This is a genomic window from Teichococcus globiformis (genome assembly GCF_042646265.1).
Taxonomy (GTDB): Bacteria; Pseudomonadota; Alphaproteobacteria; order Acetobacterales; family Acetobacteraceae; genus Pseudoroseomonas; species Pseudoroseomonas globiformis.
The window spans coordinates 201,071-316,413 of record NZ_JBHRTN010000010.1 but is presented as its reverse complement, the minus strand read 5'-3'; the positions used below and the strand labels follow the sequence as shown (position 1 = coordinate 316,413).

General features: G+C 60.7%; 96 protein-coding genes and 7 tRNA genes (2 of these 103 running past the window's edge). 47 read left to right on the top strand and 56 right to left on the bottom strand.

Annotated elements, in window-relative coordinates; genetic code table 11:
* Positions 1-166 carry the start of a D-alanyl-D-alanine carboxypeptidase family protein gene (locus ACFOD4_RS12315; protein ID WP_379596803.1) on the bottom strand. 911 nt of this gene lie to the left of the window's left edge, so the window shows 166 of its 1,077 coding nt (coding positions 1-166); the start codon lies at positions 164-166; its stop codon lies beyond the left edge, outside the window.
* Positions 167-497: 331 nt separating this feature from the next.
* Between ACFOD4_RS12315 and ACFOD4_RS12310 the strand changes: the two genes are divergently transcribed.
* The 4 genes from ACFOD4_RS12310 (at position 498) to ACFOD4_RS12295 (ending at position 5,196) form a co-directional block, all read left to right on the top strand.
* Positions 498-1,058, top strand: coding sequence for a phasin family protein (locus ACFOD4_RS12310; RefSeq protein WP_379596802.1), 561 nt, complete (start codon positions 498-500; stop codon positions 1,056-1,058).
* Positions 1,059-1,307: 249 nt separating this feature from the next.
* The gene (gene clpS / locus ACFOD4_RS12305; RefSeq protein WP_379596976.1) at positions 1,308-1,685 is read left to right on the top strand and encodes an ATP-dependent Clp protease adapter ClpS; all 378 of its coding nucleotides are present in this window, start codon (positions 1,308-1,310) and stop codon (positions 1,683-1,685) included.
* A 223-nt stretch (positions 1,686-1,908) separates the two neighbouring features.
* The gene (gene clpA / locus ACFOD4_RS12300; protein ID WP_379596800.1) at positions 1,909-4,272 is read left to right on the top strand and encodes an ATP-dependent Clp protease ATP-binding subunit ClpA; all 2,364 of its coding nucleotides are present in this window, start codon (positions 1,909-1,911) and stop codon (positions 4,270-4,272) included.
* A 93-nt stretch (positions 4,273-4,365) separates the two neighbouring features.
* Complete coding sequence (locus ACFOD4_RS12295; protein ID WP_379596798.1) at positions 4,366-5,196, top strand: aspartate dehydrogenase; 831 nt, start codon at positions 4,366-4,368, stop codon at positions 5,194-5,196.
* An 88-nt stretch (positions 5,197-5,284) separates the two neighbouring features.
* Here ACFOD4_RS12295 and greB read toward each other — a convergent pair whose 3' ends face one another.
* Complete coding sequence (gene greB, locus ACFOD4_RS12290) at positions 5,285-5,761, bottom strand: transcription elongation factor GreB (protein WP_379596975.1); 477 nt, start codon at positions 5,759-5,761, stop codon at positions 5,285-5,287.
* 87 nt (positions 5,762-5,848) lie between these two features.
* A complete protein-coding gene (locus ACFOD4_RS12285) occupies positions 5,849-7,669 on the bottom strand; it encodes an ABC-F family ATP-binding cassette domain-containing protein (protein ID WP_379596796.1) in 1,821 nt (606 codons plus the stop codon).
* A 172-nt stretch (positions 7,670-7,841) separates the two neighbouring features.
* Here ACFOD4_RS12285 and ACFOD4_RS12280 point away from each other — a divergent pair, with 172 nt between their 5' ends.
* The gene (locus tag ACFOD4_RS12280) at positions 7,842-8,936 is read left to right on the top strand and encodes an NAD(P)/FAD-dependent oxidoreductase (RefSeq protein WP_456316890.1); all 1,095 of its coding nucleotides are present in this window, start codon (positions 7,842-7,844) and stop codon (positions 8,934-8,936) included.
* A gap of 138 nt (positions 8,937-9,074) precedes the next feature.
* On the opposite strand, the gene ACFOD4_RS12275 is transcribed toward ACFOD4_RS12280, so the two are convergent.
* On the bottom strand, positions 9,075-9,734 hold the full coding sequence (locus tag ACFOD4_RS12275) for a protein-L-isoaspartate O-methyltransferase family protein (protein WP_379596792.1): 660 nt from the start codon (positions 9,732-9,734) through the stop codon (positions 9,075-9,077).
* 134 nt (positions 9,735-9,868) lie between these two features.
* Here ACFOD4_RS12275 and ACFOD4_RS12270 point away from each other — a divergent pair.
* Together ACFOD4_RS12270 and ACFOD4_RS12265 are read left to right on the top strand one after the other, a co-directional pair.
* Positions 9,869-9,942: transfer RNA gene (locus ACFOD4_RS12270), tRNA-Cys, on the top strand.
* 77 nt (positions 9,943-10,019) lie between these two features.
* Positions 10,020-10,095, top strand: a tRNA-Asn gene (locus ACFOD4_RS12265).
* Positions 10,096-10,131: 36 nt separating this feature from the next.
* Here the strand turns inward: ACFOD4_RS12265 and ACFOD4_RS12260 are convergent.
* Both ACFOD4_RS12260 and phnF read right to left on the bottom strand, forming a co-directional pair.
* On the bottom strand, positions 10,132-11,286 hold the full coding sequence (locus ACFOD4_RS12260) for an alpha-D-ribose 1-methylphosphonate 5-triphosphate diphosphatase (protein ID WP_379596790.1): 1,155 nt from the start codon (positions 11,284-11,286) through the stop codon (positions 10,132-10,134).
* Position 11,287: 1 nt separating this feature from the next.
* Positions 11,288-12,058 carry a phosphonate metabolism transcriptional regulator PhnF gene (gene phnF / locus ACFOD4_RS12255; protein ID WP_379596788.1) on the bottom strand — a complete coding sequence of 257 codons (771 nt, stop codon included), beginning with the start codon at positions 12,056-12,058 and terminating at the stop codon, positions 11,288-11,290.
* 104 nt (positions 12,059-12,162) lie between these two features.
* Between phnF and phnG the strand changes: the two genes are divergently transcribed.
* The 8 genes from phnG to ACFOD4_RS12215 are packed head-to-tail and all read left to right on the top strand — an operon-like array spanning position 12,163 to position 18,370.
* A complete protein-coding gene (phnG, locus tag ACFOD4_RS12250; protein ID WP_379596786.1) occupies positions 12,163-12,612 on the top strand; it encodes a phosphonate C-P lyase system protein PhnG in 450 nt (149 codons plus the stop codon).
* Positions 12,612-13,175 carry a phosphonate C-P lyase system protein PhnH gene (gene phnH, locus ACFOD4_RS12245; protein WP_379596784.1) on the top strand — a complete coding sequence of 188 codons (564 nt, stop codon included), beginning with the start codon at positions 12,612-12,614 and terminating at the stop codon, positions 13,173-13,175. The genes phnG and phnH overlap by 1 nt, the downstream gene beginning before the upstream one ends.
* A gap of 2 nt (positions 13,176-13,177) precedes the next feature.
* Positions 13,178-14,260, top strand: a complete 1,083-nt coding sequence (locus ACFOD4_RS12240; protein ID WP_379596782.1) for a carbon-phosphorus lyase complex subunit PhnI — start codon at positions 13,178-13,180, stop codon at positions 14,258-14,260.
* Positions 14,257-15,096, top strand: a complete 840-nt coding sequence (locus ACFOD4_RS12235; RefSeq protein WP_379596780.1) for an alpha-D-ribose 1-methylphosphonate 5-phosphate C-P-lyase PhnJ — start codon at positions 14,257-14,259, stop codon at positions 15,094-15,096. Before ACFOD4_RS12240 ends, ACFOD4_RS12235 begins: the two co-directional genes overlap by 4 nt.
* A complete protein-coding gene (phnK, locus tag ACFOD4_RS12230; protein ID WP_379596778.1) occupies positions 15,093-15,869 on the top strand; it encodes a phosphonate C-P lyase system protein PhnK in 777 nt (258 codons plus the stop codon). The genes ACFOD4_RS12235 and phnK overlap by 4 nt, the downstream gene beginning before the upstream one ends.
* On the top strand, positions 15,866-16,573 hold the full coding sequence (gene phnL, locus ACFOD4_RS12225; RefSeq protein WP_379596776.1) for a phosphonate C-P lyase system protein PhnL: 708 nt from the start codon (positions 15,866-15,868) through the stop codon (positions 16,571-16,573). The genes phnK and phnL overlap by 4 nt, the downstream gene beginning before the upstream one ends.
* Positions 16,563-17,696, top strand: a complete 1,134-nt coding sequence (locus tag ACFOD4_RS12220) for an alpha-D-ribose 1-methylphosphonate 5-triphosphate diphosphatase (RefSeq protein ID WP_379596774.1) — start codon at positions 16,563-16,565, stop codon at positions 17,694-17,696. Before phnL ends, ACFOD4_RS12220 begins: the two co-directional genes overlap by 11 nt.
* Before the next feature lie 2 nt (positions 17,697-17,698).
* A complete protein-coding gene (locus tag ACFOD4_RS12215) occupies positions 17,699-18,370 on the top strand; it encodes a DUF1045 domain-containing protein (RefSeq protein WP_379596772.1) in 672 nt (223 codons plus the stop codon).
* Between the two features lie 39 nt (positions 18,371-18,409).
* Here ACFOD4_RS12215 and ACFOD4_RS12210 read toward each other — a convergent pair whose 3' ends face one another.
* On the bottom strand, positions 18,410-19,486 hold the full coding sequence (locus ACFOD4_RS12210) for an AI-2E family transporter (RefSeq protein WP_379596973.1): 1,077 nt from the start codon (positions 19,484-19,486) through the stop codon (positions 18,410-18,412).
* Between the two features lie 362 nt (positions 19,487-19,848).
* Between ACFOD4_RS12210 and ACFOD4_RS12205 the strand changes: the two genes are divergently transcribed.
* Positions 19,849-20,724 (top strand): helix-turn-helix domain-containing protein, encoded by an 876-nt coding sequence (locus tag ACFOD4_RS12205; RefSeq protein WP_379596770.1) that lies wholly within the window; start codon positions 19,849-19,851, stop codon positions 20,722-20,724.
* 3 nt (positions 20,725-20,727) lie between these two features.
* Here ACFOD4_RS12205 and ACFOD4_RS12200 read toward each other — a convergent pair whose 3' ends face one another.
* Positions 20,728-23,325 (bottom strand): bifunctional acetate--CoA ligase family protein/GNAT family N-acetyltransferase, encoded by a 2,598-nt coding sequence (locus ACFOD4_RS12200; RefSeq protein ID WP_379596768.1) that lies wholly within the window; start codon positions 23,323-23,325, stop codon positions 20,728-20,730.
* Positions 23,326-23,614: 289 nt separating this feature from the next.
* Between ACFOD4_RS12200 and tkt the strand changes: the two genes are divergently transcribed.
* The 4 genes from tkt (at position 23,615) to ACFOD4_RS12180 (ending at position 29,429) form a co-directional block, all read left to right on the top strand.
* Positions 23,615-25,612, top strand: coding sequence for a transketolase (tkt, locus tag ACFOD4_RS12195; RefSeq protein WP_379596972.1), 1,998 nt, complete (start codon positions 23,615-23,617; stop codon positions 25,610-25,612).
* A 41-nt stretch (positions 25,613-25,653) separates the two neighbouring features.
* Complete coding sequence (gap, locus tag ACFOD4_RS12190) at positions 25,654-26,670, top strand: type I glyceraldehyde-3-phosphate dehydrogenase (protein WP_379596766.1); 1,017 nt, start codon at positions 25,654-25,656, stop codon at positions 26,668-26,670.
* 15 nt (positions 26,671-26,685) lie between these two features.
* Complete coding sequence (locus ACFOD4_RS12185; RefSeq protein ID WP_379596764.1) at positions 26,686-27,879, top strand: phosphoglycerate kinase; 1,194 nt, start codon at positions 26,686-26,688, stop codon at positions 27,877-27,879.
* Positions 27,880-27,995: 116 nt separating this feature from the next.
* Positions 27,996-29,429 carry an NAD-dependent succinate-semialdehyde dehydrogenase gene (locus ACFOD4_RS12180; protein WP_379596762.1) on the top strand — a complete coding sequence of 478 codons (1,434 nt, stop codon included), beginning with the start codon at positions 27,996-27,998 and terminating at the stop codon, positions 29,427-29,429.
* Between the two features lie 35 nt (positions 29,430-29,464).
* On the opposite strand, the gene ACFOD4_RS12175 is transcribed toward ACFOD4_RS12180, so the two are convergent.
* The 3 genes from ACFOD4_RS12175 to ACFOD4_RS12165 all read right to left on the bottom strand — a co-directional run bounded on the left by ACFOD4_RS12175 (position 29,465) and on the right by ACFOD4_RS12165 (position 35,185).
* Positions 29,465-30,766 (bottom strand): hemolysin family protein, encoded by a 1,302-nt coding sequence (locus ACFOD4_RS12175; protein ID WP_379596760.1) that lies wholly within the window; start codon positions 30,764-30,766, stop codon positions 29,465-29,467.
* Between the two features lie 649 nt (positions 30,767-31,415).
* Positions 31,416-34,874 carry a transcription-repair coupling factor gene (gene mfd / locus ACFOD4_RS12170; protein ID WP_379596758.1) on the bottom strand — a complete coding sequence of 1,153 codons (3,459 nt, stop codon included), beginning with the start codon at positions 34,872-34,874 and terminating at the stop codon, positions 31,416-31,418.
* On the bottom strand, positions 34,871-35,185 hold the full coding sequence (locus tag ACFOD4_RS12165) for a succinate dehydrogenase assembly factor 2 (protein ID WP_379596756.1): 315 nt from the start codon (positions 35,183-35,185) through the stop codon (positions 34,871-34,873). Before ACFOD4_RS12165 ends, mfd begins: the two co-directional genes overlap by 4 nt.
* 83 nt (positions 35,186-35,268) lie before the next feature.
* Between ACFOD4_RS12165 and ACFOD4_RS12160 the strand changes: the two genes are divergently transcribed.
* Complete coding sequence (locus ACFOD4_RS12160) at positions 35,269-37,299, top strand: ATP-dependent DNA helicase RecG (protein WP_379596754.1); 2,031 nt, start codon at positions 35,269-35,271, stop codon at positions 37,297-37,299.
* Positions 37,299-37,760: an NUDIX hydrolase gene (locus tag ACFOD4_RS12155; RefSeq protein WP_379596752.1), complete on the top strand. Its 462-nt coding sequence runs from the start codon at positions 37,299-37,301 to the stop codon at positions 37,758-37,760. Before ACFOD4_RS12160 ends, ACFOD4_RS12155 begins: the two co-directional genes overlap by 1 nt.
* Here ACFOD4_RS12155 and msrP read toward each other — a convergent pair.
* The 8 genes from msrP to ssb form a co-directional block, all read right to left on the bottom strand.
* Complete coding sequence (gene msrP, locus ACFOD4_RS12150; RefSeq protein WP_379596750.1) at positions 37,751-38,680, bottom strand: protein-methionine-sulfoxide reductase catalytic subunit MsrP; 930 nt, start codon at positions 38,678-38,680, stop codon at positions 37,751-37,753. The genes ACFOD4_RS12155 and msrP overlap by 10 nt on opposite strands.
* A 72-nt stretch (positions 38,681-38,752) precedes the next feature.
* Positions 38,753-40,219: a glycosyltransferase family 39 protein gene (locus ACFOD4_RS12145; RefSeq protein WP_379596748.1), complete on the bottom strand. Its 1,467-nt coding sequence runs from the start codon at positions 40,217-40,219 to the stop codon at positions 38,753-38,755.
* Positions 40,204-41,292, bottom strand: coding sequence for a glycosyltransferase (locus ACFOD4_RS12140; protein ID WP_379596746.1), 1,089 nt, complete (start codon positions 41,290-41,292; stop codon positions 40,204-40,206). The genes ACFOD4_RS12145 and ACFOD4_RS12140 overlap by 16 nt, the downstream gene beginning before the upstream one ends.
* Positions 41,293-41,345: 53 nt before the next feature.
* Positions 41,346-41,418 (bottom strand) — tRNA-Lys (locus tag ACFOD4_RS12135).
* 74 nt (positions 41,419-41,492) lie between these two features.
* A complete protein-coding gene (locus tag ACFOD4_RS12130) occupies positions 41,493-42,014 on the bottom strand; it encodes a peptidylprolyl isomerase (protein ID WP_379596744.1) in 522 nt (173 codons plus the stop codon).
* A gap of 51 nt (positions 42,015-42,065) precedes the next feature.
* Positions 42,066-42,596, bottom strand: a complete 531-nt coding sequence (gene coaD / locus ACFOD4_RS12125; protein WP_379596742.1) for a pantetheine-phosphate adenylyltransferase — start codon at positions 42,594-42,596, stop codon at positions 42,066-42,068.
* Positions 42,589-45,273: a DNA gyrase subunit A gene (gene gyrA, locus ACFOD4_RS12120; RefSeq protein ID WP_379596970.1), complete on the bottom strand. Its 2,685-nt coding sequence runs from the start codon at positions 45,271-45,273 to the stop codon at positions 42,589-42,591. Before gyrA ends, coaD begins: the two co-directional genes overlap by 8 nt.
* A gap of 238 nt (positions 45,274-45,511) precedes the next feature.
* Positions 45,512-46,018, bottom strand: a complete 507-nt coding sequence (gene ssb / locus ACFOD4_RS12115) for a single-stranded DNA-binding protein (protein ID WP_379596740.1) — start codon at positions 46,016-46,018, stop codon at positions 45,512-45,514.
* A 107-nt stretch (positions 46,019-46,125) separates the two neighbouring features.
* Here ssb and uvrA point away from each other — a divergent pair, with 107 nt between their 5' ends.
* On the top strand, positions 46,126-49,140 hold the full coding sequence (uvrA, locus tag ACFOD4_RS12110; RefSeq protein ID WP_379596738.1) for an excinuclease ABC subunit UvrA: 3,015 nt from the start codon (positions 46,126-46,128) through the stop codon (positions 49,138-49,140).
* Positions 49,141-49,166: 26 nt separating this feature from the next.
* On the opposite strand, the gene ACFOD4_RS12105 is transcribed toward uvrA, so the two are convergent.
* The 7 genes from ACFOD4_RS12105 to ACFOD4_RS12075 all read right to left on the bottom strand — a co-directional run bounded on the left by ACFOD4_RS12105 (position 49,167) and on the right by ACFOD4_RS12075 (position 52,853).
* Positions 49,167-49,490 (bottom strand): energy transducer TonB family protein, encoded by a 324-nt coding sequence (locus ACFOD4_RS12105; protein WP_379596736.1) that lies wholly within the window; start codon positions 49,488-49,490, stop codon positions 49,167-49,169.
* A 573-nt stretch (positions 49,491-50,063) separates the two neighbouring features.
* A complete protein-coding gene (locus ACFOD4_RS12100) occupies positions 50,064-50,426 on the bottom strand; it encodes an ExbD/TolR family protein (RefSeq protein ID WP_379596734.1) in 363 nt (120 codons plus the stop codon).
* A 96-nt stretch (positions 50,427-50,522) separates the two neighbouring features.
* Positions 50,523-51,242: a MotA/TolQ/ExbB proton channel family protein gene (locus tag ACFOD4_RS12095; protein ID WP_379596732.1), complete on the bottom strand. Its 720-nt coding sequence runs from the start codon at positions 51,240-51,242 to the stop codon at positions 50,523-50,525.
* Positions 51,243-51,284: 42 nt separating this feature from the next.
* Positions 51,285-51,722 (bottom strand): Tat pathway signal protein, encoded by a 438-nt coding sequence (locus ACFOD4_RS12090; RefSeq protein WP_379596730.1) that lies wholly within the window; start codon positions 51,720-51,722, stop codon positions 51,285-51,287.
* A gap of 159 nt (positions 51,723-51,881) precedes the next feature.
* A tRNA-Thr gene (locus ACFOD4_RS12085) sits at positions 51,882-51,956 on the bottom strand.
* 142 nt (positions 51,957-52,098) lie between these two features.
* Positions 52,099-52,365, bottom strand: coding sequence for a DUF1150 family protein (locus tag ACFOD4_RS12080; protein WP_379596728.1), 267 nt, complete (start codon positions 52,363-52,365; stop codon positions 52,099-52,101).
* A gap of 26 nt (positions 52,366-52,391) precedes the next feature.
* Positions 52,392-52,853, bottom strand: a complete 462-nt coding sequence (locus ACFOD4_RS12075) for an Hsp20 family protein (protein ID WP_379596726.1) — start codon at positions 52,851-52,853, stop codon at positions 52,392-52,394.
* Positions 52,854-53,001: 148 nt separating this feature from the next.
* On the opposite strand from ACFOD4_RS12075, the gene def reads away from it, so the two are divergent.
* The 3 genes from def to truA are packed head-to-tail and all read left to right on the top strand — an operon-like array spanning position 53,002 to position 55,241.
* Positions 53,002-53,535, top strand: coding sequence for a peptide deformylase (gene def, locus ACFOD4_RS12070; RefSeq protein ID WP_379596724.1), 534 nt, complete (start codon positions 53,002-53,004; stop codon positions 53,533-53,535).
* Positions 53,536-53,540: 5 nt separating this feature from the next.
* Positions 53,541-54,452, top strand: coding sequence for a methionyl-tRNA formyltransferase (gene fmt / locus ACFOD4_RS12065; RefSeq protein ID WP_379596722.1), 912 nt, complete (start codon positions 53,541-53,543; stop codon positions 54,450-54,452).
* A 6-nt stretch (positions 54,453-54,458) separates the two neighbouring features.
* On the top strand, positions 54,459-55,241 hold the full coding sequence (gene truA / locus ACFOD4_RS12060) for a tRNA pseudouridine(38-40) synthase TruA (RefSeq protein WP_379596720.1): 783 nt from the start codon (positions 54,459-54,461) through the stop codon (positions 55,239-55,241).
* A gap of 212 nt (positions 55,242-55,453) precedes the next feature.
* Here truA and ACFOD4_RS12055 read toward each other — a convergent pair.
* The 4 genes from ACFOD4_RS12055 to gatC form a co-directional block, all read right to left on the bottom strand.
* A tRNA-Ser gene (locus ACFOD4_RS12055) sits at positions 55,454-55,546 on the bottom strand.
* 138 nt (positions 55,547-55,684) lie between these two features.
* A complete protein-coding gene (gatB, locus tag ACFOD4_RS12050; protein WP_379596718.1) occupies positions 55,685-57,136 on the bottom strand; it encodes an Asp-tRNA(Asn)/Glu-tRNA(Gln) amidotransferase subunit GatB in 1,452 nt (483 codons plus the stop codon).
* A complete protein-coding gene (gene gatA / locus ACFOD4_RS12045) occupies positions 57,133-58,617 on the bottom strand; it encodes an Asp-tRNA(Asn)/Glu-tRNA(Gln) amidotransferase subunit GatA (protein ID WP_379596716.1) in 1,485 nt (494 codons plus the stop codon). The genes gatB and gatA overlap by 4 nt, the downstream gene beginning before the upstream one ends.
* A 5-nt stretch (positions 58,618-58,622) precedes the next feature.
* Entirely contained in the window at positions 58,623-58,910 is a 288-nt protein-coding gene (gene gatC / locus ACFOD4_RS12040; protein ID WP_379596969.1) for an Asp-tRNA(Asn)/Glu-tRNA(Gln) amidotransferase subunit GatC, read from the bottom strand.
* 64 nt (positions 58,911-58,974) lie between these two features.
* Here gatC and ruvX point away from each other — a divergent pair, with 64 nt between their 5' ends.
* The 8 genes from ruvX (at position 58,975) to rpmG (ending at position 68,133) form a co-directional block, all read left to right on the top strand.
* On the top strand, positions 58,975-59,472 hold the full coding sequence (gene ruvX / locus ACFOD4_RS12035; protein WP_379596714.1) for a Holliday junction resolvase RuvX: 498 nt from the start codon (positions 58,975-58,977) through the stop codon (positions 59,470-59,472).
* A gap of 45 nt (positions 59,473-59,517) precedes the next feature.
* On the top strand, positions 59,518-60,462 hold the full coding sequence (locus ACFOD4_RS12030) for an aspartate carbamoyltransferase catalytic subunit (protein WP_379596712.1): 945 nt from the start codon (positions 59,518-59,520) through the stop codon (positions 60,460-60,462).
* Positions 60,459-61,745, top strand: a complete 1,287-nt coding sequence (locus ACFOD4_RS12025; protein WP_379596710.1) for a dihydroorotase — start codon at positions 60,459-60,461, stop codon at positions 61,743-61,745. The genes ACFOD4_RS12030 and ACFOD4_RS12025 overlap by 4 nt, the downstream gene beginning before the upstream one ends.
* The gene (plsY, locus tag ACFOD4_RS12020; protein WP_379596708.1) at positions 61,742-62,329 is read left to right on the top strand and encodes a glycerol-3-phosphate 1-O-acyltransferase PlsY; all 588 of its coding nucleotides are present in this window, start codon (positions 61,742-61,744) and stop codon (positions 62,327-62,329) included. Before ACFOD4_RS12025 ends, plsY begins: the two co-directional genes overlap by 4 nt.
* Positions 62,326-63,423 (top strand): DNA-processing protein DprA, encoded by a 1,098-nt coding sequence (gene dprA / locus ACFOD4_RS12015; RefSeq protein ID WP_379596706.1) that lies wholly within the window; start codon positions 62,326-62,328, stop codon positions 63,421-63,423. Before plsY ends, dprA begins: the two co-directional genes overlap by 4 nt.
* A 54-nt stretch (positions 63,424-63,477) precedes the next feature.
* Positions 63,478-66,165, top strand: a complete 2,688-nt coding sequence (topA, locus tag ACFOD4_RS12010; RefSeq protein WP_379596704.1) for a type I DNA topoisomerase — start codon at positions 63,478-63,480, stop codon at positions 66,163-66,165.
* A gap of 23 nt (positions 66,166-66,188) precedes the next feature.
* Positions 66,189-67,832 carry a S41 family peptidase gene (locus ACFOD4_RS12005; RefSeq protein ID WP_379596702.1) on the top strand — a complete coding sequence of 548 codons (1,644 nt, stop codon included), beginning with the start codon at positions 66,189-66,191 and terminating at the stop codon, positions 67,830-67,832.
* Between the two features lie 133 nt (positions 67,833-67,965).
* Positions 67,966-68,133, top strand: coding sequence for a 50S ribosomal protein L33 (gene rpmG, locus ACFOD4_RS12000; protein WP_007002299.1), 168 nt, complete (start codon positions 67,966-67,968; stop codon positions 68,131-68,133).
* Between the two features lie 63 nt (positions 68,134-68,196).
* On the opposite strand, the gene ACFOD4_RS11995 is transcribed toward rpmG, so the two are convergent.
* From ACFOD4_RS11995 to rpmH, 8 genes are all read right to left on the bottom strand, one after another.
* Positions 68,197-69,579, bottom strand: coding sequence for a PleD family two-component system response regulator (locus ACFOD4_RS11995; RefSeq protein WP_379596700.1), 1,383 nt, complete (start codon positions 69,577-69,579; stop codon positions 68,197-68,199).
* Positions 69,580-69,958: 379 nt separating this feature from the next.
* Positions 69,959-70,786, bottom strand: coding sequence for a 2,3,4,5-tetrahydropyridine-2,6-dicarboxylate N-succinyltransferase (gene dapD, locus ACFOD4_RS11990; protein WP_379596699.1), 828 nt, complete (start codon positions 70,784-70,786; stop codon positions 69,959-69,961).
* Between the two features lie 79 nt (positions 70,787-70,865).
* Positions 70,866-71,750: an acetylglutamate kinase gene (argB, locus tag ACFOD4_RS11985; protein WP_379596698.1), complete on the bottom strand. Its 885-nt coding sequence runs from the start codon at positions 71,748-71,750 to the stop codon at positions 70,866-70,868.
* An 85-nt stretch (positions 71,751-71,835) separates the two neighbouring features.
* A complete protein-coding gene (gene yihA / locus ACFOD4_RS11980) occupies positions 71,836-72,510 on the bottom strand; it encodes a ribosome biogenesis GTP-binding protein YihA/YsxC (protein WP_379596696.1) in 675 nt (224 codons plus the stop codon).
* Positions 72,507-74,270 carry a membrane protein insertase YidC gene (yidC, locus tag ACFOD4_RS11975; protein WP_379596694.1) on the bottom strand — a complete coding sequence of 588 codons (1,764 nt, stop codon included), beginning with the start codon at positions 74,268-74,270 and terminating at the stop codon, positions 72,507-72,509. Before yidC ends, yihA begins: the two co-directional genes overlap by 4 nt.
* Before the next feature lie 10 nt (positions 74,271-74,280).
* Entirely contained in the window at positions 74,281-74,616 is a 336-nt protein-coding gene (gene yidD / locus ACFOD4_RS11970; RefSeq protein ID WP_379596692.1) for a membrane protein insertion efficiency factor YidD, read from the bottom strand.
* The gene (gene rnpA / locus ACFOD4_RS11965) at positions 74,613-74,954 is read right to left on the bottom strand and encodes a ribonuclease P protein component (RefSeq protein ID WP_379596691.1); all 342 of its coding nucleotides are present in this window, start codon (positions 74,952-74,954) and stop codon (positions 74,613-74,615) included. The genes yidD and rnpA overlap by 4 nt, the downstream gene beginning before the upstream one ends.
* Positions 74,955-74,973: 19 nt before the next feature.
* Positions 74,974-75,108: a 50S ribosomal protein L34 gene (gene rpmH / locus ACFOD4_RS11960; protein WP_379596690.1), complete on the bottom strand. Its 135-nt coding sequence runs from the start codon at positions 75,106-75,108 to the stop codon at positions 74,974-74,976.
* 257 nt (positions 75,109-75,365) lie between these two features.
* On the opposite strand from rpmH, the gene ACFOD4_RS11955 reads away from it, so the two are divergent.
* Positions 75,366-76,679 carry an FAD-dependent oxidoreductase gene (locus ACFOD4_RS11955; protein ID WP_379596688.1) on the top strand — a complete coding sequence of 438 codons (1,314 nt, stop codon included), beginning with the start codon at positions 75,366-75,368 and terminating at the stop codon, positions 76,677-76,679.
* Between the two features lie 65 nt (positions 76,680-76,744).
* Positions 76,745-77,539 (top strand): 3-hydroxybutyrate dehydrogenase, encoded by a 795-nt coding sequence (locus tag ACFOD4_RS11950; RefSeq protein WP_379596687.1) that lies wholly within the window; start codon positions 76,745-76,747, stop codon positions 77,537-77,539.
* Positions 77,540-77,593: 54 nt separating this feature from the next.
* Here ACFOD4_RS11950 and ACFOD4_RS11945 read toward each other — a convergent pair.
* The 7 genes from ACFOD4_RS11945 to ACFOD4_RS11915 all read right to left on the bottom strand — a co-directional run bounded on the left by ACFOD4_RS11945 (position 77,594) and on the right by ACFOD4_RS11915 (position 82,625).
* Positions 77,594-77,670: transfer RNA gene (locus tag ACFOD4_RS11945), tRNA-Met, on the bottom strand.
* Positions 77,671-77,715: 45 nt separating this feature from the next.
* Positions 77,716-78,822 (bottom strand): tRNA 2-thiouridine(34) synthase MnmA, encoded by a 1,107-nt coding sequence (gene mnmA / locus ACFOD4_RS11940; protein WP_379596686.1) that lies wholly within the window; start codon positions 78,820-78,822, stop codon positions 77,716-77,718.
* A complete protein-coding gene (locus tag ACFOD4_RS11935; protein WP_379596684.1) occupies positions 78,819-79,508 on the bottom strand; it encodes a TenA family protein in 690 nt (229 codons plus the stop codon). The genes mnmA and ACFOD4_RS11935 overlap by 4 nt, the downstream gene beginning before the upstream one ends.
* 6 nt (positions 79,509-79,514) lie before the next feature.
* Positions 79,515-79,841 carry a ferredoxin family 2Fe-2S iron-sulfur cluster binding protein gene (locus ACFOD4_RS11930; protein ID WP_379596683.1) on the bottom strand — a complete coding sequence of 109 codons (327 nt, stop codon included), beginning with the start codon at positions 79,839-79,841 and terminating at the stop codon, positions 79,515-79,517.
* A 9-nt stretch (positions 79,842-79,850) separates the two neighbouring features.
* Positions 79,851-81,059 carry a cysteine desulfurase family protein gene (locus ACFOD4_RS11925; RefSeq protein ID WP_379596682.1) on the bottom strand — a complete coding sequence of 403 codons (1,209 nt, stop codon included), beginning with the start codon at positions 81,057-81,059 and terminating at the stop codon, positions 79,851-79,853.
* Positions 81,052-82,155, bottom strand: a complete 1,104-nt coding sequence (locus tag ACFOD4_RS11920; protein ID WP_379596681.1) for a cysteine desulfurase family protein — start codon at positions 82,153-82,155, stop codon at positions 81,052-81,054. Before ACFOD4_RS11920 ends, ACFOD4_RS11925 begins: the two co-directional genes overlap by 8 nt.
* Entirely contained in the window at positions 82,152-82,625 is a 474-nt protein-coding gene (locus ACFOD4_RS11915; RefSeq protein ID WP_379596680.1) for an Rrf2 family transcriptional regulator, read from the bottom strand. Before ACFOD4_RS11915 ends, ACFOD4_RS11920 begins: the two co-directional genes overlap by 4 nt.
* Positions 82,626-83,023: 398 nt before the next feature.
* On the opposite strand from ACFOD4_RS11915, the gene ACFOD4_RS11910 reads away from it, so the two are divergent.
* On the top strand, positions 83,024-83,692 hold the full coding sequence (locus ACFOD4_RS11910; protein WP_379596678.1) for an alpha/beta hydrolase: 669 nt from the start codon (positions 83,024-83,026) through the stop codon (positions 83,690-83,692).
* A gap of 19 nt (positions 83,693-83,711) precedes the next feature.
* On the opposite strand, the gene ACFOD4_RS11905 is transcribed toward ACFOD4_RS11910, so the two are convergent.
* Positions 83,712-84,827: an anhydro-N-acetylmuramic acid kinase gene (locus ACFOD4_RS11905; protein WP_379596967.1), complete on the bottom strand. Its 1,116-nt coding sequence runs from the start codon at positions 84,825-84,827 to the stop codon at positions 83,712-83,714.
* A gap of 73 nt (positions 84,828-84,900) precedes the next feature.
* On the opposite strand from ACFOD4_RS11905, the gene tyrS reads away from it, so the two are divergent.
* Positions 84,901-86,133, top strand: a complete 1,233-nt coding sequence (tyrS, locus tag ACFOD4_RS11900) for a tyrosine--tRNA ligase (protein ID WP_456316888.1) — start codon at positions 84,901-84,903, stop codon at positions 86,131-86,133.
* A gap of 92 nt (positions 86,134-86,225) precedes the next feature.
* On the opposite strand, the gene ACFOD4_RS11895 is transcribed toward tyrS, so the two are convergent.
* The gene (locus ACFOD4_RS11895; RefSeq protein WP_379596676.1) at positions 86,226-89,237 is read right to left on the bottom strand and encodes a YhdP family protein; all 3,012 of its coding nucleotides are present in this window, start codon (positions 89,235-89,237) and stop codon (positions 86,226-86,228) included.
* A 311-nt stretch (positions 89,238-89,548) separates the two neighbouring features.
* On the opposite strand from ACFOD4_RS11895, the gene ACFOD4_RS11890 reads away from it, so the two are divergent.
* Both ACFOD4_RS11890 and ACFOD4_RS11885 read left to right on the top strand, forming a co-directional pair.
* Positions 89,549-92,377, top strand: a complete 2,829-nt coding sequence (locus tag ACFOD4_RS11890) for a bifunctional [glutamine synthetase] adenylyltransferase/[glutamine synthetase]-adenylyl-L-tyrosine phosphorylase (RefSeq protein ID WP_379596674.1) — start codon at positions 89,549-89,551, stop codon at positions 92,375-92,377.
* Positions 92,374-92,862, top strand: coding sequence for a peroxiredoxin (locus ACFOD4_RS11885; RefSeq protein ID WP_379596673.1), 489 nt, complete (start codon positions 92,374-92,376; stop codon positions 92,860-92,862). Before ACFOD4_RS11890 ends, ACFOD4_RS11885 begins: the two co-directional genes overlap by 4 nt.
* Positions 92,863-92,904: 42 nt before the next feature.
* On the opposite strand, the gene ACFOD4_RS11880 is transcribed toward ACFOD4_RS11885, so the two are convergent.
* Both ACFOD4_RS11880 and ACFOD4_RS11875 read right to left on the bottom strand, forming a co-directional pair.
* Complete coding sequence (locus ACFOD4_RS11880) at positions 92,905-95,265, bottom strand: xanthine dehydrogenase family protein molybdopterin-binding subunit (protein WP_379596671.1); 2,361 nt, start codon at positions 95,263-95,265, stop codon at positions 92,905-92,907.
* Between the two features lie 130 nt (positions 95,266-95,395).
* Entirely contained in the window at positions 95,396-95,797 is a 402-nt protein-coding gene (locus tag ACFOD4_RS11875) for a MarR family transcriptional regulator (RefSeq protein WP_379596669.1), read from the bottom strand.
* Between the two features lie 590 nt (positions 95,798-96,387).
* Here ACFOD4_RS11875 and recQ point away from each other — a divergent pair.
* On the top strand, positions 96,388-98,166 hold the full coding sequence (recQ, locus tag ACFOD4_RS11870; RefSeq protein WP_379596668.1) for a DNA helicase RecQ: 1,779 nt from the start codon (positions 96,388-96,390) through the stop codon (positions 98,164-98,166).
* Positions 98,167-98,269: 103 nt separating this feature from the next.
* Here the strand turns inward: recQ and ACFOD4_RS11865 are convergent, their stop codons facing one another.
* Complete coding sequence (locus ACFOD4_RS11865) at positions 98,270-99,226, bottom strand: polyprenyl synthetase family protein (protein WP_456316889.1); 957 nt, start codon at positions 99,224-99,226, stop codon at positions 98,270-98,272.
* A 286-nt stretch (positions 99,227-99,512) separates the two neighbouring features.
* On the opposite strand from ACFOD4_RS11865, the gene ACFOD4_RS11860 reads away from it, so the two are divergent.
* Both ACFOD4_RS11860 and ACFOD4_RS11855 read left to right on the top strand, forming a co-directional pair.
* A complete protein-coding gene (locus tag ACFOD4_RS11860) occupies positions 99,513-100,268 on the top strand; it encodes a tRNA1(Val) (adenine(37)-N6)-methyltransferase (protein WP_379596664.1) in 756 nt (251 codons plus the stop codon).
* Positions 100,198-102,642 (top strand): glycosyltransferase, encoded by a 2,445-nt coding sequence (locus ACFOD4_RS11855; RefSeq protein WP_379596663.1) that lies wholly within the window; start codon positions 100,198-100,200, stop codon positions 102,640-102,642. Before ACFOD4_RS11860 ends, ACFOD4_RS11855 begins: the two co-directional genes overlap by 71 nt.
* A 64-nt stretch (positions 102,643-102,706) precedes the next feature.
* Here ACFOD4_RS11855 and alaS read toward each other — a convergent pair whose 3' ends face one another.
* Positions 102,707-105,352, bottom strand: coding sequence for an alanine--tRNA ligase (gene alaS, locus ACFOD4_RS11850; protein WP_379596662.1), 2,646 nt, complete (start codon positions 105,350-105,352; stop codon positions 102,707-102,709).
* A gap of 138 nt (positions 105,353-105,490) precedes the next feature.
* On the opposite strand from alaS, the gene ACFOD4_RS11845 reads away from it, so the two are divergent.
* The 3 genes from ACFOD4_RS11845 to ACFOD4_RS11835 all read left to right on the top strand — a co-directional run bounded on the left by ACFOD4_RS11845 (position 105,491) and on the right by ACFOD4_RS11835 (position 108,310).
* Entirely contained in the window at positions 105,491-106,867 is a 1,377-nt protein-coding gene (locus ACFOD4_RS11845) for a replication-associated recombination protein A (RefSeq protein ID WP_379596660.1), read from the top strand.
* Complete coding sequence (locus ACFOD4_RS11840) at positions 106,864-107,253, top strand: CrcB family protein (protein WP_379596659.1); 390 nt, start codon at positions 106,864-106,866, stop codon at positions 107,251-107,253. Before ACFOD4_RS11845 ends, ACFOD4_RS11840 begins: the two co-directional genes overlap by 4 nt.
* Before the next feature lie 79 nt (positions 107,254-107,332).
* Positions 107,333-108,310: an RluA family pseudouridine synthase gene (locus ACFOD4_RS11835; RefSeq protein ID WP_379596657.1), complete on the top strand. Its 978-nt coding sequence runs from the start codon at positions 107,333-107,335 to the stop codon at positions 108,308-108,310.
* An 84-nt stretch (positions 108,311-108,394) separates the two neighbouring features.
* Here ACFOD4_RS11835 and recA read toward each other — a convergent pair whose 3' ends face one another.
* The 4 genes from recA to speD form a co-directional block, all read right to left on the bottom strand.
* A complete protein-coding gene (gene recA / locus ACFOD4_RS11830) occupies positions 108,395-109,432 on the bottom strand; it encodes a recombinase RecA (RefSeq protein WP_379596656.1) in 1,038 nt (345 codons plus the stop codon).
* Between the two features lie 198 nt (positions 109,433-109,630).
* Complete coding sequence (locus ACFOD4_RS11825) at positions 109,631-111,163, bottom strand: ATP-binding protein (RefSeq protein WP_379596654.1); 1,533 nt, start codon at positions 111,161-111,163, stop codon at positions 109,631-109,633.
* Positions 111,164-111,440: 277 nt separating this feature from the next.
* Positions 111,441-112,313, bottom strand: coding sequence for a polyamine aminopropyltransferase (speE, locus tag ACFOD4_RS11820; protein ID WP_379596653.1), 873 nt, complete (start codon positions 112,311-112,313; stop codon positions 111,441-111,443).
* A 76-nt stretch (positions 112,314-112,389) separates the two neighbouring features.
* Positions 112,390-112,842, bottom strand: coding sequence for an adenosylmethionine decarboxylase (gene speD, locus ACFOD4_RS11815; RefSeq protein ID WP_379596652.1), 453 nt, complete (start codon positions 112,840-112,842; stop codon positions 112,390-112,392).
* A gap of 308 nt (positions 112,843-113,150) precedes the next feature.
* Between speD and ACFOD4_RS11810 the strand changes: the two genes are divergently transcribed.
* Positions 113,151-113,241: transfer RNA gene (locus ACFOD4_RS11810), tRNA-Ser, on the top strand.
* Positions 113,242-113,257: 16 nt separating this feature from the next.
* Here ACFOD4_RS11810 and ACFOD4_RS11805 read toward each other — a convergent pair.
* On the bottom strand, positions 113,258-115,343 hold the 3' portion of the coding sequence (locus ACFOD4_RS11805; protein ID WP_379596651.1) for a 1-deoxy-D-xylulose-5-phosphate synthase N-terminal domain-containing protein. The gene runs 308 nt beyond the window's last position; only the last 2,086 of its 2,394 coding nucleotides appear in the window; the start codon falls outside the window, past its right edge; it ends in the stop codon at positions 113,258-113,260.

Below are 115,343 nucleotides of genomic sequence, written 5' to 3'. Positions count from 1 at the left end.
GGCCTGTGCCGGCTTCCAACACAGCCGATGCGTAGCGCGCGCTGAGCATTTGGCCGGCCGCGGTCCTTGGACTGAAAGCCATGAAAACGCAGATGGGGAGAACCAAAGCAAGCCTGCGAAAGGCTTGCGGCAGGCATTTGTCCATGATCGAACGAAGCTTACTCATTCGTGAAGGCTCAACTATGCCAAGGAAATTATGAACCAGCTATGACTGGACGAAAAAAATCGTCCGCCATCAGTATGATACAATCCTTGGCTGTCTTTCCATCTTATCGGTATTCCCACGAAGCCTCTTGATGGCTCTCAAAAGCGTTATGTTGCAGTGCAAAATACAGCTGGACTCACGCGTGTGTCATTGCCATACCTCCTCATGCTGCACCGCAACATGGCGCAGTTTCTTGGAGCGGACGGCTGGCTTGCAGTTTGCTCAATGAATGTACCGGTAACCTGCTACGACGCCTCCGTCCTTAGGAAGCGTCAGCGATAGGGAGGACGCGATGGCAACTGCACCCAGAACAGCCCGTTTGCGGCCCGGTCCAGTCATGGCGAAGCCTGACGAGACCATGCCAGTTGAAACGGCTCCTTCTTCCGTTGCCACGGTGTCTCCAGCCCTGCACGAAACAAGTGATTCCGGTGTGGCGGGCGGCCCGCCGGCAATGGAGAGCAAAATGGATCAGGCTACTCGCACGGTTGATGGCTTCAACAAGGCAGCTGAAGAGGCCATGGAATTCGGCCGGGGCAACCTGGAGGCATTCACCAAGGCTACCCAGACCTATATGTCTGGCATGCAGGAGCTGAGCCGGCAGGCTTTCGCTGTCATGCAGGGCTTGAACGAGCAGGCTCTTCAGAATGCCCGCGCCATGACGTCGGTGAAGAGCCTGAAGGAAGCTGCCGAGATGCAGGTCACCTTCACCAAGGCCCAGCTTGAGCGCAGCATGACTGAAGCGACCAAGTTCAATGAGGCCGCTTTCAAGCTGGCGGAACAGTCCTCGGCTCCGATCGCTGCACGTATGACCCTTGCCGTGGAGCGCCTCGCGCGCCCTGCTCCGCTGAACTAAGCGGCTCAGGGCCGGCTACGGCCATCAAGGGTTAGTTGGAGGGCGGATCATCCTGGATGATCCGCCCTTTTGCTTTTCCTTCGCCTTTTATACGGCTGGCCCTTCACCTGAGTGCCCTGCCTCCGATATTCTATGGCGACGAAGAGTGATCCTCTCCGGAAAGGCAAGAGGATGATCCCCTCGCGGAACCGGTTGGCTTCAGAACGCTTCGCGAGCCGCAGTGCATTTTCGACAACCTTTGGCATCAGTATGACGGACGACGATAAGCAGCAGGGTCAGGGCGGACAGGATCAGGACGGCAACGGCGGCGGCGCGGGCCAAGATGGCGGGGCAGCCGGCACCGGCGTTGTGGTGAAGGCAAAACCGCGCACCCGTAAGCCCGCCATGTACAAAGTTCTGATGCTGAATGACGACTACACTCCGATGGAGTTCGTCGTGCATGTTTTGGAGCGCTTCTTCCAGAAAAGCCGGGATGAGGCGACCCGCATCATGTTGCATGTTCATCGCCGTGGCGTCGGGGTGTGCGGCGTCTTCACTTATGAGGTTGCTGAAACCAAGGTAACGCAGGTCATGGATTTGGCCCGCCAGAACCAGCACCCGCTTCAATGCACTATAGAAAAAGAGTGATTCCTATGTGGGAACGCCTCGCGTGGCAGGTGAATATTATGTTGCGCTGCGACGCAAGTTCCCGATGGCGGTCTAGCCCACCTTCCGTCTAACCTCTTGAAACGGCCTTCCCGGCTTCCGTTGTTAGGAGAGAGCCACTCTCCTTGCAGGGGTAGTGGAAGCCTTTTTCTCATCGGCCCGGTGTGCGAACCGGGGCCGTTCCTCGAAGGGGAGCGTCAAACGCATGCTGTCCCGCAATCTTGAGCAGACGCTCCACCGTGCCCTGGCGCTCGCTAACGAGCGCCGTCACGAGTACGCCACGCTCGAACATCTACTTTTGGCCCTGGTCGATGATTCAGATGCCGCGACGGTGCTTCGCGCCTGCGGAGTGGATCAGGATAAGCTGAAGCGTGACCTGGCCGAGTTCCTCGACAAGGATCTTGCCGGGCTGGTCACTGAGCGAAGTGGCGAGCCGAAGCCTACAGCCGGCTTCCAACGCGTCGTGCAGCGCGCCGCAATTCACGTACAGTCTTCGGGCCGCGACGAAGTTACCGGTGCCAGTGTTCTGGTCGCACTTTTCAGCGAACGGGAGAGCCACGCCGTATACTTCCTGCAGCTGCAGGACATGACTCGCCTGGATGCCGTGAACTTCATCAGCCATGGCATTGCCAAGGCGCCTGGGCGCAGCACCAACCGGCCTGTTCAAGGTGCCCCACCTGTGTCCCCGTCTGCCTCTTCGGAGGAGGGCGGAGAAAAGGATGAAAAGCCGGCTGGTCGGCGTAGTCAGGATGCCTTGTCGAACTACTGTGTAAACCTCAACAAAAAGGCACAGCAGGGCAAGATCGATCCTCTTATCGGTCGGGACCAGGAGATCGAGCGCACGATCCAGATCCTGTGCCGCCGCACGAAGAACAACCCCCTCTATGTGGGCGATCCGGGCGTTGGCAAGACAGCGATCGCGGAAGGCCTCGCCAAGCGCATCATCGAAGGTGACGTTCCAGAAGTTCTCCTGAGATCGACGATTTTTGCCCTCGATATGGGAAGCCTTCTGGCTGGGACGCGCTATCGGGGTGACTTCGAAGAGCGCCTGAAGGCTGTCGTCAACGAGCTGGAGCAGCAGCCTGGTTCAATCCTGTTTATTGACGAAATCCACACCGTTATCGGTGCTGGCGCCACCAGCGGCGGCGCCATGGATGCCTCGAACTTACTGAAGCCTGCCCTGGCTCAGGGAACCCTGCGGTGCGTCGGGTCAACCACATACAAGGAGTATCGGCAACACTTCGAGAAGGACCGCGCCCTGGTTCGGCGCTTCCAGAAGATCGATGTCAACGAGCCATCCGTCGAGGATACAGTCAAGATCCTAACAGGATTGAAGGCCAACTACGAAAAACATCACAAGGTCAAGTACACGCCAGAAGCCATCCGTGCGGCTGTTGAGCTTTCGGCGAAGTATATTCATGACCGAAAACTGCCCGACAAGGCCATTGACGTTATCGATGAAGTCGGTGCTTCGCGGATGCTTCAACCCGAGGGCAAGCGCAAGAAGACGGTGACCTTGAAGGACGTCGAGGACATCATCGCAAAGATCGCTCGCATTCCGCCCAAGAGCGTTTCCTCTGACGACAAGGAAACCTTGCGGAATCTGGAGCGCGATCTGAAATCGATGGTCTTCGGACAGGACAAGGCAATTGAGGCCCTCTCGGCCGCGATTAAGTTGTCTCGTGCAGGTTTGCGGGACCCTGAGAAGCCCATCGGCAACTACCTGTTCTCCGGTCCGACAGGCGTTGGCAAAACAGAAGTCGCAAAGCAGCTGGCGAAAACGCTCGGGATCGAGATGATCCGTTTCGACATGTCGGAGTACATGGAGCGGCACAGTGTCAGCCGCCTGATCGGCGCTCCCCCCGGCTATGTCGGCTTTGATCAGGGTGGATTGCTGACCGACGCCGTCGATCAACATCCCCATGCTGTTCTGTTGCTGGACGAGATCGAGAAGGCGCATCAAGACCTTTACAATATCCTGCTCCAGGTGATGGATCACGGGAAGCTCACGGACCATAACGGGAAGACGGTGGATTTCAGAAACGTCATCCTGATCATGACCACCAATGCCGGCGCAGCAGACATGGCGAAGGCTGGCATCGGTTTTGGCCGGGAAGAGCGGACCGGCGAGGACGAGGAGGCGGTTAAGCGGCTCTTCACCCCTGAATTCCGCAATCGGCTGGATTCCGTTGTCCCCTTCAGCAATCTAACGCCCGAGATTGTGGGCAACGTCGTCGAGAAGTTCGTCATGCAGCTCGAAGCGCAGCTGGCGGATCGCAACGTCACGATCGAGCTTTCCTCGGGCGCCAAGGAGTGGCTCGCCGAGAAGGGTTATGATCGGCTGTACGGTGCGCGGCCTCTTGCTCGCGTTATCCAGGAGTATGTCAAGAAGCCGCTGGCAGAGGAGCTGTTGTTCGGAAAGCTGGCCAAGGGCGGCGCGGTCAAGGTGGGCATCAAGGAGGGTGAATTGACCTTCGAGTTCATCGAAGCGCCACTCCCTGCTTTGCCCAAGCCTGACGATAACGGGCCAGATGGAGAGAACGAGCACGCTCCCGAAGCCGCAAGCTGAGGCTGACTGAGCATAGATGATCAACGACCCCGTGGTATTTGCCACGGGGTTTCTTTATGGGAGCAAGAAAGGCAACGAGTTGAGGAACCGAGCATGAATGCTATGTCGCCGCCGCGCCGAAGGCCCCTCAGGGTAGCGGTCGCCGGTTTTGGTGCCATCGGTGCCAAGCTGGCAGCGACGTTAGACGAAGGTCTCTCGGGCTATGAGCTGACGGCTGTCTCTGCGCGCGACAAGCAGCGTGCGGGGCGGCAAGTGGCTACCTTCCGCAATCCGGTGCCTGTGCTTGACCTTCACGAGCTTGAGCCTGTCGCTGACTTGGTGGTGGAATGCGCACCTGCTGCGTTGCTTCCTGCCATTGCGGAGCCGTTCCTCAAAGTCGCCAAGAACGTGGTCTTGGTCAGTGCCGGGGCCTTACTCTCCCACGACCACCTTGTGCGTCTTGCCGCTCAGCATGGTGGGCAGATCATCGTTCCGACAGGTGCATTGATTGGGCTCGATGCAGTTCTGGCCGCTGCGGAAGGGGAGATTGCTTCCATTCGGATGGTCACTCGCAAGCCTGTCAGAGGGCTGGTTGGAGCACCGTATCTTCAGGAACACGGTATCTGTATCGAGAACATCAAGGAACCTGTCCGTATCTTCAACGGCACTGCCCGTGAAGCCGCCGTAGGATTTCCAGCCAATCTGAACGTGGCTGTTGCTTTGTCATTGGCCGGCATCGGGCCGGATCGGACGATGCTCGAGATCTGGGCAGATCCTGCCATCGAGCGGAACACACACCGGATCGAGGTTGAGGCCGACTCAGCCCGCTTCTCGATGACCATCGAGAATGTACCGAGCGAGAACCCCAAGACTGGACGAATCACGCCCCTGTCTGTGATAGCGACTTTGCGGAAGCTGGCAGCGCCACTCCGGATTGGTACATGATCGGGCCACATGGCCAGGGCGACAGGGCATCCTGAGCAACCTTCAGCTAGCAGCCGCGAACATCGCGACTAGGCGAAGACCAGGACCTTCAGGGTGATGTGGGTCCGTCGGGATAACGGATCGCTAGAATTTCGACTTCCTCAAGACCGAGTGGCGTTCTGACTTGAACCAAGTCGCCTGTGCGTGATCTGAGAAGCGCGCGGGCGACAGGCGAGATCCATGATATGAGACCACGTGTTGTGTCTGCCTCATCGACCCCGACGATTGTTACTGTGATCTCTGTGTCGTCTTCCCGCACATAGGACACAGTTGCTCCAAAGAAGACCTGATCCCGGCACAGCTGTGCGGCAGGATCAACAACCCTGGCATTCTCAAGGCGCTTGCGCAGGAAGCGGACACGCTTGTCGATCTCGCGGAGCCGCCGCTTGCCGTACTGGTAGTCGGCGTTCTCGCTTCGATCGCCCAGGCCTGCCGCCCAAGCAACAATTTCGACAACCTTAGGCCGATCTTCGTTCCACAGGCGGCGAAGTTCTTCCTGCAAGGCGGCATGCCCCGTAGGTGTCATGTAGAAAGGTTTGTCCGAGATGTCGGTCTCTGGGACGCCCTCCTGCTCGTCACTCTCCAACGCGCTGACCTTTGCTTCGATCGGTATTCACGATTCGGTGGAGTCGCGCAGGAGTTCAAGTTCCAGCCATCGATGCTCCGCCTCTTCCAACAAAGCTTGGTTCCTCGTCAGAAGCTCAGTGGCCTTATCGAAGCGACGCCGATCGCGGGAAAACAGTCCGGGATCAGCCAGTATCTCTTGAAGCTTTGCTATCTCCGCTTCAAGTTTATGGATGCTGGCCGGCAGGATCTGCCACTCATGTTGATCCTTGAACGTCATCTTCGCGCGAGGCGGGGCGACTTCGTTGCCCAAGGAGGAGCCACGAAGCGAACGTGGTGGGGCCTGGCGTCCCGCTGCCTCTTTGCGACCTTCTATGCCGAAGCCTCTTTGCGACACCATATCCGAGTAACCGCCTGCATACTCCTGCCACTTCCCTTCGCCTTCCCAAGCGATGACATGGGTGCAGACACGATCGATGAAGTCACGGTCATGGCTTACGACGATCACGGTTCCGGCGTAATCCGCGACCAGTTCCTGCAGAAGGTCGAGCGTTTCCAGATCAAGGTCGTTGGTCGGCTCATCCAACACAAGGAAGTTCGAAGGCGTTGCGAAAGCCCGCGCCAGTAACAGGCGGCCACGTTCGCCGCCGGACAAGGCGCTGACCGGCGTCCGCGCCTGCTCCGGCAGGAACAGGAAGTCCTTCATGTATCCAATCACGTGCCTTGGTTGCCCGGCGATCCAGACCTGGTCTCCACGCCCTCCGGTCAAGGCGTCTGCCAGCGAAGTCGCGGACGACAACTCTTCTCGCCGTTGATCGAGTGACACCAAGTTAAGCCGGGAGCCCATCCTGACCTCACCTGTGTCGGGCGCTGACAGGCCGGTTAGCAGTGACAGAAGCGTTGTCTTGCCGGCTCCATTGGGACCAATAATTCCGACACGGTCACCGCGGATCACCCGCGTCGAGAAGTTGCGGAGAATGGTCCGGTCACCGAAGGATTTCCCGATGTTGAGAGCCTCAATCACTAGGGTGCCGGATGCCTCGCTCTCAGAAACGGCCATCCTTGGCCCGCCCTGAGCACCAAGCCTTTCGCGCCGCTGCTTTCGCAAATCGGCCAGTTCCCCCACGCGCCGAACGTTGCGCTTTCGGCGAGCGGTCACGCCGTAGCGCATCCAGTCTTCTTCCCGGTTGATCCGACGATCAAGCTTGTGGGCTTCGCTCTCCTCCTGCTCGAGCACCTCGTCGCGCCAAGCTTCAAAATGGCTGAAGCCGCGCGAAAGTCGCCTTGTCTGGCTTCGGTCCAGCCAGACCATTTCGCGCGTCGTGGCTTCCAGGAAACGTCGATCATGGCTGATCAAGACAAGCGCCGAGCGCATTGAGCCGAGCTCGTTCTCCAACCATTCGATCGCCGGCAAATCGAGGTGGTTGGTGGGTTCATCCAGCAGAAGAATGTCAGGCGACGGCGCCAGCGCCCTGACCAACGCCGCGCGCCGCGCCTCCCCGCCAGACAGGCTTGCAGGCTTCTCCTCTCCGCTCAGCCCGAGTTGCTCCAGCAAGTGGCGCGCGCGGTATGGGTCGTCTCCCGGTGCCAGCCCAGCTTCAACATAATCGATAACCCGAGAAAATGCCTGAAGATCGGGCTCTTGCTCGAGGTATCGCAGAGTGGCTCCCGGCTGGAGAAAGCGGCTGCCTCCGTCCGGTTGGACGAGGCCAGCCGCTATCTTGAGCAGGGTCGATTTTCCGGAACCGTTGCGGCCGATCAGAGCCAGCCGCTCACCTTGTCCAACCGACAGTGCTGCGCCGTTGAGCAACGGAGTCGTGCCGAAGCCAATACGGGTATCCTGCAGGAGAAGCAAAGGGGGTGAGGCCATGGTGCGGATGCCTGACCGGCCATCCCGGAGCAGTCAAGATCCTTATCCCTGCCATCGCATTCTTGAGCGCCATCTCCCTTTATGAGCGAAATCTAGCGGAGACCTTCGCCCCTTTTCACGGTAGAAGGTCGGCCATTCGTCAGCTTGCATGGAGTTTCCGACCTTGGACCAGGTGGACTGCGTTGTTGTGGGAGCTGGCGTCGTGGGACTGGCCATAGCGCGACGCCTTGCGCTAGCAGGGCGCGAAGTCCTGGTACTGGAAGCGGCCGAGGCTATCGGTACGGAAACATCCTCGCGCAACAGCGAGGTCATTCACGCCGGGATCTACTATCCCAAAGGCAGTCTGATGGCGACAAGCTGCGTTGTCGGCAAGCAGATGCTTTACCAATACTGCGAAGAGCGGGGTGTTCCCCATCGCCGATGCGGAAAGCTGATTGTTGCAACCAATGCAGAGGAGCGGGACAAGCTCGCCTCCATCCAAGCGCGGGCCGCTGCGAATGGCGTACCCGATCTTCGCCTTCTCAGCTCTGCCGAAGCGGTCGAACTGGAACCTGCTGTGGCCTGTACCGCCGCCCTTCTTTCCCCCTCGACCGGGATCATCGACAGCCACGCCTACATGCTGGCGCTGCAGGGTGACGCCGAGAATGCAGGCGCCGCCTTTGTCTTCCACAGCCCCGTTGTGGGTGGCCGCCTTCTGCCGGAGGGGGGAGCCGAACTGGAAGTTGGCGGGGCGGAACCCATGGCACTTCGTTGCTCCTTGCTGATCAACGCAGCGGGACTTCATGCTCCCCGGCTTGCTCGAGCGCTGGAGGGATTGCCCGCCGAATTCATCCCAAGTGCTTACTATGCCAAGGGGAATTACTTCACGTTGACCGGTCGCTCCCCGTTTACCAGGCTAATCTACCCGGTTCCGGTTCCCGGCGGCCTAGGCACTCACCTGACCATCGACCTGGGTGGGCAATGCCGCTTCGGGCCCGATGTGGAATGGATCCCGAGCATTTCCTACGACGTTGATCCCCGACGCGGCAAAAGCTTCTATGCTGCCATCAGGCGGTACTGGCCGTCGCTGCCCGATGAGGCACTGCAGCCCGGATATTCCGGCATCCGTCCGAAGATCACCGGACCAGGCGAGGCTGCTCAGGATTTTGTCGTTCAAGGCCCTGCCCTGCATGGGAGAAGTGGCCTTGTGAACCTCTTCGGCATTGAAAGTCCCGGGCTCACGGCTTCGCTTGCCTTGGCGGAGCATGTTCATGGCTTGGCCAGGTAAGACCATATCGGCCAGAAGGCTGCCTGCGGTTGATGAACCGCAAGCAGCACGACTGATCCTGAACGAGAGCCCATCTTAGCAGGGCTCTCGCCGCTTCAACCGGACAGGCCACGTTTCACTGCGGCCGGCAGACGACTTTCAAAAGGTGAAGCCGCGATCCCCATCGAATCCAGGTAGAGGCGTGGTAGCGCAGTCAAAGGCGGGAACAACACTGAAGACGCCGCCGACCCGCCTACCAATAACGGCGATGCCCACCTGATCGGGAAGGCGCCGTACCGCCACCAACCGGCCACCCTCAGCCAGCTGTTCTGACAGCCCGTCGGGGATGGTGCGTACCTCTCCCTGGATAACGATGACTTCGTAAGGCGCCCCAGCAGGAGCGCCCTTGACCAAGGCACCTTCTTGAAGCTGTACCTGCCCCGGCGTCAGAGCGACTTCCCCAAGCACTTCCCGAGCCACGGCGAGCAGTGTTGGGCTTTCCTCAAGCGCGGTGACACGAGCCCCCATCCTGGCCATGACGGCAGCGCCGTAACCTGTTCCGGCTCCAACTAGCAGGGCGGGTTCGCCGCTCCTGATCTCGGCTAGTTGCAGCAGGCGTGCCATCATCATCGGTTGCAGCAGAACCCTTCCCTGTCCGAGGGGAGCATCCGCATCCGCATAGGCGCGTGCAGCCATGTCCGCCGGCACAAAGCGATGGCGAGGCAGGTCGAGCATGGCGGAGATGATGCGCGGATCTGTTACCTTGTTCGGGCGAAGCTGGCCATCCACCATCCACTTCCGTGCCGCCGCAAGATCCATCGACGAAAATTCCTAGTGCTGCTGGCCGAGCTGAGGCCTTGGTGAAGGCGCCTTATACGCCGCACCAGGATTTGGGCCAAGCATCACCCTGCCCTCTTGACCCGAGCCATGCTTGCGCTGATACACCGCCTCAGGGCCCGATGGCAGAGTGGTGATGCAGCGGACTGCAAATCCGCGTACGTCGGTTCAATTCCGGCTCGGGCCTCCAAACGGTGTTGTAGTGATGAGGTTGTATTGGGCTCTTGCAGCCCCCGCCTCCTCCCGCTATAGCCCCCGCCACGCTGATCCCCGATAGCTCAGCTGGTAGAGCACGCGACTGTTAATCGCTAGGTCGTTGGTTCGAGTCCAACTCGGGGAGCCACATTCGAAGGGCGCCTTTAAGGCGCCCTTCTTTGCGTTAGACGCCTAGGCGGTCCGCGCCCTCCGCCGAAAGCCATGCCAGCCGCCCAGCGCAGAAGGTCGCAACGGGTCGCCTCAGCTGTGGATCGACAATCACCAGATCAGCTCGCTGACCCGGCGCAATTCTTCCTCTGTCTGTCAGGCCGGCTGCGCGAGCCGGGTTTGTGCTGATAAGATGCCAAGCCTGCGGCAAACTCAGAGTACCGCGGTCCTCTAGCACGAAGGCAGCCTGGATCAGGCTCGGCCACACGTAATCCGATGCCAGGATGGTAACTAGGCCCTGCTCTGCTAACGGTGCTGCAGCGGCCCAGCCGAGATGGCTGCTTCCTCGAAGTACGTTAGGCGCTCCCATCACAACATGCTCGCCGGCAGCGCGAGCGTCCTGCGCGACTGCCTCCGCCATTGGAAACTCGCAGATGCTAGCACCTAATGCGCGTCCAATCATGCGATCGGCTACGGACGCATCATCGTGGCTCGCCATAGGAAGATGCGCCTGACGCGCCGCATCTGCGAGACGCACCCGCGCGGCCTCAACGTCGCCTCGGCGAGCGAGAGCAGCGTCCGCCATGGCCTCCAGCTCTGCCAGGTTGGCACCTGAACGTTCCACATACTTGGCCGCTTTAAGAGAGTCGCCGAGCTTACGGCGTATGCCGGGCGTATGGTCGTTGAAGGCCAGCAGATGTACATCGCCGCGCGCGATCGCATCGATCGCCTCCTCAACGTGCTCCAAATTATCGATCTCGAAACGCAGATGAACCCGGATATCGCAGACACGGTCTGCGGCCGATCGGCGCAGCGCCTCGTGCATCTGGCGCCAGGTTTCCACAGACCGCAATCCCGGTTCCCACGACAGTGTCATGCCGAGAAAAGCCGTTGTGATCCCGGCTGCCAGAAGCTGAGCCTCAGAGTCTCTTATTGCCAACAGTGGAGGCATGGAGACACCAGGTCGTGGCTGCAATTGACGCTCCTGCGCGTCGCCATGAATGTCGACTACGCCGGGGAGCACCAAAAGTCCTGCGGCATCGAAGCGATGAGCATCGTCAGCTTCATTACCCTCGGCGCAGATTTGCTGCTGGCGCAACAGAACCTCGGCTCGGCGTTGGAGGGCAGAACCTACGAGCACGGTGCCGCCAGAGATATTCCAAGCCGTCACGCTACGCCTCCTGCTTTCCATCAATCAAAAGCTGAACTCTGCCCGCCGCATAGCAGGTAACAGTGTAGTCGATTGGTCTACCGCTGAGATCTTCACTAAGGGCTTCGGTTTGCAGAACCGGACGGGATACCATTTGTCCCAGCATCGCGGCCTCCTCAGGAACTGGAAGACGCGCCGTCACCTTCGTCCAGGCACGGCGGTAATCCGCGACGCCACAGATGCCTAAGGCGGTCGTAATTGATCCTTGGTCATTCAGGGCACGCCTCATCCCCTCGAACCGAGGCAAGGGGAAGTGGTGGCGACCCAGAACCACCGGTCGATCATTGGCGAGGCCGAGACGTTCGATCATCACGACCGGATCGCCTGGCTTGAGTTCAAGCGCCTCGAGAAGTGGCCCCTCCGCCGGCATATCGACCATTCGGAGAACCCGTCCCTCCGGCTCCCGATTCTGCGCGCGAATAACTTCTGAAAAGCGCGTGCGCGGGCCCAGCGAGTAATCAACCACATCCTCAGCGACGAAGGAGCCGCGTCCCTGTTCGATCCGCAATAGGCCTTTCGTGGATAATACCTCAAGAGCGCGGCGAACCGTGTGGCGGTTTACATTGTGTCGCGCAGCCAGTGCCGCTTCCGTCGGCAGGCGATCTCCTGCAGCCAGACGTCCTGAAGTGATGTCTTGCTCAAGAGACAGCGCGATCTGCCGCCAAAGCGCGACACCCACCCCGCGGGTCAACCTGGATTCGGTGGCAAGCTCAGCGGGATCATCAGCCTTCATACAAATTTCAAGCTCCCTCACGAGGCGATGTGGCAAGTTCCGTTGACGATATTCAATTAGATATCTAGATGTCTAGACATCTTCTTTGGCGGGACGTAGCGGTGATGAATGAACCTGTCACAACAGACCGGCAGCAATGGATGGCAGTGTTGGCTCGCGCCACGACTGCCGAGATCCGGAACTGTCTCCCCAAGGCGCCGGCCCTTCCCCACCATAAGCCGCTTCGAGGGCCTGAAGTTGGTCTGGTGATGATGCAAGGGCGAGCCGGGGGCGACGGAGCAAACTTCAACTTCTCCGAGGTCACCGTAACGCGTTGTGCCGTTAGCCTGGACGATGGGACCATCGGCCACGCCTATGTGCTTGGTCGCGACCACGAGCAGGCCGAGCTCGCCGCGATCCTAGATGCAGCATTGCAGTCCGACGCCTCCAGGATTCTATGGCTCGACATGGTCATCCGACCTCTTGCCGAGCAGCAAGCCTCAAGGAAGAGCGACCAAGCCGGTAGGGCTGCGGCCACGAAGGTGCAGTTCTTCACCATGGCGACGATGCGCTGATGCATCCCGGTTTTCCACATCCCGTCCTTGACGCTCAGCAATGCTTCCGCGGGCTGCTTGAAGTCATGAGCCGTCCCGGAACCATCCAGACAGTGACGGCTCATCTGCAGCCTCCACCATCCCTCGAACGGGCAACGGCGGCGTGCCTGCTGACGCTTCTGGATGCTGACACCGGCTTGTACGCCGATGTCGATGAGCAGGCACGAAGCTGGCTTCAGTTCCATTGTGGCTGTCCAATGGTCAGCCTGGAGGAGGCTGACTTTGTTCTGGTGACCGGCGAGTGGCCCAGCCTGCACCAGATGAAGCTGGGGCAGGACGAGGAGCCTGAAACCTCGGCCACTTTGATTTGCCAAGTGCGAAGTCTGCGCAGCGATGCGGGCTGGAAGCTCTCCGGGCCAGGCATCGAGGACGCGGCATTTCTCGCCGTGGAGCAGCCACCACGCACCTTCCTAGCCGAGTGGCAAGCGCAGCAGGCTTCTTTCCCGCGCGGTACCGACATCATTCTCTGCTCGGGCGACAGGATTGCAGCGTTGCCTCGTACCGTATGCATCGAGGAGGTCTGACCATGGCCTATGTTGCCGTGAAAGGTGGCGAGGCGGCGATCGCCAATGCACATGCCTGGCTTGCTGAGCGCCGCCGCGGGCGACCTGAGCTTGAGGAAATCGACACCCGGCAGATCGAGCAGCAGCTTGGACTTGCCGTGGATCGCGTCATGGCTGAAGGGTCGTGTTATGATCGGCAGCTTGCCGCGTTGGCTATCAAGCAGGCGCAAGGCGACCTGATTGAAGCCGCTTTTCTTCTCCGAGCCTTTAGAACGACACTTCCCCGCTTCGGCACGTCAAAGCCGCTGGACACCTCGGCCATGGCGATCACACGTCGCATCTCGGCGATCTTCAAGGACTTGCCCGGTGGGCAGGTTCTGGGTCCCACCTACGACTACACGCACCGCCTTTTGGATTTCGCCCTCGTTGGCAAAACCGGCGGGCACGCGACAGCGCCCTGCAGCATTGATGGCCTGGAGGAAGCGCCAAGGGTGGCTGAGGATCTGATCCGTGAAGGCTTGCTGCGGACCGAATCCGGACAAGAAGGCAAACCTGCTGACCTGACCAGGGACGCGCCGCAGTTTCCGGCTCCACGGAGCGCCAGGCTGCAGAACCTCGCTCGCGGTGACGAGGGCTTTCTGCTGAGCCTTGGGTACTCAACTCAGCGAGGCTACGGAAACAATCATCCTTTCGTCGGAGAGGTCCGCCAGGGCACACTCCGGATTGTTCTGGCGCCACCCGAGCTAGGCTTTGACGTCGATATCGGCGATGTGGAAGTCACGGAATGCCAGATGGTGAACCAGTTCCACGGCACGAAGTCGGAACCGCCGCAGTTCACTCGCGGCTACGGCCTTGCGGTCGGGCGGAGTGAAAGAAAAGCCATGTCCATGGCTCTGGTTGATCGTGCCTTGCTGGCGGATGAACTCGGAGAGGATCGCGCAGCGCCGGCACAGGACGAAGAGTTCGTGATGCTGCACTCCGATAACATTGAGGCCATGGGCTTTGTTGAACACCTGAAGTTGCCGCACTACGTCGACTTTCAAAGCGAACTGGAGCTTCTCCGAGACATGAGGGGTTCTGCCGCGTCAAGGAAACGCGACGCATGACCCGCCCTTCAGACTACAACTTCGCCTACCTGGATGAAGGTACGAAGCGGATGATCAGGCGGGCCATCTTGAAGGCTGTAGCCATCCCAGGCCATCAGGTACCCTTCGGTGGGCGAGAAATGCCGCTCCCTTACGGTTGGGGAACAGGCGGTATTCAGGTGACGGCCAGCGTAGTCGGCCCCGAAGACATCCTGAAAGTTATTGATCAGGGTGCTGATGACACAACAAATGCCGTATCCATCCGGCGGTTCTTCTCAGCTGTGGCAGGGATCCGCACCACCACCCGGACCACGGAAGCGACCATCATCCAGACTAGGCACAGGATCCCCGAGACCAAGCTGCGCGACGGGCAGATCATCGTTTATCAGGTTCCCATGCCTGAGCCTCTTTTCAGGCTTGAGGCACGCCTCTCGGAAACGAAGCGGATGCATGCAACGGCGGATTACGGCGTCATGCACGTCAAGCTGTATGAAGATATAGCGCGTTACGGACACATTGCCGCGTCCTACAACTATCCAGTCATGGTAGCCGGTCGCTACCTCATGTCGCCCTCGCCTATTCCGGCGTTCGACAATCCGAAGATGAACCGCATGTCCGCGCTTCAGCTGTTCGGGGCTGGCCGTGAGAAGAAGATTTACGCGGTGCCGCCGTACACAGCCGTGAAGAGCCTTGAGTTCGAAGACCATCCCTTCCGCCCCCGCCGAGCCGATCATACCTGCCAGCTTTGTGGATCACGCGAGAGCTACCTAGATGAAATTGCTTCCGATGATCGAGGCGGGCGCACGTTCATCTGCTCGGACACCGATCACTGTAATGAAAGGCGCGTTGTATCATGAACGAGCAGCCCTTTCTTCTAGCGTCCGGGGTGTCGCATCGGTTCGCAACATCGGTTGCACTGGACGGCGTTCATATCGAAGTACATCCGGGTGAGGTTGTCGCCATCGTGGGCGAGTCCGGGTCAGGCAAATCGACGCTTCTTCGTGTTCTTTCCGGACAGATGAGTCCGGATCGCGGCGATGTGCAGTACATCGATCACACAGGCTGCCGGCACGATATTCTACAATCCAGGGAAAGGCAGGTCCGATCGCTGATGCGGACCGAATGGGGCTTTGTGTATCAGCACGCGGCAGATGGACTGCGGATGAATGTGTCCGCGGGCGGGAACATCGGCGAGCGCTTAATGGCGAACGGGCATCAGCACTACGGCCGGATCCGTGAGCAAGCAATGGACTGGCTGCGGCAGGTCGAGATCGATCCGGCGCGGATCGATGATTTCCCGAAAACGTTCTCAGGCGGCATGCAGCAGAGGCTTCAGATTGCGCGATGCCTTGTCACTCATCCCCGTTTGGTTTTTATGGACGAGCCGACAACCGGGCTGGATGTGTCGGTCCAAGCGAAGTTGCTGGATCTGATTCGGCGTTTGGTCGCAAAGCTGCGGATCGCGGTTGTTCTTGTTACCCACGACATTGCAGCTGCAAGGCTTCTCGCCAATCGGATCCTTGTCATGCGAAATGGTCAGGTTGTTGAGCATGGCCTGACAGACCGGGTCCTGGATGATCCGCAACATCCCTATACGCAGCTTCTTGTTTCCTCGGTGCTCGCCGCATGAGCCGCATGATCTCCGTTACCGGGCTCACGAAGTACTTTCGTCTCCATCTTCAAAATGGCACAACCATCCCGGTGCTTCACGATGTCCATATGGAAGTCGCTGATGGAGAGTGCATCGCGCTGTCAGGACCCTCAGGCGCCGGGAAGTCGACCCTGATGCGGTGCCTGTATGGCAACTACGGCATCTGTGAAGGCAGTATTCTCGTTCATCACCAGGGTAACGACATCAGCATTAGCGATGCCCTGCCGCGCACCATTGAGGAAGTCCGGAGGTACACCCTGGGATACGTCTCGCAGTTCCTTCGTGTTATTCCCCGTGTATCAACACTGGACATCGTGGCACAGCCAATGATGGACCAGGGCATGGACGACGCTGCCGCATACCAACGTGCCTCAGAGTTCTTGCTCAGGCTGAACCTCCCTCGGCGCCTGCATAACCTGCCGCCGGCCACCTTTTCGGGTGGTGAGCAGCAGCGGGTCAACTTGGCCAGGGGGTTCGCCGCGTCCTATCCAGTCCTGCTTCTGGATGAGCCGACCGCCAGTCTTGATCCGGCCAATCGTGACGTCGTGCTGGATATGATTGAAGAGGCTCGGCACTCCGGCGCAGCCATTGTGGGCATCTTCCACGACGCAGATGTGCGCGATCGCGTTGCCACCCGCTTCATCCCAGTAACGCCCGTTCAGGACGCCCTTCATGACGGCTGAGACCATCATCACGAATGCACATTTGGTGCTGCCTGATCGCGTTGAGCTTGGAACATTAGTAGTGCAAGGCAACCTCATCACCGATGTGCAGCCCGGCATCAGCCGCTTGAGCACTGCTCGGGATGTAGATGGAAGCACGCTGATTCCCGGCATTATCGACCTGCACACCGATAATCTTGAACGCCAGGTTCAACCTCGCATGAATGCGCGCTGGCCGTCACGCTCCGCCTTCATAACGCATGACGCGCAGACTGCCGCTGCCGGAGTGACCACGGTTCTTGACGCCCTGTGCATTGGCGATCTGGGTTTCGACGCCGAAAGGACCGAGACATTCTTGAACGCTGTGGAGGATCTTGATGCCCTTCACGTCACCGGTGCGCTGAAGAGCGAGCATTTTCTTCATCTTCGGTGCGAACTTCCGGCTGCCGACCTTCTTACCATGCTGGACAGGGTGGCGGATCACCCGATGGTGCGGATGGCCAGCCTCATGGATCACACTCCTGGCGTCGGGCAATATGTCGACATTGAACGCTATCGCCAGATGCGTGTTAGAGGCGGAAAATCGGTGTCGGAGGTGGATCGCCGGATCGGGGAGTTGGTAGAGCAGCGGGAACGCCTACGGTCGCCGCAGCGGCGCTCGCTGCTTGATCGACTATCTAGCAGGGCGCTCCCGCTTGCTAGTCACGACGATTGGGATGAAAGCGAGATTGCCGATAACGCCCGCGACGGGATCATGATTTCAGAGTTCCCCGTGTCGATGATGGCCGCCCGGGCTGCGCGGAATTGCGGCATGCACGTTATAGCAGGCGCACCTAATCTCGTCCGGGGTGGAAGCCACTCAGGCAATGTTGCAGTGTCGGATCTGGTACGCGAAAGGTTGGTTGACTCCTTCGCCAGCGACTATGTTCCGGCTTCGTTGCTCGAAGCAGCTTGGCGCGTCGCACCGGCGATCGGCCTGGCGAGTTCAGTTCGTGCCATTACCGCAAGCCCTGCGGATGTTCTTGGAATGCGAGATCGGGGTCGCCTTCTTCCGGGCCAGCGGGCCGATCTTGTTCTGGTTCGTGTCCTCGACACCATGCCGGTTGTGCGTGAAGTCTGGCGCCTCGGTTCAAGGGTCGCGTGAGGATGCGGGTCGCACTCTATTGGGCTCCGCGTTCGGATGACCCGTTGCATCGGCTTGGCTCGCAGTGGTTGGGCCGGGACGCTGAACGCGGTGTGTTGCTGGGCCAACCGGAGATGAATGGGTTCAATCTGTGGGAACTCACCTCGGATGCGCGGCGCTACGGCTTGCACGCCACCCTCAAGGCTCCCTTCCATCTCCAACGGAGCTTTCCAGAATTCGTTGAAGCCGTCGACGATGTGGCTCGTTCTCTGAAACCGTTCGAGCTGCCTGCGTTGCAGGTCAGTGAGCTGGATGGCTTTTTGGCGCTGACGCAGAAGCAGCCTTCGGCGGCCCTGCAGCATCTCGCCGAAACATGCGTCTCCGCCCTCGATGCCTTCCGCCCCGAACTCACTGATGACGAAATCGCACGCAGAAAGCCGGACGGGCTTGGTCAGAGGGACCGTGAGTACCTGATGCGGTGGGGCTATCCCTATGTTTTCGAGAGTTGGCGTTTCCATGTGACGCTTTCCTGCCGACTTAGTGGGGATGAGACAGTTTTGGTGAAACCCCACGCCGAGCGTCATTTTCAGGATGCTCTTGCTGCACGGCCTGTGCAGGATATCTGCATCTTCAGCCAGGATGGACCGGCCGAGCCTTTCCGCCTCGTCCATCGTGCAGGCTTCGAAGCAGGCTGAGATCCCTTCAGTCCTGTACCCCGCTGATCCCTCTTTAACTCATCGAAGAGTTTGTGGTTCTTCTTCGGCCCAGTCTCGCAGAAGGGTGAAACCGACGGCAAGCAGCACGGGGCCGAGGAAGAGACCCAGGAACCCGAATGCGAGAACGCCGCCCAGGGCTCCCAGGATGGTAAGCAGTAGTGGAAGGTCTGCTCCTCGGCTGATCAGCCATGGTCGAATGAAGTTGTCGACGCTGCTGATGCCGAAGGTTCCGTATAGCAACAGAAATATGCCCCAGCCGGTGGAACCTTGACTCAAAAGCCACAACGCCGCCGGGAGCCAGACCAGAGGAGCGCCAATGGGCAGGATCGAGATTGCGCCTGCTAGTACGGCCAGCAAGACAGCTTGCGGAACTCCGGCGATCCACAAACCGAAGCCCGTCATAATGCCTTGGGCCAGAGCTGTGCCGAGCAGACCATAAACCACTCCGATGGTCACGTTGGCGGTCAGCTGTAGCAGCCTCCGTGCTTGAGGGCCTGCGATCCGTCCCACGATGGCCTCCGCGCCTGCAGCCATTCGCGGACCGTCCCGATAGAAGAAAAAGGACAGCAAGATTGCGAGGACGAGCTCTGCCAGACCGGAGAGGATCGCCAGGAGAACGCCCAGGGCCTGTTGTGCAATCACGCCGGCATACGGTCTCAGGAAGCTGGTAACCGGGCTGAAGTCGAGTTGTAGCGCCTCCCACCGCCCTTGAAGAAACGAGCCTATCCAGGGCAGTGATGCCAAACGATCGCCAAGGCCTGGCAGGCCATCGGCCGCCAGCCCCTCGATGCTGGACCGCAAGCCTTGAACGTCTTCCGCCCGCATGGGAGCGGCCAGCAGAATGGGAAGCCCAACCAGGAGCATTTCCAATGTAACCATCAGAAGTGCGGCAAGGGTCGGCGTCATGCCCATCCGCTCGCGAAAGATCCGGTACACGGGCCATGTGCAGAATGCGAGGATCGCGGCCCAAAGCAGGGCTGACAGGAACGGAAGAAGGACAAGCAGGCATCCCACAAGCAGAGCCGCAAGGGCAGCAAGACCTAGGATCCGAGCCGGCTGCAGAATGTGACTCGGGGATGAATGAGGGGCTTTCATGATACGAGATTGCATGAGGAACGCTGCTGCGGCCAGCGGCTGCCAAAGGACCCTGTATCGCGCAATCGGCCGTCCTGAGTCTGGCCCGACCTAAGGCGCAATGCCGTCATGAGATGCTGTCGCTCCGTCAAGCGGCTATGACAAACTATCGGCATGCCACACCGCTCATATCGGGCAGCGCTCTGCCGCATTCTTCAGGCATGATAGATGGGTACAACGGCACCATCCTCCGATGCGATGAAGATCCTCTGCTTTTTGTGATTGCCATTCTCATCTACTGAACGCATTTTCAGACGGAGAGCCGCGTGGCGAGACTCCGTCCGCCCAGTGTTCCAGTCAGGTTGATATCGACAAGAGGTGTCATGCGATTCGCCGATATCGGCCAGCAACTGCGGGCCTACCGTCTTGAATCGGGCTTAAGGGCAGAGGAGATCGCTGCTCGCCTGGGTGTGTCGCGTGCCGCGCTCTACCGGTACGAGAAGGGCGAGGTTATCAAGCTCGACACCATCCGACGCCTGGCTGAGTTGCTGAAGATTTCGCCGTTGTCATTGCTCGGCATCGGTGTGGAGTATTTCTCGCGTCCCATCGCGTTCCAGGAACGACTGCGTCAGGTTGAGGAACAGTCCGACCAAATTCTTCAGGTTGGCGAGGCCGTCTGCTATCCAACCACTACCGATGCTTATGATGGCGCTTTGGCGGAAGCCTGGGCCGAGGCCGCTGATGGATCCTCTGAGCGATCCGCAGCACGCGCGGCGGCCGATCAGGCTCTGGGCTTACTAGCGGCTCGGAAGAAACTTCATCAATCAAGGCGCGCCAATATCATCGCGATGCTGTCGGAGGCCGCGCTCCGGCAGTTCCTCTCGGATGGTGTGGCCGGTGGTCTGAATGTCTCAGAGCGTACGCGAAACCGCTGCAGACTTGCTGCCAGGTCAGAAGCTGAGAGCATTGCGTCCCTCATGGAAAGCGTCCCGATCGGTTTGCAGGTCGGCTTGCTTGCAATGGAGCCGGCCGGTAGCTTCCTCGTTATGCGGGGTCGGGATCGGGCTCATGTGTGCACCAGTCCCTTCCCGGCAGACGTGACTGCGGCACCTGCCACGGGCGTCGGGACCATCACGGCAGCGGATGAGGCCGTTGCGGTCCATCAGCGCGTTGCTGAGGCGGCTTGGCGTACTGCCCTCAAGGGATCCGCAGCGGCGGCGCGTGTCCGAGACCTGATCCGAGAAATAGGGCCGCGTTAGGGTTTAGCCGAGTGAGATGCGTGCTTCGAGTACATCGTCATCATCCGGAACACGGTGGAGGGTGAAGCCTAGACTTTGTATGAAGCTGATCATGGGGCGGTTATCTGCCAGGATCTGGCCCTTCACGGTCGTGAGGCCCTGAGATCCGGCCCATGCCAGCAGCGACGTCATCAGGTGGCGCCCCAGCCCCTGCCCCTTCCATGGCGCGGTCACCACAACAGCGAATTCTCCCTCCGCGCTTCCAGCCTCGCGGATGATACGCGCCACTCCGGCTGTGCTTTGTCTCTCCTCTCTGTGATGCACCGCAATAATGGCCATCTCACGGTCATAGTCGATCTGCGTCATTCTGGCGATTTGTTCTCGTGACAGTTCTCGGATCTGGTTAAAAAAGCGCCAGCGCACGTCTTCGGGGGTCAGGCTGGCAAAGGCTTCCGCATGTGCCTCCGCATCCTCTGGCCGAATGGGCCTGATCAGCAACTTTCGCCCATCTCGGCTGTGCCAAGGATGCTCAAGCTCCGACGGATACGGAGAAATTGCCAGCTGGCTTTGCAGGCCTAACGGGCGTAGCTGTGCGGATGCATCAAGGACAACGGCTTCGCTGGCGTTGACCAGTAGAGGATTCAGAATGAGGTCGTCGACTTCTGGAAAATCGACCGCAATCTGTGACAGCCTAACAGCACTGTCGGCCACCTTCATGAGATCTACCTGTGGGTAGTCCCTGAAGCCGGACAGCAGCCTTGAACTCCGTGTCCGCCGGATCATCGCCAAGGCCAGGGTACGATTCAGAGGCGGTAGATCGTACGCAACATCCGCTTCAAAGTCAGAAGCTGTTCCGCCGCGACCAAATCCGATCCAGGGGCCGAACATGGGATCATCCCCGAGACGAAGGCGCAACTCGTGATCCTTGGAGGCTCCTTGGCCAAGTTGGCGCTGAACCAAGAAGCCATCGATCCGCGCATGAGGTCGCAGACGTCGGGCTTCGGACATCATGTGGTGCGCTGCTCGGCGGAGGCTGGCAACGTCCCGAATACCGAGAACAACTCCGCCCACTTCGGTCTTCCGGGGCAAATCCGGGCTGAGTAGTTTCAGAACAACAGGAAAGCCGAGCCGCATTGCGGTACTGACAGCGCCCTCAACCTCGGCCACTGGTGAACCAGGCACCACCTTCTGTCCGTAAGCTTCAAGCAAATCAAGGCTCTCGGCCTCATTCAACCTGAGGCGGCCTTCTTGACGAACCTGATCAATGATGGCGGCGGCCCTGGCACGATCCGGCACCAGCTCTGTGGCGTCCCGAGGCGGAAGCTCGGCGGCCGCAGCCCTGTTGCGCCGATCGGCTGCCAAATGGACCGCACCTCGTACCGCGGCCTCAGGGGTCGCGAATACCGCCAAACCTGCATCGGCCAGTTGCGCTCGCAGAGGTGCAGCAGTTGCTTCACCTAACCAGCCCACCAGGATGGGCGCACCTCTGGTTGTTTTGGCAGCCGCCGAAAGGGCCATCGACGCTGCGGCCCCTGTTCTAGCCAGACCAGGCGCATGCACGGCGACAACCGCGCCCACTGACGACAGAGCCGCCAGGGAGCTTGCCGCCTCACCGAGGCGGTGCTCGTGGCCGTGAGGCAGAATCAACGGATTGGTCAGTGCTTCGACAGGCAAGCTAAGCAAAAGCGAAAGAGCGTCTTTGGCAGCACTTTCCAAAGTTTGGAGCCTTAATCCGGAAGCAACTGCCGCATCTGCGGCAAGGAGCGCTGGGGCTTGGCCATTGGACACGATCACGATGTCATCGGCCGCGGCGATACCCCGGCTATGCCGAGAGGGTCTCAGCCGTGCCAACGTCTCCGCAGCCGACAAGAGGTCTTCGAGGCCGGGGAGGCGGAGCACGCCAGCCCGTCGGAGTGCGGCCTCCATCACGGCATCAGCAATTCCCGAGGCGTCGCTTTGCCGACCGCCTGGACGAAGCGCCAGCACCGGACGGGTTCTGGCCGCGGCACGCGCGGCCGAGATGAACATGCGACGATTCTTGATCCGGCGTAGGTCAAGCAGGATGGCACCCGCCGCGGAATCGCGCGCCAGCCAATCGAGCGATGCTGCAAAGCCAACGCCCAGATTGCTCCCGATGCCGACGATGTGGCTAAAGCCAAGGCCTTCGCCTTCCGCCCAGTCAATGATGACACGAGCCATGGAAGGCGACTGCGTTAGAAGCGCCAAGCGTCCCGGACGTGGCGCGATATGGCTCAAGCTTGCGTTCAGCCCGATCGAAGGGAGGCATATGCCGAAGCTATGGGCGCCCAGCGCTGCCACCCCGGTTCTCGCACACAGGCCTGCCAAGTCAGGAGAGGACACCGGGATGATGGCAGTGTAGCACCCCCGGGCTGCGAGCTGCCTCATGGCACCTTCTTGTTCGGCAGCAGGCAGGCACAACACTGCCAAATCAGGTGCCGCAGGCAACTCTGGAATTGCCTGCACGGCGTGGAAGCCGGCCGCCATCATGCCAATGATGTAAAGCTGCCCCTTGTACTGGCCGTTTCCTATATTCCGGGCCAAGACATCGGCCTCGGGCAGGCGAGGATCTGCCACAAGCAGAACGGATTGGGGGCGGAACAACGATGTCTCTCGGAAGCCGCCCGACCGGCGCGGAGAGGCAAGCGGAAGGGACATCGATAACATTTGGCTTTGCTCCGGCCGCGCTGCGCCAACATAGGGCCGCCCCGGGCTGGAATCCTACACTCAGGCAAGGTAAGCGAACATCTCGCGAGGGTGTCCGCCGGCCGGTATCATAACCGGCCTCGGCTTGCTGCCCTGTAACACTGCCTTTATAGCCCAGTCGACGCCAGAGAGGTTCTTGACCTTGGCCAGTATCGCCCCTCCGCTCGATGTTTCCGAGAATCCTGCCATGGCCGCGCAGGCCAAGCTCCTGTCATTGCCTTTGACGGACGTCCGGCGCATGGCGGATGCCATCCGCGTCCTGGCGGTCGACGCCGTAGAGAAGGCCAAATCCGGCCATCCGGGCATGCCCATGGGCATGGCGGATGCGGCAACAGTGCTTTTCAGCAAGTTCCTCAAGTACGATGCTGCGGACCCGCATTGGGCCGATCGAGACCGCTTCGTCCTCTCGGCTGGCCACGGCTCCATGCTGCTCTACGCCTGGCTCCACCTGTCGGGGCATGCGGGCATAGAGATGAGCGACTTGCAGTCTTTCCGACAGCTCCACTCGGTAGCCGCGGGCCACCCGGAGTACGGCGAGCACCCTGCCATCGAAACGACGACCGGGCCGCTAGGCCAGGGTTTGGCCAATGCCGTAGGCATGGCACTTGCCGAGCGCCACCTGGCCGCCCGCTTCGGCCGCAGCCTGGTCGATCATCGCACCTGGGTCATTGCGGGCGACGGATGCCTGATGGAAGGCATTAGTCACGAAGCCGCCTCGATCGCAGGTCATTTCGGCCTCTCCAAGCTCACCGTGCTTTGGGACGATAACGGCATCTGCATCGATGGCGATGTCGGGATGACCAGCTCGGACGATGTTCTGAAACGGTTTCAGTCCTATGGTTGGGCAGTGAAGCGGGTCGATGGGCACGACCCGATCGCGGTGGAGAAGGCAATGGAGGGGGCGGTACGCAGCCGCAAACCCACTCTCATCGCCTGTCGAACCATCATCGGCTTCGCAGCGCCCACAAAAGCGGGAACTGCGGGAAGCCACGGTAGTCCCCTGGGGTCGAAGGAAGCCGAGGCCACGAAGCAGGCCCTTGGCTGGACAAGCGCCCCTTTCGAGGTTCCGGAGGACATCAAAGCCAATTGGGAAGCAGCGGGCCGGAGGTCTGCTGGTGCGCGCCGCTCCTGGCTGAAGCGTCTCGCCAATCATCCGCAGAAGTCTGAGTTCGAGCGGGCGATCTCCGGCAAGCTTCCAGAGGCATGGCACGAAGCGTCAGCGAGTTTTCGCCAGAAGATCGCGGAGGACAAGCCAAAGGCCGCCACCCGTGTTTCCAGCCAGAAGGCGCTGGAGGTCCTGGTGCCGGCCATTCCCGAGATGATCGGCGGGTCCGCCGACCTGACCGGTTCTAACAACACGAACGTCAAGGGCGTCCCTGTTCTATCGCCTGCCAATTTTGCCGGCCGGTACATCCATTGGGGAATTCGTGAGCACGGCATGGCCGCTGCGATGAATGGAATGGCGCTCCATGGTGGCCTGATCCCTTACGGCGGCACTTTCCTGGTTTTCGCCGACTACATGCGCCCGTCCCTGCGCCTGGCCGCCCTTATGAAGATCAGGGCGATCCACGTTCTGACCCATGACAGCATAGGGCTTGGCGAGGACGGGCCGACCCACCAGCCTGTGGAAACCCTGGCGAGCCTGAGGGCCATACCCAACCTCTGCGTTTTCCGTCCCGCCGATGCGATGGAAACGGCGGAGTGCTGGGAACTGGCAGTGCAACGCTCGGATGGGCCATCCATCCTTGCATTGTCCCGTCAGGGATTGCCTGCCTTACGCGATGAAGCAGGCGAGAACCGGTGTGCTCGTGGAGGCTATGTGCTGGCAGAAGCCGGTGGCAAGCGCGCAGCGACCATCGTTGCGACAGGCTCGGAAGTTCATCTGGCCGTCGCTGCGCGTGAGGCGCTGGAAGCTGAGGGGATTCCGACAGCCGTGGTCTCCCTGCCCTGCTGGGAACTGTTCTCTCTACAAGATGAAGGTTACCGCCTCGCGACCCTCGGTGATGCGCCCAGGATTGGTGTGGAGGCGGGCCTTGGCTTCGGGTGGGAACGTTGGCTTGGTGCCGATGCAACTTTCATTGGCATGACGGGTTTTGGCGCGTCGGCTCCTGCCGAAGATCTGTTCCAGCATTTCGGCATCACGGTCGAAGCCGTGATCGCTGCTGTTCGACGTAAGTTGGCCTGAGCACCAGTGGCCAACACGGATAATGAAGAGGGAATGATGCAATGACGGTGAAGGTCGCGATCAACGGATTTGGACGTATCGGCCGCCTCGTGCTTCGCGCTGCCTGCGAGAGTGCGCGGGACGATGTTGAGTTCGTCGCCATCAATGATCTGGGTTCAGTCGAGGCTAACGCGCATCTTTTCCGCTATGACAGTGTCCATGGCCGCTTCCCAGGCGAGGTGATCGTTGAGGGTGACAGCATCACCATCAAGGCGCATGGCAAGACCTGGGGTCCGATCAAGGTCACGGCGGAACGCGATCCCACGAAGCTGCAGTGGCAGGGCGTGGATGTTGCGGCCGAGTGCACCGGGATCTTCACGGCCCGCGAGAAGGCATCCGTCCTTCTCGGCACCGGCGCGCGGAAGGTGCTCATCTCCGCACCCGGCGACGGTGCTGACAAGACCATCGTCTATGGCGTAAACCACAAGACTCTGACTGCTGACGACAAGATCGTCTCCAACGCGTCTTGCACCACGAACTGCCTGGCGCCGGTGGCCAAGGTCCTACACGAGAGCTTTGGCATCGAGCGTGGTTACATGGTCACCATCCATGCCTATACCGGTGACCAGAACACCGTCGATACGCTGCACAAGGACTTGCATCGTGCGCGCGCCGCGGCGGTTTCCGCCATTCCGACATCCACGGGTGCTGCAAAGGCCGTCGGCCTCGTGCTGCCGGAGCTGAAGGGCAAGCTTGACGGTACGGCGATCCGCATCCCGACACCCAACGTGTCGCTGGTCAGCCTGGACTTCGTGCCTCGTAAGTCGGGCGTTACGAAGGAAGAAATCAATGCAGCCATCAAGGCAGCGTCGGAAGGCGAGTTGAAGGGCATCTTGGACTACAACACCGAGAAGCTGGTGAGCATCGACTTCAACCATAATCCGGCCTCGTCGACCTTTGATGCCACGCAGACTCAGGTGGTGGATGGCGGTCTGGTCCGCGTCATGTCCTGGTATGACAATGAGTGGGGCTTCTCGAACCGTATGTCGGACACTGCCGCCCTTCTCGGCAAGCTTTAAGGAAGGCAGCAGCAGATGGCTCGTTTCCGGACGCTCGATCAGCTCGAACCCGCCGGGAAGCGGGTTCTGCTGCGAGCTGACTTGAATGTTCCCGTGCGCGACGGGCGGATCACCGACCGCACGCGCATTGACCGCTTGGTGCCGACCATTCGCGAGTTGGCTCAGCGCGAAGCCAAGGTCATCATCTGTAGCCACTTCGACAGGCCGAAGGGCAAGCGTGTTCCCGAAATGTCGCTGAAGCCGATGGCGGAGGCTCTATCGGCGTCTCTTGGCCAACCGGTTTTGTTTGCCGAAGATTGCATCGGTGAGACGGCGCAGCAAGCCGTTGCGAAGATGAGCAACGGCGAGATCCTGGTGCTCGAGAACACCCGCTTTCACTCGGGTGAAGAAAAGAACGATCCTGCCATGGTGAAGGCGCTTGCCGCTCTTGCCGATGCTTTTGTGAATGATGCGTTCTCGGCTGCCCACCGTGCCCATGCCAGCACTGAAGGCGTTGCACGCCAGCTGCCATCCTATGCTGGTCGGCTGATGCAGGCGGAACTTGAAGCGCTTGATACAGCCTTGGGCAGCCCGGCACGGCCGGTGGTGGCCATTGTGGGCGGTGCCAAGGTTTCAACCAAGCTGGATCTGCTTGGCAATCTGTCGAAAAAGGTTGATGTACTGGTCATTGGCGGTGCCATGGCCAATACCTTCTTGGCGGCCCAGGGCAAAGCCATGGGCAAGTCGCTCCAGGAAGCCGAAATGCATGGGACCGCTCTCCAGATCCTGGAGACAGCCGAAAAGGCTGGGTGCGAGATCATTCTCCCGACTGATTTGGTGGTGGCGGAGGAGTTCGCAGCCAACGCAGCCAACCGGATTGTTCCTGCCGATGCAGTTCCGGATGGCATGATGGCTCTTGATGTGGGACCCGCCAGCATCGACGTGGTGGAAAGCCGTCTCAAGCGCGCAGCCACACTTGTCTGGAACGGACCCTTCGGCGCTTTTGAGATCCCACCGTTCGATGCCGCAACGGTAAGGGTCGCTCAAGCCGTTGCCGCCCTGACTACTTCGGCCGGCCTGAAGAGCATTGGTGGCGGCGGCGACACTGTGTCGGCGCTGCGACATGCTGGCGTGATGGATCGGATGACCTATGTCTCCTCGGCAGGAGGCGCCTTCCTGGAGTGGCTTGAAGGGAAGACGTTGCCTGGGGTGGAAGTCCTCAAGGCCTAGAGGGAGCGCGAGGGCTCCGGCCCTGACGTTCTTAACAAGACGCATGGCAGCGGAAGGCTGGTTATTCTTCGGCTGCGAACTCACATACCCATGTGAACTGCTTGAGGAGAGGCGCGATGTACAAGGATGTTCAACTTCATATTAATGGTAGGTGGCGCGCCGCGTCCAAGGGACAGACCATCCCGGTCCTGAATCCGGCGACGGAAGAGCAGATCGGCACCGTTCCGCATGCAACAGAAGCCGACCTCGACGAGGCGCTATCGGCTGCCGAGCATGGGTTCGGGGTATGGAAGAAGGTTTCCGCCTTCGAACGCTCTAAGTTGATGCGAAAGGCGGCCGATCTGCTCAGAGAGCGTGCCGACAGCATCGCCCGCCTGATGACCATGGAACAGGGCAAGCCTCTTGCGGAAGCTCGTGCCGAAACCATGGCGGCTGCGGACACCATTGACTGGTTTGCCGAGGAGGCGCGGCGGGCCTACGGCCGGGTTGTTCCCGCACGTGCAGAAGGTGTTTACCAGTTGGTGATCAAGGAGCCGGTAGGCCCGGTTGCCGCCTTCACGCCATGGAACTTCCCGATCAACCAAGTCGTCCGCAAATTGTCTGCGGCTCTGGCCACCGGTTGCTCGATCATCGTGAAGGCGCCGGAGGAGACTCCCGCCTCCCCCGCCGAACTGATCCGCTGCTTCCTTGACGCCGGGTTGCCCCCCGGTGTGGTGGGCTTGGTGTACGGGGTGCCTGCCGAGATCTCGTCCTATCTGATCCCCCATCCGGCGATCCGTAAGGTAACTTTCACCGGGTCCACGCCTGTCGGGAAGCACCTTGCCGAGATGGCCGGCAAGTACATGAAGCGTGTAACGATGGAACTCGGTGGCCATGCCCCCGCCATCGTCTTCGATGACGCCGACATTGATCATGCGAGCAAAACTCTTGCGGGCAGCAAATTCCGCAATGCTGGACAGGTCTGCGTGTCCCCCACCCGCTTCCTTGTGCAAGAGAAGGTGTTCGACCGGTTTGTTGAACAGTTTGTCGATTACGCGAAGTCGGTTCGGGTTGGAAACGGCCTGGAAGACGGTGTTCAGATGGGGCCGCTTGCCAATGATCGCCGTGTCCCGGCCATGGAAGCTTTGATTGCCGATGCGCAACAGAAGGGCGCTCAGATTCGTACCGGTGGCAATCGCATCGGGAACAAGGGCTACTTCTACGAGCCCACAGTGCTGACCGGTCTGACCCATGAGATGCGGGCCATGAACGAGGAGCCGTTTGGCCCTCTGGCATTGATGGTGCCGTTCAGGGATTTTGACGAAGTTGTTGAAGAATCCAATCGTCTTCCATTCGGCTTGGCAGCTTATGCTTTCACCAAAAGCGCCAAGACGGCGAATGCCATTGCCTCTCAGGTCGAGACGGGCATGATGACAATCAACCATCTTGGCCTGGCATTGCCCGAGGTGCCCTTCGGCGGCATCAAGGATAGCGGCTACGGCTCAGAAGGCGGTTCCGAAGCGATCGAGGCTTACCTGAACACCAAGTTCGTAACCCAGGCTGGCATCTGAATGACTGGTCCTGGCGATCTCGCCAGGACCAAATCCTAGCTACCACCAGGCGGCTCCTGGCTGACGAGAACCTTGTCGATCCGCCGTCCATCCATATCGATAATCTCGAAGCGCCATCCGGACCATACGATCCTGTCGCCTTCACGAGGCACACGTTGAAGCAGGGAAAGCAAAAAGCCTGCAACCGTGTGATACGTGCCGTCGCTGGGTAGCTCCGTCAAATCAAGCCGAGACTTCAGCTCGTCGCTCGGCAGCATGCCATCCAGCAACAGAGTTCCGTCGTGTCGCCTGACCAAGCCACCAGTAGCAGGTGCAGATTCAGGGCCGAGCTCTCCGACGATAGCTTCCAAAAGGTCGGAGGCTGTAACGACCCCTTCAAAACTTCCATACTCGTCCATGACCAGTGCAATGCCGAGCGGATCGACCTTCAGCCTCGATAGTGCGCTAAGTGCGGGAAGGTTCTCGGGAAGGATCAACGGGGTCTGGGTCACCGCTGCAAGGTCGACCTCGCCATTCCGCAGTAGCTGATCCAAGAGATCGTTGATGGCGACAATGCCTAGAACGTTGTCGATACGTCCATCCGCGACAACGAACCTTGTGACTCGGCTGCCGCGAAGGTTCTGAGGCAAGTCCCGGCCGAGTGCCTGACGATCGATCCACTCCACTTCCGTTCGTGGTGTCATAAGCGCGCGGACAGGCTTGTCGGCTAGCCGCAGAACCCTCTCGATCATGTTGCGTTCTTCAGTCTCCAGCGCTCCGGCTTCAACGCCTTCGGCAACGGCTGCTTTGACTTCCTCCTCGGTGATCGTTGCCGCCACTGGCTTCGTGGCGCCTACCAGTGCAAGCACCGCAGCTGAGGAACGTGACAACAGCCAAACCATAGGGGCAGCAAAGCGGGACAAGCCCGACATGGGCACGGCCACCAGACTTGCCACCGCCTCAGGATTGCGCAGCGCGATCTGCTTCGGAACCAATTCACCCAGGATCAGAGACAGATAGGTTATGCAGAGAACCACAATAGTAAGTGAGAGCTGAGCCGAGTAGGCCTCAAGGCCGGGTACCAGGACCAGCCATTCACTCAGCCGCTGGGCAATACCTTGCCCGGCAAAAGCACCAGCCAAAATGCCGACCAAGGTGATCCCAACCTGGACAGTGGGCAGGAAGCGCTGCGGATCCTCCATCAAAGACAGGGCCGTCGCCGCACCGGTTTTGCCGGCACGCTGCAGCGCCACAAGCCGCACCCTTCGAGAAGACACGATCGCAAGTTCACTCATGGCGAAGACGCCGTTCAACAGGATCAGGAACAAGATGATGAGGAGTTCCGCCAGCAGGCTCATTCGCTTCTCCCGAAGATGCCGCGCTTGTTCTTAGCGTCTGAAATGTGGCAGGTCATCGCCACCATGCCGCAATGACGCCATCGGGCAAGCAAAGTGATGCCGCTTCGCTAGGCGAGTGTTCGCTACCGTCCTCCAGCGGAGAAGTCTTTCCCAATGGCTTTGTTCTTTCTAGCCGCGCCTCGGTGGCCCTGGCTGACGGCCTCGCGCCACAGGGAACAAATGGCGCAGGAACTGCCAGTCGCCGCCATTGTTGTTTCTCGCGGTATTGCTCCTGCTCGAATGCGGCACACACTCATCGATATGGCTGGCATGGACAGTCCGCCGGTGCGTGTCCTGGTCGTTGACTGCAATCGGCATCCTGGTCAGTGGGAAGATGTTGCGTCAGCTTGCGCGCAGCTTGGGCCGCGCTTCCGCTTTTTCCACCTTGGTGATGCCTCTATCGGGCATCAGGCCGCTCTGGACTTTGCGTTGAAGGAGTTGCCGACATCGATGAGCAACGTCTGGCTTGTGGAGCCTGGATCCCGCATCCAGAGGGAAGAACGGCCGGTTTCCGTCCCACGGTCGCACCTAGAAGGTCCGCCTCTTCTCGGCTGGGTTCGCGGGTGTCTGACTGGAAATCGGAGCCAGGCCTTCTAGGCAGCTTGTTCCTTCACCTCTGCTTCGTAGCTGCCGTCATCTTGGCCAGTGCGGTTAAAATGCTCTTTGCCTGTTTCACGCGCACGGGAAGGTCCATTTCACGGACCATAGCAAGCTTATGGTCCGGCCTCAGCTTGACGACGCCTTTCTGTGAAGTCACCCAATGCACCAGACGCTCCGCAGCGGCGAACCTATTGCCGCGAAAGGAGACAACGATACCTTTGGGTCCGGCATCGACCTTTTCGACCCCGGCACGTCGACACAGCTGCTTAATCGAGACGACCTGCAGCAGGTTTTCCACTTCGGGCGGAAGGCTTCCAAAACGATCGGCCATTTCCACCCCCATCGCCTCGACGTCGCGATCATCCTCGAGCGAGCCGATCCGGCGATAGAGCCCTAGTCGGACCGGTAGGTCCGCCACATAGGTTTCCGGGATCAGCACGGGAAGTCCCAGGTTGATCTGTGGCGTCCAGTCGGCACTATCAAAGGCGCCGTCCTTCTGGTGCCCCGCCTTGATGGAAGCGACGGCATCTTCCAGCATCTTCTGATACAGCTCGATGCCGACTTCCCTGATGTGGCCGGACTGTTCATCGCCCAGCAGGTTACCCGCCCCCCGAATGTCGAGATCATGGCTGGCCAGGGTGAAGCCTGCGCCAAGGTTGTCGAGGGTCTGCATGACGGAAAGGCGCTTCTCCGCAGCAGCAGAAAGCCGCCTGGAGACCGGCCAAGTCAGATACGCATACCCTCGTAGCTTGCCGCGCCCTACTCGTCCACGGAGCTGATAGAGCTGTGCCAGACCAAACATGTCGGCACGATGGATGATCAGTGTGTTTACCGCAGGCATGTCGAGCCCGCTTTCGACGATGTTGGTGGCGAGCAGGATGTCGAATTTGCCGTCGCCGAATTCCGTCATCACCCGCTCCAGCTCGGTTGGCGTGAGCCGCCCATGAGCCTGGATAGTGCGAGCTTCCGGCACGATCTCTGCCAGCCGGGTCGCCATCTTCGGCAGATCCTCGAGCTGCGGAACAACGCAGAAGATTTGTCCGCCCCGCAGCCGCTCCCGCTGGATCGCTTCACGGATGACGACGGCATCGAAAGGCATAATGAAGGTTCTGACTGCGAGACGATCAACTGGCGGCGTCGCTATGATGCTCATTTCTCGGACACCGGTCAGAGCCAGCTGCAGTGTTCGCGGGATCGGTGTCGCTGTCAGCGTCAGCACATGCAGGTCGGATTTCAGCGACTTCAGCCGCTCCTTGTGCGCGACTCCGAAATGCTGTTCCTCATCCACGATAACCAAGCCGAGCTCCGCAAACTCGATGCTCTTGGCAAGGAGTGCGTGAGTTCCAATGACGATGTTGATGGAGCCGTCGGCCAAGCCCGCTTTCACTTGAGCCGCTTCGCGGCTCGTCACCATCCGTGACAGCTGAGCAACCTTGATCGGCAGGCCGGCAAACCGCGCCACAAAGGTCCTGTAATGCTGCCGAGCCAGCAAGGTGGTCGGCACCACAACGGCCACCTGGACTCCCGTCATGGCCACAACAAAGGCCGCTCTCAGGGCAACCTCGGTCTTGCCGAAGCCTACATCGCCGCAGACCAGCCGATCCATGGGGCGCCCGGTGGAGAGGTCCTCAAGCACATCGGAAATGGCACGAAGCTGATCATCCGTCTCGGGGAACGGGAACCTGGCGCAAAACTCGTCCCAAGCACCTTCGGGGGGAGCGGCCAGTGGCGCTTGCTTCACCTGCCGTTCCGCAGCAATGCGGATCAGTTGGCCGGCCATGTCGGCAATGCGCTGTTTGGCTCTGGCCTTCCTGTTCTGCCAGGACGTCCCCCCAAGCTTGTCGAGAACGGCACCCGCAGTCTCGCTTCCGAACCGCGACAGCAATTCGATGTTCTCGACCGGCAGAAATAGCTTGTCATCGCCGTCGTAGATCAGGCGAAGGCAATCATGCGGTGCTCCGGAAACATCGATGGTTTCCAGCCCATCATAGCGGCCGATGCCGTGATCCTGGTGAACAACCAGATCGCCTTCGGCGATTTCCGTTGCATCGGCGATGAACTGGTCGGCGCGCTTTCGACGGCGTGCTGGCCGTGCAATGCGCTCACCCAGTAGATCTTGCTCACCGGTAAAGGCCATGCCTTGGCCGGCGCGTTCCGTGGGCCCGGTAAATCCCCGCTCCATTCCAAGCGTGACGAGCCCTGTCGCGCCTTCCGGCAAGCGGGCTGCTTCCTGCCAGTCGTTGATGGTGACAGCAGGGACACCATTCTCCCGGAGCAGATTGCCGAGCCTTTCGCGCGATCCGTTGCTCCAGGCCGCGATGAATGGCTTGAGCCCCGCACGCGCGTAATGGGCCGCCTGATCCTTGTATGCTGCAAAAACGTTGTGCCCGGACGTTCGCTCTTCGGCATACAGCCGTGCAGGGCGTCCGCCCGCGTCGATCGCGCCTGCCGCCTCTCCTCCCGAGAAAGGGCTAAATTGAAGAGGTTTGCCTTTCCCGAGAGCCTGATCCCATTCCGACCGGTCGAGGTACAATCGATTTGGAGGGACCGCACGGTAGGCTGCCTCTCCCTCCCGGACTGCTGCCCGCCGGGCCTGATAGTGATCGTCGATCATCTCCAGCCGGACATCCAGAACATCATCCGCCTGGTGGTCCAGGCTGATGGGAGCATCAGGCAGATAGTCGAACAAGGTCTCCATTTGCTCGTGAAAGAGCGGCGTATAATGCTCCAGACCAGGATGACGACGACGCGCCGATACCGAGGCATAAAGCGGGTCATCAGCTGACGCCGCGCCGAACAAATCCCGGTAGGATGAACGGAAACGGGCCACAGAAGCCTCGTCAAGGAAGAGCTCGCTCGCAGGCCTGAGCAGGATCTGTCCTACGCTTTCGCCGCCGCGCTGCGTTTCTGTCGAGAAGTTTCGCAGGCTCTCGATCTCATCGCCGAAAAGGTCAATGCGAAGCGGATCAGTGCTTCCAGCAGGAAATAAATCAATGATGCCGCCACGGATGGCATACTCGCCGGGCTCCATGACCGTGGCGACACGAAGGTAGCCATTCGCTTCGAGAAATGAGGAAAGCTGGGCCGGGGTGATCCGCTCGCCTGGCTTCAGCAGAAGACTGGCGCCCTCAAACACACTTTGAGGTGGCACCCGCTGGATAAGTGCGTTGACTGTGGTAAGCACAACCTGCGGCGACTGCCTGCCGCTGACTAGCCTTGCCAGCGTGGCGACGCGTTCCGCGACCAGCTCCGGATGGGGAGAGATCCGGTCGTAAGGCAAAACATCCCATGCCGGAAAGCGCAGAATAGCAAGTTGCGGGGCAAAGAAGGCGAGGCCTTCCGCCAGCCGCGCCATCCGCGCATCGTCCCGGCAAACGTGAAGTACCGTCCCCCGGGTCTCACTGCTCCGCTTTGACAGAAGATAAGCATCGTAGCCTTCAGGCGCACCGAAAACCTTTGCAACGCTCATCCTTGACGCAACGCCTCCGGCAGTCCGGCTCCGCTCTTGGAACAATGCTCCGCCATGCGCATCAACATCGGTGTCTGGTGGATCGCAGGAATCTCACGCCGGCCGATCAACCAGTCGGCAAGGTCAACATCAAGCAATTCCAAAACCGCCTCCAGTTCATCAAGTTCCTTTTCCTCGAAACTCGCGATATGGGTGCGGACGAATCCTCCTACCATGAGGTCAGTCTCTTTGGTTCCCCGGTGAGTGGCACGGAATAGGATCCTGCGGCACCGGTTCGACAGTTCAGAGCTGGGCTGATGATCTTGGGACATGGGGGCCTCTCGTCACCGGCATATAGGTGCAAACCGGAATCGTGTCAGCCCAGGAGAACGGTCGATCGACCCTAACGGAACTGATGGCTCCCCTGGAAAGCCTGGGTCTGCCTGAAGCCAAGTCAAAGCGCCTGATGCAGGCCACCGGCGGTCGTCGGGTCATTGATCTGTTGTTCCATCTTCCGGACCGTTACATCGACCGTCGCGCCGACCGGCCGCAAGACGGCGAAGTGGCCACGCTTACGGTAAGCCCCGTCGAGATACGTCCCCCTGGTACGCCCCGTCAGCCTTGGACAGTTCTGTGCAAAGCCGATTTCGGTCCGCTCGACATCAGTTACTTTGGCCGCAAGAGCTGGTTGGGAGCATGGCTCAGCCGGACCTATCCGCCTGGCGTCGAGCGCCGCGTTTCCGGCCGCCTTAGGCTCTTCCGGGATCGCTGGCGCATGGAGGCCGCCGACTACGTGGAGCCTCCTGATCGCATACCCGCCATCCAGCCTGTCTGGCCGGCAGTGAAAGGTCTGACGCAGCGGGACCTCGCGGCCGCAGTCGCCGCAGCCGTAGAACGACCGAAGGGTCTTCCGGAATGGCAGGACCCTCACCTGCTGTCCCGGCGTCGTTGGCCCTCCTTCTGGACCGCGCTTCTATCGCTTCATCAACCGGAAGCCCCTCCTGATACGCCTGCTCAGGAACGCCTCGCCTACGACGAGTTGCTGGCCAGTCAGCTGGCGATCGGCCTGGTTCGTCGCATCGTTCGTGAGCGACCGGGGCGCGCAATGGCCGGCACTCAGGAGCTGCGGCTTGCGGCCCTGTCGGCGTTCGGACATCCCTTGACGGAGGGGCAACGGGCTGTGCTCTCTGAGATAGATGCCGATATGGCCGCGCCGCAGCGTATGCTTCGCCTTCTTCAAGGTGATGTGGGTGCGGGTAAGACACTGATCGCCATCCTAGCCATGCTCAGGGCGGTTGAAGCAGGCTCGCAAGCTGCCCTGATGGCGCCGACCGAGTTGCTGGCGAGGCAGCATTTCCGCACGCTCGATCGCCTGCTGCACAATACTGGCGTCTCCTATGCTCTCTTCACCGGCTCTGTAAAAGGACAGGAACGTCGTCGGATTCTGACAGGCTTGGCTGACGGCAGCCTGTCCCTTGTTGTGGGGACCCACGCACTGATTGAGGAGAATGTAGAGTTCAGGGCGCTGGGACTTGCGGTTGTCGACGAGCAACATCGCTTCGGCGTGGCCCAGCGACTGGCCTTGACCGAGAAAGACAGGACCGATGTGCTGGTGATGACGGCCACGCCCATCCCGCGGACGCTTCTGCTGACGCATTGGGGAGAGATGGCCGTCAGCCGCCTGACATCTCGCCCTTCGGGTCGCCTGCCCATCATCACGCGCATCATCAGGGCCGACAGACGCGCGCAACTTCTTCAAAGGCTGCATGCGGCCTTTGCTGAAGGTGGCCGTGCCTACTGGGTTGTCCGCGCCGTCGAGGAGGGCGAGAAGCATGACAATGTGGCCGCAGAAACGGCCTATGCCGAGCTGAAGGCGATATTCGGATCGCGTGTACGCCTTGCCCATGGAGCCCAGCGCCTGGAGGTGCGGGAAGCAGCCTTGCATGATTTTGCAAGCGGCCAAGCGCAGCTACTGGTCGCCACAACGGTGGTTGAAGTAGGCGTCGATGTTCCGGAAGCCACGATCATGATCATCGAGCAAGCTGAGAGGTTTGGCTTGGCTGCCCTTCACCAGCTTCGAGGGCGAGTGGGACGCGGGGCGGCTCAGTCCTACTGCCTGCTCCTGCCGTCTCAAGATCTCAATGAGGCCGAGCAACGCCGACTGGCTGTGCTGCGTGACACCTCGGATGGCTTCGCCATCGCCGATGCCGATCTGGTCTATCGAGGCGGGGGTGACGCTCTTGGCCGTCGGCAGTCAGGCCGCCTCGGGCACCGTTTGGCAGATAGCGACCGCCATGCAAGCCTAGTCCCCATGGCACACCAGGACGCAACGCTTCTGCTTGATCGGGATCCGGAACTGAATGCAACGCCACGTGGCCGTGCAGCCAGAGCCTTGCTTGCTCTTTTCGACCACGACCTCACTTTAGCGCCCCTGGCTGCCGGTTGATGGAAGCCTCAGACAGCTGGGCGCCCCGCCAAAGTCGTAGCTACCCGGATCGACCTCTTGTTGGTGTCGGTGTCATTGTTTTCAGGGACAAGGAAGTGCTGTTGATCAGGCGGGCAAAGCCACCTTACGGAGGTGAGTGGTCCATCCCGGGTGGCGCGCAACGGCTCGGCGAAACCACGAAGCAGGCTGCTCGGCGTGAACTGCTTGAGGAGACCGGCATCTTGGTGGGTGAGCTTACGCTTGCGCTCGTGGCCGACCTGATGAGCCACGATGCGCATGGAATGCTTCAGTACCATTACACCGTGATCGACTACGTCGCAGAATGGACTTCCGGAGAGGCTGCCGCGGCAGACGACGCGGAGGAAGCGCGGTGGTTTCCGATGGACCAACTTGACCAGCTTGCATTGCGGCCCAGCGTGATCGAAGCGCTGAGCCTAGCCTCCACACAACGTCAGAAGTAAAGCTTCTCAGTCGCCAGATCCTTGTAGAGATGGGCAACAAACTCGCCGTATCCGTTGTACAGCCTTGTCGGGACACGATCCCCAGATCCGAGGAGACGTTCGGATGCCTGGCTCCAGCGAGGATGCGCCACTTCAGGGTTCACATTCGCCCAGAATCCGTACTCCTGAGGCTGCAGCTTTTCCCAAAAGCTGACAGGCCGGCGATCGGTGAAGGTGATCTTCACCACGGCCTTTGAACTCTTGAAGCCATACTTCCAAGGAAATAGGACACGGATCGGGCCACCATTCTGCGCTGGAACGGGCTTCCCGTACATGCCAGTCGCCAGGAAACACATCTCGTTCATCGCCTCGGCGATGGTGCAGCCTTCCCGATAGGGCCATGGATACCACACCTGTCGTAATCCGGGCATGATGGCCGGCTCAGCAATGCTTTCAAACACCACGTACCGAGCTTCAGGTTTGGGATCCGCCATCCGAACGAGCTCTGCCATGGGGAAACCGGTCCATGGAACAGTCATGGCCCAACCCTCGACACAACGGTGCCGCAGAACACGATCCTCCAGAGAGACCTTCTTCAAGAGAGCATCCAAGTCAAGGGACGCAGGGGACTCCACAAGCCCGTCAAGCTGAACAGTCCACGGCCTTTGCGGAAGGCGTTGAGCCTGACTGGTGACTGACTTCCCTGAACTGAACTCATAGTAGTTGTTGTAGCTGGAGGCATCCTTCTCCGGTGTTACAGCACGCTCCGGCGGAAAGCGCTCTTTGGCACCGGTTGTCTGCTCAGCGGAGGCTGATGATCCCGCCAAGCTCGCGGCAAGAGCGCCGGTGGCCGCAAGGGCATGCCTTCTGCCAAATGCAATCGCTTCCGGGACCGCAGATCCCTCATCCAGTTCCCACCCCTTCCGAACTCGAATCAGCATGGGCTTTCCTCCTTACCTCGCGAACAACCCTGGGCGGAGCCGGAAGCCATGAAGAAAGCCATTCAGCTGCCGTCAGGTAGTATCCTTTGGCAGAAGAACCCTAGGCGGTGCGGCCACCTCCAGATTAACGACGTAGAGCCTGTATCGTTCAGCTTCAATCCCACCACGCACCCGTGAGACCTCGCCGACAGGCTGCGCGCCCGGCCATAAGGGCGGAGTTTCACCTCGACGGATGCTTCGTACCAGCAGGCCCTGCCCCGACGATGGTGTGGCAGGCAGATCGAACAAGCTCCACCTATCGCCTACTGCGACGATGGAGGTGACAGGCGGCGAATAAAAGCGCATTTCGCTGGCGAGACCGTATTCTTCTGCGGCGACGAAGGCCAGTCCCCTCTCCTCGCGGATCGCTTCGAGTTTGGCCACGAATTCATTCCAACCGCCTAGGCGTGCCAATGTTGGATCGCTGCTTCGCGGCAAGGGCAATGGAGCCGCAACGGCCTGCAGCATGACCATCAAGGTCGCAGCCAGCCCGAGGCCCGCGGCCGGACGCCGCCAAGCAAGCCACCTCTGCTGTAACAGCGCTGCAGCAGCTATGCAGGCCGCAGGGTATAGAATTGCAGGCCAGTTTCCTTGAACCCGGCTACCTGTAGCTTGCCAAAGGAAAATAGCTGCGGCCGGCACGGTCATGCTGACCAGCAGCCTCTCCGCAGAGGCATCCACCACTCGCCACCGCCTCAAGGCAACTACCATGCCTAAGACACAGAGCATGAAGATGATGGGCGTCACGAGCCCAATCTGTCCGCCCACCAGTTCGCCCAGAAAGCGAAGGGAGAACGAAGCTTCACTGTCAGCCGTGCGGCCGCCCTGCTTTGCAAAGCTGACCCAATCGTGGGTTGCGTTCCAAAGGATGACAGGGCCTGAAAAAAGGAGAGCGATCACCCCCCCTGCCCAGAGGCGCCAGTCGCGAAACCATCGCCTTTCTGTTGGAGAGGCCGCCAACCAGACCAACGCGCCAAGCCCCAGGAAAACTGCGGTGTACTTAGACAGAATCGCGCAGCCCGTTATCGCCCCGAAGACCAGCCACCAGCGACCATCTGCGGTCACATGCACCTTGGCCAGCGCCCAGACCGCCAAGCACCAGAACACAAGAAGTGGCGTATCAGGCGTCATGAGAACGGAACCCGCTGCGAATAGAAGGGTCGCGTTCATGAAGGCGGCAGCCCAGGGCCCTGCGTCTTTTCCTGGAAACAGAAGGCTGGCGGCTCCGGCTATAGCAAAAGAAGCAATAGCAACACCGATCGGGGCCAGCAGCCGCACGCCGAGCTGGGTGTCACCTGCTAAGGAGGTGCCTGCAGAGATCCATAAGGCGACCATCGGTGGATGGTCGTAGTAGCTCGGGGCAAGCGCCTTGCTCCAGATCCAATAATACGCCTCGTCGGGAGCCAATGGCAGTTCAGCGGCCACAATGATCCTGACACCGGTCATGATCAGAAGAGCAGCAATCCAGAAGCACGCATTCTTCATTAGCGCGCCCGCCATACCAGTGTTGCCGACACTGCGAAGTTCCACACCACGGTCAGCAAGGCTCCCGCCGCACCAGCAGCGCCCCAGTTCGCTAGGCCATCTCGCAGCAACAGGCCAGCGATGCCGACATTGGCCGCAACGCCGACGCCGCACACTAGGTAGAACAACACAAGGCCCTGCCACAACGCCGCGCCCCGCAATCGCACATCGCTGTAGGTAATACGGTTGTTCAGCCAGAAATTCGCAGTCATGGCGATCACGCTGGCCAACCACTGTGCGCCAGCAAAGCCCAATTCATGAATAGTCATGGCCAGGCATGCCAGATGGATCGCGAGGCCGAAAACGCCGATTGTGGCAAAGGACAGGAAGCGCATCGGAAGGACGCCACCCGATGCCTTATCTAGCAGAAGCGTCAGAAACTCGACCAAAACAACCGTATCGAGCTTGGACTCGCCTGCTTCCCGAGGCCTGAAGCTGTAGGGCAGTTCCCTGACACGTAGCGGAGGCTCTGCCGTCAACAGAATATCCAAAAGAATCTTGAAGCCGCGCCCGGTCAACTCAGGAGCCAGACGCTCCACCGTGGTGCGCTCCAGCATGAAGAAGCCGCTCATAGGGTCGGCAACAGGAGAAGGAAGAAAGAGCCTTGCCAACTGTGCACCACCATCGCTGATCTTCCGGCGGATCGCTGAGAAGCCGGTAGACGCCTCTCCCCCCGCGACATGCCGGCTTCCAACAACGATATCGGCTTCGCCCCGCTGCAGGACCTTTAGCATAACCGGCAGCAACGCCTCCTCATGCTGAAGATCACCGTCGATAACGGCGACGAAGCGAGCCGATGACGCCAACATTCCCTCGATGCAAGCTGACGAAAGGCCACGCCTTCCTACTCTGCGGATACACCGGATCTGGGCGTTATCTGTCGCGATCGATTTCGCGACCTCCGAGGTTCCATCCGGACTGTTGTCGTCGACAAAGATAGCTTCCCACGGAACGCCATCCAGCACGGCGCCCAAACGAGCAACCATGGGCGCGACGTTTTCACGCTCGTTGTAGCAAGGGACGATGACGGACAGGATTGGCGCGAGCATGGCCGCACTGCTTACCGCCACGGCTGTCAGATGACTAGCTTCGAGGATTGCTCTGTGCCCGCAGGGACTCGAACCCTGGACCCCAAGATTAAAAGTCTCGTGCTCTACCAGCTGAGCTACGGGCACATAAAGCTGATCGGGGCAAACCCGATCAGCCTTCTGCTGTCAAGGGGCGTAGCCCCTTTCAGCGCGAGAAGTGCTCAGCCGGCGTCGGCAGCAAGCTGGGCCTTCACCACCCGATCAGGCTCGCGCACCATGCCGCTCTGGCCGCTGCCGCGCTTGATCTTGTCCACGAACTCCATACCGGCCGTAACCTGGCCCCAGATGGTGTACTGACCATCCAGACTGGGAGCTGGCGCGAACATGATGAAGAATTGACTGTTGGCGCTATTAGGATTGGCTGTCCGGGCCATTCCACACACGCCGCGCAGGAACCGCGCCTTCGTCGGGGCACTGAACTCCGCCGGGAGATCCGGAAGCTGGCTTCCGCCGGTTCCAGTACCGGTGGGATCACCGCCTTGAGCCATGAATCCTTCGATCACCCGGTGGAACGGAGTGCCATCGTAGAAGCCCTGGCGAACAAGGGTTTTCATGCGCTCAACATGCTGGGGCGCCAGATCTGGCCTCAGCTTGATCACGACGCGCCCGTCTTTCAGGTCGAAAAACAGGGTGTTTTGCAGATCATCCTGCGCCGCAGCGTCGGAATTCACGGTTTCGGTCATCATCATCCCCGTAGCTATGGTCGCAGCGAGCAGGTGGCGTCGATGCATGCTCTATGAACCCTTGGCTTCCACTGTCCCCGTACGCGCAAGAGTGCGCTCCAGGACCATCTTCGGCACCAGGGAGGAAATATCCCCTCCCAGCCGGGCGATCTCCTTCACCAACCGTGAGGAAATGAAGTGGTTTCCGTCACTGGCCATGAGGAAGACCAACTCAATCTCCGGATCAAGCCGATGGTTCATCCCTGCCATCTGGAATTCATAATCGAAATCCGTCACCGCGCGAAGTCCGCGTAGAACGATGCTGGCGCCAACGCCCCGAGCGAACTGCACCAGGAGGCCCCGGAACGGCACCACATCAATCACCACGCCACTTTGAGCAGCGATGGAGCGGGTTTCTGCCTCGACCATCTGCACCCGCTCCTCCAGTGAGAAGAGCGGGCCTTTGGCCTCGTTCACCGCCACGCCGATCACCAACCGGTCGACCAGGCGTGTCGCACGCTGAATCAGATCGATATGGCCGTTGGTCAGTGGGTCGAATGTACCCGGGTAGACCGCTGCGCGATGTGTCACGCCGTCAACCATCTTGCTCCTGTTCCAAATCTCCCTCCGCCTCCACAACCGTGAAACAAGAGGTGACGCGTTCGCCCTGGTCCAGCCGCAGCATCATCACGCCCATTGCCTGCCGGCCCGTAATACGCACCTGATCAACAGGCATGCGGATCAGCCTACCACCGTCAGTCACAAGCATCACATCGTCGCCCTGTCGGACCGGAAAAGTTGCTACGACCTCACGGCCCGTTCGCGAAGTCAGGTTGATATTGGCGATTCCCTGTCCGCCCCGGCCTGTCACGCGATACTCGTAGGCAGAACTCCGCTTTCCAAAGCCCAGATCGGTCACCGACAGCAGAATATCTTCCAGCGCTTCAAGTTCGGTCAGTCGCTCGGCCGGAACAGCGATGTCGTGCTCCATGGCAGCGGCATTTTCCTCGGCAAGCGCCGCCTCAGACTCAGCCGCCGCTTCCGCAGCTTCCTCCGCAGAGCGGCGCTTTTGAGCTGCCTGCTTCAGGTAGGCTGCCCGTTCCTCGACAGCCGCGTCAGTGTGGCGCAACACCGACAAGGCAATGACGGCGTCACCCTGTCCCAAGCGAATCCCTCGGACACCAGTCGAGTCGCGGCCGGAGAACACACGCAGTGTATCGATGTCGGCCACAAACCGGATCGCCCTGCCATCCCGGGTTGCGAGCAATACATCGTCGCCCTCTCGACACGTCGATACCCCGATCAGGCTGTCTCCCTCATCCAGCTTCATGGCGATGAGACCCGATGCGCGGACGTTGCGGAAATCCGAGAGGCGGTTCCGGCGAACGTTGCCTTGCGCTGTCGCAAACACCAGGTGCAGGTTTTCCCAGAGGTTTTCATCCTGGGGCAGAGGCAGAACCGCCGTGACGGCCTCCTCCTCCTGAAGCTGCAACAATTGACGTAGAGACCGGCCACGGGCCGTGGGTCCAGCTTCCGGCAGCTTCCAGACCTTCTCCCGGAATGCGATGCCGCGGCTCGTGAAGAACAGGACCCACTGGTGCGTGTGGGCGTTGAACGACCGAATAACCACATCGTCCTGCCGCATGGATGCGCTGCTGCGTCCACGCCCCCCACGGTTCTGGGCACGGAACGTCTCGAGCGGCGTCCGCTTCACGTAACCGTCCCTGGTCAGAGTGACCACCATCAAACCGGGCTCGACAAGGCTTTCGTCGTCCTGATCGGCGACTCCCTCGACGATCTCCGTGCGCCGCGGTGATGCGATCTGCGCCCGTACCGCCTGCAGCTCCTCGCTCATGAGCTCGAGGCGACGCGGACGAGAGGACAGAATCTCGAGAAGCTCGCGAATACGGCCGGCCACATCGTCCAGCTCGGCGTTGATTTTCTCACGTTCCAGCCCGGTCAGGCGCTGAAGGCGCAACTCGAGAATGCCCCTAGCCTGTGCTTCAGTCAGGCGAACCGCGTCATCCGCGACAATATTCCCGGCATCATCGACCAGGCTCAGCAAGGGGCCAACATCAGCGATAGGCCATGCACGCGCCATCAGGGCGACGCGTGCACTGCCAGCATCAGGGCTTTCCCTGATCAGCCGGATGACCTCGTCGATATTGGCTACGGCGATGGCCAATCCGACCAGAAGGTGACCACGGTCACGCGCCTTGCCAAGCCTATGGCGTGATCGCCGCAGGATGACGTCCTCTCGGAAGTCGATAAAGGCACGTAGGGCATCCCGCAACCCCATCTGCTGGGGCCGCCCTTCATGAAGGGCCAGGAAGTTCACCGCAAACGACGTCTGGAGATTTGTGTAGCGGTACAGGTGGTTCAACACCACTTCAGGCGTCGCGTCCTTCTTGATCTCGATGACGATCCGCAATCCGGAACGATCACTCTCGTCCCGCAGATCGCTGACACCTTCCAGCTGCTTTATTCTGACCAGATCAGCAATCCGCTCGATCAAAGCCGCCTTGTTGACCTGATACGGAATTTCGGACACGGCAATGGCATATCGCCCGCCGCGCACTTCCTCGATTTCTGCCCGTGCCCGCAATGCAATGCTGCCACGCCCCGTTTCGAAAGCGGAGCGAATGCCGGCACGTCCAAGGATGAGCGCACCTGTCGGAAAGTCCGGACCCGGGATGATTTTCATCAGGTCATCAAGGGAGGTATCTGGCTCTGCGATCAGCTGGAGCGTGGCGTCGATAACCTCGGTTGGATTGTGGGTCGGGATGTTCGTGGCCATCCCGACCGCGATCCCGTTGGCGCCGTTCACCAGCAGGTTCGGGAACGCTGCCGGCAGGATCCTCGGCTCCTCAGCGCTTTCATCGTAGTTCGGCGCGAAATCAACCGTGTCCTCGTCGATGCCTTCCAGCAAGGCGGCCGCCGATCGAGCCAGCCGGGCTTCTGTGTAGCGCATCGCCGCAGGGGGATCGCCGTCCATGCTGCCGAAGTTGCCTTGGCCGTCAATCAGCGGAACGCGCAGCGAAAAGGTCTGAGCCATACGCACCATGGCGTCGTAAATCGCGCTGTCGCCATGAGGATGATACTTACCCATGACATCACCGACCACGCGGGCCGACTTGCGATAAGGCTTGTCCGAGGTAAAGCCGTTCTCCTGCATGGAGAAAAGGATGCGGCGGTGGACCGGCTTCAACCCGTCCCGCACATCAGGTAGCGCTCGGGAAACAATGACGCTCATTGCATAGTCTAGATAGGAGCGGCGCATCTCCTCCTCGAGGGCGATCGGCAAGGTGCCCTCAGGAGGAAGATGGCCGGACGCCCCGGCGCCGTTATCGCTTTCGTTCACGCTTCATTCCCATGCAGCAAGGCAGCAGCCTTCCCGAGGCGCTGATCAACCCGCTTCAGACCTGTTCCAGCGTCCGCACAGACGCTCAACGCTGGATGGTCATAACTCTTGCACAGCGTTCCGCCAAATCGGACGTCAGTGTACCGGTTGGCTCCTTCTAGAACGGGATGTCGTCATCCAGGTCGGAACTACCGCCTTTCGGCGTATCCCAACCGCCACGCTGAGGCCGCGAAGCGCCGCTCCTTTCGCCTCCGCCAGAAGAGCGCGGCGAGGAGAAGCGTTCGCCAGCCTCGGCGCCAGGAGCATCCCCCCCACTGCGTCCGTCAAGAAGCGTCAACTCGCCTCCGAAGTTCCGCAGAACCACTTCCGTGGAATACCTATCCTGCCCCGCCTGGTCCTGCCATTTGCGGGTTTCGAGCTTGCCCTCGATGTAAACCTTGCTGCCTTTTCGCAGGTATCGCTCGGCCACCTCACCCAGGCGCTCGTTGAAAATGGCGACTGAATGCCACTCAGTCCGCTCCTGCCGATTCCCCTCTCGGTCCTTGTAGTTGTCTGTGGTCGCCAAGCGCAAATTGACCACCCGACCACCATTCTGGAAGTTGCGGACCTCTGGGTCCCGACCCAGATTACCGATCAGGATGACTTTGTTGACACTTCCGGCCATGCAGGGCGGTTCCTTAAGGTGCTGGTCTCTGTCTCACCCTAAATAGCCCATTTCGGACAGGATGCCGAGAACAGCGTTGGACGGTTGAGCGTGGCTCAAGAGCCATCATGGTGGCTTCTGCCTCCTATGCCGCCCTGTGCTTGCTCACGGCTGATCATGGCAATATGGTCGACAAGAACACAAGGCGAACAGACCCTTTTTCGTTCAGGAGCCCAGGCTTGAACAAGCTCTCGAAGCAGCATAGCGGCTCGGTGCCGGCGCAACTCCCTCACGACGAGATTCGCATCAGAGGCGCGCGCCAGCACAACCTTAAGAATATCGACATCGACATCCCCAAGCACACTTTGACGGTGATCACTGGCTTATCGGGCTCGGGCAAGTCTTCACTGGCATTCGATACGATCTATGCTGAGGGACAGCGCCGCTACGTCGAGAGCCTGTCCGCATATGCGCGGCAGTTCCTGGAGCTGCAACAGAAGCCGGACGTAGACAGCATCGAGGGCTTATCCCCCGCCATTTCCATCGAACAGAAGACCACGAGCCACAATCCGCGCTCCACTGTGGGGACAGTGACGGAAATCCATGACTACATGCGCCTGCTTTGGGCGCGTGCGGGAGTGCCCTTCTCGCCGGCAACCGGCCTGCCAATCGAGGCGCAGACCGTTAGCCAGATGGTGGACCGGGTTCTCGCCATGCCGGACGGGCGGCGCCTTCTTCTTCTAGCGCCGGTGGTTCGAGGTAAGAAGGGTGAGTTCCGAAAGGAGCTAGCGGAGTTCCAGCGCCGTGGCTTTGAAAGGGTCAAGGTCAATGGGACGCTGAGCCGGATCGAGGATGTCGCCGCCCTCGACAAGCGCCGAAAGCACGATATCGAGATTGTTGTGGATCGCGTCGTTCTAGGCAGCGACGGATTGATGCAGCGGCTGGCGGATTCCTTTGAAACCGCGTTGGGACTGGCTGAAGGCATCGCCTACACGGAAGACGCCGACTCCGGCGAGCGTACAGTCTTCAGCAGCCGATATGCTTGTCCGGTTTCGGGCTTCACCCTGGAAGAGGTGGAGCCACGCCTCTTTTCTTTTAATTCGCCTCAGGGAGCCTGTCCTGCCTGCGACGGACTAGGGACTGAGAGCTTTTTCGATCCGCAGCTCGTGGTTCCTGATGAGGCAAGGAGCTTGGCCGATGGCGCAGTCGCCGCCTGGGCCGGGAACAGCGCACCTTACTATGACCAGACGCTGGACAGCCTCGCCAAGCACCTCAACGTCAAGCTGTCGACGCCTTGGGTGGAATTGCCGCAGATGGCCCGGGACGCCATTCTTCACGGCACTGGAGCAGAGGCTGTGACTCTCCGCTACAAGGATGGGCTGCGGGCCTACGAGGTGAAGAAGCCGTTTGAAGGCGTTGTGCCAAATTTGGCCCGGCGTCTCCGTGAGACGGATAATCCTTGGGTTCGCGAGGATCTGCTCCGCTATCAGGCTTCACGTTCCTGCCATGTTTGCTGCGGTGCCAGACTCAAACCCGAAGCGCTATCCGTCAAGGTAGCCGACCGACATATTGCTGAGGCCAGCAACCTCTCCATCAAGGAAGCGCTTCCCTGGTTCCAGACGGTGGAAGCAACGCTGACGCCGCAGCGCGCGGAGATTGCCCGCCGCATTTTGAAGGAGATCATCGACCGGCTTCGCTTCCTGCTGGATGTCGGCTTGGACTACCTATCGCTGGCGCGGTCTTCCGCTACACTTTCGGGTGGCGAAAGTCAGAGGATCCGGCTTGCCAGCCAGATCGGCAGCGGCCTCACCGGTGTTCTCTATGTTCTGGATGAGCCTTCCATCGGATTACATCAGCGCGACAATGAACGCCTGCTAGCAACGCTGCGTCGCCTGCGTGATCTCGGCAACACAGTTCTGGTGGTCGAGCACGATGAGGATGCCATCCGACTGGCAGATCACCTGATCGATATCGGACCAGCGGCGGGCGCTGGTGGAGGTCAGGTCATCGCGCAGGGCAAACCGGAGGTGGTTGCAGCCCATCCCGAGAGCATCACTGGTGCCTACCTTTCCGGCCGTCGCTGCGTACCTTTGCCAGGCAAGCGCCGCCCGTTGAACCAAGACCGAATGCTTACGGTCGTGGGTGCAACAGGCAATAACCTTCAGGATCTGACGGCCTCAATACCGTTGGGAACCTTTACCTGCGTCACCGGCGTGTCCGGCGGTGGCAAGTCAACATTCGTGATCGAGACGCTCTACAAGGCGGTGGCACGCCGCCTGATGGGGGCGGGCACTGTTCCTGCCTCGCATCAGCGCATCGATGGTCTTGAACATCTCGACAAGATCATCGACATCGACCAGTCGCCGATCGGGCGCACGCCGCGCTCCAATCCCGCCACTTATACAGGCCTGTTCGGGCCCATCCGGGATTGGTTCGCGGAACTGCCGGACAGCCGGTCACGTGGGTACAAGCCAGGCCGATTCAGCTTCAACGTCAAGGGAGGCCGGTGCGAGGCGTGCCAAGGCGATGGGGTGCTGAAGATCGAGATGCACTTCTTGCCTGACGTTTATGTCACCTGCGACACCTGCAAAGGGAAGAGATATAACCGCGAGACGCTGGAGGTCAGGTTCCGCGGCAAGTCCATTGCCGACATCCTGGAGATGACCGTGGATGAAGCCGTCGAGTTCTTCTCGGCGGTTCCCGCGATCCGCGACAAGCTGACTCTGCTGAAGGAGGTCGGCCTGGGCTACATCCATCTGGGCCAGCAAGCGACCACCCTTTCCGGCGGTGAAGCCCAGCGGATCAAGCTCAGCAAGGAGCTTTCACGCCGCGCAACGGGTAGAACACTTTACATCCTGGACGAGCCGACCACTGGCCTTCACTTCGAAGATGTTCGGAAATTGCTTGAGGTTCTTCACCGGCTTGTCGATCAGGGCAACACGGTGGTGGTCATCGAGCACAATCTGGAGGTCATCAAGACAGCCGATTGGGTACTCGACCTCGGTCCTGAGGGGGGCGATGGCGGAGGCCAGCTGGTTGCGGAAGGCACGCCAGAAGACATAGCTGCCGCATCGGCCAGTCATACCGGGCGTTTCCTTGGTCCTCTTCTTGCGAAGAAGCTGGCGCGGCGAAAGCAGAAGTGAGGGGCGGGAGTCCCTCACTCCCATGATCAGCGTAGCGCGAAGCTGACCGGAACCGTCAGAACAACGGGGTTACCTGCCACCTCTTCCGGCGGTGGTGGAAGAGGCGAGGCACGCTGGATCATCTCGCCAATAGCTTCATCCAGTTCTGCATGCCCGCTGCTGCGGACGATCCGCCAGCCAGTTACCTGTCCGTTGCGTTGCATGCTGAACTCCAACACGCCCACACCCTGCAGGCGCCGGATACGCGCCACGTTCGGATATCTCTTCGCACGCTCCAGGGATGCTGAAATGCGGTTGATGTAGCTGGCAGGCGGTGCAGCCGGTCGTGATGCGACCGAGTTCTGGGGCATACCTCCCGAAGGCGGTGGAGCCGGCGTTGGCGCCGTGTTTGCAGTGCTTGGTGGGAGAGCGGCCGGCGGAGCCGCCGGTCTAGGCGCCGGGCGTGGTGGTTGTGGCCGTGGAGGTGTGCGCACAGGCTCCGGCGGCGGGGGGGCAGCGGGCGGCGGCGGGGGAATATCTGTTTCTAAAATGGGCGCCGTATCAGGCTCCACGGCCTGAAGCTGCTCGGGCGGTGCTGGGTCCGGCACTGGCGGCGGGTCCGTGGCAAGCATCTCAGGAAGCGATGCGGCCTCGACGATCTCAGGTGCTACCTCGGCCTCTGGCGGAGGTGGATCTGCCGCCATCGGCTCTGCGGCCACAGGCTCTACCGCCTCAGACATCTCGTTGGGCGTAGGTCCTTCGGTCACCGGCGTCATCGGCAAGGATGCGATCTCAAGCGGCACGATCGATGGCGGTGGGGGATGAGGCGGCAGTCCCACCAGAAGAAAGGCCGCTACGCCAACATGAAGGACGATTGAGCTGCCCCAGCCCGCGACACGCGACATCGACAGGTTCTCAGCACTCATTGCCACGGCCTCGCCTCCTCAGCGCGCCTGAACAGCGGCAGTGCCGGCCTCGGCCTCGGCAATCAGCGATACTCGTGTGATGCCCGCCTGAGTCACGCGCCCCATGACGCGGAGCACCTCCCCATAAGGAGCAGAGCGGTCACCACGGACATACACAGGCGCCTCCGGATCGGCTTCGTGCAGTGCGCGCAATTCTGCCGTGAGCTTCTCGGCTTCAATCGGCTCTTGTCGCAAGAAGATCTTGCCATCCGCCGAAACCGTGAGGACGGTCGGGGGCCTCTGCGTCGCGGCCCTTGGCGCAGCCGTTTTCGGCAACTCCACCGGAACACCGACCACCATCATTGGCGCCGCTACCATGAAAATAATGAGCAAGACCAACATGACGTCCACCAATGGCGTCACATTGATGTCGGCAATCGGAGGAGCGCCTTCATCGTCCCCTCCGCCGAGCGCTGGGCCTGAAAATGCCATTTCGCCTTACTCTGCCGCTGCGCTCGCGTGGGTTCTGACCATGTGCGCCTGCCGGCGTGACAGATTGGACGCGACATCCACTGACGCCGACAACGCTTCTTGCCGTAGCCGCCCGGTGCGAACCAGCAGCCGGTTATAGGCCATGACGGCAGGAATGGCGGCGATGAGGCCAATTGCCGTCGCGAATAGGGCCTCTGCGATACCGGGCGCTACGACGGCCAGCGAGGTGTCATTGCTCTGGGCAATGCCGGCGAAGCTGTTCATGATTCCCCACACCGTGCCGAACAGGCCGATGAAAGGTGCAACAGCTCCGGTGGTGGCAAGGAACGGCAGGCCTGGTTCCACCTTGCGCAACTCCCTCCCAAGGGCATGGCGCATGGCATGTTCGATCCGGTGCCGGAATTCAAAGCGGCTCTCCGCCTCCTCACGGCCATCGTGCCATTCCCGGGTTCCCGCCCGCAGCACTTGGGCAGACAGGCCTTCGCCCTGTGGCGGTGTCGGCGCTGTGCCCGGTAGCGAAGCGGCAACCAGCAGCTTCACCTCACGGCTGATCCGCCCGAGAAGCAGAGACTTCTCTATAATGATGGCCCAGCAAATGACCGATGCGAGAGCCAAACCGATCATCACCGCTTTGACGACCCAGTCGGCCTGCATGAACAGGCCGAGCATCGACATGTCCGGACCGTGCAGACCCGCGCCGGCAATTTCGGGCAGGCCCTCCAGCACAGGACTAGCAGTGGATGGATCGGTAGGGTTCATGTCCAGTCCTCACTTCTCGAAAGTGACGCCGTCCACTCGGGACGACAGCGTCAGGCGTGACAGGCAAGCCGCCCGCCCTTCGGCTTCAGGGCCACAGGCCAGCAAGTCATTCAGCAGCAGCATGCCGATACCGCCGCAATCCTGACCGTTGAGATCGAAGATGCGCGCCATGGTCTTGTCGCCCGGCAACGGACCGACATCGAGCGCGAGGCGCCTCGACACCACGCCATCCCGACCAAAAACCAAAAGATCGAGTCGAAGCGGATCGAGCGCCTTCTGGCCTGGATTACGCAGGACCAACCAGATCCGGCATCCTTCGGAGCGGCCTTCGAGTCTGTTCAGCTCGATGCTGACCGGAGAGGCAGTCGGCGTCTGCGCTGCGGCCGCCACCGGGGAAAGGGCACCCAGGATGATGGCAGTACGCATCAGCGCTGAACGGAGCATCATGAGAGGCATCCTTCGCATTTGTTCCGGCTTATGCCGCCATTGCGACGCGCTTGCAATGCGAATGACTCGCAGTTGTGCCGTGACGCTGACGGATCATGGAGATCGTAGGGCAAGGAACAGCCTTGCCCAACGTCGCCCTGCCTTAAATGTAAGGATGACTGGTGCCGACGCCCGGGATTGAACCGGGGACCTACTGATTACGAATCAGTTGCTCTACCGCTGAGCTACGTCGGCTCCTGCGTCGCGGTATCTAACGTTTCGTGGTCGGGAGAGCAACGGGGCTTGAACCAAATTCCACACGCCAAGCCGCCGTCCCACCTGCCCTGCCGGATACCAAACAGAGCGCTACGTGTTGCCCTCGGTAGGGTCCCACCCGTCAGTGCACGAGAACGGGCAGCATCTCGTGCTGCAGAATAGCAGCCGTCGCCAAACCAGCGTCGGGCGCGGCTCCGATCTGTGTCCCGTCCGCAGAGTGAATCGCCACCGCCTGCTGTCCGTCAACCTCGATCGGGCGGATGTAAGCGATCTGGTCTGCACCAAACCGCGCCCAGTCAGCAGCGGTCAGTTGACGAAGGACGTCAGACGCTGCGAACGGCCGAGTAACAGAGTGCTTTTCCATCATGGCACCTTTGTGGTTGGTCATCCCCCATCGACGGCAGGATGACGATGTCAGGCCTTATCGAGATGATCGCCACGCATCACGGCCCTGCCAGAGGAGTGAAGCCGCGTACCGATCTGAATTGCCTTCACACGGACTTCAGGCTGCGGCCGTCGGAGGTCGATATGCAGGAGGCCATTATCGAGCCAGGCCCCCTCAACGTCGATGCCCTCTGCCAGGACGAATGCCCTTTGGAACTGGCGGGCGGCAATGCCTCTATGGAGGAAGATTCGGCCCTCGGTTTCATCCTTCTGCCGTCCCCGCACAACCAACTGGTTGTCTTCCTGGGTGATTTGCAGATCCTCCATACTGAACCCGGCCACCGCCAAGGTAATCCGCAGACAATTTTCTCCTGTCTGCTCAATATTGTACGGAGGATATCCATCCGAGTTCTTGGCAACGCGGTCCAGCATCTGTTCCAGATGATCGAACCCAAGAAACAGTGGGGAGCCGAAAAGGGAAGACCGAGACATACCAGGGGGCACTCCTCACAAGAGCGAGTTGCTTGCGAGGCCCGAAGCACCTCGCTTGATGTAGTTTGGCGTTCGGCGGAACTTATGCAAGAGGCGCACCCTTGCTTGATCGTTGCTGAAGCCCCTCCCCCCATGTAGAGCACAACGCATGCCGGAAACGAACATCCTGCCCATTCTGTATGTCCCTGCCCCGGAGCTGCGGGCGAAAGCCAGGCCCGTTGCGGATGCCGACATGGACCAGGTTCGATCTCTCGTACCGAGCATGCTGGAGACGATGTACAAGGCGCCAGGAATAGGCTTGGCCGCACCGCAGATCGGACGCCTCTTACGGCTCGTTGTGATCGACCTACAACCGGACGACCAGCCCGCGCCCCTGGTGATGATCAATCCGGAGATTCTTGAAGCCAGCGACGACCTGGAAGTTCGGGAAGAAGGCTGCCTTTCCCTTCCCAACCAGTATGCCGATGTGGCCCGTCCGGCTGTGATCAGGGTCAGGTGGCATGACCTGGAGGGTAAACGTCAGGAGATGCAAGCCGACGGCTTGCTTGCCACCTGCATCCAGCACGAGGTCGACCATTTGAATGGTGTGCTCTTTGTGGATCACATTTCAGCCTTGAAGCGGAACATGCTTCTGCGACGGTTAGCCAAGGAACTGAAGACCAAATCGCGAGATGAAGCATGAGGCCGTTGCGGCTCGCTTTCATGGGCAGCCCGGACTTTGCGGTGCCTGCCCTCAAAGCCCTATGTGACGCTGGACATGAGGTCTGCTGCGTTTACACCCAGCCTCCCAAGCCTGTCGGCCGCGGCCAGAAAACAGCGTGCAGCCCCGTCCATCGCGTGGCGCAGGAGCTTGGCCTCACCGTCAGGACGCCGCATCGGTTACGGACTGACGAATCGGAACATGCGCATTTCCGCGATCTTGAACTGGACGCTGCCGTCGTCGCAGCCTACGGCCTAATCCTTCCGCAGGAGATGCTGTCAGCGCCGCGGCGGGGCTGCCTCAATATTCATGCTTCCCTTCTGCCTCGCTGGCGGGGGGCCGCACCGATTCAGGCTGCGATCATAGCGGGCGACGCTGAAACCGGCATCACCATCATGCAGATGGATGAAGGCCTCGACACCGGCGCCATGCTTTGCTCCGCTCCCATACCCATCGGCCCCGACGCTACCACCTCGTCCCTCCACGACGCTCTGGCGCAACTCGGCAGCAAGCTCATCCTGGATGCTTTGGCCACTTCACCTGATCCTCGTCCCCAACCGGAGCAGGGTGCCACCTATGCCTCGAAGCTCAGCAAAGCCGATGGCCTGCTGGATTGGTGCCTGCCAGCTGATCTGCTCCACAGACGTATTCGCGCCCTGAACCCGTGGCCGGGCACCTACTTTATGCACCAGGGCACGATGATTCGGGTGACTGCAGCTCTACCGGGCGAGATGGAAAGCGGAGCGGCACCAGGCACGGTCCTGGACAATCTGCCCCGTATCGCTTGCGGATCAGGTACCTTGACGTTGCTGCGGCTTGGACGGCCTGGAAAGGCCATCACCGAAGCTTCCGCCTTTGTCCGCGGCTATAACCTTCAGCCCGGGTCTGTGGTGAGTTAAGCCCACATGCCCCGCTATGCTTTGCTGGTCGAGTATGACGGCACACCCTTTCTCGGATGGCAGCGGCAAACCACTGGCTTGTCCGTCCAGCAAGTCCTTGAGGATGCGGCAGCTCCCTTGAATGGCGGAGTACCGGCTTCTTCCGCTGCTTCAGGCAGAACGGATGCCGGCGTTCATGCAGAAGGCCAGGTTGTCGAATTGACCATCGCCGCTGACCTGCCCCCCCTGCGAGTCCGAGAAGCCCTGAATTTTCATAGCCGCCCTCATCCCGTGTCCGTTCTAAAGGTTGCCCGTGCGTCAGAGGGGTGGTCCGCGCGCTTCTCCTGCATCAAGCGAGGCTATCGCTACCGGATACTGAATCGGCGCGCACGCCCGGCCTTGTTGCAGGGGCGCGTCTGGCATGTCCAGCAGCCACTGGATGCGGCCCTGATGCACCAGTCAGCGCAGCCCCTCCTGGGTCACCACGATTTCTCAGCCTATCGCGCCGCCGCTTGCCAGGCGAAGCACGCCTTGAGGACCTTGGATCGCCTTGATGTTGTCCAGGCTGGCGAAGACATCATGGTGATCGCTGAGGCTCGGTCCTTTCTGCATCACCAGGTTCGCAACATGGTGGGCACCCTGGTTCAGGTGGGCTTGGGCAAGAGGAAGCCCGATTGGCCTCGGCTGATTCTTGATGCTCGTGATCGGACGCTGGCTGGGCAGAATGCACCACCTGCGGGCCTGACCTTCATGTTTGCCCAGTATAAGACGGGTCTGCCTTGGGCAGACGGTCTCGGGACATCGGAGTGATCGTCAGCCGACTAGCCGCGTCCATTTCGAGAGCTGGGATTTGAAGAGGATGCGAGGGCTCTCGAGCTTCTCGAGAAGCGGCCAGGCTCGCCCTTCGATATAGTGGCTCAGCGGCTGGCGCAGTGATGCGAGCCTTCAGCAGGTCTTACAATACCGGAAAGCAGTGAGGTTGCCGGCAGATAAGCCCGCCTCGACATTTGCCAATCAGAGAATGGCGGAGGGGATGGGATTCGAACCCACGAGACGGGTTATCCCCGTCTAACGGTTTAGCAAACCGCCGCCTTCGGCCACTCGGCCACCCCTCCGCAGGGTTGAAGTTGCACGGCGTATGCTGAGCCGCTTCTAGCGGTTCACCTTGGCTTCGTCAAATGGTGGCACATCCAACGAACAAGAAAGATGTGCCGTGGAGGTCAGGTCCGCTCCACGGCATGGCGCACCAAGCCTCAGCCGAGCTTTTGCTTGAGCATCTCGTTCACGAGGGCCGGGTTACCCTTGCCCTGCATGGCCTTCATCGTCTGCCCAACAAAGAACCCAAAGAGCTTGTCCTTCCCCGAACGATACTCTTCGACCTTGGATGCCTGATCAGCCATGATTCTGTCGATGACGGCTTCGATCGCGCTCGTGTCCGTGATCTGCTTCAATCCCCGTTCTTCCACCAGGGTCGCAGGCCCCTTCCCCGTTTCGAACATGGCTTCCAGCACATCCTTGGCGAGCTTGCCGGAGAGTGTTCCGTCTGTAATCAGGTCTAGCAGAGAACCCAGGTCAGCGGCGCTTACTGGTGATCCGGAGATGCCCACGCCGCGGCGGTTCAGCCCGGCGAAGAAGTCGCCAATCAGCCAGTTGGCCGCCGTCTTAGGATCACGACCCGCGGCGACCGCTTCGTAGAAGGCCGCCGTTTCTTTTTCCAATGTCAGAACGTGCGCATCATACGGCGTGAGGCCGAAAACTGCGACGTAGCGCGCTCGTCGGTCATCCGGCAGTTCCGGCAAGCTGGCCTTCAGCTCATCCACCCACGACTGCTCCAGCACAAGAGGCGGCAGATCAGGATCCGGGAAGTACCGATAGTCATGCGCATCCTCCTTCGAGCGCATGGACCGGGTGACACCTCGCTGGGTGTCGAACAACCGTGTTTCCTGAATGACCTCCTCGCCGGTCTCCCAGAGCTCGATCTGGCGCCTGGCCTCGGCTTCCACCGCCTGCATAACGAAGCGGATCGAGTTGACGTTCTTGATCTCGCATCTTGTGCGGAACGCTTCGCCCTTCTTCCGAACCGAGACGTTCACGTCCGCTCGAAGCGAACCCTGCTCCATGTTTCCATCGCAGGTGCCCAGGTAGCGGAGGATCTGTCGCAGCTTGGTCAGATAGGCTCCGGCTTCCTCAGGCGATCGCAGATCCGGTTCCGAGACGATTTCCATCAGCGCCACACCGGAGCGGTTCAGGTCGATGAAGCTCTTGGTCGGATGCTGGTCGTGTAGCGACTTGCCCGCATCCTGCTCAAGATGCAGCCGCGTGATCCCGATGGTCTTGATGCTGCCGTCAGCAAGCTCGATCTCGATCTGGCCGGTTCCGACAACAGGAAACTGGTACTGGCTGATCTGGTAGCCCTGCGGCAGATCAGCATAGAAATAGTTCTTGCGATCAAAGCGTGACCAGAGATTGATCTGCGCATTCAGGCCCAGGCCTGTCCTGACGCCCTGAGCCACGCATTCGCGGTTTATGACCGGCAGCATGCCGGGAAACCCGGCATCGATGAAGCTGACCTGGGAGTTGGGCTCTGCGCCAAATTCGGTTGCAGCCCCGCTGAACAATTTGGCTGCGGAGCTGATCTGAGCGTGCACTTCCAGCCCGATGACCACTTCCCAAGGGCCGCTCGTTCCATCCAGGGTGTAGGTCATGCTGCAGCCCTCAGCGTGGGAAGAGCGGTGAAGCCAGCCGCGCGCTCGATGTTGCGTGCGACCGCAAACACGGTTTCCTCGTCAAAAGGCCGCCCCAGGATCTGCAATCCCAAGGGCAAGCCCTTGGCATCCTGACCAGCGGGAACAGCCATGCCCGGAATGCCGGCCAGATTCGCCGTGATCGTAAAAACATCGTTCAAGTACATAGCCACAGGGTCGTCCTGCTTTTCGTCCTGGCCGAAGGCAGCGCTCGGCGTAGCCGGCGTAAGGATCGCATCCACCTTGCCCCAAGCCTGATCGAAGTCCCGCTTGATAAGGGCGCGCACCTGCTGCGCCTTGACGTAGTAGGCGTCGTAATATCCTGCCGACAATACGTAAGTCCCGATCAGGATCCGCCTCTGGACCTCAGGGCCGAATCCGGCGGCACGCGTCCGCTCGTAAAGATCCTTCAGGTCTTCGCCATCCTGCCGCACGCCGTAGCGCACGCCATCGTAGCGGGCGAGGTTGGACGACGCCTCGGCCGGCGCCACGATGTAGTAGGTCGGCAATGCGTGCCGAGTATGCGGCAGGCTGATATCGCGGATTTCTGCCCCGGCCTCCTTGAGCCAGGCAATGCCGGCCTCCCAAAGGCTGGCGATCTCGGCCGGTAGCCCATCCAGCCGGTATTCCCTTGGAATGCCGACACGAAGGCCCTTGATGCTTCTCTCGCAAGAAGCCTGGAAGTCCGGAACCTCACGCGCCGAGCTTGTTGCATCGCGGGGATCGAAACCTGCCATGGACTTCAGGAGGATGGCACAATCCTCCACGGTTCGCGCAATCGGACCGGCCTGATCGAGCGACGAGGCATAAGCCACGATGCCGAAGCGCGAGCAACGCCCGTAGGTCGGCTTGATCCCCGCCACACCGCAGAAGGCGGCCGGCTGGCGGATCGATCCGCCAGTGTCCGTAGCCATCGCTCCCAGGGCGAGGCGAGCAGCCACCGCCGCCGCCGATCCCCCGGACGACCCTCCCGGGACCAACGCAGTGCCTTCCTCTCCACGCCGCTTCCAGGGGTTCTCCGCCGCCCCGAAGGCGGAGCTGGTGTTGGATGAGCCCATGGCAAACTCATCCAAGTTCGCCTTGCCGAGAAACACTGCGCCATCCCTCAGGAGATTGGCTGTCACAGTGCTCTCGTAGGGAGGCACGAAGTTGCCCAGGATACGGCTGCCGGCAGTCGTCCGGGTGCCGGCGGTGCAGAACAGATCCTTGATGGCGAGAGGTATCCCGGTAAGGCTTCCTCCCTCCTGCCGCGCCAGCGCGGCATCCGCTGCCCGAGCCTGCGACAGCGCCACCTCAGGCGTCAGGGATATGAAGGCATTGATCCTGGGATTCAGCGTTTCCGCAGCCGTCAGATGAGCCTGCGTAAGCTCAACTGCGCTCATATCGCCGCGCCTCAGGGCGGCTGTTGCCTGGGCGATGGTAAGATCGGTCAGTGTGGCCACGTCTCTCACTCCACCACCTTGGGAACCGCGAAAAAGGCGCCTGCACGATCTGGTGCATTGGCCAGGATGCCTGATTGGTTATTGCCATCCGTAACCTGGTCCTCGCGCATTCTCAGAGAACCTCCACCTCCGCCAGCCATGGGCTCGACGCCGGAAGTATCCACCGCCTGCAGCTGCTCGATCCAGTCGAGGATACCGTTCAGCTCCGCCTGAAGTCGCGGCAGCTCATCGCTTTCGACCTTGAGGCGGGCAAGCGAGGCAACACGCCTTACTGTAGCAGTGTCGAGCGACATGTGATGTTCTTCCGGATTGCAGGGCATATTTGCTTGAACAAGGCGGCGGACCATAAACAGGGCGATGCCCATCATCAACCTGACTGAGCTTCGCGCTGCACTCTCTCCGGGTCAAAGGCTCATCGGCCTGGATCCCGGCAAGCGCGTCATAGGCCTCGCGCTTTCCGACCCGTTGCTGATCCTGGCCACTCCTTATGGCAGCTTGCAGCGGGGCAAGCTCGCCGCCAACGCTGCCCAGATCCGGGCAATGGCTGAGAAAGAGGGGGCGGCAGGCTTGGTTGTGGGCCTTCCGCTGAGCCTCGATGGCAGCTTTGGGCCCGCAGCCCAGGCAGCAAAGGACTGGGCCATGGCCGTTTCCGTGGCCACTGAAATGCCCGTTTCGCTATGGGATGAAAGGCTGTCGTCTTCCGCGGTCAATCGGATGCTGGTCGAGGAAGCCGATCTTTCGCGGGCAAAAAGGATGAAGATCGTGGATTCGGCTGCCGCCGGCTACATGCTGCAGGCTGCCCTTGATGCCAGCCGGTCGGTGGGTGACAGCGACGGCGCCCCCCTTTCAGCCTGAGCGCGACGTCGGTATGGTTCCGGGCCTCTAGCTGGACTGGTTGACATGCTGCCTTTTCCCCACAGGCACCTCCTGGCCCTTCAGGGACTGGAGCCGCCCTACATAGCCGATCTCCTGGATCTGGCGGAATCCTATGTCCTCCTGAACCGTAGCGGAAAGACCCAGCGTGACGTCCTGAAGGGCCAGACCCTGATCAACCTGTTCTTCGAGGACAGCACCCGTACCCGCACCAGCTTCGAACTGGCGGGCAAGCGCCTTGGCGCCGACGTCATCAACATGTCGGTTTCCACCAGTAGCGTGAACAAGGGCGAAACCCTGCTCGACACGGCATCGACGCTCAACGCCATGCAGTGCGACCTGCTGGTGATACGCCATGCGCAATCCGGAGCTCCGGCCTTGTTGAGCCAGAAGGTGGATGCGGCGGTCATCAACGCTGGGGACGGTACGCATGAACATCCGACGCAGGCACTACTGGATGCTTTGACTATCCGCCGCCGCAAGGGAAAGCTGGAAAACCTGACCGTTGCGATCTGTGGGGACGTGCTTCATAGCCGGGTAGCTCGCAGCAACATCCATCTCCTGTCGGCCATGAACTGCCAGGTTCGGGTGATCGGCCCACCGACCCTTATCCCGGCCGAGGCGGCGCGTTTGGGCGTCGAGGTTTTCCATGACATGAGGGAAGGCCTGCGCGATGCCGACGTGGTCATGATGCTGCGCCTGCAGAAGGAGCGCATGGCGGGCGGCCTGATCCCCTCGGCAAGGGAGTTCTTCCGCTTCTACGGCCTCGACGCCACCAAGCTCGCCTTTGCCCGACCGGATGCCATTGTCATGCATCCGGGACCAATGAACAGGGGCGTCGAGATCGACAGCGCCGTAGCCGATGATCCGGATCGAAGCGTCATTGGTGAACAGGTAGAGATGGGCGTGGCCGTGCGCATGGCGGTGCTTGACGTGCTTTCCCGCAACCTGCGTCGGAACGCGCGCGCATGATGAACGCATCCCAGGACATCGTCTTCGTCAACGCGCGCCTTCTGGACCCTTCGCGCGCTCTCGATGCGCCGGGCAGCCTGCTGGTCAGCAAAGGCGTCATCATGGATCACGGGAGTGGCTCAGGCGTTCCCGAGAGTGCCTTGGTCATTGATTGCGACGGCGCAATCCTGGCTCCGGGCCTGATCGACATCCGCGCGACCTTGGGTGAACCCGGGGCGGAGTACCGCGAAACCATCGAAACTGCCGCGGATGCGGCGGCTGCAGGCGGCATCACAACGCTTTGCGCCTTGCCTGACACGGAACCGGCTCTGGACGACCCTGCCCTGGTTCAGTTCATGGTCCGCCGCGGGGAGGCGACGGGCAGCCTGTCGATCGCGCCCTATGGAGCTGCGACGAAGAACTGCCTGGGAAAGGAGATAGCGGAGCTTGGCCTGCTTCGTGAAGCTGGCGCTGTTGCTTTCACCGACGGTAAGCGGGCCATCGCAAACGCCCGCACCATGCGGCTGGCATTATCCTATGCCCGGACTTTCGGCAGCATCATTGTGCAGCATCCTGAGGAGCCAACTCTCGCCATGGGCGGAGCGGCCACTGAGGGTGAGCTGGCCACAAGGCTCGGTTTGCCCGGGATCTCTCCGGCGGCCGAAGCCATCATGATTGCACGGGACATCAGCCTAGCGCGAATCACGGGCGGCCATGTGCATTTCGCGCACATATCAACGTGTTCCGCGGTGAACCTCATTCGTGCCGCTAAGGCAGAAGGGTTGCATGTGACCTGCGACACGGCACCACCGTATTTTGATCTGAACGAAACCGCGATCGGAGACTTCCGAACCTACGCCAAGCTGTCGCCCCCCCTCCGTCCGGAAGAGGACCGCCTCGCCATCGTTGCGGCCCTTGCCGACGGAACAATCGACGCCATTGCCTCGGATCATCAGCCGGCAGATCCCGACGATAAGCGCCTGCCGTTCGCCCAGGCTTCGGCTGGAGGCATCGGTCTCGCGACACTGCTGGGAATCACACTGGCACGCGTACATTCGGGGGACCTCACGATGGCCACTGCCATCAATCTGCTGACTGCCGGCCCGGCACGCCTGTTCGGTATTCAGGCCGGTACGTTGGATCGTGGCGCGGCGGCAGACCTGGTGCTCTTTCACCCGGAAGCCGCCTGGAAAGTGGAGGCCGGCAAGTTGCCTGGTAAGGCCCAGAATTCACCCTTCGATGGTAGGGCGCTGGAAGGTAAGGTCTTAGGGACCTGGAAATCAGGGCGGCGTGTGTACGGATGACCACGTTCCTGCTGGCGCTGCTGATCGGATATGCCTCGGGGTCCGTTCCCTATGGGCTCCTGCTGACCCGCGCAGCTGGTCTGGGTGATATCCGTAAGATCGGCAGCGGCAATATCGGCGCAACGAACGTGCTCCGTACAGGCAACAAGAAGGTGGCAGGCGCTACCCTGCTGCTGGACGCCCTGAAAGGAGCGGTGCCGGTTGTTCTTCTGACCTTCGCCTGGGGTCGGGAGAGCGGCTTTGCGGCAGGCCTGGGATCCCTGCTCGGCCACATTTTTCCGCTATGGCTGGGTTTTCGCGGTGGGAAAGGCGTAGCCACCGGTGCAGGCGCGATCCTGGGAGCGGCATGGTGGCTAGGCTTGGCTTGCGCCGCGGTCTGGCTGGTGATGGCACGGGTGAGCCGGATCTCGTCGCTTTCAGCTCTAGTGGCCTGTTCCGCCGCGCCGCTGATCGCCCTGGCCACTGGCGATCATCAACTGGCCCTCTATGCTCTGGCCTTGACGGTGCTGATCATGGCAAGGCACCGCGACAACATCCGTCGCCTCCTCGCGGGGGAGGAACCGCGGATCGGCAGCAAGTCATGAGCGGTGATGAGGCACTGGCCAAGCTTCGCCTCGCGCGTACCGACGGCGTAGGGCCGAAAACGTTCAGGCGCCTGCTGGAACGTCACGGGTCCGCTCATGCCGCACTCCGGGCCCTCCCTGATCTGTCCGCTCGCCGGGCAACTCCATTCCTGCCGCCGTTGCCAAGTGCCGCTGAGAAGGAATTTCGCGAGATCAGCGAGATGGGCGGCAGCTTCCTGTTCTTCGGGGCACCAGATTATCCGCCCATGCTCGCGCAGCTTGAAGATGCACCCTCTGCTCTCGCCGTTGTGGGAGACACCCAGCTCCTTGCCAAGCCTCAAATCGCCGTCGTCGGAGCGCGCAATGCCTCGGCATTGGGGCGCCGAGTAGCGATGGAACTCTCAAACAGCTTGGTCCAGGCCGGCTTTGTTGTGACTTCAGGGTTAGCAAGGGGCATCGATGGGGCAGCTCATGCCGGCGCACTGCGTTCTGGCTCGACCATTGCCATTGTGCCTGGGGGCCTCGACCGTGCCTACCCGCCGGAGCACGCCGAGTTGCAATCCTCTATTGCGGAACGGGGTGCTGTTGTTGCGGAAGCTCCCTTGGGAACAGCTCCCCTCGCCCGGCACTTCCCCAAGCGAAACAGGATCATCGCGGGCCTAAGCTTGGGCGTGGTTGTCATCGAAGCGGGGCTGCATTCGGGCACGCTGATGACGGCGAGGCTCGCTTTAGAAGCGGGGCGCGAGATTTTCGCTGTGCCTGGAAGTCCTTTGGATCCACGCTGTACCGGCTCTAACGACCTGATCCGCCAGGGAGCCTATCTGACGGAGAGCGTGGCCGACATTCTGGACCACCTGCCCCAATACCTGCCTTCCAACCCGGCCTCAAGGCAGGCTGCTTCCCCGGTGAGACCAACGGATGGCGATTCGGTGAGCGGGACCGATACAGACAAGGTGCTGAGTCTGGTCGGAGCATCACCCGTCACAGTTGACGAGGTGATGCGACACTGCCACCTCTCTGCTGCTGCGGTGCAGGCCATTTTGCTGGACCTGGAACTTGACGGGCGGATAGACACTCTGCCTGGGAACCGGGTGATCCGTAGCGGGTCACGATAAGTCAGCCTCCGGCGCATAGCTGTCGGCGGCCAGGAGAGAGCGCTTACATCCGCCATGACCGACGTTGTCGTCGTCGAATCGCCGGCCAAGGCGAAGACCATCAATAAGTATCTCGGGCAGGACTTCACCGTCCTGGCGAGCTTTGGACATGTTCGCGATCTGCCGCCCAAGGACGGCAGCGTCCGACCTGACGAAGACTTCGCCATGGACTGGACAGCCGAGGATCGTGGCGAGAAGCAGGTCGCGGCCATCGCGAAGGCGGTCAAGGGGGCACGTAACCTCTACCTAGCCACCGACCCCGACCGCGAGGGCGAGGCCATTTCCTGGCATGTCCAGGAAATGCTCCGGCAGAAGGGGGCGCTCAAAGGCGTCCAGGTGCACCGCATCACCTTCAACGAGATTACGAAAAGGGCGGTGCAGACAGCGCTGGCTCAGCCACGCGATCTAGATGCTCCGCTGATCGATGCTTACCTCGCGCGCCGCGCCTTGGATTACTTGGTGGGCTTCACCCTCTCGCCCGTGCTTTGGCGGAAGCTGCCGGGCAGCAGATCGGCTGGTCGGGTCCAATCGGTGGCCCTGAGGCTGATCTGCGAGCGTGAAGCGGAGATCGAGATTTTCCGAGCCCGCGAATATTGGACGGTTGAGGGCAGGTTTCTGACGCTGGACGGTGCCCCCTTTGTGGCCCGTCTGACGCATCTTCATGGAAAGAAGCTCGAGCAATTTGACCTCGGCAATGAAGCCGCCGCGCTTGAGGCCAAGGCTGCGGTTGAAGCCGCTGATTTCACGATCTCCGCAATTGAGAAGAAGCGGGTCCGGCGGAACCCTCCTCCTCCGTTCACCACCTCCACTCTTCAGCAAGAAAGCTCGCGCAAGCTGAGCTTCGGCGCGCAGCAGACGATGCGTCTGGCGCAGCAGCTGTATGAAGGTGTTGAAATCCGCGGCGAGACAGTGGGCCTTATCACCTACATGCGGACAGACGGCGTTCAAATGGCAAGGGAGGCCATCGCCGGGATCCGTGATCACGTGCGGGAGGCCTTCGGCGAAGCCTATCTGCCGGCATCGCCTCGGGAGTACACATCCCGTGCCAAGAACGCCCAGGAAGCGCACGAAGCAATCCGCCCGACAGATGTCGCGCGTACGCCTGAAGAAGTCGCACGATATCTGGCTCCCGATCAGCGCCGGCTTTACGAACTGGTCTGGAAACGGGCTGTGGCAAGCCAGATGCAGTCGGCTGAGCTTGATCAAACCGGTATCGAGCTCAGCCAGCCTACGCGACAGACGCGGATGCGGGCCACAGGCAGCGTTGTGGCCTTCGACGGCTTCTTGAAGCTCTACCGGGAAGACATCGATGACGCACCGGGCGGTGCTGGCTCCGAGGACGAGGACACCCGTATGCTGCCGCCCATGCGCGAGCAGGATCCGGCAAGGCTTAGTGCGGCGCAGGCCGATCAGCATTTTACCCAGCCTCCTCCCCGCTACTCCGAGGCATCGCTGGTGAAGAAGATGGAGGAGCTAGGCATCGGGCGCCCCTCGACCTACGCCTCCATTCTTCAGACCCTTCAGGACCGGGATTATGTGAAGCTTGAGAAGCGGCGCTTCCTACCGGAGGATCGTGGACGCCTCGTCACTGCCTTCTTGGTCAACTTCTTTGAAAGGTATGTAGACACCGGCTTCACAGCCTCGCTGGAAGAGCAGCTTGATGACATTTCAGGTGGGAGGGCGGACTGGCGTGCAGTGATGCGCGCCTTCTGGGAGGATTTCAACGCCGCCATTGCCGCGACCAAGGACCTGACCATCAGCGCCGTTATCGACGCGCTCGATCAGGAGTTAGGGCCGCATTTCTTTCCTGCTCCAGGCGACGGCTCAGATCCCCGGGCCTGTCCGGCCTGTGGGAATGGACGGCTCGGCCTCCGCCTTGGCCGCAACGGCGCCTTCATCGGCTGCTCCAATTATCCTGAATGCCGCCATACTCGCCCTCTTACGGTTGCGGGCGAGAATGAGGCGGAGGGTGCGCTCGCTGGAGGTGTCAAGGAGCTTGGCCCCGATACAGCGACCGGGGAGATGGTATCGCTCCGCAGAGGTCCCTATGGCCTTTATGTGCAGCTTGGAGAAGGCAGCACCAATGAGAAAGGGAAAGCGATCAAGCCGAAGCGGGCCAGCTTGGTCCGTGGAATGGATCCTGACTCGATCACGATCGAGAAGGCGCTGGCGCTTCTTGCCCTGCCGCGGATCGTTGGCATTCATCCGGAAAGCGGCGACGAGATTTCAGCGGCTGTTGGTCGGTTCGGCCCCTACGTCAAAATGGGCAGCATCTACAAGTCGCTGGACCGGGATGATGATGTTCTTACCGTGGGCATCAACCGTGCGGTCGCGTTGCTGGCCGATGCCAAGGCGAAGGTTCGCTCGCTGGGTAATCACCCCAAGGATGGCGAGGTTGTCGAGGTCAAGCGCGGCCGGTTTGGCCCATATGCTCAGCATGCAGGATTCGTCGCGAGCCTCCCGCGCGGCACCCAGATGGACGACGTGACACTGGAACAGGCTGTCCTTCTTCTGGCGGAGAAAGGTAAGAAACTGACGCCACCTGGAGGCATCAAGAAGCCGACTAAGAAGCCGACAGCGCGGAAGGCATCTGCCGAAGCGGGCGACGATGCAGCTCCGGTGAAGCGCAAAGCGCCACCAAAGGTGAAGTCGTCGCCTAGAGCAACAAGGAAGGCCAGCCCGCGGGCGAAAGCCAAGGTCTAGCCTTCACCATCCGTTGGCGGACCATGACTGACACAGCGCCTGTACGTCTGCGGCTTTGTGACCATCGGAGGCGCCTCGGCTGGACCGCTGCGGGCGAGCGTTTATTCAGGATGCTCGCTCGGCCTATTCGAATCGGCTCCACTTTCCTGGCTTTGCCAGTTCTTGTGCTGCCGATCTTCTTGTCCTTCGCAACGGCACAGCCGGTGCACTTCCCACGCGGTGAGGTGCACCGCGTGCTCGATACTGCGTTTTCTGCCATTCTTGACCGTCATCTGGAAGCAGCAGCCGCCGCAGACCTTCTGCTCTGGTCGGTGCGAGGGTTGGCAGCTGTTGACGTTACGATCACGGTACAGGCAGCTGGCGGCGTACTCCACGTTATGCGGGGCGACCAGCTCGTGATTTCGGTTTCGCTGTCGTCATCGGTCGGCAGCGGAAGCCCTGGAGCCCAGTTGCCCACCTTACAGGGCTCCACATCCTTGCTCACTGAGATCTACGCCGCAGCGTGGGACGCCTCGCCGGAGATCCGCGCCGCAGGCGTCGAGCAGCTTCTGCAAGCCGGCTTCGAGGAGCTGTTCAACCATCTCGACCCTTTCAGCCGCTATGTCAGTTCGGCTGAGGCAGAACTTGCCTATCAGCGGCGTATAGGACCACAGGATGCAGGCATCAGAATCGCTGAGGATGTAGCCGGCCGAACCGTGGTCGTTGGTCTGAGAAGCGGCAGCTTGGCAACAAGGGCCGGTATTCAGATCGGCGACATCATCCTGGGCATCAATGGGCGAAGAACCCGCGATGAACCTCTCATTGGGATAGCTCGGCGCCTGGAGCAACTGCGCGGACAGCCTCTGAACCTTCAACTGTTGCGTGGCAAAATCAGGCTGGATGTCATGATCAGGCCAGAGCCGGGAGAGGTGATCGGTGCCGAGTTCATGGTCCGTGACGGTCATCTCTGGGTTCAGCTCCCATACTTCACGGCCGCGACCACAGAACAGTTGATGAAGGGCCTGATGGCTAGGATCGCTGCGCAGCCTCGGCTGCGAGGAGTGGTCCTGGATCTTAGGGGCAACAGAGGCGGCATTCTGCAGCAAGCCGTAAGTGTTTCTGATCTATTCCTTTCTCAAGGGCTCATTGCCACCAGTGTGGGCCGGCACCCGGATGCAACCCGGTCCTGGTTTGCATCCGAACCAGATGTCACAGGTGGAAGACCCCTCATCGTTTTGGTTGATGGCCGAACAGCATCCGCTGCAGAGATTGCCGCCGCTACTCTTTCTGATCGTGGCCGTGCAGTTGTTGTCGGGAGCTCGACACTGGGTAAGGGGCTTGTTCAGGTCGTAATTCCTCTTCCAAACAGAGCCGAGATCCTGATCTCCTGGTCCAGAGTGCTGGCACCGCATTCCTGGCCCATCCAGGGCCTCGGAGTTCTGCCCGCGATCTGCACCAGCCTTGGTGAAGAGGCCCTTCGTCAGGAGCTTCAACAGCTCGGCAAGGGCACCCTGTCTACGGCGCCCGTGCTGACCCGAGTTCGCGGACTCCGTGCGCCTGTTCCTCTCAGTGAAGTCTCAGCGCTCCGAAGTACCTGCCCCCCGGCCGAAGGACGGGACCTGGACCAAGTGGCGGTGCGTTTTCTCCTCAACAATCCTGTTGCCTACGAGACCGCGATCAAGCGATGATTCGGGATGGCACATCAGGTTTAGCTTGACTGACTGCGGTCATCGACTAGTGTACGGCACCTTGCGTCGCACCCAGGTGCGCGGCTGATGGCCGCCTTCTTGGGGTGCCGGACAGTGCCCACGGAAGAAAATCATGGCCAAGTCAAACACCATTCTGATCAAGCTCGTTAGCACTGCCGACACGGGCTACTTCTACGTCACGAAGAAGAACACGCGGAACACCACCGGCAAGCTCGAGATGCGGAAATACGACCCGGTGGCTCGCAAGCATGTTGCTTTCCGTGAGTCGAAGATCAAGTAAGGCATTTATGCTATGAGACAATGCCGCGCCCTGTTGCCGCGGCATTGATCCTCTTGCGCTGCCTCAAGCGACACTGGCTGATCGCGGCTTCCAGTCTTTGTCGCAGGCGAACTCTACCCGATTGCGCCCCGAAGATTTTGCCCGATACAGGGCGCCGTCGGCAGCCCGTATCATATCTGATACCGCCTCTCCATCCCGAGCGAATGCAACGCCGATGCTGATGGTGATCCGCAGGACGTCGCCAAATCCTGTGGCAATCAGGTCGTCCTCAACAGCGCCACGAAGTCTTTCCGCGATCTGCAGTGCCTCTTCCTCGGAGGTGTCGGCGAGGGCCACAAGGAATTCTTCGCCCCCATACCGCGCCACTGTATCAACGGCCCGCAGCTGAGCCTGAAGTCGTAGGGCGACTTCTTTCAGCACAACATCGCCAACCCCGTGGCCATAGGTGTCGTTGACAGCCTTGAACCTGTCGACATCCAGCAGCATCACAGCTGGGCGCGTGGTCCTGAGAAGGTGCTCAAGGTGCCGCGCTATGTAGCGCCGATTCCGCAGACCTGTCAGGCTGTCGGTGATTGCCATCTCGAGTGAGCGATCCAGTTCGGTCCTCAGCTGCTCCTGGTAGCGCCGCTGCCGGATCTGATTGCGTAGCCTTGCACGCAATTCGTTGGAATCAGCAGGTCTCAGCACATGATCGTTGGCACCCAGATCGAACCCTCGCAGAACAAGGGAGCGCTGATCAAGATCGGCCAAAAGGATCATCGGCATGTCACGCGTTGATGCCTGCGCCCGCAGACGGGATGCCAGACGCAGCCCCTCTCCCCCATCAAGCGAGAGGCTCAACAGGATTGCGTCGAAGGAACAGCGATCCAGACAATCCCACGCAGCCTGCACCGTGCTGGCTGAGTGAAGCTGCACGCCTTCCTGGCGCATCACTGATTCTACCAACTCAGCTTCATTGATATCCTCAGTGGCCAGGAGCACAGAAGCGCCGCGGAGTTGCTCGGCTGGACTGGGAAGTGGATCGAAGCCCATATCCAGGGCTGTTGCTGCCCGTGCCCGGAAGGCATCCGAAATTTGCTTGACGCGCAGGAGCGCTCGCAACCGCGCAAAAAGAGTGGGATGGTCCACCGGCTTTGACAGGAAGTCGTCCGCTCCAGCCTCCAATCCACGTACCCGTTCCACGGGATCGACCAGGGCGGTGATCATGACTACAGGTATGTGGACCGTGACTGGATTGGCTTTAAGGATGCGACAAACTTCGTATCCGTCCATGCCCGGCATCATGACATCGAGGAGAATAACATCCGGTAGCCACTCGGATGCCTTGCGCAGGGCCTCAGGTCCAGAAGAGGCCAGCAGAACATCGTAGTATTCAGCGTTGAGCCGCGCCTCCAGCAAGCGAAGGTTTGCAGCAATGTCATCGACGACAAGAATACGAGCGCTCATGCCGAGTATGTCTCTACCTGCTTGACCGACAGCTAGATGACGCACTTCTCCCTAAATTCGCCTCGAAACGGAGCGGCTCGTACGACTCCAGTCCGCTTAGCGTCAGAATGGCTGACGATGCCGGCAAGGTCAGCATGACGCATCTTCGAGCCGCTCCTTCATCACCATAGGGCCTGGCACATAGTGCGATATGCCGCAGCCATTGGAAGTTACGACCCGAAGCTAACATGGCTCCGTGGTGCGGGAGAATAGCTATGCATCAAAACAATCGAGAAGCGAGGGTACATCTGGCATAGGGTGACGCCAGACGGTCCTGGAAGAGAGGTGGCATCTCGCAGCTAGAACACCGATCAGGCCTACCTCTATTCCTCGGTTGCCCTTAATCCCTCAACAACTCATTGATCGATGTCTTTTCCCGCGTGCGTGCATCAACACGCTTCACGATCACGGCGCAGTAAAGGCTGGGGCTTGGCGAGCCGTCCGGAAGTGCACGGCCCGGCACACTTCCCGGCACAACAACGGAGTACGGGGGAATTTTGCCCAGGAAGATCTCGCCTGTCGCGCGATCAATGACCTTTGTGGAGGCTCCCACAAAGACACCCATGGACAGCACACTGCCCTCTCCGACGATGACCCCCTCCGCAACCTCGGATCGGGCACCGATGAAGCAGTTGTCACCGATCACAACGGGATTTGCCTGGAGCGGCTCAAGAACACCGCCAATACCGGCGCCGCCAGAAATGTGGCATCCTCTGCCAATCTGGGCACATGAGCCAATGGTGGCCCATGTGTCGACCATGGTGTCGCGGCCTACATATGCACCAAGGTTCACGAAGCTCGGCATCAGCACAACGCCCGGTGCAATGTAGGCTGAGCGTCGCACAATGGCTCCGGGAACCGCACGAAACCCGGCTTCCTTGAACCGGACATCAGTCCATCCATCAAACTTGAGCGGAACCTTGTCGTAGGCGCCGGGTGCTGTCGGCATCAACGCTGACTCTTCCAGCCTGAAGGAAAGAAGAACCGCCTTCTTCAGCCACTGATTGACTTTCCATCCTCCTGCGCCATCCGGCTCGGCCACCCGCCTTTGCCCGCCGTCCAGGAGTTCGAGAGCCTGCTCAACGGCAACTCGATCATCGCCTGTGGTGCTGGGCGACAGCTCTGCCCTTCTTTCCCACAGCTTTTCGATTGTTGTTTCGAGTTCCATGAGAACGGCTCCGGCTGAGTAGTTGATCTGGTATCGGGATGCGTCTAGCTGCTGTCAACAATCGGCGACGCAAGCGGCTTCAGGGCCTGATCAGGGTTCCCGCCCCGCCATTGGTGAACAGCTCAATCAGCACCGCATGAGGTACACGGCCATCAACGATCACCGCTCCTTTTACACCCTGCTCAATGGCATAGATGCAGGTTTCCACCTTTGGAATCATGCCGCCGGAAATCCAGCCCTCAGCGATACCGGAACGCACCTCAGCCACGGTCATCTCGGGGATCAACCGCTTCTCGCTATCAAGCACGCCCGGGACATCGGTCAGCATCAGCAAACGGGAGGCATGGAGGGCACCCGCAATAGCGCCCGCCGCCGTGTCCGCGTTGATGTTGTAGGTCTGACCATCTGCCGAGACACCCACTGGTGCGACCACCGGCACGATGTCGGACGAGATCAGCAATTTCAGCACGCGGGGATCGACATGCTCCGGCTCTCCAACGAAACCAAGATCCAGCACCTTCTCAATCTGGCTCTCGGGATCCCTGTAGCTTCGCTGCAGCTTACGGGCCTTGATGAGCCCCCCATCTTTCCCAGAGATGCCGACAGCAATAGCACCGGCCCGCGTGATGCACCCGGCGACCTGTTTGTTGACGGTTCCTGAAAGAACCATCTCGACGACATCAACCATCTGGGCGTCGGTTACCCGAAGACCGTTCACAAAGGTTGATTGTACGTTCAGGCGCTTGAGCATGGCGTTGATCTGCGGGCCGCCACCATGGACGACGACAGGATTAACGCCCATCTGCTCCAACAGAGCGATGTCCCGGCCGAAGCGCAGTGCCGTCTCTTCTTCGCCCATGGCATGGCCGCCATACTTCACAACAACGATTTGTTCGTCATAGCGCTTGAGGAACGGCAGCGCCGCAGCCAGGATCTCCATCTGATTGCGAGCATCTTCGGTCATGGCCGTCCTCTTTCGCTCCTAAGCCGCGCTCGCGCCTCTAAGCGGCGTTGACGGGAGGGTCAAGGCTTCCAGGTCTGAGGGTTGGTCAGGCGGGCGGCCCTTCGGCTTCAGCAAGCGCGGCAATCTCGGCCTTCAGCAGCGGAAGGCCGTCTCCGGTTTCGCTGCTTGTCGTGACAATAAGCGGGTGCGCGGCAGTGTACTGCCTTGTCAACGAAGCCGCCTCCTCCTGTCGGCTTCGCAGCCGGTCCGGCTTCACATCATCGGATTTGGTCAGCACGATCTGAAAAGTGACGGCGGCATCGGTCAGCAACTTCATGGCAGCGCGGTCACTTGCTTTGGTTTCCACCCGCGCGTCGAGCAACAGAATGATCCTCCTCAATGTTGGCCTACCGCGCAGGAAATCGAACATCAGTCCCTGCCAGTCTTCCTTTACGCTCTTGGATGCCTGCGCATAACCATAACCAGGCATATCCACGAGGGTCAGCCGCCCCCCAAGATCAAAGAAGTTCAACTGCTTCGTTCGTCCAGGCGTATTCGAAACCCGCGCCAGGCTCTTCTGACCTGTCAGAGCATTGATGAGCGACGACTTACCCACATTCGACCGCCCACAGAAGGCGATCTCAGGCAGCGCAGGCGGCGGAAGTTGATCCAGGCGCTGTGCCGCAAAGAAGAACGAGCAGGGCCGACAGAAGAGCAGGCGGCCAGCCTCCACGAGGCTGGCCTTTTCCTCCTCGGTTCGAGCGTCGAGGTACCCGCTCACCCTTTCGCCCTGGCCGTCTTGCCCAGCGTCTTGTCCTGACGCCGCGCTGCCCGCTCATGCCGCATGATGTACCACTGCTGTGCAATCGAGAGCAGATTGTTCCAAGACCAATAGATCACCAGTCCGGCCGGGAAGCTCGCGAGCATAAAGGTGAAGATCAGCGGCATGAACTGGAAGATCTTTGCCTGGATCGGATCCGGGGGCGCTGGATTGAGCTTTTGCTGCAGATACATGGTCACGCCCATGATGATCGCCCAGACCGGCATATGCAGCATCTGCGGCGGATCCCACGGGATCAGACCGAAAAGGTTGAAAAGGTTGGTCGGGTCTGGTGCCGAGAGATCCTGGATCCAGCCGTAGAAGGGCGCATGCCGCATCTCGATGGTGACGAACAGCACCTTGTAAAGCGCGAAGAACACCGGGATCTGAATGAGGATGGGTAAGCATCCAGAGGCAGGATTGATCTTCTCGGTCTTGTAAAGCGCCATCATCTCCGACTGCGCCTTGGCCGGGTCTTCTTTGTAGCGCTCTCGGATTTCCTGCATCTTCGGCGCCATCGTCTTCATCCGCGCCATCGATTTGTAGGCCTTGTTGGCCAGCGGGAAGAACAAAGCTTTAAGCGCGACGGTGAAGACCAGGATGGCCACGCCGAAATTGCCAATATGCCGGAAGAGGAAGTCAAGAGCGTAAAAGAACGGCTTGGTCATGAAGTAGAACCAGCCGAAATCGATGGCCTTGTCGAAGTCCGTGATGCCGAGGTTGTCTTGGTACGCATCTAGCAGCCGTACCTCTTTGGCTCCGGCAAAAACGCGAACTGAATTGGTGGCGGTTCCCCCCGGCGCCACAGCCTGCGGCTGGGGCGTGGCAAAATCTACCTGCCAACGGTCCTCACCGCGATCAGAGACATGGCGCCAGCTGGCCCGCATGCTCTCCGCACTGTTCACGGGCGCTACGGCGGTCAGCCAATACTTGTCGGTGAAGCCCGCCCAGCCGCCATGAGTAGCCTGCTCCAGTGCCAGGCCGCCGCGGTTCTCACCATTGCTCTTCGCGTCGCGATAGGTCTGCTCATTGAGGCGTCCATCGAGCACGCCCACAAAGCCCTCGTGCAGGATGTAGTATCCCGCCACTTGGGGCGTACGTTCTCGCCTGATGCGCGCCCAGGGCAATACCTCCACCTGCTCCGCACCACGGTTGATGACGCGCTGCTCCACCTGGAACATGAAGTTCTGATCGAGGCTGACCAAAATTTCAAAGATCTGCCCCTCGCCATTGTCCCAGGAGAGTGTGACAGGGTTGTCGGGGCTAAGAGCCGCGCCACTCGCCGTCCAGTCGGTATCGGTACTGGGCACACGAACCCGGCCAGCCGTCGCCGACCACCCCCACTGCACGAAGTAGGGCTGCGGCTCTCCTTGCGGCGCCAGCAGGCGCACCAAGGGCGATCCAGCCGTCACAGCTTCCCGATAATCCTTCAAAACAAGGTCGTCGAGGCGTGCGCCACGCAGCAGAAGGGTACCCGATACGCGAGGGCTATCGATCCTAAGGCGTTGCGCGGGGCCGCGATCAGCCGGAACCGCCGCTGCTGCCGCCTGCCCATCTATCGCTGGGCTTCCGGGACGCGGCGCCGTGGTCGCAGGCGCCTGCCCTGCCGCCACAGCTGGAGGCGGTTCCTGGACTGGCGTGGTTTCCCGCTTCCAGAGATCGAAGGCAAGCAGGATGCCGATCGAGATTGCTATTGCAGCAAAGAGTCGCTTCTGGTCCATCGGATCCGTGTCATCCGGCCTTGTGCTGGCCCTTCCCGCCCGCAGGGGCTTGAAGGGAGGGCGCCGTGTCGGGCGCCACTGAGAATGCTTCCGGCTCGGCCGGAGGCACGGGATCATAGCCGCCCGCATGCCACGGATGGCAGCGAAGGATACGTTTCAAGGTCAGCCAGGAGCCTTTGCTGGCACCATGGAGCTTGACCGCCTCAATCGCATAAGCACTGCAGTGCGGATAGAACCGGCAGTGGCTGCCAATAAGTCCCCGAACTGTCAGCTGGTAGGTGCGGACGCCTCCGATCAGCGCCCAGGCTGCGGCTCCCCTGCGAGGGGCGCCGGACAGCCGCTTCATGGCCCGATGACGCCCGTCTGCCGCAAAGCCCCACGCAGATCGGCCAGCAGCAACGCAAAAGGCCGGGATCGCGTGGCTTCCCGGCCAATCACAACAAGATCCCAACCTGCCGGCTGCTCATCGGATAGAACCTCCCGGACCGCCTCGCGAAGCCGCCGCTTGGTCCTGTTCCGAGCGACTGCATTCCCTATCTTCTTTGTGGCAGTGAAGCCAACATGAAGCTGACGACCGGTATTTGGCAGGGCCTGCAGCGCCAGACCAGGCCTCGCGGCCTTCTTGCCCTTGCCCGCTGCTCGCAGGAACTCCCTGCGACGTTTAAGGCAAGGCGGCGCAGGCATCCTTGAAGCTCCTACCGAATCAGGCGGAAAGCTTCTTCCGCCCCTTGGCACGGCGATTGGCGATGACGTTGCGGCCACCGACTGTCGCCATCCGGGTGCGGAAACCGTGCCGGCGCTTCCGGACGAGCTTGGAGGGCTGATAGGTTCGCTTCACGACGCGCTACTCCGCATGATCAACAGCATTAACAGCTAAAATGGTACTCACGACGAATCGCGCCGGCCACCAGGCGGCGAACCGGCGAAGGCGCACCGTATAGGAACCAGCATCCCCATCCGTCAACCACTCTCCATGGGCACCTGGTCTCCGACCTACAGGATGCATGACACAGCTCTGTCGTACTCCCCCCTTCCCTGGCCGCGCCTCCCGTGGCACCCGCTTACCTGAACTCTCATGCGGGACCCCTATCGATCATGCGCCGCTATGATTTCGTTGTTCTTGGATCCGGCACGACGGGCCTGGAGATTGCTTCTCGCGCAGCCGCTCAAGGACACAGCGTGGCTGTTTTTGAAAGTCATAAACTGGGTGGACGAACCTTTCTCGAAGAGGAGGTCCCTTTCAGGGCTCTTCGGGAGGTGGCCCGCATGGCGTCTGCAGCGGCTTGTGGTGCCACAAGGGCCGCTGTCCGGGATACCGATTGGTGGGAAATGGGCCGAAGGCACGTTGCTCAAGTCGTAGCACACGAGGCCTCATTGAGGCAGGGATCAGTCCTTCGGGCTCAGGGCATCGATGTTATCGAAGCCTCGGCCCACTTCATATCCGAGAACCAGATCGAGGCCGGCGGTCGTAGCTTCATGTTTCACCGCGCGGTGATCGCCACTGGAACGGAAGCTGTGGTGCCGAATATCCCAGGCCTTGCAGGGTGTTCGTGGCTCCTACCTTCCAGCCTGCTTGCGAAGACAGATCTTCCGGAACACCTGCTTGTTCTTGGCGACGGAAGCGCTGCCTTGGAACTTGCCCAGCTTTTTGCGCGCTTCGGGAGCCGCGTCACAGTTGTAACTCGTGCAGCAAACATCCTGTCGGACTGGGACCCTGAAATCAGAACACGCCTAAGGGGTCACCTGCGCCGCGACGGCATTGAATTCTCGGAAAACTCACCGCCCTTCCGCGTGACACACTACGCTGAAGGCGTGGCGATCAGCATGGCGACAGGCAGCTTGATGCAGGCCACGCATCTGGTTGTCGCTGAGGGTCGTGCTTCGAGGCTCGACGCCCTCGACCTTCGGGCAGGCGGCATCGACAAGGATGAGAAAGGCATCCGCCTCGACGGACAAGGTCGCAGTGTCACCAACCGCCGCGTTTTCGCGGCAGGCAGCACGCCGGGGACTTGGTCAGAACAAGCACTCCTTGCGCTTCGTCATCCCCTGCTACCCACCCGCTGGTTCGAAACAATTCCCCAAGGCAGCTTCCAGCAGTTGAAGCGGCAATCCGTGCGAGTGGACCCCGAACTGGTGCGCCTGGAGCTAAATTTTTCAAGTTCTGATGCATCGGGTGGCAAACAACTGCGCCTTGAAGGACTGCCTCTTGACGCCGTGCCCTCGCGCGGAAGCTTCCTGGCCAAGCTCTCCGGTGATCAGCAAGGCTTGTTGCAGAGCCTGATCCTTCTCCGTGAAGGCGCAATTCAGGACGGCGATCTTGTGCAGAGTCTCGCAACCGCAAAACATCGGCCGACCATTTCCGAAGTATCGGCCTTGCTGCAGTTACGTGCTCCCCTGCAAACCACCTGAAGGAGTGGCAAGCTACACCACCACCACCGGCCGAGCATTGAGAACATCACGAGGAGCTAGACACTATGGAGCAGATGTTAAACGGTCGTACGGCCCTGATTACCGGTTCAACCAGCGGGATCGGCCTCGCCACCGCCAAGGCCCTGGCCGCGGCCGGAGCGAGGGTCATGCTGAACGGCCTGGGCACAGCCGACGAGATTGGTGCCGCCCGTCGGGAAGTCGCGAAGGCAGGCAATGGCGCTGAGCCGCCACACTCGGCGGCAGATTTGTCAGATCCGGCGCAGATCCGCACCATGTGCGCTGAAGCTGAAGAAGCCTTGGGTCAGGTGGACATCTTGGTCAACAACGCCGGCATCCAGTTCACGAGTCCGATCACTGATTTCCCGGACGACAAGTGGAGCGCCATCATCGCCATCAACCTGTCGGCCAACTTTCATGCGATCAAGGCGCTACTCCCTGGCATGAACCGCCGCAACTGGGGCCGCATCATCAACATCGCCTCCATCCATGGCTTGGTGGCCTCACCTGAGAAAGTGGCGTACGTCACCGCCAAGCATGGCGTCATCGGCATGACCCGGACGGTGGCACTGGAAACCGCGCAAGGGGGCGTTACCTGCAATGCGATCTGCCCCGGCTTTGTCCGTACCCCGCTCGCGGAAAAGCAGGTGGTGGCGCTGGCGCAGCGGCAGAACGTGTCCGAGGAGATTGCGTTAAAGGATTTCCTGCTCGCCCGTCAGCCGAGCAAGCGCTGGGTCGAGGTGGAAGAGGTGGCGCAGATGGCGCTCTACCTCTGCGGACCAGCCACTGCCAGCATCAACGGCGCAGCCTTGTCGATCGATGGCGGATGGTCCGCTGCGTGATCGGCTGCTCGGCGGCAAGTCCGCCGAGCCTCAGATAACCAGGAAAGAAATGTTTGGTAGCGGCGGGCGGACTTGAACCGCCGACCCCGGCATTATGAGTGCCGTGCTCTAACCAGCTGAGCTACACCGCCCCGACCTCGGCTACGCCTTGGAGGCTTCTACCGGGTGGCGGGCGTTTAAGCGGCCCGGCCTGTGCTGTCAACTACCCTGTCTTGCCGAAGGATGAAGCCTCCACCCAGGACGCGATCGCCGTCATACAGCACGCAGGCTTGCCCCGGGGCCACAATGGCAGCCTGATCCAAGGCAACATGCAGAACCGCTCGTTCCTGGTCCCAGGAAGCCGTAGCAGGCTGAGGAACTTCTCTGGCCCGGAGCTTAACCTCGCATCGGATTTCGCTGGAGGGCGGCGAGATCAGCCAGTTCACTTCGCCTGCTGACACGGTATGCTTCGTGAGGTTCGCGCGCGGTGCTACCACAATGCGACGCCGCGCCGGATCAAGCGAGGAAACATAAAGCGGCACGTCGCCGTCCATCGACGCGGTTCCAAGACCTCGGCCCTGGCCTACCGTGTAACGTCCTACACCCCGATGCTGGCCGAGCACCCGACCATCCTCGTGCTCGATCACCCCATTCTCGCCAGCTTCCGGCCGCAGGGCAGAAACGAGGTCATGGTAACGGCCGTCCGGCACGAAGCAGATATCCTGACTGTCCGGCTTCTCGGCCACAGCCAACCCCAGCCGCTCGGCCTGCGTCCTTACTTCGGCCTTGCTCGAGTAGTCGCCGAGTGGAAGGCGTAGAAATGCAAGCTGCTGCCGGGTCGTCGCAAACAGAAAGTAGGACTGGTCACGCGTAGGATCGGCTGCCCGACACAGCCGGGGACCATCGCCGTCATCGACCCTGCGGGCATAGTGTCCAGTCGCCAGGGCGTCTGCGCCCAGATCGTGCGCCAGCTCTACAAGGTCCTGGAACTTGACAGTCTGGTTGCAGCGGACGCAAGGAATGGGCGTTTCACCACGGGCATAGGAGGATGCAAAATCCTCGATCACGGCACTGCGGAAGCGACTTTCCCGATCGAGAACATAGTGGGGGATACCAAGTTTATCCGCCACATTCCGGGCATCATGAATGTCCTGCCCGGCACAGCACGCTCCCTTCCGCCGCGTCGCCGCGCCGTGATCGTAAAGCTGAAGCGTGGCACCAATCACTTCGTGCCCTTGCTCCTGCAACAATCCTGCGACAACGGACGAGTCGACGCCGCCCGACATGGCCACAAGGATCCTCATGGCGCCGCATCCAGGCCCATCTGCCAGAAGGCCGCCTCAAGCCTGGCCGCTTCCGAGAAGGTGGCGGACAAGCTCGCAAACCGCGCTTCCCCCCCGTGGGTCAATCCGAGCCGATCGATGCGATCAGCAGAACCCTGGGCCAATGCTTGGTACTCGCTGCTCGAATAAGCGTCGATCCAGCTTTGATAGGGATTGCCGGCAAGGCGCAGTCCAGGATGAGCTGCAATACGCAGCGCGACCTCGCCATACCCCACGGTGCACGGTGCAAGCGCAACTTCAAGATCAAGGATATCGCCAACCATGCCGCGATCCAGAACCCATCGCGTATAAGCGACGGTTTCAGGCGCCTCGGTCTCGGCGAGAACATCCGCCTCCTGCAAGCCCCAACTGGTGCAGTAGGAGAGATGCATGTTCATCTCAGACAACAGCGCCGTTAAGGCTTGTGATTTTCCACGCAGGGCTTCCAGGCTTTCAGCCTTGTAAGCGGCAAGCGCCTTGGCTCTGGCGAAATGGATCAGGAACAGCCAGTCCTGAATGAGGTAGCGCCGGAATGCGGCGACCGGAAGTGTGCCCTCAGCCAGTTCCTGCACAAAGGGATGCCAGCAGAAGCTACTCCACTCTGCCTTGGCGGCGCCGCGGAGCCGGCGGAAGAGGCCGTCCGGCTGTCCATAGGGGAGAGTGATCATCTCGGGTCAGCTGGCGTTCCGGGTTCCGGCGGGCAGCTTCACGACCAACCCGTCCAGTTCCTCGGTCATGATCAGCTGGCAACCAAGGCGGGACGTCTCCTGGAGGTCAAATGCCAGGTCAAGCATGTCTTCCTCATCCTCAGTCGGCTCGCCCAGCTTCTCGAACCACATTTCTTCCACGATGACGTGGCAGGTCGAACAGGCAAGGCTCCCCTCGCAGGCGCCCTCAATATCCACATCATGACGATGTGCGATCTCGAGGACGGAAAGTCCCAAGGGTGCATCCACCTCACGCCGGGTACCATCGCGCTCGATGAAGGTCATCTTCGGCATCGCTACAGATCACTCCGACGCGGTGGTTGTTTCGGCCGACGCCTCGCGCCAGGCTTGGGCCAGCATAGCCGCGGCCCGATCAATATCGGAAAGCGAAGTAAAGCGCCCGATGCCAATCCGCAAGGTGGACCTCGCCTGCTGCGCAGGCAGGCCGATGGCCTGCAGCACATAGGATACCTGCACCTCGGCACTGGAACAGGCGGAGCCCGTCGAAACACAGAGGCCCCCCAGGCGTCGCAACATGGCCTGAGCGGATGAGATGCCGGGGAAGGTCAGGTTCAGGTTCCCGGCGACACTGCGAACGGGATCGCCATTGCGAAGCAAGCCAGGAACATCGCTGCACAGGCGACCCAGCAGCCGATCACGCAAAGCGGCGATGCTGCCCGCCTCATGCTCCAGCTCCAGCTTAGCAATCCGAGCAGCTTCCCCGAAGCCTACGATCAGGGGGGTCGGCAAAGTTCCTGACCGCAGACCCCTTTCCTGCCCGCCTCCGGAGAAAAGCGGCTGCAGCCGGATCCTCGGGCGCCTGCGGACGAAGAGTGCCCCGACCCCCTTTGGACCATAGACCTTGTGGGCCGATAGCGAGGCCAGAGCCACGCCGCTGCCTTTTAAATCCAGGGGTACACGGCCAAAGGCCTGGGCTGCGTCCGTATGGAACGCCGCTCCCGAATCGTTCGTCAGGGCAGCTAAGCGGGGGATGTCCTGGATGGTCCCGATCTCGTTGTTCACTGCCATCACGCTGACAAGCAGGACGGAGCCATCCGCCAAATGGCTTTGCAACGTGTCGGATCGGAGAAGGCCAGAAGCACTTACAGGCATTACTCCAGGTTCAAATCCCTCCTCAGCCAGATCGCGGACAGCTTCCAGGACGCACTTATGCTCAATGGCAGAAGTCAGGATCCCCCGACGCTGGTCTCCCTGTCGGGACGCGTAACGGGCAAAGCCCTTGATGGCCAAATTGTTGGCCTCAGTGGCGCCTGAGGTGAAGACGATCTCGCTGGGCTGCACCTTCAGCAGCGCAGCAACGTGCTCTCTCGCTTCCTCTACAGCGTCGCCCGCAAGTCGGCCGAGCTCGTACTCTGAGCTGCCGGGATTGGCGAAGTTGCCTTCCCACCAAGGCTGCATGGCTTCCCTCACTCGAGGATCAAGCGGGGTCGTCGCGTGATGATCCAGGTAGATGGGTGAGGTTGCGACGCCGCTGCTCACTTCGTCATCCATGATTGATGGTGACCCTGCGGGCCTGAATACGCTGGCGCACAGCAGCATAAGCTTGAGCGAAACGGTCGGCGGCATCCTCGGGGGCGTTCCAGGGTAGCGATACTCGGATGGCGCATCCCGCCTGCCGCTCCAGTCCCATCGCCCGCAAAACAGGACTTTCCGCTACCTTGCCCGACGAGCAGGCCGCGCCGGCCGAAACCGCGACGCCTGCGAGGTCCAGCGCGATGACCTGGGTTTCAGCCGGAACGTCGGGGAGAAGGAGGCAACTTGTGTTGGGTAGTCGCTCCACCCCTCGACCGATCACCACTGCGCCGGTCAGCTCCTCGATGCGGTTTCGCAGCAATGTCAGACGCAACGCCCGGTCCGGATCAGCGTGAGCCAGAGCGGCGGCGAAACCTGCGATAGCCGGAAGAGGCTCGGTTCCTCCCCTCCTGCCCCTTTCCTGACCACCGCCACCCATCAAAGGCCTGACTTCCAGATGCGGACGGATGATCAGGGCACCCGCTCCTTTAGGTCCGCCGGCCTTATGCGCGGAAAGCACCAAGGAGTCCGCTCTCAACCCGGGAAGCGCAAAAGGCATGCGCCCTGGCAGCTGAACAGCATCGACATGGATCAAGGCACCAAAGCGATGGCAAAGCTCCGCCGCTTCCTGAACGGGATGCAGGATGCCTGTTTCGTTGTTGGCCGCCATCAGGCACAGCATTGATGGCGGCCCCTCCGCCAGCAGCGCCTCCAGAGCCTCAAGGTCAATCCGCCCGTCATCCAGAACAGGAACAATCAATGCTTCAGGCGCAGCCTGGCGCACCGATGGATGCTCGGTTGCGCCCGCCAGAATGCGGCGCCCCCTGCCAATGCCGTGGATGGCGATGGCATTGGCTTCAGTGGCGCCAGAGGTGAAAATCACATCCTCCGGTCGGGATCGTGCAGCCTCCGCTACCGCCGACCGACAAGCCTCAAGAAGCCGACGTGCAGCCCGGCCCGCCGCGTGAACCGACGAAGGATTTCCAAGCAGCTCCATCGCCTCCATTGCAGCATTCCGCGCCTCGGGAAGCAGAGGCTCGGTGGCGTTCGCATCTAGATAAAGCCGGTTGTTCATGGTGCACGCGGCGGCATGGCGCGGCCGCAGACATGCCCGTCCAGAACATCCGCCAGAGAAATACCACGGAGGAACAGATCGATCTGCTGGCCCAACTCTGCCCAAAGATCATGGGTCCGGCAGCGTTGCCCAGCTACGCATCCGGCGGCATCCGCGCCACAGCGGGTCGCTGAAATGGACTCGTCGACCGCATCGATAACGGCGCCGATCATGATGCCTTCCAGGGGCCTAGCCAATCTGTACCCTCCGCCCGGCCCCCGGGCTGACTCAACAATACCGGCGCGACGCAGCTTGGCGAAGATCTGCTCGAGGTAAGCCACTGATAGGGCTTGCGCCTGAGCAATCTCGGTAAGGCTTAAAGGTGCGCAGCGGGCAGTCTCTGACGTTGAAACACGATGCTCGGCCTGAGCTCGATCACGGACTTCAGGGCCCTGGCTTCTTGCGTGGGCAGCAAGCTCCAGAAGTGCCATGACAGCGTAGCGGCCCCGTGTGGATAGGCGCATCGACTATGAACCAAAACAGCTATAAAGGGTGGAACCTTTTTTGTGCTGCATCTGAAATATCCAAGCCAATGAGTCGGCCATGCCATGAATCCGTTATGAAACAGCCGCTCCGTCGCCTATAGTGACGCAAGTCGCGGGGAGCGGAAGCCTGCCTCGCGGCCAGGGAAGTCCCTCCGACGTTCGCACCACACGCGAAGGAAATTAGGATTCCTGACTGTGGTGGTCAACCATTGGGCCGCTTGCGGCGCAACGTCGAACCTTTGGAGCTCTTCGCTGCACGATCCCTGCTGCCGGTTCGGTGGCGGTCGCGTTGTGGTTTCCCAACCGGGCGCTGCCGCGCCCACTGCACCGGATGCAAGGGAACGATGCCTGAAGTGATGTTTGCCGGGCCGGATGGCCGGCTCGAGGGTCGTTACCATCACGCGAAGCAGCCTAATGCCCCAGTGGCCTTGGTGTTGCACCCGCACCCGCTCCATGGCGGGACGATGAACAATCGGGTGGTCCATGCGCTTTACTCCCGCTTCCAGGATATGGGCTTCTCGACGCTCCGCTTTAACTTCCGGGGAGTTGGGCGAAGCCAAGGCCGGTATGATGGCGGGATCGGCGAAATTTCGGACGCTGCGGCCGCGCTCGATTTCCTTCAGGCAGTCAACCCAAATGCTTCCATGCTGTGGGTCGCCGGCTATTCCTTTGGTGCCTATGTGGGCATGCAGCTGCTGATGCGGCGGCCCGAGATGGGCGGCTTCGTCTCCATTGCCGCTCCTGCGAGCCACTATGATTTCGGCTTTCTCGCACCTTGTCCGTGTTCAGGCCTGATGCTCCATGGGGCAGATGACGAACTGGTTCCCGAAGCCTCTGTGCGCAAGCTGGTGGACAAGCTGAATGCCCAACGTGGCATCTGCATCGACTATCGCGTCGAGGAAGGCGCTGGCCATGTCTTCACCGCCGAACAGACCGAACGCGTGGCCAATGCGGCGGAGGACCATGTCCGTACCGTGTTGAACAGAACCCGGATGGCCATGGCGGCCGACTGAGCAAGGACAGGATGGCGCGCTAGAGGCGCGCCACTGCCGCAGTTGACGACGTGGCCGCGACAATCCGTCCACCTGTCAGCGGCTTGGGAACTCCTGTTGTTCCTGGAAATGTCAGCGGCAGTCCTAGCTTGACCCGCGCCGCAAGCACTCCAAAGGCCTGCGCCTCCAGCGCATCCCCGTCCCAGCCCACATCATCCACACTCAAGACCGGTGCCGGCAGCTCCTTGGCCAGGGCCTGCATGATGGCAACGTTGCGTCGCCCGCCCCCGGTAACCAGCCACTGCTGAGGCGCTTCCGGGAGATGCGGCAAAGTAGCCGCCACACAGTGGACCACAAAGCCCACCAGAGTCGCCGCGCCATCAGCCGCAGACAAAGCCTCAAGACCGGCAGACCGAATTGCATCGTGGAAGTCCTGCCGATCCAGTGACTTCGGGGGCGCAATTCGCAGGAAAGGATGGTTGCTGAGGTGCTTCAGGACAAAGGGGTCTACACGTCCTGAGAGAGCCAACCGCCCGTCCAGATCGAAGGCTTGCCCCGTTTTCCGAAAGAGCCAGTCGTCCAGCGGCCCATTCGCTGGCCCTGTGTCGAAGGCGATAAGCTGTTGGTCGCGGCCGATCCAGGTGATGTTGCCTACACCACCGAGGTTGATGATCGCCAGCGGCTTCTCCAATGCCGTCGCCATGGCTGCGTGCACAACCGGCACAAGTGGCGCACCCTGTCCACCTGCCGCAACATCGGCACTTCGAAAGTCAAAGGCGACCGGAATACCTGTTGCCTCGGCCAGGCTCGAGGCATCGCCGATCTGCCAAGTGCGGCCTGCACCAGGCTGTCCCGCTGCAGGCTGATGAAGGATTGTCTGACCGTGGAAGCCGATGAGGTCGGCTTCTTCGCCCAACGCTCGTACCGCCTTGGCATGATGGTCGGTAAGCCTTGCTTCACAGGTCTTCAGCAACGCGTTGCCGGGATCGAGGGTCGGGGCAAGATCCAGCAGCTCCCGCAAAGCACGTCGCATGTCATCACTGTAGGGAAGGGTCAGACGTCGACCGAACCGGCCGATGGTTCGCCCATCCGTTTCCACCCAGGCAGCATCAACGCCATCCAGCGAGGTGCCACTCATCAGCCCTATGGTTCGCAGCATGGCTACACTGTGCTAGGGCAACGTCCGGGGTGGAAGTCCCCTTGGTTCAAAAAGCGGCATATGTGGTACCATGAACGAGTTCCTGCACATCGCGCGTGCGCGCGGTTACATTCATCAGATCACTGATGAGGCGGCTCTTGCTGCGCGGATGAAGCAGGGATCATTGCCGGCCTATGTCGGTTTTGACTGCACGGCTGACAGCCTCCATGTTGGCCACCTGTTGTCCGTTATGCTTCTGCGCCTCCTCCAGAAAACGGGACATACGCCTGTGGCGCTGCTAGGCGGCGGAACCACAAGGATTGGCGATCCTTCTTTTCGAGACGATGCTCGACCGCTCCTTAACGATGAGCAGATCGCCAAGAACAAGGCTGGGATCCAGAAGACCTTCTCGGCTTTCCTGGAATTTCATGAGAGTTCCGGCACGGCTGTCATGTTGGACAATGCCGCGTGGCTCGATGAACTGAAGTACATCCCGTTCCTGCGCGATGTAGGCCGACACTTCAGCGTCAATCGTATGCTGACGATGGATAGTGTCAGACTACGCCTCGATCGTGAGCAGCCGCTCTCATTCCTCGAATTCAACTATATGCTGCTGCAGTCCTATGACTTCCTTGAGCTCCAACGACGTCGCGGGGTTGGCCTGCAAATGGGCGGCTCCGACCAGTGGGGCAACATCATCATGGGCGTTGAGCTGAACCGGCGGATTGATGGAGCTGAGGTCTTCGGCCTGACCACACCGTTGCTGACCACATCCTCCGGCATGAAGATGGGCAAGACGGCGGGGGGTGCGGTCTGGCTCAATCCGGATCGCCTTTCCGCGTATGGTTACTGGCAGTTCTGGCGCAACACGGAGGATGCCGATGTGGGACGCTTCCTCAAGCTGTTCACCGAGTTGCCGATCCAGGAAATCGATCGGCTGAGCGCGCTTTCCGGGGTGGAAGTCAACGAAGCCAAGAAGCTTCTCGCGACCGAGGCCACGGCCCTGCTGCACGGGCGCAACGCAGCAGACGACGCTGCCGAGGCAGCGCGGCAGACCTTTGAACAAGGAGGATCGGCAGAAAATTTGCCGTCCCTTCTCCACGCTCTCCCGGCCGGGCTTTTGGACCTGGCGGTGGCAGCCGGCTTTGCCGCCAGCAAGGGAGAAGCCCGGCGGCTGATCAGGCAGAACGGCATCCGCGTGAATGACGAGGCTGTGAGCGATGAAACGCGCATTGTGTCCGACGAGGACCTGCGTGATGGATCCGTCAAGTTGTCAGCCGGGCGGAAGCGTCACGTGCTCGTTCGGCCAAGCCCCCAGCCCTGACCAGGTGAAAAGCTCAGCCGCCACGTGATTGAACAGTCCGCGCCTGCCTCAACAGGCTGGCGCGGGCCACGTCCTATGCCCGACGCAGCGGATCATCGCGCATCTTGCTGAGAAGCGGCGCCCCCTTCACCAAAAATGCTGCGCAGGAAGCCCGGCGTTAAGGCCGCAAGCGGGTTCACCGAGATGCTGGGATCTGCTAGCGGCCCCTGCATGCGCCAAGTGGCCGCGAAAAGGCCGCCTCCCTGCTCAGGACTAAAGAGGCGCCCTAAAAGTGGGATATATCCCAGGATCGAGTTGATCGCGTAGGCAGGAACGATCGTGCCTTGCAGGTCCACGCTCTTCTGCTGCCGCAAAATGGCTCCCCTCGCTGTCAGCCCCAGGGATGACGAGAAGGCTCGGGCCTCCTCGATAGTCAGAGTCGATCTTGTTAAGGTGAATGGCGCAACCATGCGGCCGAAGGCGAGGCCGGGTCCACGCACGGCGTCAATGACGCCATACACCGTGAGTGCCTGCAGCAACTTCCCGGCGGCCGCGGCATCCTGGAAGCGAAAGTCCGACATATCTGCCGTGCCGGACAGCTTTGCGGCACGTTGATTGCTGTCCCAACGCCCCTCAAGGCTGAGACGGCCGCCCTCAACCTGGCGGGTGATATCGAACGCCCGCAACAATGCCCCGGCGTTGTTGGCGTTAATCCGAAGATCACGACCTGCCCCGCGTGGAACGATCACGAGGTCAAAGCCCCCATCATTCCCCGCTTGTCCAACTAGGCGGGCCTCTCTGAAGATCCCTCGACCATCAACTGCTGCACGTCCCTGCACGCCGCTGACGGAACGTCCCTCCCCCAGGAGGACATGATCGAAGTGCCCATCCATCGAGACTGGCGCTGAGGTCGAGCTGCCACTCGATCCCTCATCTTCGCTGTCGGAGGAAGCAAGGAGTGGCCCTAAGTCCAAGACAGGGCCTGAAGCTCGCAGGCGCCATGCGGCGCCTGCCGATGTTGGTGGCCAAGCCTGACCCGAGAAGCGGCTGGCAAAGATCCTGGCCTCACGGATGTCAATCTGATCGAGGCGGCTTCGTGGCGCAAAGCTGGCGCGTCCCGAGAAAGAAAGACCCGGAGCCTCGACCCGAAAGCCGGACACTGAGCGGATCTCGCCATCAGCGATGTTGAGTTGGCCTTGAGCGGATGCCGGCACTCCATTGGCCTTCCTCCATGCGAGCGGCGACATCCGCATGTCGGCCTGCTGAAGGTCACCGTCCAGCAACACGTCCATCTGGCCGCCCCGGCGCTTCTCCATGAGCACCTGCACCCCAATAGGTCCGCTGACAAATCCATCCAGATCCAGCCCGAATTCCGCAATCCTGCCGGCATCCGGCCGAGCCGTCGCGCGAACACGCTCCACGACCTGGCTGGCTGGCCCTGGCCTGAAATCCATTTCTAAGTTGAGGGTCGCGGGAATTCCGGAAAGCTGTGCCCGTCCCGAGGCGCTGAGGCGCTGGTTGTCCACGACGAGGTCAGCTGTTCCGCGCTCCAGGGCCTTGTTCATCACCACATCGGCGATCCGTAATTCCGTCAGGCGCGCGCGAAACAGGACCTTGAATGCCTCTGCGGGAACATCGGCCTTGAGCGGGAAGGCCAAGTGGAGACGTCCATCCACCTGCCCTCCGGGCTCCTTGAGCTCAAGCGGCCGTTGCTCAAAAAGCCGGAGACGGGGGTGGCGGATCAAACCGACAACATCCGGCACCGGGCCTCTCAGCTGTGCATCGACCTCCGCCTGCTCGTTGTTGCCATCGAGTTGTGTCAGCCGGATGACCGAGCCGGCGCCCACGAGTCCCGTCCCCGCTTGCTGAGCCTCGGACACGTGAATGACGATGTTCTTGAGACCGAACCGCGCCTTGGCAACAACCTGCTCCAACGGAGGAATGGGCCGTAGCCAGTGAATGGTCCCCGCTACCAGGTTCAGGCTGCCATCCAAGCCGGTGATCTCGAATTGCGATAGGTCAGGTTTTGCCTGTGCCTGAAGAAGAAACCTGCCCTGGTCAAACTTGCCTGACGTCATGTTGCTCAGGATCCATTGCCGGGCTCCCTCTGCGACATGTCCGGGCCAATAGCTTCCCAGGGTCGTGACGTTCAGCGGTCCGGTCCGCAACTGGAGCCGCATCTGCCAAGCGTCATCCCGGAGGGCCGCTTCCCCTTCCCCTTCGATGACAACCCCTTCGGTACCCGCCGCGACGCCAGGTGATGAAGCCAGCTCCAGCCGCAGTCTTTCAAGCCGCAGGGTTTCCGGCGTTCCGTGGGCATGGAGATTGAGACTCTTGAAGCGTAAGTCATGGCCATGGGCGGTGAGGCGCCCGGAACCTACCGTGAGAGCCAGCGAAAGCTCCGGCAAGGGCTCAGGCCCCTGCTTTCTACCTTGCGCCGACAAGGTAAGGCTGACAGGCGCCTCCAGAAGCGCCGCTGGTTTCAAAGCGGGCATCAGCAGCGCCAATCGATGGGGCTGCAGGAGTGGCAGCGTCACGGACCCTGAATAACCCGTTCCGTCGAGCTGGATCTTTCCACTCAGGAAGGCAGCCAAGTCTGGCCCGTCGCCGGGAAGCTCCAGATCGGCCCTGCCCTGTCCGGCAATCTCGGATGTTCCCGGGGTGCGGAAAAGAGAAATGGCGATGCCCCGCATGATCCAGGTACGGTGCAATTGCCTGTCCAGCACGATTAGACTCCCGCCACTCAAATCAACGGTGGTCAGCTCTGCAAGCAGGGAGCCCGGCCGGAACAGTTCCAGCACCTCGAGGGGAGGTCCATCCTTAACAGCTTCCTGCGGTGCGGACGTCCTGCCGAGCGACACCGTCAGCTCGCCGTCCATTCCACGTTCCAGCACAATGCGGGGATCACGCAGCGTGACCGACACAGGAACAAGGCGACCCCGAAGAAGCCCTTCGGTCGAGAAGCGAATAGCGAGGTCCGGCAATGCTTGCTGCACCACTCCGGCATCATCCCGCAACGTCGCGTCGGACGCCCGAACTTCAAAGGGTGTGGCCGCTCCAGCCTGAAATCCACTCCAGGCAAGAGCGAGGGACCCAAGGCTCAACCCGGGCACGGTGCGTTCCACCAGGCCGCTCCGTTCCAGGATCTCCGCTGCCATGGGAAGATGCAGAGGGCCGGTGCTTAGCCTCCAGGCCAGAAGCAGAAGCAGGGTGACAGCCAGCAATCCGCCCCCCAGAAGAAGGCGCGCCAAGTGGTGCAACAGATTAGGGACTTGACCTTTCAGCCGCACCACGCCTTCGCTCCGCTATCATGACTGGCTCCCGCCGATCTCCCCCTCTCCCTTACGATGCCGAAGATGCCGAGGCACTTCAAAAGGCCTTCGGCGCAATCGGCAACGCTGAACGCGCTTACGTCGAGTCGCAAGAAGGCCATAGCTTGCTTGCCGCACTGGGTGGTCATAGCTCCCATCTGGCTCACTTGGCCCAGGCGGAAAGCCAAGCCATCCTCGATTTCGCGCAACATGGCGCCGACCATGCTTTTGCGGAAGTGCTGGCACCGTTGCAGAGGCTTCCGGTAGCAGCAACCCGCAGCGAAACGGTGACGAGGCTGCGGCGCAGCAAGCGCCGTGGCGCGCTGATTGCAGCGGCGGCGGATTTGCAGGGCCGATGGAGTCTTGCGCAGGTCACCGGGGCGTTGTCTCAACTCGCTGAGGCCACGATTGACCATGCTTGCGCCTACCTGTTGCGGGAGGCCGCTCAGCGTGGCGACCTGCGGCTGCCGCGTGCCAAGTTGTCTGATGCCCGAGGCATTGCTCAGGACTCCGGTCTTGCGATCCTCGGCATGGGTAAGCTCGGCGGGCGAGAGCTGAACTACTCGTCCGACATCGACCTCGTGATCCTCTACGATCCGCATGTGGCAGCCTATCACGCTGAAGCTGCCGGCGCCCTCTACGTCCGGCTGGCCCGTGACCTTGTGCGGATGATGGAGGAACGCACGGCCGACGGCTATGTCTTTCGAACAGACCTTCGCCTGCGCCCGGACCCAGCCGCGACACCGCTTGCCGTCAATATCCTGACCGCGATCACCTATTATGAGTCGCTAGGTCAGAACTGGGAGCGAGCCGCCATGATCAAGGCTCGGCCAGTGGGAGGCGACCGGCAGCTCGGGCAAAGCTTCCTCGATGAAATTCGCCCCTTTGTGTGGCGGCGCCATCTGGATTTCGCCACCATTGCGGATTTCCAGGCCATCAAGACCCAGATCCATGCGGCCCACGAAGTTCGCGGTGCCCATAAAACCGTTCAGGTTGCCGGACACAACGTCAAGCTGGGTCGTGGTGGAATTCGCGAGATCGAGTTTACGACGCAAGTCCTGCAGTTGATCTGGGGCGGTCGCGATCCGGGTTTGCGAAACCAGGATACATTGGGCGCGCTGGCCAGTCTGGCAGAGGCAAGCCGGCTCTCTGCAGAGGCGGCGGCGGAACTTTCAGAAGCGTATGTTTTTCTCCGCGATGTCGAGCACCGTCTGCAAATGGTTGATGACCGGCAGACGCACCAACTGCCCGAGGATGAGGTTGGACTCGCGCGGATCGCGAGCTTCATGGGCTTTGCGGATCTTGAAACCTTCGCCGACGAATTGGTGCGCCATCTGAGCTTGGTTGAAGCCCAGTATGCACACTTATTTGAGCAATCGTCGGAGAGCGACGAGCATGCCGCAGATGATCCGTCCGCACAGCCGCTGCTGTTCCCTCCCGACGGGCATGATGCGCTGACCCTTGCAAGGCTTAGCGAAATGGGCTTTCGGGAGCCGACTCGTGCATCGACCATGATGCGTGATTGGCAGGCCGGAAGGGTGCGGGCCGTACGCAGCTCCAGGGCAAGGGATCTGCTGCGCCGCCAGCTGCCTGCGATTCTCGCGGCACTGGCCGCCCAGCGTGAGCCAGACGTGGCCCTTTCGCGCTTCGACGCCATTCTGTCTGATGTTTCAACCGGCGTGCAGCTTCTCTCGCTCTTCCAGAGGAACCCCGCCCTTCTGCGTCGGGTGGCAGATATCCTGGGAGCGGCGCCTGCCTTGGCGGACCATCTCGCTCATAACCCCTCGGCTTTGGAGGGGTTGTTGACAGAAAGTGGACCGGGCAGCTCGACTGCCCTTCTGCCTGCACTTGTGGGCACTGCCCGGCATTTCGAAGAAGCGTTGGAAGGTGCGCGGCGCCTCGTCACCGAAGGCAAGTTTGAAATCGACTCGGCGGCGCTGGAAGCCGCAATTGATGTGGACGCAGCAGGTGAAGCGCGCAGCGACCTAGCCGACGCTGCCATCTCAGCTCTTGTTCCGCATGTCTTCGATGATTTTGCCCGGCGTTTCGGCAAGGTTCGCCATGGCAGCCTGGGCATCATCGCACTCGGGAAGCTGGGTGGGCGAGAGATGCTTCCGGCATCGGATCTGGATCTTGTTCTGATCTATGACCATCCCGAGAACGTGTCTGAAAGCCATGGAGGGCCTCGGTCGCTGCCGTCTAGCGTCTATTTCGCAAAGCTCGCACAGCAGGTGGTTGCGGCGTTTACCTCCCCTGGTGCGGAAGGCAAGCTCTACGAGGTGGACATGCGGCTCCGCCCTTCCGGCAATAAAGGGCCAGTAGCGACCTCGTTGTCGAGCTTCAAGCGCTACCATGCGGAGAGTGCCTGGACGTGGGAACGCATGGCGCTGACACGTGCCCGGCCGGTCTTCGGAACGCAGCAGCTCCGGAAAAGACTTTCATCGTCGATTCGAGATGCGCTTCTGATGCGGGTGGAAGCGAGGGTTCTTCCAGATGCGGTGTCGATGCGGGCCCGCATGCTCCGTGATTTGCCCGCCGACGGTCCGTGGGACCTTAAGGCACGGCCTGGAGGGTTGGTTGAGGTCGAGTTCGTGGCTCAGGCGCTTCAACTGGCCTATGCACAGAAGCACCCGGAAGTTCTGGCGGCATCGACCCGGATGGCCATCGCCGCACTTGCAAGGCACGATCTGCTAACACAACAGGAAGCCTCGACGCTGATTGAAGCAGATCGGCTTTATCGCACCTTGACCGGCCTTCTGCGGCTGACCGTCGGGCCCTGGCGCCGGCCAGAGCTTCCCCCATCCGTCGGCACAGTGTTGCTGAGGGGCACTGCCGGCTTGACCGGCACGCTGCACGATCTTCCCATGCTCCGAGACTTTATCGAGAAGAAGGCAGCGGATGTTCGACAAATCTTTGAAGACCGGCTGGGTCGGTTGGCGGAGGAACCAAGATGATGGTTGAAGAAGGTAGAGCGGCGCCTGACGTGACCTTGCAGGCAACCGGCGGACGTAGTTTTTCGATCTCTGCCCATAGAGGCCGGCCGTTGGTTGTCTATTTCTACCCCAAGGCCGACACGTCCGGTTGCACCAAGCAAGCTTGCGATTTTCAGGAGGCGCTCACCTCCTTCAACAGCGCTGGCATTGATATCGTCGCTATTTCGCCTGACCCGTTGCCGGCACTTGAGAAATTTGCTGCCAAATATGGGCTGCAATTTCCGCTGGCCTCGGACCACGACAAAGCTGCGGCCCAGGCTTATGGAACCTGGGTGCAGAAGTCGATGTACGGTCGCAGCTACATGGGCATGGAAAGAGCCACCTTCCTGATCGATGCGAACGGCACCTTGTCCCGGATCTGGCGACGGGTTCGGGTGCCAGGGCATGTCAAAGAAGTAGCAGCCGCAGCGAAAGCATTGAACAACGAGGCAAGTCTGAGAGCCTGAAAGTCTCGGACAATCGGCTAGACCGAAGCCGCGTGTGCCTGATCATGCCGGAGCCTCCTGCAAGGCCCTCCAGATAACCTCAGGTGTTGCTGGCATGTCGATGTGCAGGACGCCACGTCGCGACAAGGCATCGGCCACAGCATTCATGACCGCGGGCAGTGATCCTGCGCAGCCAGCCTCGCCACATCCTTTGACTCCGAGAGGGTTCGTAGATGTAGGTACGGGATGGCTGCCGAAGACGAAGGAAGGAACATCATTCGCTCGTGGCACCGCATAATCTGAATAGGAGCCAGAAAGAAGTTGTCCATCATCGCTGTAGGCGGTGCGCTCCATCAATGCCTGACCTATGCCTTGCACGATGCCCCCATGCGCCTGTCCCTCGACCAGCTTCGGGTTCACCAGTGTCCCGAAGTCATTCACGGTGACGTAGCGTTCGATCCTCACTACACCGGTTTCCGGATCAATCTCCACTTCAGCAATGTGGCACCCATTTGGGTAGGCCATAGGCGCCTCGTCCAAAACATGGTCTACGTCCAGCGATGCAGGTAGCTCTTCGGACGCCTGCTCGACGGACTTCAGCCGCTTGGCCAGCTCCATCAAGCTTATGCTTCGATCCGTGCCTGCGATCATTAATCTGGCGCCGCTCTCATCGTCCGGCTGCATCGTAAACTCGATGTCCTCCTCAGCAGCCTCCAGAAAATGGGCAGCCGCATGACGGGCCTTCTCGATGACCAATTGCGCAGCCTGGACGATGGCCGTGCCCGAGGCCATCAGCGACTTGGACCCTCCGGTTCCACCACCTGCCAACAGGCGATCGGAGTCACCCTGCAACAACCGTATGCGATGAAATGGTACGCCCAAAACCTGGTGAAGCACCTGGGCAAAGGGTGTCCAATGGCCTTGTCCATAATCCAGCGTGCCGGTGACAATGGTCACGCCGCCATCCTCGTCGAAATGGATCCCTGCCATCTCCTTTGCCGGAGCTGCGGTGCATTCCAGGAAATTGCCCATCCCCCTGCCCCGTAGAAGACCTTTGTCTTCGCTCTCCAAGCGCCTGCCCTCAAAGCCATCCCAGTCCGCGTTCTGCATGGCTTCGCGCATCACGGCCGAAAAATTGCCACCGTCGTACAGCGTGCCGGCCGCCCCCCTGAACGGCATGTGCTCCGGGGGAATGTGGTTGCGGCGGCGCAACTCCACGGCATCCACGCCCATCTTCGCCGCCGCAACTTCAATAAGACGCTCCATGAAGTAATTGCCTTCAGGACGTCCTGCGCCTCGATACGCCGACACCGGAGTGGTGTTCGTCATCATGCAGCGCGTCGTGATCTCGATCAGCGGCGTTTTGTAGTTGCTCTGCACATTGCGCAGGAAGTTGGTTGTCCCCATCAACGGTCCAACCGTTGCGAGGTAGGCGCCCATATTTGCAAACGAAGTCAGCCGGACGGCCACAAAATGACCTTCCGCATCGAGCGCTAGTTCGCCGATGACCTCGTGATCGCGGCCATGCTGATCCGACTGAAAGCTTCCCGTGCGTTCATCGGTCCATTTCACCGGGCGGCTAAAAACCTTCGCTGCATGCAGCAGGCAGAGATACTCAGGGTAGGCTGACGCCTTCATTCCAAAGCTTCCGCCAACATGCCCCGTAAGAACACGCACCTGCTCAACTGGAACATTCAGAAGGTCCTTGGCCAGCTGTGCGCGCAGACCAAAAACGCCCTGGCAGCCGACTCGCAAGGTATATCGACCATCAGCCGCATCGTATTCAGCGATGGCGCTTCTCGGCTCCATGGCACAAACAACCACGCGATTGTTGCGCATGCTGAGCCTGACAGTATGGGCAGCGCTGGCAAAAGCCCCGCGCACCTTGTCGCGGTCGCCAAAATGGAAATCCAGTACCTGGTTGCCCGGAACGTGGTCGTACAGTTGGGGAGCATCGGTCACCGCTGCAGCAGATGCCGTCGTGACCGCCGGCAAAGCTTCAACTTCAACGAAAACAGCTTCAGCGCCGTCCCTGGCCGCTTCTTTCGTCTCCGCAACAACGAAAGCGACAGGATCTCCGACGAACCGCACCTTGTCTGTTGCCAGTGCAGGGCGCTCGACCTGGACAAGACCTTCCAGAGCAACCGTACATTTCAGCGTGCCGTAACCAGAGGCCTGCAGATCAGCACCCGTGAATGCGCCAAGGACGCCCTCAACAAGGAGCGCAGCTTCCGTGTTCACGGTGCGTAGAAAACCGTGCGCATAGGGGCTGCGCACCATCACGCACCACAACTGACCTGGCAGTTGCAGATCGTCGGTATAGCAGCCCTGACCCTTTAGAAGGATCGGATCTTCATTGCGGGAGACTGGCTGCCCCACGCCGAATTTGAGCGGCGATGCGTGAGAAGCAAGGACATCTGGCATGAAACACCCCTGATGCGGAGAACTGCCAGAGCCTAGAAGCGATTCGAGAAACAGGCGACCCTGATTGGATGAGCGTAAGGATGGCGCCGCTTCGCGCAAAGGTTGTATATAACATCACAGGATCGTGATGTTAGCCTGCTTTCAGTGCTGCACTCTCTGAGTTGGCCGGCTGAGACGGTGCTACGCTTCGGCTGGTTTTATCAGCCTCGGTCATCATCATCCTGATCTCCCGCAAGAAGGATGTACCCTTCGCAGTCCGCTGAACCAGAACACTCCGCCGATCCTGAGGATCCGTCTTGCGCCTCGCCAGATCAAGTTCGCCCAAGCGATCCAAGGCCCGTGTGATCGCCGGCTTCGAAACGTTGAGCGAAGCAGCCAATCCTCGAACGGTGTGCGGGCCATCGCTCATGTAGACGGTCAGAAACACTCCCAACTGCCGAGCTGACAGATCATGGCCATCGCGGCGTACGAGCGACACGATCGTCTCGCGCAGGATGCTGATCAGTTGATCAGGAGAGTTCGACACCGACATAGCAAGATCCTTCAATCCCAGCGTTCTGGCGACACAGCAATGTTGCTCAGAAGTTTAGAACACCCACTTGATCGAGAACCAGTGTTTTGGACTGGATCTAAATTAAATAGATGAGAAGTAGAATTTTATACGACGAGTTAGCGTCGTGGACTGGCAGAAGTTTCAGTGGGAGGTCGTCTCGCCACCTGCTCCTCTACTGCCGCAACGCCAAGCCTCAGCTAACGCAGCGTCATGCTCGTGGACATGGTCGTTCGAAACAGATCCATCGAGAAATGAGAGAGGTTCGACTATGCGCAAGCTTTGACATGCTGTTTTTCTTCATTCATTTACTAAAGCTGTCGAGCCACGAAACGTAACGATCCGCTGCTTCACAGGTCGCCGCCGTACTCGGCTCACGCCAATCTTTCCGCGATAGCAGGCTTTGGACTTCGCCGGCCGCCTGCAATCTGGTAATGGAGCGCTGAGAAAACGATCAGCCATTTCTCGCTTCCCTTCCCTCGTCAGCCTCCGTCGGCGGACGTTCCCCATGCGGCTCTTGTCCGCCCGGTGCCACTGCAATTTTGATGCTAGACCGCCATGATCCGCTCGAGGTGCTGCACAGAACCTTTGGCTATGAAGGCTTCCGCGGTTCTCAGGAAGCCGTGGTCCGTCACCTCGTCGATGGGGGTTCCGGGCTGGTCCTGATGCCGACCGGCGGAGGAAAGAGCCTCTGCTATCAAATTCCTGCTCTCTGCCGTCCGGGCGTGGGCATCGTTGTTTCTCCCCTGATCTCGCTCATGGAGGATCAGGTAGCGGCTCTGACGCAGCAGGACGTTGCTGCAGCCGCTTTACATTCCGAGCTGGATCGGGAGCAAACCCGCTCAGTTTGGCAGGCGCTTGATAGTCAAAAGCTGAAGCTGCTCTACGTTTCTCCAGAGCGGCTGACCGGCGAAGGCATCCTCTCCCGCCTGGACGAGACTCCAATATCGCTCTTCGCGATCGATGAAGCTCATTGCGTTAGCCAGTGGGGTCATCACTTCCGGCCGGAGTATCGCTCACTGCCTATCCTGGCTGAGCGGTTCCCACGGGTGCCCAGGGTTGCGCTGACCGCCACTGCAGATCTGCGCACCGTTCAGGACATTCAGCGCCAGTTGCGATTGGAGGACAGCCCTCTCTTCCGCGCAAGCTTTGACCGGCCGAATATCCATATTTCGGCTCAACCGCGGGAACAGGAGCGGAGCCAAATTCGCCAGTTCATCCGCATGGCAGGCGACAGTACAGGCGCTGGCTTGATCTACTGTGGCACGCGCCGAAAGGCAGAGGCCACGGCGGAGTGGCTGCGGCAAGACGGTCATGATGCTGTTATGTTCCATGCCGGCATGGATCCTGCCGATAAGCGGGCAGCCCACCGGAGGTTTGCCCGGGGCGATGCCGTGGTGATGGCTGCCACTATCGCTTTCGGAATGGGCATCGACCGTCCCGATGTCCGATATGTTGCACACACGGATCTGCCTCGCAGCCCTGAAAGCTGGTACCAAGAAATCGGCCGAGCCGGTCGCGACGGGCTTCCTGCACAAGCCTTGCTGCTCTACGGCGCCAACGATATCGCTCGGGCGCGCCACTATATCGGCGATAGCGCTGCTTCAGACGATCAGAAGCGTGTTGAGTTGCAGCGTCTGAACGCCATGGTAGCACTGGCTGGGGCGGCCACCTGCCGGCGCCAGATGCTGCTGCGATGCTTCGGAGAAGAGGCTGGGGATCGCTGTGGTCAATGTGACATTTGCAATGCACCACCGAAGGTGTTCGATGGCACAATCGCCGCGCAGAAGCTTCTGTCCGCGGTTCTGCGGACAGGCCGACGCTTCGGTCTAGGTCATGTGGTTGACGTGCTTCGCGGCAAGTCTACTGAGAAAGTTTCGCAGTTTGGGCATGACCAGCTTCCGACCTTCGGAGTTGGGCGTGAATTCTCCGAGGCAGCTTGGCGTGGGATCGCTCGGCAGCTGGTGGCTCAAGGGGCTCTCGACATCGCCGTCGAAAACCATGGGGAGTTGCTGCCGACGGATGCGGCAAAACCGATCCTTAAGGGCGAGAAGCAGATCAGCTTCCGAGAAGACCTGGTTGGCGCGGTGGGAAGTAAGACCAGAGGGCCTCAGCCCGCCACCCCCGAGGATCCGTGCTTCTCGGCGCTCCGGAACTGGCGCAGGCAAACAGCGCAGGCTCAAGGGGTGCCGGCTTATGTCATCTTCCAGGATCGGACCCTGGCGGAGATCGCAGCCGTCAGGCCGGCCAGCAAGGCTGCCTTGGCGCAGGTGCCAGGTGTAGGAGCCACCAAGTTGGAACGGTATGGAGACGCGGTTCTGGCTGTTCTTGGTAGCTGCGCGAATGGCTAATGAAAGCTCCGGCCAGACTCATCACCGACGGCTGGGCTTCTCCCGCCTATTGTAATGGTCGGGCCTTGAGCCACAAGGCCGGCACTGTAGGCCGGCCCGTGATTCAGTGCGCCCGCGCGATGCAGAACTCCACGACATCCAAAAGTGCCTTCCGATAAGGCGAATGAGGAAATGCGTCCAAGGCGCGGCACGCCTGGTCTCCGTAATGCCTTGCTCTGGCGACAGTATCTTCCAGTGTCCGGTGATGGCGCATCAGCGTCAAAGCGTGCTGCAGATCATGCTCATTCTGCTGCCGTTCCTCCAGAACACGCCGCCAGAAGACCTGTTCATCCTCGTCACCGCGGGCAAAGGCAAGCAGCACCGGCAGGGTTATCTTTCCTTCCCTGAAATCATCCCCGACCGTCTTGCCGAGCCTTTCCTGCTCTGCCGAATAATCAAGGGCATCGTCCACAAGCTGGAAGGCAATACCAAGGTTATGCCCATAGCTGTGGAGGGCCTCGGCTTCTTCCAGGCCACGGTCGGCCACCACGGCACCAACCCGCGTCGCGGCCGCAAACAAGGCTGCCGTCTTCCCCTCGATGACCTCCAGATATTGCTGCTCGGTCGAAGTTGTATCGTTCTGGATGACCAACTGCAGGACTTCGCCCTCGGCGATCGTCGCGGAAGCGCTGGAAAGGATGCGCAAGACCTCCGGCGATCCGTCAGCCACCATCAGCTCAAAGGCTCGGGCAAACAGGAAGTCGCCGACCAAAACGCTGGCCTTGTTGCCAAAAACGGCGTTGGCGCTGGCTAGTCCACGCCGCAAGTCGCTCTCATCCACAACATCGTCATGCAGCAGGGTGGCCGTGTGGATGAACTCGACGCAGGCGGCTAGGCCAACATGTCGCTCGCCGCTGTAACCACAAAGGCGCGCGGCAGCCAATGTCAGAAGCGGTCTCAGACGTTTACCGCCAGCAGCGATAAGATGAGCCGCCAGCTGGGGGATCAGCTGAACCGGGCTCTGCATGCGGGCAATGATTGCCGTATTGCACGCCTCGAGATCATCCCGCAGCAAGTCCATCAAGGCAGCCAGGGCGTCTTCGGCATCGGGTGCCGGAGCATGGGGCGCCTCGCGCCCTTGCGTGGCGGGGAAGTTCACGCGGCCATAGACCTCTTTCTTACGCGCCGCACCATACCGGTCAGGTCGGCAGCCAGCAAGGAGAGCACCTTGGCTGAGACGTCCGACATCAGGTACCTGGGGACAAGACCGCCAGCCGCATCAGCCTTCCCACATCGCAACTTGGCGGATAGGAGCAGCCCAGGCACCATCCGCTGCCGCTTGGCTGCCCTTCGCAAAGCCCTCCCCTATGGTGATGATCCGATCTGAGAAAGAAGGCCTGACGAGCGACACGCTTCTCCAGGGGCGTGTCCAACTGCTTCAGCCTTCAAGCGGCCTTCGCGCCGGCCTGGATGCGGTGTTGCTGGCTGCGAGCATTCCTGCGCAGCCTGGAGAAACCGTTCTTGAGGCAGGTTGCGGCAGCGGTGCTGTGTTTCTCTGCCTTTTGGCACGCATACCAAGCTTGCGGATCGTTGCGGTTGAACGCGTTGCTGCCCTCGCTGAGCTTGCCCGCCGCAACGCAGTCATCAACGGCGTCGCAGATCGGGTTACCGTCATAGAGGGCGACGTGACCCAGCTGGACGAGCTGCGTCACCTCGCGGTCCAGCACGCCTGCGCTAATCCGCCCTACTGGCCCACCGGCACGCGGCCACCAGAGGCCTTGAGGTCTCAAGCAACGCATACCGAAAGCGCTGGCGATCTGAAAGCGTGGGCAACCGCCATGGCGCGCCCACTCGCGCACCGGGCTTCCATGACCTTCATCCTGCCAACAACGCGCTACTTGGACGGAGCTGATGCATTGCGGGCGGCGCACTGCTTTGGCGTGGAAGTCATGCCGCTCTGGCCACGGCCTGGAAGCGTTTCGAAACGTGTCCTTTTGCAGGCCCGCCGCTTCAGCCACGCGCCTGATCGCGTTCATCAAGGCCTGATCTTGCATGATGGTTCTGGCTGGAGCGCGGCTGCAGCAAAGCTGCTCGACCGGGGCGAAGCGCTCTCCTGGGGGTAAAACCGCAAAGCGATTGCTTGTCCCCCAGGGCTCTATTAGGAGTCGATTCACCATGACCCAGGACTCCGCGAAGCAGATGGCACCACAAAGCGCCGCAACCGATGCGGATGCCCTTGCCCTAGCTGCGGATGAGAAGCGTAACGATGCACAATGGGTAGAGGCGGCAGAGCTTTACACGGCGGTCCTTAAAGCGCGTCCTGACGCCTGGCCGCTCATGGTGCAGCGCGGCCACTGTCTGAAGGAGTCAGGACGCGTCCGGGAAGCCCTGGCGAGCTATCGTGAAGCCGAGCACCACGCGCCAGACGATTCCGACCTGCATCTCCAAATCGGTCACGCGCACAAGATCCTGGGCGACTGGCAGGAAGCGGCGCTGGCTTATGCCAGGGCAGTCTCTCTTGACCCCGGCAATGTGGATGCCTGGAGGGAGTCCTCGTCGACCGCAGAATGGCTTGTACGGCATCCAGATACGGATGTGACCGCGGATGAATTGCTTTCGACGGAATTCCCGGGGGCACTGGAAAGACCTGATCCGCCAGCTTTCCACCAGGACAGCGCGCCTGTGCTTGCCGGCTCGTTGGTATCAAGCCGCGTCCAAATGGTCCTCGATGTGACTGACCTGCTTGATTACTTCAACAGTTCCAGAACGCCTACAGGCATTCAAAGGGTTCAGCTCGGCATCGTTTCCCGTGCCATTGAGGAGTCGTCAGAATCCCGGGTCGACCTATGCTTTGCTGCGTATGATGCAGGCGACCTTTCCTGGCATCAGGTCGCCACCAAGGGCTTCACCGAACTTACGACTCTGGCTGCCCGAGGCTCCGACACGGAAGATCCCGTGTGGGTATACACCCGGGACACTCTCCGACAGCATGTTGCGCATGCGCCGGCCTTTGCCTTCAGGGAAGGCGCTCTTCTTGTCAATCTCGGGAATTCCTGGGGATTTCCGGACTATTTCCGGGCCCTGCGTGCAGCTCAGCATGTCTACGGTGTTCGCTACATCCCCTTCATCCATGACTGCGTGCCGCTGATCGTCCCTGAGCACTGCCTCCTGACCATGGTGCAGGATTATTCCCGCTGGTTCGGCGCGATCGGCCTGCATGCGCATGGCATCCTGTGCAATTCGGAGAACACGAAAAGGGATGTTCTTCAGCAACTTGATCGATTGCTTCCAGGACAAACACTGCCGATCCATGTGATCCGCCTGGATGGTGACCCGCGGAGCGTGGCTGCCATTCCGGAAGACGCTAGCCTGGCTGCCCTGCGTGCTCTCCGCCCCGGCGAGCCATACTGCCTCTTCGTTGCAACAATCGAGAGCCGTAAGGACCATCTCCTCGTTTTCCAGGCTTGGCTGCAACTTGTGCGCCGGCATGGACCATCAAAGGTGCCGCGTCTGGTCTGCGTGGGAAAAGCAGGGTGGCATTCCGAGGCCGCGCTCAGCTTGTTGCAAAATGCTCCGGAACTTCAGCGCCATGTCGTTCTGTTGTCACGCGTGTCGGACCAGGAGCTCGATGCACTCTACGATCAATGTCTCTTCACCGTGTATAACAGCCACTACGAAGGGTGGGGCCTGCCCATCACGGAGGCGTTGGCCCATGGCAAGGTTGTCCTGACCCCACGCCATTCCGCATTGGCCGAGGCCGGCGGTGAGGCCGCCCTGTACTTTGTGCCTCAGAGCCAGCCTGACCTGCAGCATAAGCTGGAGCAGCTTATGTTCGACCGGGACTTCAGGATGGCGCAGGAGGCAATCGTCCGCGACAAAGGCCGGCCTCGCAGTTGGAGCGAGATCAAGGACCAGACGCTGGCCGCCGTGCTGGAGCTTGCAGAGCATCCCCGCCAGCCTCTTGCGGCGCGCAAGACGGTGAATCTCGGGCAGCAATACAGAACGCAGCGCCTCCTCCGGACACGTCCAGACGTCGCCCTGGCTCTGGCCGAGGCGGTACGGGACGGCCTGTCCTGGCATCCGGTCGAAGAATGGGGCGTGTGGTGCCGATCAGGTGCGGCCATCCTGCGCATCCCCCTTCCGCCCGCTGCACTTGGAACACCCCTTCGCCTCTACCTGGAGCTTCGTTCACCGCCGGTGGCGGTGACCATTCCAGTCCGTTGCCACTCGGCAAACGCCGCCGTTGCACACTTCGACGTCTCGCTGGAAGCTGGCGGCGACAACACCTTCATGCTGGATCTACCGCCTATAGCTGAGGGTAACCTGCTCGAAATCGAGTTGGACAACGGGAATGGCATCGATCTTCCGGCTCTGGGCCTGCCGGACCCAAGGCGGATCGGCCTGGGCCTTCGAAGCTTCATGCTGTGCCGATTGGATGACTATGCCGCTCGGCTGGGTTTTCTTGAGCAGCAAACCCTGCAGCAAGCTTCCACCTGAAGTGCCTGCCTGAGTGGGACATTCGCGAGGAGAGACAGCCGGTTGCTCCCCTCGCCGCAGTTGTTCAGCCGGCCAACATACTCCGAATAGCGGCGATCGCCTCGTCCGCCTTGGAAGCGTCCGGTCCACCGGCCTGAGCCATGTCAGAGCGTCCGCCCCCGCCTTTGCCACCCAGGGCAAGACTTCCGACGCGAACGAGACCAATGGCATCAACCTGATCTTTAACTGCCTCGCCCACGCCCACAACGATGCTCGCCTTCCCGTCGGCGGTGGACAACAACGCCACAACATCTGCTTGCCCGGATTTCAGGATCGCGTCCGCCATGCCCTTCAGGTCACGCGGTGGAACCTCTCCCAGATTGCGGCCGGAAAAACGGACTCCCGCTAGATCCTCTACTGCGGTGCTGCCGGCACCAGTGGCCAGTTGCTTGCGCAGCTCGGCAAGGTCGCGCTCAAGTTTCCGCCGTTCCTCCACCAGTCCGGACACGCGGGCGGGCAGGTCTGTGGGCGAAACCTTCAGCACACTGGCGGCATCCCTCAACAAGCGCTGCTCGTCTCCGATAAGCGACAGGGCTGCCTCACCGGTCACTGCTTCGATGCGGCGTACGCCGGCTGAAACAGCACCTTCAGCGACGATTTTGAAAAGGCCTATATCGCCTGTTTGGCGCACGTGAGTGCCACCGCAGAGCTCCAGCGAGTAGACGCCGTGGCGATCGACGGCGTTGGGATCCTTGCCCATGCCGACAACGCGTACCTCATCACCGTACTTCTCGCCGAACAAGGCCATTGCGCCAACCTCGACCGCAGCCTCCGGGGTCATCAGGCGGGTGACGACCTCGGAATTCTGCCGAATGCGAGCATTCACCTCGGCCTCGACCCAGGACAGGTCGCTGGGGGTGATCGGTGTCGGCTGGGACACATCGAACCGCAGGCGATCAGGCGCGTTGAGGCTGCCCTTCTGCGTCACATGGGACCCCAGTCGTCGGCGTAGCGCCTCGTGCAGCAGATGAGTGGCAGAATGGTGGGCGCGGATCGCTGATCGACGCTCGTGGTCCACCGTCGCGGTTACGGCGGTGCCGATGCGGGCTTCACCGGCCTCGACAATGCCGAGGTGCACGAAGAGCCCCAGCTTCTTCTGCGTATCGCGAACCGCGATCTTCAGGCCATCGGCGCCGGTGATGAGGCCGGCATCACCAACCTGCCCTCCACTCTCGGCGTAGAAGGGCGTTTGGTTCAGAACGACCGCAACTTCCGTTCCGGCAGGTGCCTGGGCAAGAGGTACGCTACCAGAGAGCATCGCCAGGATCTCGCCCTCAGCGGTCTCCGTGGAGTAGCCAAGAAACTCGGTCGTACCGAGCTTCTCCTTGAGGTCGAACCATCCAGCCTCGGTCGCAGCCTCGCCAGAGCCAGCCCAAGCGGCACGGGCACGCCGCTTCTGCTCGGCCATGGCCGCCTCGAACCCGGCAAGGTCAACGGCTTTTCCTTCGCCGCGTAATGCATCCTGGGTCAGATCCACGGGGAAGCCGTAGGTGTCATACAAACGGAAGGCAACGTCACCCGGAAGCACGCCGCCATCCGACAGCTTTGCGCTTTCCTCCGACAACAGGCCGAGCCCACGCTCGAGCAAGGTCCGGAAGCGGCCCTCTTCCAGCTTAAGCGTCTCGGAGATCAACGCCTCGGCGCGGACGAGTTCGGAATAGGCTGTGCCCATCTGCCGGACCAGAACTGGCAGCAACCGGTAAAGCAACGGCTCCTTCGTGCCCATAAGGTGAGCGTGGCGCATCGCGCGGCGTAGGATGCGCCGAAGCACGTAGCCCCTTCCTTCATTGGACGGCATGACACCGTCGGCGATGAGGAATGCGCCAGACCGCAGATGATCCGCCACCACGCGGTGACTGACCTTGAAGGGCCCATCGGGCGCCTGACCGGTCAGCTCAGCACTGGCCAGAATCAACGCCCGGAAGGTGTCGATGTCGTAGTTATCGTGCTTGCCCTGCAGAATAGCGGCGAAACGCTCAAGTCCCATGCCGGTATCGATAGATGGCCGAGGCAGCGGATTGCGTACCCCTGCCGGGTCCTCAAGATACTGCATGAAGACGAGGTTCCAGATCTCGATGAACCGATCGCCATCCTCATCTGGACTTCCAGGTGGACCGCCCGGAATGCTGTCGCCGTGATCAAAGAAAATCTCGGAACAAGGGCCACATGGCCCGGTATCGCCCATACGCCAGAAATTGTCGCTTGTAGGGATGCGGATGATGCGCTCATCCGGCAGGCCCGCAATCTTGCGCCAAAGTGCCGCGGCGTCCTCATCCTCCGAGAAGACCGTGACCAGGAGCTTCTCCTTGGGCAAGCCGAAATCTTTGGTCAGCAAGGTCCAGGCATGAGTAATGGCCTGATCCTTGAAGTAATCGCCAAAAGAAAAGTTACCCAGCATTTCGAAAAATGTATGATGCCGCGCTGTATAGCCAACATTGTCCAGGTCATTGTGTTTACCACCTGCGCGAACCGACTTTTGCGCGGTCGTGGCTCTGGAGTAGGGTCGCCTTTCCTGCCCGGTGAACACGTTCTTGAACTGCACCATTCCACTGTTGGTGAACATCAGCGTGGGGTCGTTGCGGGGAACCAGCGGAGAGCTCTCCACTATGGTATGGCCGTTGCGGGCGAAGTATTCGAGGAAGGTCGCACGGATGTCGTTGCTGCTGGTCATCGTCCGCTGTCTTGCCCTGGCGTCGGCGAATGGTGGGTAGCTGACGTAGCGCGCCAGAGCTAGAGTGGAAAGCCCAGCACCATTCGCCGCACTTGCGGGCGGCTTATTGCTGAAACCGAGATGCTTCACAGGCAAGCCATGCCGGCGCGTAGATCCACATCCGACAATGGCGATCTCTTCGGCTCCTCCGCCGGAGAACCGGTATCGAACGTCGGAAGCCACAGCCAGGCCGAAACCATCCGGCCGCTTGCCGATCGTCTGAGGCCACGCAACCTGAACGAGATTGTCGGGCAGGATCATTTGCTTGGCACAAGCGGCAGCTTGACAAGGATGCTTGCCAGGGGCGCTATGGCATCCCTGATTCTTTGGGGACCTCCAGGCGTCGGGAAAACCACCATTGCCCGTCTCCTCGCCGACGCATCCGGATTGCGGTTCGCACCGCTATCGGCGGTGTTCTCCGGTGTGGCCGACCTAAAGCGAGTCTTCGACGAAGCCAGAGCGCGACGTGGCATCGGACAGGGGACCCTGCTGTTCGTCGATGAAATTCATCGGTTTAACCGCGCGCAGCAGGATGGATTTTTACCTTATGTGGAGGACGGCACCGTCATCCTGGTGGGTGCGACCACCGAGAACCCCTCCTTTGCCCTGAATGGCGCCTTGCTCTCGCGTTGCCAGGTTCTGGTACTGAAGCGGTTGGATGACGAAGCGCTTGAGAAGCTTCTGGCGCGGGCGGAAAATGAGGCGGACCGCCCTCTCCCCCTTACGATGGAGGCGAGAGGAACGCTGCGGGCGATGGCCGACGGTGATGGCCGGTACGGCCTCAACATGGCGGAGCAACTCCTGGCGGAGGATGTCCCGCAACCTTTGGACAACGCCGGCCTGTCTGCTCTGCTTTCCAAACGGGCGGCCCTCTACGACAAGGATCGGGAAGAGCATTACAATCTGATCTCGGCCCTTCATAAGTCCCTCCGCGGCAGCGATCCGGACGCCGCCTTGTACTGGTTTTGCCGGATGCTCGAAGGCGGCGAAGACCCTCGCTACATTGCACGCCGCCTGACGCGGTTCGCGGCAGAGGATGTGGGCCTAGCCGACCCTACCGCCTTGCCCGCCGCGATCGCGGCCTGGGAATCCTACGAACGCCTGGGATCACCCGAGGGAGAGCTGGCCCTCGCGCAGCTCGTGGTTCATCTCGGCGTCGCTCCAAAGTCCAACGCGGTCTACAAAGCCTATGGAACTGCGCGACGGGCCGCGAAACAAACCGGCAGCCTGATGCCGCCCACACATATTCTGAATGCTCCGACGAAGCTCATGAAGCAGCTGGGATACGGGCAAAACTACGATTACGACCATGATTCCGATGAAGCCTTCAGCGGCCAGAACTACTTTCCGGATGACATGGAGAGGCAGCAGTTTTACCGGCCTACAGATCGAGGCCGGGAAGCGCAGATTCGGGATCGTCTGGAACACTGGTCCAGTCTTCGGCTGCAGAGGCAGCGGAGCAAGCTGCGGGAATGAGCCCCGCCTCTCCTGTTGCACTGGTTCTCGTGGCAGCGGGTGGAGCATCCGGGGCTGTTCTGCGCCATTTGCTTGGAGTGCTCTGCCTCATGTGGTTCGGCACGGCTTGGCCATGGGCGACACTGATCGTGAACGTCTCCGGGAGTGCTGTGATCGGCTTCCTGACAGGCTTGGCAGTAGGTCCGCTCGTGCTATCGGATGCTATGCGGCTCTTCCTGGTGACCGGTGTGCTTGGCGGCTTCACCACCTTCTCAGCCTTCTCCTTGGATACGGGCTCTTTGGCGCAGCGCTCAGGTGTGGCGGCCTTCGCCTATGTCGCGCTGACCGTAGGGCTGGGGCTGAGTGCCTTCTTCATCTTCTTGACCTTAGGACGGCGGCTAGCCTGACGCCGGTGGCGAGCGGCATCCGCATGGGGATTTGCCACCTTTCTGCTATGAGGTTCACTGAAGCCTTCTTGAGAATGCCATGAGTGTTCAACATCGAATTGTGCATGCGGCCGACGCGGAATCACGCTTAGACCGCTGGTTTCGCCGTCACTTCCCGCAACTGACCCAGGGTGCGCTACAAAAAATGCTGCGCACCGGGCAGATCCGGGTTGATGGACGCCGTGCCGAGGCCAGTACGCGGCTAGAACGCGGGCAGGAAATTCGCATTCCTCCGTTGCCGGAAGGGCCGGCACCGGAAGCTCCTGCGCGGGAGCGAATGGCTTCTGAGGAAGATGCTCGCGACCTGGAGCGGATGATCCTCTACCGGGACGAGCACGTCATCGCGCTGAACAAGCCGCATGGTTTACCGGTGCAAGGCGGGCCGAACATCCGCAAGCATCTGGATGGCATGCTTGATGTGCTTCGCTTCGGTCATGACGAGCGGCCGCGACTGGTGCACCGGCTAGACCGCGACACCTCGGGGGTCCTTCTGCTGGCGCGTGGCGCCTTTGCCGCCAACCGCCTTGCCTCGGCTTTTCGTGGGCGTGACGCGCAGAAGACTTACTGGGCTCTTGTGGTCGGTCAGCCGCAGATCCAGGGGGGGCGCATCGACATGCCCCTGGCCAAGCAAGGCGGTCCTCGTGGAGAAAGGATTGTGCCCGCCGAAGGCAAGGATGGAGCCTACGCCATCACTGAGTTCAACACCATCGATGTAGCGCGACGCCATGCGACATGGCTTGAGCTGAAGCCCTTGACGGGCCGCACGCATCAGCTGCGAGTGCACTGCGCGGCGGCCCTCGCCTGCCCCATCCTGGGTGATGGCAAGTATGGCGGGCAACAGGCGCACCTGGAGGGCATGTCGCACGCACTGCATCTTCATGCGCGCGCCATCTCCGTTCCGCATCCGGATGGTGGGTCTCTGGAAGTAACTGCTCCGCTTCCTCGCCACATGACGGAAAGCTTCTCGACTCTCGGCTTCGAGGTCCCGCGCACCCATGCGGCACGCCGCACACCCTGAGCTGCTCGCCAGCAAATCTTCGATAAGCAAGAAAAGCGCCGGACATATCCGGCGCTTTCATCATCCAAAACGCTCAGGCCGACACTATTCGGCCGCTGCGGCTTCGTCGGGTTCCGGTCCCACCATCATGCTGTTAGCAACGATACCAGCCTGAGACCTGATCCGCTGCTCAATGCTGTCGGCCATGGAGGGGTTGTCGCGCATGAACTGCTTGGCATTCTCGCGCCCTTGACCGATCCGCTGGCTGTCGCAGCTGAACCAAGCACCCGATTTCTCCACGACGCCGGCCTTCACGCCGAGGTCGATCAGTTCGCCAACCTTTGAGACGCCTTCGCCATACATGATGTCGAACTCGACCTGCCGGAAAGGCGGCGCCATCTTGTTCTTCACCACTTTGACGCGTGTCTGATTGCCGGTGACTTCCTCGCGATCCTTGATCTGCCCGATGCGACGGATCTCCAGGCGAACCGAGGCATAGAACTTCAGCGCATTGCCCCCCGTCGTTGTCTCCGGGTTGCCGAACATCACGCCGATCTTGAGCCGAATCTGGTTCAAAAAGATCAGCAAGGTGTTGGAGCGGGAAACCGAGCCTGTCAGCTTGCGCAGTGCCTGGCTCATCAGGCGGGCATGCAGGCCGACGTGACTGTCGCCCATTTCGCCTTCCAACTCGGCACGCGGAACCAGGGCGGCCACGGAGTCCACCACCAGCACGTCAACCGCGCCGGACCTGACCAGGGTGTCGGCAATCTCCAAGGCCTGTTCGCCGGCATCAGGCTGGCTGATCAGCAGATTATCGACATCGACGCCAAGCTTGCGGGCGTAGCCTGGATCGAGCGCATGCTCCGCATCCACGAAGGCGCAGGTGCCGCCGCGCTTCTGAGCCTCAGCGATGGCGTGCAGCGCAAGCGTGGTCTTGCCTGAGCTCTCAGGACCATAAATCTCTACAATACGTCCCTTCGGCAGGCCGCCGATCCCGAGTGCCAAATCCAGACCCAGTGATCCAGTTGGGATTACCTCAATTTCGTCGGATTGCTGCTTGGCGCCCATCCGCATGATGGAGCCTTTGCCGAAGGCCCTTTCGATCTGGCTGAGCGCAGCATCGAGTGCCTTGTTCTTATCCATTCTGGAAATCCCTTTCGCCAAAGGCGAGAATGTCGAGGTTCCAATCTAGTGAGCGTCTTGTCCCAAATCAGCAGGGCAGAATCGCGCTTCATCCACCTGAACTCTACCGTACGGTGGTCAATTTCCCCACAAAGATTTCAACATCACATAGAGCCATGAGTTCCCTATATGTTCTCTCCACCAAAGAAAGACAAGGGATCAATCAGCCGCCAATTTTCGAACAGCCTCTACAAGCTCTGCGGGGCGGTAGGGTTTTGCAAGATGCGCGAGGCGGTCCTCGGTTATGCCTTTCCCCACGATGGATGGGGCATATCCACTTACCAGCAGTACCGGAAGCGCAGGAAAGAATTGCCGCAGGCGGTCCCGCAGGGCAGGGCCGTCCATGCCTGGCATGACGACATCCGACACCAAGATCGATGGCCGGAGCCCCTCTTGCTCCACCAAGAACAGGGCAGCCTCGCCATCCTCAGCAGCCACAACATTCCAGCCTGCCCGACGTAAGGCCCGTTCAGCCAGCAGCCGTAGAGGCGCTTCATCGTCTACCAGGAGAAGTAACCCGGCAGGTTGGTGCTCAGCTGGGACAGTTGGCACTTTGCCGGATTTCGGCTGTTCTTCGCCCACCCCCTCAACACGCGGCAGCAGGATCCGGAAGCGCGTTCCCTGTCCGACCTCGCTGTCAAAGAGGACGTAGCCGCCGGACTGGCGAATGATTCCATAGACAGTGGCAAGCCCCATGCCGCTCCCACCGCTTCGCGCGCGGCTGGTGAAGAAAGGCTCGAAGATCCGACTTCGAATATCGGGAGAAATGCCACTTCCTGTATCTGCGACCTGCAGAACGCTCCATCTTCCAGCGGGAACATCATCCGGATCGGCGGAAAGCGGCTCCAGCAGCAAGGAGCGCCCTGTCGAGATCGAAAGCCGCCCGCCGTTCGGCATGGCGTTCCTTGCATTCATTGCAAGGTTCATCACCACACGATCAAGCTGCGAGGGATCAATGCGCACCAAACGTTCCGGCTCTTCCAGCGCCAGATCCAAGGTTATGCCCTGCCCCAGAACCGGCCGCAGCATCTGAGCCATGCTCCTGACCGCCCGATTGAGCGCAACATTCTGCGGGGTCAGAACCTGTTGTCTGGCGTAGGCCAGCAGCTGACGAACGAGCGCGCCGCCCCTTTCGGCTGCCTGCCTGATCTGCTCCAGCTCTTCCCGAGGCTGCGATACGCCTTTTTCATCTAGAAGCTGAACAGCTTGGTCGGCTGCTCCGATAACGACTGACAAGAGATTGTTGAAGTCATGCGCGATGCCGCCAGCAAGTGCGCCAAGTGCCTGGAGGCGCTCTGCTTCCTGTGTCTGAGCCACCAAGATGCTCTGCTGGCTGACGTCTTTCAGAATCACCGTGTCGCCGGCAACATCGCAACTGATCACCAGCAATGGCGCAAAGGTTGAGGGAGCCCGATCATCCAGCGTGGCAAGTTGAAGCTCCGCCTCTCCCTGTGGGTGCTGTGTCCATGCGAGGAAGTCATCACGCGACGAAGCGCGGAAGATGTTCTTTGCAGGCATGCCGGTGCGAACAGGTACGATGGGGCCGAGAACACGCAGCAGGGCTGTGTTCGCTTCCAGCAGGCACTTCTGCTTGTCCATGCGAAACGCAGCATCCGGGAGGCAGGCAAATAAATCATCGGCCGGCTTCGCCCCGACTTTGCGCGCCTTACGCCAATTCTCCAGCAGATTCACGTCGGCTACTCGGCGCCGCTGGACCTGAAGAAGGCCGCAGGCATGGCCATAGTCGCGGTGCTACGTCGAACAGGGAAGGAGAATCCGGCAGGCCCGTTCCGAAACCTGTTGCCAACCTGCACGTCCGCACTCCTGCTGGTGATCCACCGGGCCATAAGGAGTCATGCAAGCGGTGAATGAATCATTAACCCAGCGGCTGAAAGCGAAGCTTCTCCGGCGATTTTCTGCATCTTGAAGAGGATCGGAGCTGTTCGGATCGATCCTCTTCAAGATGAGCTTAGCTTGCCAGGGGAAGATGCTTGCTGATGTAGGGGGGCAAATTGAACGCTCCCACATGAATTTCCGGCGTCCAGTACTGCGTCTGGCCGGCCACACCGGCCGCCTCTGCCCTCTGCCGGATGGTGGCTACGTCGACCTGGCGCAAGGAAGCATCCTTTGCAGCCCACCCCAAAGTCATAAAGCCGCCTACATAGGTGGGAACCGCCACAACATAGGCCCAGATATCATTGAACGCCTTGCCACGACGAAGGCTGGTTACCTCAAGCTCCTCCGCCTGCATGATCGGCACGCCGCACTGATTGACAATCAGGCCGCGTTCAGACAGCAGCCGGGCCGCATTGGCATAGAACTCGTCCGTGAAAAGCACTTCGCCGACGCCGATGGGATCGGTCGAGTCAACGATCATAACGTCGAAGCTGCCAGTCTCGGCCTTACGGACATAGTCGATGCCGTCTCCGACGATGACTTCGGCACGGGGATCCGTCCAGGCCGAACCACCGATGTCCGGCATGTGCTCGCGGCAGAGGCGGATCACCTCGCCATCGATCTCCACCATTACTGCCTTCTCGACGGTTTTGTGCTGCAGAACCCGCTTCAGCACACCGCCATCGCCGGCGCCGATGATCAGGACGCGTCGGGCAGCGCCATGCGCCAGCAGCGGCACATGGGTCAGCATCTCCTGATAAACGAACTCGTCCTTCTCCGTGATCTGCACGGCGCCGTCGAGCAACATCACCCGACCATGGCTGTAGCTCTCGAACAGCATGATGTCCTGGAACTCACTTTGGACGCGAGCGAGCTCTCGCTTCACCAGGAAGCGCTGGCCCCATTCGGCATAGAGCGTCTCGTTCACCCAGGATTCGGTCGGCATGGTTCGTCCTCGATCCAAAACAAGAAGGCGGGATCCTAGGATCCCGCCCCTGGCCGCGTCACATGAAAGGCTGTGGTCAGCCGATCAGCCCGCGCTTGTGCTCAGCCAGTTGCACGCGCTCCGGCTCGAAGCCCTTCTTCAGGATCGGCACCGCCTTGTACGGATTGCAGATCCCGCAGACGAAGATGTCGAGCGCGGCATAAGCACGTTCCGGCCATGTGTGGATCGAGATGTGGCTCTCGGCCAAAACCAGCACGCCGGACACACCCTCAGGGGAGAAGTGATGGAAGTGGCCATGCAGAATGGTCGCGCCGGTCTCGATGGCGGCCTCGCGCAACACGGAATCGATGTGCGCAGGGTCGTTGAGGTTGGTCGCGCCCCACAGATCAACGATCAGGTGCGTACCAGCGAAACGCACGCCATCGCGCTCGACGAAGTGGTCCTTCGGCTCGCCGTGGTTATTAACAGACTGGGCTTCGCTCGGGCTGCAATCCGAGACCATCCCCAGCGGAGAAACGAGAGCGTCCATGAGCGTGTGCTCCTTCCCACCAGAAGATGACCAGGGTGATCGGGGTTCGATCGGGGTCAACGGGGGCGGCTTATGAGGCATCCGCCCCCCGCCCACAAGAAAAATCGGGACTTTTCGGCCGAAAAAATCGCGGGTCCTTCCTGCGTTCAACGCGCATCTCTCCGCGCTGAAGCGAAACCGACCCGCAAATGCCCCGGACCCCCCCGAGGCTTCTACGGAAAAACTCCCGTAGCAGAATTTTCAGGGTAATCCGGGTGTCTCACCCCTTGTCCAGGCAAACAGGCCTGCTATACCCCGCCGCCTGCGCTGGATGGGTGGCCGAGTGGTCGAAGGCGCACGCCTGGAAAGTGTGTATACCTCAAAAGGGTATCGTGGGTTCGAATCCCACCCCATCCGCCATTAGCTCTCCCTGCCCTCAAATCCTCAGCATCGCCTCGGCGCAGGCATCGAGAATGGCATCGCTGTCGAGACCGTATTCCCGGTAAAGATCGGGGATATTGCCGGCCTGGCCGAACCGATCCACACCAAGCGGCACAACCCTCATGCCGCGGACCGCGCCTAGCCACGCATGTGCTGCTGGATGACCATCCAGCACCGACACGATAGCCGCGTCGCTTGCTAAAGGCGCCAGCAGCTTCTCGATATGGGACGGCGCCGCGCCCGGCCCTTTTCGGGCAAGGCGTCGTGCTGACAACCAGTCGGCATGCAAGCGGTCAGGGCTGGTGATGGCAAGGAGGCCGGCACCTGGCTCCTCAGCCTGAAGCTCGTCGAAAGCGACCTTGGCTTCCGGCGCCACGGCTCCCTGATAGGCTATGACGATTCGGGCCCCTTCCTCAGGAGGCACAACCCAGTGGCCGCCAGAGATCACGGCCGATGGGTCGAGTTGCCGTTCCGGTTGCGGAATGCCCCGTGTGGAGAGACGCAGCCAGACCGCTGATCCATCCGGTTTCTGCATGTGGTGGAAAGCGTGGCGGAGCAGAATGGCCAATTCGTCGCCATGCGCCGGCTCGTACGCAGCCAGCCTGTCCTGCGCCATGCCGATAAGCGGTGTGTTGATGCTCTGGTGCTGCCCTCCTTCAGGCGCCAGGGTAATGCCGGAAGGTGTCGAGACGAGAAGGAACCGCGCATCTTGGTAACAGGCGTAGATCAGCGCATCGAGACCGCGGTTCACGAAAGGATCGTAGACGGTTCCCACCGGCAGGAGCCTTGCGCCATGCATCCGATCGGCGAGCCCCAGGGCGCCGAGGACCAGAAAAAGGTTCTGTTCTGCAATGCCGAGCTCAACATGTTGCCCTTTGGGAGACATGCCCCAGCGCTGAGCGCTTGCCAGCTTGGCATCACGAAACACGTCATTCTTCATGTGTCGGTCGAAGATGCCACGCCGGTTGACCCATGGACCAAGGCTGGTGGAAACGGTGACGTCGGGACTGGTTGTCACCACGCGCTCGGCAACATCGGCCCACTCGCGGGCCCCTCGCCCGATCTCCGCCATCAATTCGCCGAAGCCGGCCTGTGTGGAAAGGATCCGCGACGGCGAGAGCCGTGGCGGCGCCAAGAGGGCCGGAACAACGACCTCCGGCGCTTCAAGACGCCGCCCCTCCGGCGCCAGGACCGCTGCGAAGGGTATCCCCCGGAGAAAGCCATCCAGCTCCGCTTCCGAGGGAATCAATCCTTCAAAACGGTCCCATTCATGGCCTTCACGGATGCCCATCTCGTTGCGGAAGGCCTGCATCTGCTCGGGCGTCATCAGGCCGGCATGGTTGTCCTTGTGCCCGGCAAAAGGTAATCCCATGCCCTTGACCGTGTAGGCGATAAAGCAGGTGGGCTGGTCACCCGCCGCTTCCTGGGCGCGAAACGCTTCCGTCAGCGTTTCCAGGTCATGACCGCCAAGATTGGTCATCAGGGCGCCTAGTTCCTCGTCGCTCAGAGGATCGACAATGGCCCTGACGCCTTCGATGCGGCCAAGCTCCGCCAGCACGGCAGCCCGCCACGCCGCACCGCCTTGAAAGGTCAGGGCGGCGTAGAGACTGTTGGGACAGTCGTCGATCCAACGGCGCAGGTGCTCGCCGTCTGGCCGCATGAAGGCAGCCTCCAGCTTCTTTCCGTATTTCAGGGTAACAACATTCCACCCCATGTCCCTGAATAGTCCCTCGATGCGGCCGAAGAGGCGGTCCGGGACCACAGAATCGAGGCTCTGGCGGTTGTAATCGACCACCCACCAGACATCGCGAATGTCGTGTTTCCAGCCTTCCAACAGGGCTTCATAGATGTTGCCCTCATCAAGCTCGGCATCACCCACAATGGCGACGTGCCGACCCTTGGGCATACCGTCACGTGCAAGCCCATGCAGATGCACATAGTCCTGCACCAGGGCGGCAAAGCTTGTCAGCGCCACTCCCAGGCCAACAGAGCCCGTGGAGAAATCCACCTCCGACCCATCCTTGACCCTGGAAGGATAGGGCTGGATGCCGTTGAACTGGCGCAACGTTTCCAGTTTCTCC

Excerpts from the sequence above, each read along its gene's own strand:
- dapD (WP_379596699.1), bottom strand. The coding sequence starts at position 70,786 with ATGGAACTCGAAACAACAATCGAAAAGCTGTGGGAAAGAAGGGCAGAG.
- ACFOD4_RS12285 (WP_379596796.1), bottom strand. The coding sequence starts at position 7,669 with ATGGCCTCACCCCCTTTGCTTCTCCTGCAGGATACCCGTATTGGCTTC.
- ACFOD4_RS11835 (WP_379596657.1), top strand. The coding sequence starts at position 107,333 with ATGAGTGTTCAACATCGAATTGTGCATGCGGCCGACGCGGAATCACGC.
- ACFOD4_RS12235 (WP_379596780.1), top strand. The coding sequence starts at position 14,257 with ATGACCCGCCCTTCAGACTACAACTTCGCCTACCTGGATGAAGGTACG.
- ACFOD4_RS12205 (WP_379596770.1), top strand. The coding sequence starts at position 19,849 with ATGCGATTCGCCGATATCGGCCAGCAACTGCGGGCCTACCGTCTTGAA.
- alaS (WP_379596662.1), bottom strand. The coding sequence starts at position 105,352 with ATGACCAGCAGCAACGACATCCGTGCGACCTTCCTCGAATACTTCGCC.
- ACFOD4_RS12240 (WP_379596782.1), top strand. The coding sequence starts at position 13,178 with ATGGCCTATGTTGCCGTGAAAGGTGGCGAGGCGGCGATCGCCAATGCA.
- ACFOD4_RS11860 (WP_379596664.1), top strand. The coding sequence starts at position 99,513 with ATGGTGATGATCCGATCTGAGAAAGAAGGCCTGACGAGCGACACGCTT.
- ACFOD4_RS12210 (WP_379596973.1), bottom strand. The coding sequence starts at position 19,486 with ATGAAAGCCCCTCATTCATCCCCGAGTCACATTCTGCAGCCGGCTCGG.
- ACFOD4_RS12005 (WP_379596702.1), top strand. The coding sequence starts at position 66,189 with ATGACTGACACAGCGCCTGTACGTCTGCGGCTTTGTGACCATCGGAGG.
- ACFOD4_RS11885 (WP_379596673.1), top strand. The coding sequence starts at position 92,374 with ATGATGGTTGAAGAAGGTAGAGCGGCGCCTGACGTGACCTTGCAGGCA.
- recA (WP_379596656.1), bottom strand. The coding sequence starts at position 109,432 with ATGGATAAGAACAAGGCACTCGATGCTGCGCTCAGCCAGATCGAAAGG.
- yidC (WP_379596694.1), bottom strand. The coding sequence starts at position 74,270 with ATGGACCAGAAGCGACTCTTTGCTGCAATAGCAATCTCGATCGGCATC.
- uvrA (WP_379596738.1), top strand. The coding sequence starts at position 46,126 with ATGGTGGCTTCTGCCTCCTATGCCGCCCTGTGCTTGCTCACGGCTGAT.
- ACFOD4_RS11925 (WP_379596682.1), bottom strand. The coding sequence starts at position 81,059 with ATGGATGACGAAGTGAGCAGCGGCGTCGCAACCTCACCCATCTACCTG.
- phnK (WP_379596778.1), top strand. The coding sequence starts at position 15,093 with ATGAACGAGCAGCCCTTTCTTCTAGCGTCCGGGGTGTCGCATCGGTTC.
- argB (WP_379596698.1), bottom strand. The coding sequence starts at position 71,750 with ATGACCGAAGATGCTCGCAATCAGATGGAGATCCTGGCTGCGGCGCTG.
- ACFOD4_RS11855 (WP_379596663.1), top strand. The coding sequence starts at position 100,198 with ATGATGGTTCTGGCTGGAGCGCGGCTGCAGCAAAGCTGCTCGACCGGG.
- ACFOD4_RS11930 (WP_379596683.1), bottom strand. The coding sequence starts at position 79,841 with ATGCCGAAGATGACCTTCATCGAGCGCGATGGTACCCGGCGTGAGGTG.
- ACFOD4_RS12105 (WP_379596736.1), bottom strand. The coding sequence starts at position 49,490 with ATGCCCCAGAACTCGGTCGCATCACGACCGGCTGCACCGCCTGCCAGC.
- topA (WP_379596704.1), top strand. The coding sequence starts at position 63,478 with ATGACCGACGTTGTCGTCGTCGAATCGCCGGCCAAGGCGAAGACCATC.
- ACFOD4_RS12215 (WP_379596772.1), top strand. The coding sequence starts at position 17,699 with ATGCGGGTCGCACTCTATTGGGCTCCGCGTTCGGATGACCCGTTGCAT.
- ACFOD4_RS11995 (WP_379596700.1), bottom strand. The coding sequence starts at position 69,579 with ATGAGCGCTCGTATTCTTGTCGTCGATGACATTGCTGCAAACCTTCGC.
- ACFOD4_RS12175 (WP_379596760.1), bottom strand. The coding sequence starts at position 30,766 with ATGAGCCTGCTGGCGGAACTCCTCATCATCTTGTTCCTGATCCTGTTG.
- gatB (WP_379596718.1), bottom strand. The coding sequence starts at position 57,136 with ATGACCTACACCCTGGATGGAACGAGCGGCCCTTGGGAAGTGGTCATC.
- def (WP_379596724.1), top strand. The coding sequence starts at position 53,002 with ATGCCGGAAACGAACATCCTGCCCATTCTGTATGTCCCTGCCCCGGAG.
- gyrA (WP_379596970.1), bottom strand. The coding sequence starts at position 45,273 with ATGCGCCGCTCCTATCTAGACTATGCAATGAGCGTCATTGTTTCCCGA.
- truA (WP_379596720.1), top strand. The coding sequence starts at position 54,459 with ATGCCCCGCTATGCTTTGCTGGTCGAGTATGACGGCACACCCTTTCTC.
- ACFOD4_RS11915 (WP_379596680.1), bottom strand. The coding sequence starts at position 82,625 with ATGGCACTTCTGGAGCTTGCTGCCCACGCAAGAAGCCAGGGCCCTGAA.
- ACFOD4_RS12140 (WP_379596746.1), bottom strand. The coding sequence starts at position 41,292 with ATGCTCGCGCCAATCCTGTCCGTCATCGTCCCTTGCTACAACGAGCGT.
- gatC (WP_379596969.1), bottom strand. The coding sequence starts at position 58,910 with ATGTCGCTCGACACTGCTACAGTAAGGCGTGTTGCCTCGCTTGCCCGC.
- gap (WP_379596766.1), top strand. The coding sequence starts at position 25,654 with ATGACGGTGAAGGTCGCGATCAACGGATTTGGACGTATCGGCCGCCTC.
- rpmG (WP_007002299.1), top strand. The coding sequence starts at position 67,966 with ATGGCCAAGTCAAACACCATTCTGATCAAGCTCGTTAGCACTGCCGAC.
- ACFOD4_RS12275 (WP_379596792.1), bottom strand. The coding sequence starts at position 9,734 with ATGGATCTTGCGGCGGCACGGAAGTGGATGGTGGATGGCCAGCTTCGC.
- ACFOD4_RS12295 (WP_379596798.1), top strand. The coding sequence starts at position 4,366 with ATGAATGCTATGTCGCCGCCGCGCCGAAGGCCCCTCAGGGTAGCGGTC.
- coaD (WP_379596742.1), bottom strand. The coding sequence starts at position 42,596 with ATGGTTGACGGCGTGACACATCGCGCAGCGGTCTACCCGGGTACATTC.
- phnL (WP_379596776.1), top strand. The coding sequence starts at position 15,866 with ATGAGCCGCATGATCTCCGTTACCGGGCTCACGAAGTACTTTCGTCTC.
- ACFOD4_RS11920 (WP_379596681.1), bottom strand. The coding sequence starts at position 82,155 with ATGAACAACCGGCTTTATCTAGATGCGAACGCCACCGAGCCTCTGCTT.
- plsY (WP_379596708.1), top strand. The coding sequence starts at position 61,742 with ATGACCACGTTCCTGCTGGCGCTGCTGATCGGATATGCCTCGGGGTCC.
- ssb (WP_379596740.1), bottom strand. The coding sequence starts at position 46,018 with ATGGCCGGAAGTGTCAACAAAGTCATCCTGATCGGTAATCTGGGTCGG.
- yidD (WP_379596692.1), bottom strand. The coding sequence starts at position 74,616 with ATGAAGCGGCTGTCCGGCGCCCCTCGCAGGGGAGCCGCAGCCTGGGCG.
- rnpA (WP_379596691.1), bottom strand. The coding sequence starts at position 74,954 with ATGCCTGCGCCGCCTTGCCTTAAACGTCGCAGGGAGTTCCTGCGAGCA.
- ACFOD4_RS12130 (WP_379596744.1), bottom strand. The coding sequence starts at position 42,014 with ATGACCGAAACCGTGAATTCCGACGCTGCGGCGCAGGATGATCTGCAA.
- ACFOD4_RS12185 (WP_379596764.1), top strand. The coding sequence starts at position 26,686 with ATGGCTCGTTTCCGGACGCTCGATCAGCTCGAACCCGCCGGGAAGCGG.
- ACFOD4_RS12310 (WP_379596802.1), top strand. The coding sequence starts at position 498 with ATGGCAACTGCACCCAGAACAGCCCGTTTGCGGCCCGGTCCAGTCATG.
- ACFOD4_RS11935 (WP_379596684.1), bottom strand. The coding sequence starts at position 79,508 with ATGATCACTCTCCCCTATGGACAGCCGGACGGCCTCTTCCGCCGGCTC.
- ACFOD4_RS11910 (WP_379596678.1), top strand. The coding sequence starts at position 83,024 with ATGCCTGAAGTGATGTTTGCCGGGCCGGATGGCCGGCTCGAGGGTCGT.
- ACFOD4_RS12220 (WP_379596774.1), top strand. The coding sequence starts at position 16,563 with ATGACGGCTGAGACCATCATCACGAATGCACATTTGGTGCTGCCTGAT.
- ACFOD4_RS12160 (WP_379596754.1), top strand. The coding sequence starts at position 35,269 with ATGGCTCCCCTGGAAAGCCTGGGTCTGCCTGAAGCCAAGTCAAAGCGC.
- phnH (WP_379596784.1), top strand. The coding sequence starts at position 12,612 with ATGCATCCCGGTTTTCCACATCCCGTCCTTGACGCTCAGCAATGCTTC.
- ACFOD4_RS12165 (WP_379596756.1), bottom strand. The coding sequence starts at position 35,185 with ATGTCCCAAGATCATCAGCCCAGCTCTGAACTGTCGAACCGGTGCCGC.
- ACFOD4_RS11955 (WP_379596688.1), top strand. The coding sequence starts at position 75,366 with ATGCGCCGCTATGATTTCGTTGTTCTTGGATCCGGCACGACGGGCCTG.
- mfd (WP_379596758.1), bottom strand. The coding sequence starts at position 34,874 with ATGAGCGTTGCAAAGGTTTTCGGTGCGCCTGAAGGCTACGATGCTTAT.
- ACFOD4_RS11950 (WP_379596687.1), top strand. The coding sequence starts at position 76,745 with ATGGAGCAGATGTTAAACGGTCGTACGGCCCTGATTACCGGTTCAACC.
- ACFOD4_RS12145 (WP_379596748.1), bottom strand. The coding sequence starts at position 40,219 with ATGGCGGGCGCGCTAATGAAGAATGCGTGCTTCTGGATTGCTGCTCTT.
- ACFOD4_RS12030 (WP_379596712.1), top strand. The coding sequence starts at position 59,518 with ATGCTGCCTTTTCCCCACAGGCACCTCCTGGCCCTTCAGGGACTGGAG.
- ACFOD4_RS12075 (WP_379596726.1), bottom strand. The coding sequence starts at position 52,853 with ATGTCTCGGTCTTCCCTTTTCGGCTCCCCACTGTTTCTTGGGTTCGAT.
- ACFOD4_RS12025 (WP_379596710.1), top strand. The coding sequence starts at position 60,459 with ATGATGAACGCATCCCAGGACATCGTCTTCGTCAACGCGCGCCTTCTG.
- ACFOD4_RS11880 (WP_379596671.1), bottom strand. The coding sequence starts at position 95,265 with ATGCCAGATGTCCTTGCTTCTCACGCATCGCCGCTCAAATTCGGCGTG.
- ACFOD4_RS12155 (WP_379596752.1), top strand. The coding sequence starts at position 37,299 with ATGGAAGCCTCAGACAGCTGGGCGCCCCGCCAAAGTCGTAGCTACCCG.
- msrP (WP_379596750.1), bottom strand. The coding sequence starts at position 38,680 with ATGCTGATTCGAGTTCGGAAGGGGTGGGAACTGGATGAGGGATCTGCG.
- phnG (WP_379596786.1), top strand. The coding sequence starts at position 12,163 with ATGAATGAACCTGTCACAACAGACCGGCAGCAATGGATGGCAGTGTTG.
- tyrS (WP_456316888.1), top strand. The coding sequence starts at position 84,901 with ATGAACGAGTTCCTGCACATCGCGCGTGCGCGCGGTTACATTCATCAG.
- ACFOD4_RS12080 (WP_379596728.1), bottom strand. The coding sequence starts at position 52,365 with ATGACCAACCACAAAGGTGCCATGATGGAAAAGCACTCTGTTACTCGG.
- phnF (WP_379596788.1), bottom strand. The coding sequence starts at position 12,058 with ATGAAGGCTGATGATCCCGCTGAGCTTGCCACCGAATCCAGGTTGACC.
- ACFOD4_RS12100 (WP_379596734.1), bottom strand. The coding sequence starts at position 50,426 with ATGTTGGTCTTGCTCATTATTTTCATGGTAGCGGCGCCAATGATGGTG.
- ACFOD4_RS11845 (WP_379596660.1), top strand. The coding sequence starts at position 105,491 with ATGCCGGCGCGTAGATCCACATCCGACAATGGCGATCTCTTCGGCTCC.
- clpS (WP_379596976.1), top strand. The coding sequence starts at position 1,308 with ATGACGGACGACGATAAGCAGCAGGGTCAGGGCGGACAGGATCAGGAC.
- speD (WP_379596652.1), bottom strand. The coding sequence starts at position 112,842 with ATGGACGCTCTCGTTTCTCCGCTGGGGATGGTCTCGGATTGCAGCCCG.
- ACFOD4_RS11875 (WP_379596669.1), bottom strand. The coding sequence starts at position 95,797 with ATGTCGGTGTCGAACTCTCCTGATCAACTGATCAGCATCCTGCGCGAG.
- greB (WP_379596975.1), bottom strand. The coding sequence starts at position 5,761 with ATGACACCTACGGGGCATGCCGCCTTGCAGGAAGAACTTCGCCGCCTG.
- speE (WP_379596653.1), bottom strand. The coding sequence starts at position 112,313 with ATGCCGACCGAATCCTGGGTGAACGAGACGCTCTATGCCGAATGGGGC.
- ACFOD4_RS11865 (WP_456316889.1), bottom strand. The coding sequence starts at position 99,226 with ATGGACTTGCTGCGGGATGATCTCGAGGCGTGCAATACGGCAATCATT.
- ruvX (WP_379596714.1), top strand. The coding sequence starts at position 58,975 with ATGCCCATCATCAACCTGACTGAGCTTCGCGCTGCACTCTCTCCGGGT.
- ACFOD4_RS12180 (WP_379596762.1), top strand. The coding sequence starts at position 27,996 with ATGTACAAGGATGTTCAACTTCATATTAATGGTAGGTGGCGCGCCGCG.
- mnmA (WP_379596686.1), bottom strand. The coding sequence starts at position 78,822 with ATGAGGATCCTTGTGGCCATGTCGGGCGGCGTCGACTCGTCCGTTGTC.
- ACFOD4_RS12090 (WP_379596730.1), bottom strand. The coding sequence starts at position 51,722 with ATGATGCTCCGTTCAGCGCTGATGCGTACTGCCATCATCCTGGGTGCC.
- tkt (WP_379596972.1), top strand. The coding sequence starts at position 23,615 with ATGGCCGCGCAGGCCAAGCTCCTGTCATTGCCTTTGACGGACGTCCGG.
- clpA (WP_379596800.1), top strand. The coding sequence starts at position 1,909 with ATGCTGTCCCGCAATCTTGAGCAGACGCTCCACCGTGCCCTGGCGCTC.
- ACFOD4_RS11840 (WP_379596659.1), top strand. The coding sequence starts at position 106,864 with ATGAGCCCCGCCTCTCCTGTTGCACTGGTTCTCGTGGCAGCGGGTGGA.
- dprA (WP_379596706.1), top strand. The coding sequence starts at position 62,326 with ATGAGCGGTGATGAGGCACTGGCCAAGCTTCGCCTCGCGCGTACCGAC.